The organism is Paenibacillus sp. H1-7 (genome assembly GCF_022354825.1).
Classification (GTDB): Bacteria; Bacillota; Bacilli; order Paenibacillales; family NBRC-103111; genus Paenibacillus_S.
On sequence record NZ_CP031168.1, the window covers coordinates 6,339,680 to 6,455,022 of the forward strand.

Consider the following 115,343-nt stretch of genomic DNA (forward strand, 5'->3'; position numbering starts at 1 on the left):
GCTGTCAGGTGTGAAGTGCTAGTCGTTTTAGATGTGAGGAAGCTGTTTGCCGAAACTATTCCGGTGGGACATCCCCTCCAGCCGCTGTTGAAACCCGTAAATTTTTTATTAAAATTAGAGGTATATTCACGGATTTCAAAGGCGGACGTAAACTCTTCCAGGGGACACCCCACCTGCATAGCTGGCAAATGGAAAGTATGCAAATAACTAAAAGACCAGGCACTTCACAAATTCAAGCAAAGCTCGATTTTGTTTTATAAAACGCAGGTTCAAAAAGTTGGGGTTTCAGCATCGAGTAGTACAAGTTTTCGTAGAAAACTCGCTTCGGAAACACCTGAAAAAGGAGGAGCGGAGTGTAGGAGGAACCTACATGAGCACCTGAGAGCTTTCCGGAGGAAAGCTTGCTTCGGAAGCATTACTTCTTCGAAGGTGAACGCAAGATTCGATGTCGATTGAGCCTCCTGACCTGCTTCGTGAACAAAAGACGACTTTTTGAACATCCTTTATCTAATTACTTTTTGCTTGCTTTGAAATCTTTGGCGTACTTATCCGCCCACTCCTTCTGAACACGCTCGCCGATCTTCTGAATCGCCTGGTCGACCGACTGGCTGCCGGACAAGGCCAGCTCGCCTTCCTGCAAATAAATGTTGCCGACCACGATGTTTTTCACGCCGGGAAGCAGCGGGTATTCAGGGTATTCTTTTTGCTCCACGAAGTAATGAATGTTCTTCGGCTTCTGCGTTCCGTCCCCGACATATGCTTTGCGGATTTCATCGTTCGTATAGCCTGTCAGGAAGCCTTTGGATGCGAACAGCTTGGCGCCTTTGGCTCCGGTAATGTACTGCAGCAGCTTGAATGCCGCTTCCTTGTTTTTCGAATCCTTGTTGATCATGATCGAAACCGGTGTAGCCAAGCTCGTATTCGCCGCTACGCCCTCAGGATGAGGAATCGGCACAACATCCCAATCGAAGCTGATCTTTTTGTCCGCTTCCGCCTGCCGCAGCTGGGCCACATGCCAGTCCCCGATCAAGTTCATCGCTACATTGCCCTTCTGGAATGCCGAGTTATAGTGCGCCGATGTCGTGACCTGCTCGGACCAAGGCATGATGGAGCCGTCCTTCTCCAAATCTTTGCGGAACTGCAGCGCTTTTTTGAACGGCGTCAAATCTTTATCGATAATCGAAGCCCCGGTCTGGGCCGCCTGCACGTACCATGTTTGAGCCCACTGCTGCAAGTACGCGCCGTACACTTTGCCCGCGCCTTCGCCTTTGGTCATCTTTTTCGCCAATTCCCTGAACTCGTCCCAAGTCATATCGGCCTTCGGATACGGAACGTTCATTTGATCGAACAGCGTCTTGTTGTAATACAGCATATAGTTGGATTTGCGGTACGGCAGGCCGTACATTTTATCATTGACCTTCAAACCGTCATACAGCGGACCGAAGCCGGAGACGTCCACATTGTTTTTCTTGATATAGTCGTCCAAAGGCTCAAGAATGCCCGTATCCAAAAAGACGTCCATGTTGCCGCCGAACAAATCGATCTTCTCTCCCCCGGACAATTGCAGGCGGAGCTTCTCATAATATTGCTGCTGAGGGATCGTTTCGAATTGCACGTTGATGTTAGGATTGTCCTTCTTGAACTCCTCGTAAGCCAGCTTGGTCGTTTCCAAATCGTCGGGAAGAACGGTCATTCTCAAATTGATTTGCTGCGAATCCGACCCCGCTGCGCTTTTGCCCGCTTGATCGTCCGTTTTGGCGCCGCAGCCCGCTGCAAGCCCTGCCAAAAGTGTGCTAGCCAGCACTATTGCGATCTTTTTTTGCATTTTACATCCACCCTTTGTTTTGATATCATATTGAAATCGTTATGAATACGCTTTACTGCCTTTTATTATAGGGAAGCAATACCGGTCACAGAAGGTGAAAGTTTTATACCCCCCTGTCGCAGCACGGCCGTATACTGGAATCCGGAGTCGTTCATCATGATCTATTTCACGCTTCTTTTTATTGTTTGCACGATTCTTATCACATACCGGAAACGAAACAGCTTGTCCACCCGCTTTATGTTCGGCATGATTGTCGGATGGGTCATTTCGTTCGTTGCTTATACGCTGTATTTGAGCAAATTTAACTACTATTACAATATCATTCACACGGTGTTCAATTTCAGTCCTGGGACATGGAATTATCTCGTGCTGACCAAATTCAACGCCAATATGCTGATCCGTATGTTAAACGGCGGCATTCTTTTATTTACAGGGTCTCTGCTATGCTTTGCCGTATCGTTTACGCGCACCTCCAAGAGGCAGGCCAACGCCAAAATATACGCGGTGATCGCCCTGTTATTGCTCATTCAATACGCCTTCTTCGATCCCGGCCTGCAAATTGCGCTTCAAGGTATGGCCGAGCGTCTGGGTGAGCCTTGGGGAGAACGATTAACCCTGGCAATCCATGTTCTCGAAAGAAGCTTTCGATATGCAGGGTACGGCATGATTGCGGCGGCCTTCGGCATGCTGTTGAATTACTATATCAATTATCCGAAAATCCGTTTTCTTAAAAATTATGCCCTATATCATATCCTGAGCCTGATTCCGGTTGTTCTTATCCACTTTTTGCTGTTTTCCTGGGCTCCCAAAAATTTGGTCATCGCAACTTATCTCGAAGGGTATTACAACTATCAGCAGCCGCCTATCGGGTCGTATCCGTTGACGCTGTACGTATTTCCTTATGTAGTGTTTGCCGCGCTGACCTTTCTTGTGTACATTACATTCAAATACAATTCGATTGAGGTGTATCACAAGAATCAGGATGTCCAGATTAATAAAAGCATCGATACCGCATCGCTTGGAGCCAGGGCGTTCACCCATGCCGTAAAAAATCATCTGCTCGCCGTTCGATCGGAAGCCGAATATTTGCGGGAAAAGCACGCGGACGACAGCGACACGGCTTACAGTCTCGACCTGATGCTGAAATCGTGCTCAGCCGCGATGGAAAGCATCAACGACGCTGTTCATAAACTGAAATCGATCGAGCTGAATCTGCAGCCGAGTCCGCTGGATGTGCCGGTCCGGCAGGCATTGACCCGCTTCAAGCAAGGAGATCCGCGCATCCAGGTTACGGTGCATGCCGATGCGGTAATCCCTTCGGCTTATATGGATACCCAGCATATGACGGAGGCAGTGTACAATATCATGGAAAATGCGGCGGAATCGCTTGCCGGGAAGCCGGATGGAAGCGTCTCGATTCACTTGGGGCTGCAGGACAGCTGGGGGATGATAGCCATCACGGATAACGGTCCGGGCATGCCGGAGGAGCATCTCGACATGATCTTCTCTCCGTTCTTCTCAACGAAGCCGTCGATTAACAATTGGGGCATCGGCTTGTCCTACTGCCACAAGATTGTGACCGGACATGACGGCAAAATCAGCGTGGAAAGCAAGGTCGGCCAAGGCACAACCTTTCGCATATATCTTCCCGCGGTTTAACTAAAGCTTATGGGAAATACAGGGGGGAATAAAATATACCCCCTGTAGAATCCCGTTCAGTCAGACGTAATGAAAAGGGAGGGGTCGCCCATGAATACAAATACAGATACAGATACAAGCATAAGGGTGCTGATTGTAGACGATATGGAGGCGCACCGCCGAAGGCTGGAGCGAATCATTGCCGGCTGCGGGGATATGGAGAGCGTCGCTTCCGCCAATTCCGGCTACGAGGCTGTGCTTTACGCCGCTTTGCATCAACCGGATATTGTGCTCATGGACATCGAGATGGAGGACCCGCTTGCAGGCATTCACGCCGCCAAGCAGATCCATGAGAAGCTGCCTCATATTAAAATCATCGTTCTGACCGTCCATAAGGACGACAATATTATTTTTGCTGCTTTTCAAACCGGCATCATGGATTATATTCTCAAAACGGCGGAGAAAGAGGAGATTATCGAAGCCATCCGCTCCGCGTACCATAACCGTTCTCCTATCCGGCCTATGATCGCAGAGAAAATTCGCGAGGAATTCGTGCGGGTGAAAAAAACCGAAGCGAGCCTGCTGTACTTGATCCAGATCATATCGGAGCTGACGCCAAGCGAGCTGCAGGTGCTCAAGCTGCTTTGCGAGAATAAAACTCGCAAGCAAATATCGGAGGAACGATCCGTCGAGTACGAGACGATCAAGAAGCAGGTCGGCAGCATTTTGAAAAAGTTCAAAATGCAAAGCACCGCCGAAGTAGTCGCCTCGGTGAACGAGCTGAAAATATTCGAGGTGCTGAAAAAGCTGTAGCTCAGCGAAAAAAGAACAACCTGGCCGCTAACGAGACCAGGTTGAATTTTTCTACCACAACAGAAATTCCACATTCCGAGGTCATCGGAGGTGAATTTTCTATTTGGCGATAAAAACTATCTTGCTTACGAAGCGGGTTTTGCTAAAGCAAAACTGTAAGGTTGCTCCTCTGTGAAAACACCTCGATAGAGGTTTTTCTCATATGTATCGCTCAAAACGTCAGCTTCACGCTGCGGTCCTCGCCCGCTCCCACCCGCGTCATGTTCATGATTCCCCGCTCCGCATCGACCGTCACGATATCAAAGGCAATGGCCGATGCCGTCTCTTTCTCTCGGGCCGGGGCTTCTTCGAAGTCGCGATGCGTCTGGCAGTTCAAGGTCGAAATCATGGGAATACCTTCCCGGACAAGGACCTGATCGTAATGCACATGGCCGAACAGCGAGGCGAACACCCTGCCCACGCCCTGTTCAGAGAAATCAGCCGCAACGGATTGGGCGAAATCCCCTGTCGTCGGAACAGAGACGAAGCTAGAGCCGTTACGGTAAGCTTGAATAATCCCCCACATCACCTCCGCGTTAACGATCGGATGATCGCTGCCGAACACTCCGTCCTGCAGCAAAGCCACATGGGATAGGAACAGCACGCCCCATTCCCCGCGATCCGCCACGCCGTCCAAATCCAGCGCCGTCCCGGCGACCCAATGAAGCTGCCGTTCGGAGAACGCATATTTCCACTGACCGTTATGCTTCAAGCCGCCCGAATCACTGACCACATACGGGATATCGATGCAGTTGAGCACGATGACTCTCGTTTTTTTATCAGGGATATCATAATAGTAGTACAGTCCGCCGGGGTTATCCGGCTCGAATCGGACGATATCGTTCAGCCGCTCGAGCGCGATGCCGAACGTTTCTTCCGGGAAAATGACGTTCGACGTCCCGGTCGGGTCATGATAGTAATCGTAAATGGAGTTATCGTCATGATTCCCTTTCACCGTAAGCAGCGGACACGACGGCACGGACAGTGCATCTATCATTTCCGATTGCAATTCCATCACGTTCCGCTTCTCGCCATTGACGCTCACATCTCCCCCGAGCGCGATAAAATCAAACGGAATACGGCCGGCCAACCGCTGTATGCATTGCGCCGCCAGCAGCTGATTGCCTCGCTCTGCATGGTGCGTATCGGTTATAAATACAAACTGCAGCGACCCGCTGCTCCGAATCGCTTCGACCTTCGCAATCGCTTCCGCCTCTATTGCTTGCCAAGACATAGGATGGTTCATGCTCACGTCCGCTTCTTCCTCTCTCCTCGTCAGGAACCGAATCCTGCGATCATCATAATTCCTAATGCAACAATCGTCGAAGATATAAGTCTTTTCCTGCCTTGCTTTTCCTTCAGCACCAGCACACCCAAAATCGTGCCGAACACGATCCCGATCTCGCGAATCGGCGATATATGGGAGACCGGGGAAATACCTATGGCAAATAAAAATAACAAATAAGAGCCGGGATTCAGGATCGAACCGATCATGATCCATTTCCAGTTGGAGATGAGCTTGGCCTTGATATCCGGTATGACGAATACCGATTTGGATATTCCAAGGACAAACCCGACATTTGCAATTTCCAATAGCGTCAGCGGCGATAAGTACTGGAGGTTCAGCTTATCCACGAGCACGTAGGATGTAGTACACAGTCCAACGGCAAAAGCCAACAGCAGAGGCTTCAGCTGCGGCGCCGTGCTTGTGCGTCGAAACGTCCAGCCGCTCATCAGAAATATGCCGACAATGATGCAGGCTAGCCCGATCCAGCCCCATAACGATAACGATTCTCCCAGAAACAAGATCCCGATCGCCGGGATCAGCATCGTCGATGTGCCCCTCATGATCGGATATACCTGCGACAGATCGCCATGCTTGTAGGTTTCGGCCAATAGCAAGCCATAGGCGGCCTGCAATCCCAACGACAGCACGATCAGCAAATACGCCGTGGCCGGAAGATCGGTCCTCACGATCTCCATAATGGAGGTAGGGAGCAGCAAAATAACGGTTGGCACAAGAATGGCCCACAAAAACAAACTCTTCTCCTCGCTCTTCTTCGCGAACAAATTCCATACGGCATGGGTCAAACCCGAGCAAAGCACCAGCAGTACAGCAACGACAAACATGCCGTCTCTCCCCTCTATGGTTTTATACACGCATATTAACACACAAACACACATAACTTCAATATACGAGACACATAAACACAAAATTTATTTACAATATATTAAAATTCTATCCGTAGTAATGGATCCTCCGCGCCACATCCCGTCACTCTAAAGGAGAATATAAAAAGGCAGCGGTGGCTTGAACGCATGAAGAAGCTTTCGTTCAAGACCAACACTGCCTAATAGAACGCATGTTTATGGGAGCCGGCCTGTTTCTCAAGGCTCATCCCTTTTTCAAAATACCTAAAAATTGTTCCCACGGCCCGACATCCGTACTGTATCTGCCTGCCATGACCCGGACGATTTGAGCCGTGTGGGTTAAATCATGAACAACCCAAGTGGAGAGCAATTCTCTTACCTTTACTGCGCCAAACTGCGGGTGGGTTCCCGTCCGTTCGAAATGCTCTTCAGGCTGAATTAGTTCCCTAAGCTTGGTTATGTTCTTTGCTCTAATTGCTTTAAAATCTTGCAGCTTTTGCTCGATCGATGCTTCCGCCCGGTTCTCTAAATGGGAATAACGATCGAACGGGGGAAACGGCTTGCTTTCACCTTCATCAAGAATAAATTGCAGCCTCGGTATCCAATTATGCTTCTCCCCCTCAATGAGGTGCTCTATCACTTCCGTAACATTCCAGGTTCCTTCGCCTTCATTGCATTGCAGCCAGCTATCGGACAGACCGGCCAGAAACAGCTCCAGCGCTTTGGGCGTTCGCTCCAGAACTTCAATCGCTTCTTCCATATTCATATTCAAACTCATAAGATGGCTCCTTTCTGTAATCGACGGGTAACATCCCCTACTTATGAGGGATATACGAATAGCATAGCTCCCTAATGCGGGATCCGTCTTTTATTAATTTTGAGGCATTTTCAATGCACAGGATTAACCGTTCATGCACCCTTTCTAACGACCCAACTCCAGCAAAATACCGGCCGAGATGGTGAATGAAAGAAACCATACACCGCAATCGGATAAGCTCGGGAATCATTTCGATTTCAGCACGGCTGAGTGAAGCATGCTTGCTGTAACCGGTCAGAAATGGCTTCGCGTAGGGCCATCTCTCTTCGGATTCGACATATCGCATTAAGCATATCGCGAGCTCCATCGCTCTCAGATCAGGAGAGCATATTTCAAAATCCAGAATTCTAACGTTCATCCGGGAGAAGTTCGCAGCACTATACCTCTATTCTAAAATGGGTCCGACCAAACCGCAACAAGGCCGCCGATTGCCGGCAGCCCCATTCCAGTTGACGATATGTTGTACATCCTACCAGTATCCGATATTTTTCAAAGCACCATCGCCCAAGCGATCCTTCAGCTGCTGGATGTACAAGCTTCGCGGGGCAACATGTTTTCCTATCGAATCCCAGAAGCCGTCGGGACCGCGATTGCCCCCGCTGTCTTTTTTGCCGACATGGCCGATAGCCCAGTTTTGAGCCGTGGGGGGCTGATGCGTCACCAGCTTGCCTTCCGTATTCCAAGCGACGTAATTGGCACCCGCCCACCCATGGCCGGAGCCCATATTCAACCGGTTCATCAGGTTGATATCGTCATGGACATTGTCGAACAGCCCGCCGACAGACCAGCGATGATGCGGCTCGCTCTGTGCGACGCTTTTTTCCGCAATGCAATCGACGAACACATTAGGGCCGGTAACTCGGGAGCCGAGCGTGAACGAGTGGCGGTTGTTCAACGAGAAGCTTCTCATCACAAGAGCGTTCTGCCCGTTCAGCAGGAAGCCGTAGCGGCCCACATAAATGTTCGTTTCGGCGAACGTTCTTCCGGTCGAATCATAGCCTTTGCCGCTATAAAACTTTTTATCGGCGCTCAACACGGAGGAATCCTGAATGGTGACCCATTTGGAGCCTTTACCGGTGCGGATCGCCCCATTGATACTCGTAAAATGCTCAGTCGTGACGTTGCGCACCCATGCATTTTTTACATTGTCTATATCGAGGAATTCATCCGAATGGCGGGTGTCGTCGACCCCGTCCTTGTTCGGCTGCCAATAAGCGATCGCTCTTATATTTTCGAGCCCTACTTGACTAATGCGCTGCGTGTCATTCACTTTCAGCAGCTTCCCGCCGCCCCATTGGGTTTCAATCGCATTGACCAAGGTGGAATCGATGGTGATTTGATTCCCCTCGATTTTCGTTACGAAATGCTCGAAATCGAGGTTGAACGGCGTCCATTGCGTAATTTTGGCTCCGTCCGAGCGAGGAGGAATTTTATCCATCTTGAGCTCGCTGATCCATGCTGCATTGCCTGCTCTCTGGACGACGACAGGGTCTCCCACCTTGAACAGCTCTGGCTTCTCCACGTGGAACGAATGGGTGCCTACCGGCACATAGGAATCGGTGATGGTGCTGCCGCTCGCGGTAACAGCCAGATCCCCGGCCCCGTGGATCTTGAGTATTCTTCTTCTTTCTTTGCCTGTTGCAATTATAGTCGTAGCGTTCTTCTGCTTCAGCGACTCGCTTAATTGCTCCAGGCTCATAGGCTTATCAGGATCGAGCCACAGGCTTTTCGTGTCGCCCTGCCCTTCCCCGCGAAGCACGACTCCGCTAGCTTTGATTTCAAGCGAGGCAGCAATTTCGTAGACGCCCTTCTTCAACAGCACGGCTCCCCGGAATCCGTTGCCATCCAATGGCAGCTTGGACACTTCATTGATCGCATCCTGAATTTTCTTCGTCGCATCTCCCGCAGAAGGCTCCACCGCAGCCTTGACAGGCACGTCCGGCAGCGCTACCCCGCCGCCCATATACCCTACGCCGGAAAAGTCGGGAATCCGGTTGCCCTTATAGTCGGGAACGTACACCATGCGGCCGTCATCGCCCAGAAAAGCTGCCCTGCTGCTGTTCTCCTGCAGCTTATTCGTCACGGTAAAATATACCTGTTCGGTTTGCTTTGATTTATCGTCCCATGCAAGCTCAACCTCGATTGTATAAGTCCCCGCAGCCTCGGCTTTACCGGGAACGGCGATGATGCTTTCTTTGTTTTGCCCTACTTTTTGCCCGGCCGACTTATACAGCTCTTTTCCGCCTTTCTCTTCAAGAAGACGGAGCACGGCGACACCGTTCTTCACCGGTTGAATCTTCACGCCGGGATGAGAATCCCCGATGGACAGCAGCGACGGCTGACCGATCTTCGCCTGGATCTTGTCATGCTGGATCGTAACGGCTTCTTTGGACGGCGTTGCAGCCGGTTTGGAAGGAGCAGGCGTTGTCTGTGCTTTCGCATCGGGCGCAGGCTCCTCCTTCTTAGCTTGCACTGCCGATTCCTTGCCGTTCTCACAGCCCGTCAGCAAGATCATCAGAATCATTAATGAAGCGGAAATGCCTTTCGACCACGGTTTTTTTGTCATTGCGTTCCCCCAATACGTATCTCCTCTGTATGTTATCTATTTATCATAAATAGAAGCGCTATCCATGTATATGTCGTATCCTCACATCTATATAGACAAAACTATCGATTTACCGGTAATACTTATGCAAAAAAGGCCAACCCGCCGTGAATCGGTCGGGTCAGCCTCTTGGGGTGCAGCGCAAAAGTGTTGCTTACTTCATGCAAGCATAGCGCGATGCCGTGCCGCGGCAGCCAGAATGTCCGAAGCCTATGATCCGGTTACTTCCAAAACCGGGCGGAACGAAGCCGTAGCATGCTCCTTCGTTGCATAATCTCCGCCGAGCGACGTATCCAGTCCGACAAGCCGGAAGCTGACGGTACCGTCCGTCTGGCTGTTAACGAACGAAGTGACGTCGAAGCTGATGTACGTTCCTTCCGCCGATGCCTCCGCCGTATCTAGAACCGTTCCCGCCTCGGTCGGCTGGTTGCTGCCGGTGATGGCCGACTCGCTCCACGAATCGTTCGTCAAGCCTCGGGCCTCCACCGTATAGGTCGTCGTATTGCTGTGAAGATTCGTCAAGTACAGCTTGAGTGTAGCCGCAGTCGCACTGCCGCTTAACGTCGACGTATTAAACTTCAAATATCCTTTTCTCTCCAATGATGCATTGGCGTCCAGCTTGACGGTCATCGTATCGAGGCTGCCGAAATTGTTGCCGGCTTCCGTGCCGCCGCGAACGAAGCTGTCAGCCGTTGCTGTCAGCGTAACTGTAGTCGGCGGCGTCTGCCCGCCTCCATACACCGCTCCGCCTTCTCCGCTCCAGGTCATCTCGTTAAAGGAGGAGGGGCTAGTTGAGGTCGCTGTATTGGAGCCGGATGCATGCAATCCGCCTGCAACGCTGGTCATCGTGTAATCCGTGTACAGCTTGTTGGACGAATAGTTCGTATAAATCATGGCGCCTGCCAGATTCGTTGCCGTTACCTTTTTCAGCTCCAGGTTGCTTCCGTAGGAAACTCCGTCCGAAGCCGTCAGCTTGCTCGTACGGAACCCTTGACCGGTGCCTGCGTTATTTTTCACCGTCGTGTTAATGACCTGAACATTGTTGGCGCGCATGAACAGGCCGTTATTGCCGACAGTGGATTCCGGCACCGTGTTCTGGAAGTCAACCGTGCTGCCGATGACCTTGATATGATGCGTTCCTTCCTTAAAGTCGAAGCCGTCGTTTTTCGTCTTGATCGCGCTGCAATTGAGGAACGTAATATAGCCGCTTTGATCCGGATTAGGGGCCGTCGTCCAGTTCTGATCCGCATCTCCTACGTAGAAGCCTTCTCCGAACTTGCCGCTTTTGCCGGCCTCTTGCGCTACGCAATTCTCAAACAGCCAATATTGGCTGTTCTTCCTGATTTTGAACGCTTCGGACAGCGTATTTTTCACGGTCACATTCGTTACATAACCGTGAGACGCTTCGATCAGCAGACCTTTGTTCGATTGCGAATTGGAGTTAATCGTAATGTTTTCCAGCTTGTAATAGCCGTGCTTAATATGGAACGACGCATTGCCTGCGGAGGCGGTGTAGTTGAAAATAGCTCCGCTCCCCGTGCCGCGGATCGTAATGTAGTTGCCTGCGGTTCCGCTTCGGGAGGTGGCAATCGTGCCGTCCGTAACATTATACGTTCCCGATACTTGGATAATATCCCCCGGCTGGGCGTTGGCTAAATAACTGCGCAGCAACGCCACATCTCCGGCCGGAACGGTATACGTAGCGGCAAACGCGGTCGGATTGGCATGAAACAAGGGGATCATGGATAAGAAAAACAGGATTAAAACGCAAATCCTTACTGTTTTTTTCACCTTATCTCCACCCCCCGTTTACTTAGTGATGTTGAACTCCGCGAACTGAATTTTCGCCTCCGGCATACCGGAGTAAATTTTGCGGTAGATGCCCCATTTCGGACGGTTGAAATCGGCGCCGGTTCTCCAGTTGTCCTTGGTCCCGCTGTAGGACATCAATGTCGTACCATCGAGCTTCTTGAGCGACATGGTGAGCTGGCCGTTATCGGTATTTTGGACGGTCACCGTCGCCTCGACCCATTGCCCGTCTACGTTAGAGAAAGCGGTCTGCGCCAATGTCTGAACCTGGCTGGCGTCGGCTCCGATCGGGCTGTGCTTGAACTTCAAGTTGCCGCCGTCTACGGAGAAGGTAAGAACCGGATATCCGTCGTCGCCGCCGGAAGCTTTCAGCTGGAATATATGATGGAAATTGCCGGATGGGGAAACCGGATATGGGGACATCGGACGGAACTTCCAGTTATAAGTCACCGTATCGCCCTGGAACGCCTTCACATTGCTTTGCGAGCTGTTGTATGCTTTGATTTCAAGCCGCTGTCTGTCGGTATTCGAGCCGTCCAGAGCAGCGGTATCGGTCGAATCACCCACCTTAAACATGAACACGTTGCCTACATGGGTGGAAGTGGACTCATACAAGTGGCCGGTATCGTCGGGACCGTCCACCGGATCGGTTCCCAAGTACTGCTTGAAAATGGCAAGCGCGGATTGACCGGTATTCGGACCGTCCGATGTGAATGATACAGTGCCTGCAAAAGCGGTAAGGCTTCCAAGAACTAGCGACGACAATAAGGACAATCCGACTGCGGCTTTACGGGACTTCTTCAACATGACATCATCCTCCTAAATAGTTTTAGCGTGTCAAAACGGGCATTTCCGACTGACCATGCTGAAAGTAAGAATCCGTCACCTCCCTATCGGATAAGATTTCGGAAGACAAGTTAAAGCGCTTCCATAAATATTGTAAAACAATTCCATACATTCCAACATGCCGGAAACTCATCAGTTTTTGATGGAAAATAATCAGTTTTGGAAGTATGTCTAAACAATGCGTCAACTTAAAAATAACCTCCCGTTAAGCGGGAGGTCTTAGGCGTATTTTATTCATATACAACTTCAATTCCATGCTCTCTATACTTTGCGGCAATGTCCCTATCCGCCAGCGCATCGGTAACAATCCGCTCGACCTGCTCGATAGGACATACTTTGAGCAAGGACACGACGTCGAGCTTGCTGCTGTCGGCCAGCACGATCGTTCTTCTTGCATTCTTGTGCATCAGCTTCTTGATCTGCAGCTCCCCGATCCCGAAGTCGGTGATACCCTCTTCGAGCGAAACGCCGGATGCGCTCATGAAGAACAGATCTGCATGGAACTGCGATACGAACGCCTCCGCCCATTCTCCTACGGTCCCCCGCTCCTCGTTGCGAACGACTCCTCCGGTAAGGATGATCGTATAGTGCGGCATCTCGACCAATTCGTTGGCGATAGGGAGCGAATTCGTAATGATCGTCAGCTTCTCGAATTTGCGCTTCAAGGCTCTTGCGAATTCGGTATTGGTCGTGCTGACATCGAGCGCGATCGATTGGCCTTCCGACACATACCGTGTCGCCAGCTCGACAAGCTGCCTTTTCTCTTCCATGAATTTCGTTTCGCGGATCGTCAGCGGCTGCTCCTTCTTATAGTCGATATCCGCCGGAATAGCTCCGCCATGCACTCGCTTCAGGAAGCCCTCTTTCTCCAGAAATTCCAAATCCCGCCGAACCGTCTCGAACGATACGCCGAACATATCGATCAGGTCGGAGACAACGACCGATTTTTCTTTATGAAGCTTTTGAATAATGGCTTGATGCCTTTGCTGCACGAACACGTCCGTTACCGCCCTTTCCTAATCCAAGACCTATCTTGTGTGCTACTGCCATTGTAGCATAGCAGCCTTCATTTGCAAAATCATATGCACGAAAACACAATAATTCACACAATCATTCCTTGGCATTGTTTCCCGTGACCTGGTCCTGCTGCCCTTGAGTCAGAAGCGGGAGGAGAACGCTTGCCGTCACCAGCGTGAATACGATGACCCCTGCTGCAAGAAACAGCAGCAGCGAGCGCCCGGGAAACTCGCTTCCATCCTGCAAAGTGTAAGGGATCGAGAACGCCCCCGCCAACGTGACCGCACCGCGAACGCCGGAAATCGCCGTCATAAGAGAGGTCCGGAAGCCGGTTTCTTTCACGAACCAGTATACCCACAGGAAACGAATAGCTATCAACGCCAGCGATATGGCGATAATGTAGCCGATAACCAGCCCGTTATCAAACGATGCATCGGAAAATATTGCTGTGCTGACTTCATGAATATGCAGCCCCAGCAGCAGAAAGACGAGTCCGTTTAAGATGAACATGATGACCGACCAGGTGCTCGACGATACATTCTGCATGGCCGGCGTCGCATAGGTCGTATGGTCCCGTTCGATTGCGTACACGATGCCGGCTGCTACAACCGCCAATATGCCGGACACGTGAAGCTCTTCGGCCAAATAATAAATAAGGAACGGAGCCAGGATTTGGAGCAGCATATGTGCGGTGGCATCCTCCATCCCGTACTTACTGAGAAACCTCTGCAGCCGGGTGATCAGATAGGCGCTGACCGCGCCGCACAGCAACCCGCCTATGGATATGAGCCCGAAGCTGATCGCAGCCTCGCCCCATGAAAACACTCCCGTCACCATCGCTGCTACTGCGAATTTAAAAGCAACCAAGCCGGATGCATCGTTCATTAATGCCTCGCCCTGCAGCAGCCTCAATATATGACGGGGCAGCCGGATCCGTTTGGCTGAAGCGCCGACGGCTACCGCATCGGTAGGCGACAAAATAGCGGCAAGCGCAAACGCCGCAGGAAGCGGAATCGCCGGGATCATCCAATGAATGAACCATCCAAGAACGATGACGGTAATGAAGACTAGACCTAGAGCAAGCAGCAATATCGACGCTTTGAGCTGCCATAGCTCGTCTCTTGGCGTCAGCTTTCCGTCGTTAAACAGCAGCGGAGCAATAAAAACGATAAAAAACAGCTCCGGCTCCAAAGGGATGCGGATTCCGAACGGAAGCAGCGCTGCGGCAATCCCTAAGCCGACTTGAATTATTGGGGCGGGGAACCAGGGTACCCATCCATTGACAATATGTGCGATAACGACCATAACCAGCAGTACGATGACATTCATAAAAAGCTCCATACATGCGTCCCCACTTCGTTCCTTTACTCCGTACGTATTCCTTGTTTAACCGTCTGACTCGGATCAGAAACCGCCGCCGAGCACTCAACCGGCAATTCCCAATCTCACGGTTCGTTTTGTCGTTTTGCTTGTTCCGCATGTATAATAAAAAGGTAAGAATCAAATCCATAGCTTGATCCAGAGGGGGCTTATGTATCGGATGGACACTAACGCAAGCGTCTATGAGCAGCAAACAGCCAAAGCTCTCAAACAATGGGAGCTTGAGCTATTGAAGCCGCCCTGCTTATTGGAAAAAACATCGAAAGCCGTATCGACACGCATCAACCAGGTTATCCCCGAGAAAGTGCATCAAACAATCACCGCTGCGGTAAAAGGAATCGTGCAGACAGCGTTGTTCAGCGCGGAATATACGCCCAAGCAGCCTCCCCTGTCCGGCTCGATGCTGGCGCTCAGAGATCATAAGGCGGAGGAGCTCATCGGCTTCTATAAAAAGCTGGCTGCGGCTGAAGGGGCCGGCACCGGAGCCGGAGGCATCTTGCTCGGACTCGCGGATTTCCCCATACTCATCGGGATCAAAATGAAGTTTTTGTTCGAGCTCGCTCATGTATACGGGCATTCGACGAACGATTACCGGGAGCGGCTGTTCATTCTGCAAGTGTTTCAGCTTGCCTACTCCAGCCAAAACAAGAAAGCCGCCCTATACCGGACGATATTGCGCTGGCCCGAAACGGCCCGACGGCTTCCACCCTCCGAGTCGTACGCGCAGCATATCGATTGGAAGCAGCTGCAGCAGGAATACCGGGATACGATAGATTTCCGCAAAATGCTTCAACTCGTCCCGGGCATTGGCGCTGTCGTGGGAGCTTGGGCGAACTATGGGCTGCTCGATGAGCTCGGCCGTGTCGGGATGAACTGCTACCGGCTCCGCTGGCTGGAGGAAGAGAAGCGCAAGGCATTGGAAGCGCCGGACCCCTACCATCCTTAATAACAGAATCGAATGCACTATTAACATATAAAGGAAAGGCGATCCGGATGAAAATAAGCAAGCAAAATGCGCAGCATTATATTTGGGGAGACCAATGCGACGGCTGGCACTTGGTCCAGAATAAGGAGTTAAGCGTAATTCATGAGAGGATGCCTCCGGACACATCCGAAGTCCGTCATTATCACGTGCATTCGCAGCAGTTTTTCTTCGTCTTAAGCGGAGAAGCGGAGCTCGAGGTGAACGGGGAAACGGCGCGCCTGCATGCACACGAAGGGGTCGAGGTTCCGCCAGGAATCCCGCATCAAATGAAAAACACATCCGACGCGGACGTGGAATTTCTTGTCATTTCCCATCCGCAGACGCGCGGAGACCGGATAGCTGCAGACTGACCAGGCAGACTACTGAGTCGTGAATGCAGTCTAATGCGTAATTACGACGCAAGCCGAGGGTTGTCCGGCTGCCGCACAGCATCGAAACGTGCGCCTGGTGCTCCGGCAAGATTAACGGAGCCGTTCGAGCTCCATCGTCAACCGTCTCTTCGTTTGCTCCAAACGCTTGTCTGCCAAGCCGCTGTTTACAGGCTCCTGCCATGCGAAGCCGTCCCCTTCATACCGGGGAAATATATGCATATGGTAATGATTGAGGTCGTTGAATAGTCCGCCATTTTGCATGATTGAGATGCCGTCCGGCTTGTAGGCGGCTTTGAGGGCTCGGGACAGGAGCATAGAGGCTTTCATGACGGAAGCGGCCGTCTCCGCATCCAGTTCATCGACATCTACAGCATGGTGTTTCGGCAAAATGAGCGTATGGCCTTCGGACAGCGGATCGATGTCCAACAGGCAGGTCACCCGTTCATCCTCCCATACGATATGGGTCTGCTGCAGCCCCAGTGCCAGTCTGCATCCTAAGCAATGAATCGGAGTATGCACGGTAAGCCCTCCTTTGGTTATGACGGAATTGTATCTATCATACCATAGCTGGGTACTGTTGGTTTTAGAATCTCCGCTGTTCCTATTTAGCTTACAATTATCTAAAATACAGGGGGCTGGACCGGCATGCGTATACGCAATAAAAGCAGCAGCTGAGTTTAACTCGAATGGTGCCGTTCACAGGCACGCGGTCCCCCTATTCGGTTCGCATCTGACGATGTGTGTTAACAACCGAATGGAGGGAAAGCATGAAGCATGAGGACGCAGCCCGATTTAAGGGCAACATTGGCAAGCTATATGCAATTACGTTTTGCAACGGCTGGATTTTCGCTTATGTCATAGAACGGATATTCGCCGTAGAACGCGGTTTATCGATTATTGAGATGCAGTGGATCTTTATTATTTTCTCCGTTACGAGCGTGCTGCTGGAGATTCCTTGCGGATTATTGGCCGATAAATGGAAGAAAAAGTATGTTTTATCCCTTGGGCTTGCGATTTGTACTTTGGAGTTTGCAATGTCTTTGATGGCCTACAGCTTTCCCGTATTCGCACTGACCTATGTCGTGACGGCCGTCGGCTGCTCGCTCAAGTCCGGCACGATGGAATCGATATGGTACGAGACGTTGCAGGGTATGGGCAGATCCGACAAGTACGAAGCTTATTTGGGGCGCTGGAAGCTGCTCAAGTTCGCCTTATCGGGCGCTGCCGGAGTGCTCGGAGGCTATATGGCGGACCGGTACGGATTGGCATTCAATTATTGGATGTCCATGTTCGGGCTGCCTGCGGCAGCGATCATCGCGCTTACGCTATATGAGCCTGAGCGCTCCATTCAGGATGGCGGCAAGATAACGTCCGGAGCGGAATGCAGCAGCAGACAGAATGTGCAGCAGCTATGGAAGCAATGCCGTTATGTCCTTGCAGGGCCGCTGCGACCGCTGCTGCCGGTGATGCTGTTCGGCGGTATCATCGGGGCCGTATTGTACGGACAGCTGCATGAAATCAGCTCCTTGTCTTTTCCGCAGCTGGGCTTCCAGGTAAGTCAGTTCGGTTACATCAGCCTGGCCACGATGATTGTTTGCGCGCTATCCGGATTAGCCGCCGCCAAGCTGAAGGAGCGCTATTCTTATCCGGCTATCTTCGTCGGCTTGATGGCAAGCTCGATCGCTCTGCTGTTCTTGTACAGCGGCGCAGCCCATAAGTGGCAGATTGCCTATTTGATTGTATGCATCTTCCTCATGGAGACGGTCTCGCCTCTGACGACGGGCTACATCCAACGCCGCGCGGATGACCGGTACCGGGTCACCATCAGCTCGATAGATTCGGTGGTGACCCATGCGCTCACGGCGGCGACAGGGCTGCTGTTCGGCTGGAGCGCCGACCGGTTCGGTCTGTTCGCCGGCTTCGGCTCCATGGCTTGGCTCCTGCTCGCCAGCGGCTTCGTGCTTGCGCTGCATTATCTGGTTCAAGCCATGCGCGAGGCTTCGAGCCGATAGAGTAAAGTAGAAAAGCTCCCCGTCGAGGGAGCTTTTTCCTTGTTACAGTTCAAATGACATTAAATCTCTCGCCATCGTGATCTTGCCGCCGTAAATCTCTTGCATCCCTTCCGTATACTCCGCTTCCGCCTTGTCGGTTGCGGCAGGAGCAGGAATATGGTGAGTGAGCACAAGGTGCTTGACGCCCGCTTCTCTCGCGATTTCGGCAACCTCCAGCGTTGTCGAATGGTATTTTGCCGGATTGGACAACCCTTCCGTTTGCTCGGGGAACTTCTCAATCAGCGCATCGAGCCACGCTTTGTTGTACGATTCATGCACAAGCAGGTCAATGCCTTTGCTGTATTCGACCATGCTGGCGACGGGGATCGTATCTCCCGAAATGACCAGCGATTTGCCGTTGTATTCGAACTTGTAGGCAATGGCCGGATATACGGGCCGGTGATCGACCTCGAATGCGGTTACTTTGATTCCGTCCCGCTCATATACAACGCCTTCGTTGCACTCATGATATGCAATATCCGCCCCGTCCCCGGATGACTTGTTGTAATTGACCCGCAGCTTCGCGTCGAAATCGAAGGACTCCCTCATCTTGCCGATGATCTCCTTCGTTGTCGTCGGACCGTATACATTCATCGGCCCTTTCCTGCCTTCAAATACCTGATCCGCCGTAACATGGGTGCGCCAGCTCGTGATGAATACATCGAAAAAGCCCGAGTTATGATCGCTGTGATGATGGGTAAACATAACGTCCGAAATACGCTGCGGCATGATTCCGGATTTGATCAGCTGATCTACCGTTGCCCCGCCGCAGTCGACCAAAAACGTCTTGTCCCGCACGAGGACGGCGACGCCCGCCTTGGCCCGGCCATAAAATGCCCGAGGCGTTCCCGTTCCGAGAATGACGGCCTTGATCCCCTCAATAAATTCAGGCTGAAGATGCAGCTGCGGTTGAATTTGCATTCGAATAACCTCCCTATATATTTTAGATTGTGGAGAAAAAATGCTCCGGCTGTACAATAACGATACTCTTCTTCGTATATTCGATAAGACCTTGCTCTCGCCATTTGTTCAATATTTCGGTTACGGTCTGCCTGCTGCATCCGATCACATAAGAAATCTCCTCATGGCTTAACGGTATTGGCGCTTCGATCGTTCTTCCCGTCGGCTTGCCGAGCTTCATGATAAACCACGCCAGCCTCCAGGCAGCGGGTCTGCTGATCAGGGCTTCCACTGTTTGCTGCGTCTGAAGAAGCCTGCGAGCTCCTAACACCGCTACGGAATATGCAAATTCGGGATTCTCTTTTGCAAGCTCCGTATACTTCACTCCATCCAATACAAGGAGCTGGCAGTCGCTCAGAGCCCGCGCATATCTTCTGCGCTTCACGCCAGCCAACAGCTCCGCATTGCCGAACACTTCTCCCTCATAACGGAGAAATAAAGTAATCCCTTGGCCTTCTTCCGACGATTGAGATATTTTGATCAATCCCGATTGGACATAGTAAGCACCGTCCGGCGGATCATTTTCTTGAAAAACATACTCGTTCTTCCTGCAGCTTCTCCGGACTCCGTATTTGCGGAACGCATCCAGGATCGCTTCTTTGGTAGGATCCTCGTTCTTAAGCTCCTTTAGCTCCGTAAGATCGTTATACAGGTCCATCCCGTCAACCGCCTTCCAAATAACTAGTATTCCGATGTAATATATCGATTTTAACATAAATCCACAGAAATTAATGTCGGGTATCCGACAAAATCGATAACCTGGGATTATACGGACAAGACAGCACCGCCTAAATCGAAACGATAGCAAAAAAAGACTTCCGCCACGAAAGCGGAAGCCTTTGAGTAAAATGATTTCAACTTCTAATTCTTATCTTGTATTAACAATTAATTGATAAAGCTCGCCTTTTGCAGCAATCGCTTGATCATGACGGAAGCTTCGGCACGGGTCGCTTGCGACGTACCTTCGTAGTAGCCTTCCGATTTGCCGTTAGTGATACCGGCTTGCACGATGGATGCTACCGCTTCTTTAGCCCATCCGGCGATTGCGCCTTTGTCTTTGAATTGATTCAGCGCCTGGTCGGCTGTCTGCTCTCCTGCTTTCACATTAGCGTAACGCAGGGCGCTGCTCATCAACACAGCGAGCTCTTCGCGTGTGATCGGTTGATTCGGGCGGAACGTGCCGTCCTCGTACCCGGAAATCAGCTTGGCTTCATAAGCCGCGCCTACAACGCCGTTGAACCAGTCGCTAGCGGCAACGTCTTTAAACTGGCCGGCTTGCTTGTCATCCAATCCAAGCGATCTAACGATGATTGCAGTGAATTGCGCTCTCGTAATGCTGCCGTCCGGTTGGAACGCGGTGTCCGTTGTACCTTGGACGATCAGCTTGGACGCAAGCAGCTCAATATCGGATTTGGCCCAGTGGGAAGCTGTATCCCCAAAGCTTTGCTGATGTCCGATTACGGTGTACAAACTGTTGCCGTTACGCTTCAGCTGTGCGGTCCATTTACCGTCAGTCTGGCTGAACAAGGAAGGTACGAATCTCAATTCGCCCGATGAAGTCAGCATTACGCCGGTAGCTTGGTTAGGCTTCACATCGGCACCTTCAACAGGAATGGAACGGGTGACATACGTATTCCCGAAGGAAGAGATCACTTCTTGCTGTCCGTTCACCGTCACATCAACGGAGAAGTCGATGACTGGAGCGAGCGAATTCGCTTTGATTGCGGCTACTTTTCCAGCCACTTCCGCTTTTTGCTTATCGTCGGCTTTTGTAATATGAATGCGGATATCGAGCTTATCGCTTGTCGTATTCAGCTTGCCGGACAGTGCTTCGAGGTCAAGCGCGCTGACCGGAAGCTCATAAGAGCCGATCGGGCTTTCCACCACCAACACAGCGTTACCGTTCGCTGAAGCCATAGCCAGCAGCGCCGCGCTGGATACCTGAACCGTCACCATATCTGCATCGCCGGAGTCCACCTTAATGATGACTTTCTCCTCGCTTTGCTCCAACGCCTTTTGGATGTCCGCCACAGCCAATGTTACGGATGCTTGGGTACGTCCGTCCTCGGTTTTGCTGATTTCAGGCCTAACTGTAATGCCTTTGTCCGATACTTCAGCAGGAGCGGCAGCGGCAGGAGCGGAAGAACCTCCGCGGCCGCCACGGCCTTGATTGTCAACCGGCGGCTGCTCTGTCTTAACCGCTTTCTCAATCCGGCCTTCGACTACAGGCTCAATCGTGCCTCCGAGCGAGTCCATGTAGTTAATGAAGTTTTCATAATCGGCATAACCAAGATCTTCATGGTAGGCACCGTTAGCTATTGCCCTTGCGAAGGAAGCATAGCCGTCGCCGCCTGTAGCCATAAAGCTGTTCGTAGCGATGCGGTAGGTTGCCGTCAAGTTCAACGGCTCGAAAGCTGTATCTTTCTTAATTTGAACGTCATAAACACGGCTTCCTGCAGGCTGGTTCGGATCCCACTTAAACTTCAAGCCGGCTACTTGCGGGAACTTGCCCGGAAGATCCGCCAGCGTTGCTCCGCTGACGCCATTCTCGAGACCTTCAAGAAGCTCTTGGCCGGTAACGTCAAGAATGTACAGTGTGTTGCCGAACGGCATAACCGTTCTTACTTCGCCCATCGTGATGTCTCCCGCATCAATGGAGGTACGGATACCACCGCCGTTTTGAATGGCGATTTGGGCGTTTTTCAATTCTTTCCCTTTCGCAAGCATTGCGTCTGCAATGAAGTTACCCAGGTTCGTTTCCTTGGAGCGGACATTGGCCCGTTCACCGTCAAGAACGACCTTCGTATTGCCTACAACTTCGTTCTTCAGCTCTTCCAGCTCGGTGTTATAAGGAGCCAGCATGGCCTTGGCAGCGCCATTCTCCACAACGGCGGCGGTTATCGGCTCCAGCTTGCCGTTCGTAAAATCAGGCAATGCGATGACATTTCCGTGGCTGTCGAATGTAACATTCACACGGCCGAGATATTTGCCCCATTCGTTAGCCTGAACGATGACGGTCGGTGTGCTGTGTACGCTATCTGTAACAAACTCAGGTGCGTCGAGCTTCGTATGCGTATGGCCGCCTACGATCAGATCGATTCCTTCTACTGCTTCAGCAAGTGCTTTATCTCGCGCATAGCCCAAGTGAGACAGAGCGATGATTTTATCGATGCCTTCCTGCTGCAGCTTGTCTACGGTTGCTTGTGCAGAAGTTTCCGCTTTATTGAACGTAACATCCTTGCCTGGGCTGGACGTTTCTTTCGTGTCCTCGGTTGTTAATCCGAAAACGCCGACCTTTTGTCCGCTTCCCGCATCCAAAATGACATAAGGATAAATGCCTGCCGCCTGACTAGTCCGCATGCCGCCGGCAAGGTAAGTGCTGAGAGTTACCGAGGATTTCACGAGCGGGCCGCCGTTCGCGTCATTCGTAAAATCGATGTTCGAGCTGACTAGCGGGAAGTTCGCTTTTTTAATAAACTCCGCAAGCGCGCCCGTTCCTTTATCAAACTCGTGGTTGCCGAAGGTCATGCCATCGTAGCCCATGCCGTTCATGAAATTGAGGTCGGCCAGACCTTGCCACTTCGTGAAATACAGATCGCCGGAGAATACGTCCCCTGCATCCACCAAAATGCTGTCCTTCGCTTCCGAACGGACTTGTCCCACCATTGTAGCTCGACGTGCTACATCAGCCAGATGGGCGTGTGTATCGTTAGTGTGCATAACGGTTAATGTCCAAGCTTCCCCGCTGCCCTTCGGCAGCACTTGTACGCTTGCTTCCGCCACGCCGTAGCCGTCAGCGCTAATTGCTGTAATCACCGCGGTTCCTGCAGCAACAGGGTTAACCTTGCCGTTGGCGTCAACTGAAGCTACGGCCGGATTGGAGGACGACCAGGTAGCGGATGCCGCGCCGCCGCCTACAGGCGATACCGTTGCGTTCAGCTGAGCTGCCGCTGCACCTGCTTCAAGCGACAGCGATGTTTTGTCAAGGGTAACCTTCGTCACGTTAAGCTGAAGAACGGTTACTTCTCCCCCGACTTCATTGGCGACAAGCAGCAATGGAAGACCGGTAGGGCTCTGTGGAGCCGGAATGAATTCCAAGCCTTCCGGTGCGGAATTCGGCAGCACATTGACGAAATCGCGTGTATTAATATAGTTGGCGAACACCGGGCGCTCAGGATCCGTTATATCATAAGTCATGATACCGCCAACGCGCTCCAGACCGACAAATGCGAATTGCTTCGTACCGACCTTGCCGACTTTAATATCTTCCGGCTCCGGTCCTTTTTTGGTGCTGCGGCTGTCTTTGGTTGCATTGCTGTTGCTTGCATTGAAATAGTTCGGCAAACGCTGGGAAGTGATAGTCTCAAAATCGCTTCCGCTGTCATAAACCAGCTGCATTGTATCAGCATCCCAAACGGAGAACGAACGGCCGCCGTACAAATAGATGCTATCATTGCCCATGTCGCTGGCAACTTCCACTTTATCGTAAGTAGTGGAGCTGCCGATAAATTGAGCTGCCGCCGATGCTGGGTCCAGCAATGCCTTCATGTCCTTAATGGTTGAGCCGTTCTCGCGGCCCGGCCATTCCGTGACATCCCCTTCGTTAGCGGTAAGCAGATACGTTTTCCCGTTAACCGTATACGCGGTGATACCATCCGGCATATACATGCCGTAGAACGGTACGTTTTGCAGCTTGACGGAGCTATCGCTCACCAGATCAAGCGCATTGTTCGGATCGTTTAAATCTTTGAGACCCAGTCCTTTAACGGCTGTAACCTTTTTCGAAGCGATGTCGACAACTGCAATCGAATTCGCTTCCTGCAAAGAAACATAAGCCTTCGTGCTGTCTGCGGAAAGCGTAATGAATTCCGGCTCCAGATCCTTAATGGCGTCGGCTTTCGTCCCGCTGCCGCGAATGATTCCTTCGGAATCGGAAGCGCCACGAATATGAACATTATCAGCGATGACGGATGGATCGTTGAATTTGACATGAGTAACCGTATCGGTCGTCGTATCTACGATCGTAATGCCGCCTTCCGGATCTTTGTCCAAATCGCGAGGCTCGCCCTCATTGGCGGTAAGCACGTAATGTCCGTCCGGAGTCGATTTAATCATATCCGGCTGTACTCCGGCTTCGTAGGTCTTGAGCAATTCTCCGTCATAGTTGAGCATGAGAATTTTACCGTTTTTCATGGAGTCCTTTTCCTGTACAGACACGAACACGCGCTTGGTCGCCGTGTTGACATCCACGCTCGTTAAATCTCCATATACAAAACCGGCGGTTTCAGAGAGCTCCTTGACGTGTACGGTTTTATCCTTCGTCATCGTTCCTGCGGCCAGCTTGACGATATCCAGGCTCGGCGGATTGCTGGAGCCGTTAACGACATAAAATTTGCCGTTATCCTTGTTATACTTGACGATTTCAGCGACACCGCCGTCAGGGTTCGTTTGACCGACAGCATATTCGCCGATTTTCGTAACATTCAGCTTATCCTGAATAGCACCACTGCGGACATTGAGCGAGAACGTTTTGCTCGTCCATGACAACGGGCTCGACGGACCGTATACGGCATCGTAAACGGATACCGTTACCGACGACGTTCCGCCGGTTAATGGAGTTCCTGCGATACCTCCATTATTTTTGTTGATTGTAAGGCCGTCAGGCAAACCGACCGCATTAAACGTATAAGGAGCTTGTCCACCGGATACGGACACGGAAGCGCTGTATGGTAATCCGGCATAAGCTTCCATCAAGGAAGAAGTAGTAACGGTAACCTTCGAATCCCACTGCCCGTCAGCCCCTGCGCGGGGTTTGTTGATACTGATTTCCGTCGCGTTGGCCGCACTGTAATCGACCTGTTGAAAATCCGCCTTGTTGTTGTCGGTGTCCGATAGCGCCTTACGGCGAAGGGACTTCTTCTTGGAAACGCCATAGCCTTTACCTGGATATTCCGTCTCGTATCCGTTCACGGCCGTATCCCCGTCATTGCTGTCGGTTCCGAGCATATCGACGTATCCGTCCGGCTTCGGTTCGGCGAACGGATTGACCACAGTCAATGCAGTCTGATTGCTCATAAGAGCAACCTTGAAGCCTTTGTTGCTAATAAAACGGTCAATCTGCTTGTCGAATTTAGTGGAAATATCCACCTTTTGATTTTCATTAGAGGCACCGGTAGCACGTCCAACGATTAAGTAGGAGGAATGTGCTTTGATGGTCCCGCTCAAGTCAAACTTATCCCATACGCTCAAATCGCCGTCGGAATAATGAAGCGACCATTGGCTCAGGTCAACATCCTTGTCCGTCGGGTTGTACAGCTCAATAAAACCGTTGGAAATGTAAGTGCCGGTATCGGTCTTTAGTCCGCCGCCATAAACCTGGTTAATGAATACGTGCGGCACCGTCACATCATATTTCCAGTTCACGGCATAAGGCGTTCCGGCCAGCGGTGCCGGAGCTGCCATTACAGGAACGGCTGCGCCCAACGAACCCGCCAGCATTTCCGTTGCAAGCAGCAACGAGACGATGCGTCTGTTTCTCTTCTTCAAAGATGATCACTCCCCCATGAAATGTCCTTACTCAATTTACCAGAGAAGTGTCAATTTTAATGGTATATCATGTTAATCTTTTGTAAATCCGAGTATTTTCTGCATAAAAGTCGGTAATTCGGCATAGCCAAACTACCGTTGTTGTAGCTGCCGCCGCCGCAAACTAAAAAGAGCCCGCCAGCATGGCGAAGCTCACATTCCCTTATAAACATAATGCTGCAGCGTGACCTCGCGCGATAACCCGAGCGATTCGGCCAATTGAATCGAAGCGGCATTATCGTTAACCACCTGGTATCTTGGGACTGACTGCTCGTTCAGCAGCCTATTGACTGCGGCCGAGACCACTTTCTTGGCATATCCCTTGCCCCGGTATGACTCCTTAGTAAAGACGGCACCGATTTCCCACACCTTGCCGTAAATACAACACGTCAAGCAGGTGCTTACAGGCTCCCCGAGCTCATAGATGCTGTATGACCTTGCGCCGGCGTCAAACATCCGCTGCAGCTCTCCCGCTTCATAGCCGTTTCGAATCCACAGCTCCGCCAGCTTATCCTGATAGCGGTCCTCCTCCGCTACTTCTTCCAGCTGCATGTGACGGGTCGGCTCCGTGCATGAATACGTATGAAATGCTCTTTTCAGCTCCAGTGAAAATTTCGTTGCGATGACCTGCTTATAGGCATCATTCTGAACTTTGAAAATGATCGGCCTGTCTTGAGGCAATGCTTCGACTAACGGGGCAATGGAGTTCGGATCCGAACCGCTTACCAAAATAATCGCTTCACACTCAGGGTAGGTCTTGCGGTCGTACAACGAGAGTTGGATCGGGAGGCTCAGCAGCAGCCCCCAATCCCTCTCCCGCTCCATTAATTTGCATTCCATCTTATCTCCATAGGTCTCCAGCATTTTCAGCAGCGTTATATTCTCCAACATGTTAACGCTCAGGAGCTGTTTGGCTCTATGTATCATTATGACGACCTCCCGCATCGACATATGAATGAAGGTGAACCGGCCTTGTCAAAAAGAACAGACTGCCTGGAAAGAATTCCACGGCAGTCTGCCGGTTATTGCAGCTGGTAGCATTTTTTATCGATGACCGCTTTGATGTCTTTGACCATTTGAACGGATGCTTCGATCTCGACCTTTCTCGAGGAGACGCTTTCGATGCTGCAGCCGATCGGAATTCCTTTTTCCAGGCCGAAATCCAGCAGCTCCTCGAATATTTTTTGCGACAAACGGACGGATTTATCCAGAATGTCCTGCGAGAACAGCAGCTCGTTCTCCAGCCACTTCGGAATGCTGATGCCCAGCCATTTCATAAATTCCAGCGTTTTTGCCGAACCGCACGGGGCCAAATTAAATAGAATAGGGACCATTTCTATCTCATTCTCGCGGCAGTAATAATAGTAATCCGATAAAAAGTTTTTCGAGGCCTCCACGTTATAAGTCGCCTGCGATACGAAGAAGGAGCAGCCGTTGCGGGTCTTCTCCGCCACCCTAACATGCTCGTCGTTCTTCTTGATATGTCTCTCCGGGATGACGACGCCTCCGAGCAGCATGTTGCCGTTCCGCTGTTTGCTTATTTGAATGGCCTCGGCCAAATCCAGCTTCACCTCCTGCTTGCTGGAGGATGCGCCCACGAACACGGAGAACCGGTCTTGCTCCGAGTCTGCGCTCACCCAATCTTCAAGCTCCGCCTTTGTATACTTTCCGACGCACCGGTATACAATCTTAGGGACCTCCAATTGCGACAAATATTGCTTGCTATAATCGGCAGGCTCCATTGTCGGCAAATACGGGAACGGCCGGTCCTGTTCCATACGGCTCGCTTCCTCCTGAACGTCGTATAGAATCAAACCGTCGATTTCGAGATGTCTCAATCTCTCAAATTGCTTTTGCGAGATTTCGAGATTTTTTTCCGGCGCATTCGCCAGCTTGGGCGGTGTCATACCATATGTGATAATGCCTGACTGTTTATTCAATATTTTATCTTTCAATGTCATATTCAGCAGCCTCCTCTTGCATACGGAATCTTTCCATTTATCGCGACAATAGATTCATATGTAACTATTTCGATACGATCCAAAGAATCTCCTCTCCCAGAACCGATTAGAACCATATGGAAACTTGTGTATTGAATATTTATACAACATGATAAATAATAATGCAACAGTGAAATAAAAAAGGAGCCGTTGTCTAACGGTCTCCCCTCATCCCTCAATTCGTATGCTAACCTAACAGCGCGCATTACATCTATGCCAACAAGTCTGTCGTGAGCTTCCAGCCGTTGCTGTGAAGGATGAGCCGGCGAGTGACCCGATTGTACGGCCACACCTCACTTGTTCTCCGCGGCAAAATAACGGTTCCCATCGATGTCGCTGAAATAGAGCCACCAACCGCAGGAGCCGCCATCCTCCAGCTCGGCTTTGCATCCGCGCCGGATCATCTGACTGAATCAAATGCACCGCCGCTCCCCAGTACATGAACATACTATGACACCGCATTTTCCACGTTGGATACAGGAACCTGGTGGTGGATCAGACCTTTAGATCCTATTTCATCTCCCTCCTCCCCTTATTTCGTACAAACAAACAACCCGGAGTCTTTGCTAATACGCACATAACCTTCCGCCGTTTTCTTGCTTTCCAGAAACTCGATAAATGAATTTAAGGCTTCTTTTTGCAGCAATGTTTCCTTAAGATTGCTGTTGATAGTGAACATATAATCAGCCAAATGATGGACATCCGTAATATGCAAATCGCTTTCAAAGCGGAGCAGCTCGACTTGCCCGAAATAGGTCTGCAGCTTCTCCATCCCGTTCTCCAGACCGAAGTGCTTCGAATTCAACGGTTTGGTAAACGATAAGGATGAATCGAACTCGGCAGCGAATTCATAAATCTCGTTCATATGCTTCAAACCGATAGTGGAAGCATACAACGTCCCTCCGGGCTTGACGATCCGGCTCAGCTCGGATAAGGCCTGATCCAGGTTCGGGACATGATACAGCATATGGTTGGCAATCGCAGCATCGAATGTATTGTCCTCATATTCCACAGCTTGAATATCCATCAGCTTGTAGGTGAACTGCGGATGATTACCTATCGTCTGCTCCGCTTTAGCCAGCATTCCCGCAGAATTATCGGTTAACGTAACGTTCCATTTCGGCATCCGCTTTGCCGCATTTTTGATCCACAAATCTCCGGAACCGCACCCGAATTCGATCATGCGGCTATCTGGGGCGAAGTCCATCTGTTCAAATACCCACTCATGCCAATCCTTGTCCGTGGTACTATACATCTCGTGGATGCGAATCCGGATATCCAGATTGGATGAATTGCCGTATTGCTGCCGAACGAATTGCTCTGAATTTGTATTCATATTATAAAAGTCCCCTTCTTGTTAATCAGCTTCTATCCGAGCTGCTCGATTTCAACTCTAACTATCGTTCTCCATGTCTCGGGCGGATGGCACTGCATAGGAGGAGTAAGATAGATTTCCGTCCGGTTCCCCTTCACCCGATATCCTTGCTCTTCGACAAAAGCTGTAATTTCTTGAACGGTAGTCTGTGTATCGCGGTAATGCCCCACATGAAGCTTTTGCGCGCATAAGGCAGAACCGGCCCCGATGAACCTCGTCTCGGGATTAGGCCGGCCTCTCAGCTGCTTGCTTACATGAGCTTTGGCGACATCAAACATTTCCTGGGTAATACAATCGGGAACCTGCATCAAATGAGTGACAGAGGAGCGTTTATTTGCGTCCGTATGACGCCAGATCAGTTCGGGCGGCATGAGCTTGAACTTATAGTTCAGCGACTTGGAAATTCGCTTGAGCTGATTGACCACTTTCCAGACGATGTACGGCTCGTCCAACGGTTCCGGCCTTCCCGCCCAGTTCATGTGGAAGGAAGTACTCATTTCCTGCGCAACATATTGCAAAGCAGGAAGCTGTAGTATTTGTGCGGGACCTGGCTTTAGCTCATAAACTTGAGGAAATACTTTTCGGTTATCGTTTGTTTTCATCTTTACAGATGCAATAGCCACGCGAGAGCCTCCTCAGCAATGGAATTAATATCCATTTCCATTATAATGCAGCGAAACTGGATTTGTAAGCATTCCCCACATCCGTTTTCCTTATATTCCCTCAAAAAAGTACTCGATTTGACCAATAACGGTACATGCCTCTGGCTTGAATCGCGGGAATATATAAGTCGCATACATTGCTTCGATTCGCGACTCTGCCGTACCACTGATGCTCATCCTCCCATTCATCGTTGTGTTCGAATTGAGGGAATATATAACCACCGACCTTGTCGGTCATCATAATCACTGCTAGAGATTGAGGAAGGTTGAAAAAGAGTAGAATCGAATCGGCCCTTCTTGCATAGAAATTAGTAAGGACATGCTCTTACTATCAATGCAGCTGGCTGAAATAATTGCGCGGTATTTGTAAATACAGAGGGAATAAAAGAGGTCCTTCGCTTAGTGGCTTCCATTGGAGTGAGTAACTTTGGTCGGTGTCCTCACATCTCGATAAAATCAAATGAGGAGATTGCTAAACAATGCTAATTGATACGATTTGGTGGAATGCGTTAGGCACAATACTCTTTTTTACTGTCATACTTACTGTTGCATATTGCTTATGGGATGCTCAACGAGAAGACCAATATACATAAATTGATAGGGACCGCAGCGAGATATTTTAATTTCTTGAAAATGTTAGCAAAAAGGAGAACAGCACTAGAGGCTGTTCTCCTTTCGTTCAATTAAAACACTTTTGCTTTACCACGTCACGATCCCTTTCGAGCCTACGCCCGGATTGTTGAGCAGCTCCATAACCGGAACGGAGTAGGCAACGAGAATAAGTACAACCAGAACCCCGACCCATACTCCCCAACGCTCGAAAATGGCCGGTGTATGCTCCGCCGTATCACGAACTTCGGCAATTGGATATTCCGTGTAGCCTTTCGGAGCGCGGAGCAGCATAATCACGTTCATAATGATCATCAGCACGCCAATGAACAATATCGTTCCGCCGATTGCCATCACGACATGATACGGCATCCACAAAATGGCGTCCGGGTGATCCTGATACGTCGTATATGCGGTACGCCGCGGAGAACCGAACAAGCCTACGGTGTGCATCGCTCCGGACATGAAGAACATGCCGACCAGCCACACAATCGTTTGGGCGATACCTAGCTTATGCATTAGCGGAGTCAGCACACGGCCTGTAAGCGCCGGGATCAGCCAGTACGTGATGCCGAAGAATGTCAGCGCAACGCTTGTCGCTACGGTCAAATGAAAGTGCCCCGTCACCCACAGCGTATTGTGAACGACCATATTCATTTGGTGACTCGCGTTGATCAGCCCGCCGGCGCCGGCAGGGATGAAGATGAGCATACCCATGAACGGTGCGAAGAAGCGCACGTCGGACCATGGAAGCTTTTTCAGCCAGCCGAACAGCCCCTTGGCTCCAACCGAGCGTCCATGCAGCTCAAAGGTAGCGAACAGCGAGAATGCCGTCATTAACGACGGGATAACAACCATGAACGTCAACACAACTTGAACGTATTTCCAAACCGAGGAAATGCCCGGCTCCATCAGCTGATGGTGGAAGCCGACCGGAATCGAGAACAGCAGCAGCATGACAAAGGCCAAGCGTGCCATGGCGTCGCTGAACATTTTGCCGCCGATAATTTTCGGAATGATCACATACCAGCAAATATAAGCAGGCAGCAGCCAGAAATAAACGAGCGGATGACCGAAATACCAGAACAGCGTACGGCTTAACGTTACGTTGACCGTTTCCACCCAGCCGAACGACCATGGAATCAGCATGAACAGCACTTCGATGGCAACGCCAAGCGTCGCGATCAGCCACATCAGCATCGTGACGACGGACATAAAGGCGAACAAGGGAGACAGCTTGCCGTTGTGCGTTTTTTTCCAGTACCGGTACTGGGTAAAAATACCGAAGCCGCTCATCCAGCTTCCGACGACAACGAGCACAAGCGCGACATAAAACCACGGCGATGCTTTCATCGGAGCGTAGAACGTGTACAGGACGGTCGCTTTGTTAAGCAAAATGAGGATCGTGGCGATGATCGTCCCCGTCGTCATCAAGCCGTAACCGAGCCACCCGAGCTTGCGTGAGATCGGCAGCAGATGGCCTCCCATCGTTTTGGCAACGCCGGAATATAGAAACCCGATGATGAAATACGTTGTAAAAATAAGCGCCATCAGCACGCCGTGCGCCGTCAGCAGCTGATAGTACCCGATCTCGTAAGGCAGCGTAATCGCACCGCCGCGAACGAGCCCCTGCAGGACTCCGGCAACCCCTCCCAGCAGCAGAGCGAAGAATGCGAATAAAATATGGGCAAGCACCAGCGACGAATCGCCGCGTTGAAACGTTTGCGCTTCCTGGTTCATCATGACAGCACTCCTTTTGCGCGAAACTTCCGCGTCTTCATGTGACTTTTTTCACAATATAATTGAGTTGTAGCCTTGAAATTTGTAATCAGCCCTGTTTAGCTGACAATAATCCTTGTCTGCATCACTTCGTGTGCCGTACCGCAATATTCGTTGCACAGCACCAAATATTCTCCCGCCTTCGTGAACTTGTATGTCAAGTGGTTCACTTCACCGGGTACAACCATCATGTTCACGTTCGTTCCCGGAATTTGAAACCCATGGACGACATCTTTGCTTGTAATGTGAAAATGTACCGTAGCTCCCGTTGGAATCTCCATCTTCTCTGGACCGTATCCGAAAGCAAAAGCAAGCATGTACGCGTCGTACTCATTCTCCCCGATTTTCTTCAAGCCCAGCTCATTAAACGGCGCGGTCTGCTCCACTGTCTCCGGATCGACTACTTGACGATGCTGGCCGTGGGCATGATCCCCCGGTGTTTGGGCTCCAAGCGCGAAAGCGCCGACTCCAAGAACGATCAAAAATACGATTAGCATGGATACCCCGAAGGTCATCCAGATTTTTTCCAGCTTGTGCATATGCATTGACTTCATCCCCTTCAATCGATAAGTATTAGGTGTTAGCCGCGAGCCACGAACAACCATAAAACGCCGACCCATGTTACGATCAGAAACGCCGCAAGCAGCATAACCGATGCGAATGTGCCCTTCAAAGACGGCTCCGTGCTCTTCGAATCCCTTTGTTCCATCGTGCTTCCTCCCCCTTCGGGCGTTGAATTCTATGAGTTCATTGTAGGTTGACGGCCCGTTGTCAACTATGACCAAAGTCACAACGATTATTAATGAATCGTGAACGTTTTATGGACGTGTGGTACAAAAAAACAAGCCCCCGCACAGTAGATACCGTTCTACCGTGCAAGAGCCTGCTGTATGGAAGTTATCTGTGTTACTCCCCGGACGCTTTCGCTGTCTGGGTTTGTAGTGCTGCCAGCCGTTTAATATCTTTGAAGCCGACGAATTGCTTGCTCTGCTCGTTCCAAATCCGGAACTGCAGCGATTTTAAGCTCGTCAGCAGTGTTATGGTCTTGACATCTCTCAAAAAGGAATTCGAGTTATGAACGGTTTCCAAATAATAATTAGGTACCCTGGGACTCAAATGATGAATATGATGAAAGCCAATATTACCTGTAATCCAGTGAAGTACCCTCGGCAGCTTGTAAAACGAGCTTCCCTGCAAAGCCGCCTTGACGTAGTCCCACTCCTCTTCTTGCTCATAGTACGTATCCTCAAATTGGTGCTGGACGTAGAACAGCCAAATGCCGGCTATCCCCGAAATGAAGAAGATTGGCCCCTGTACCAGAAGAAACGCTTGCCAGCCAATGATCCAACAGAGCAGAGCAATGATTCCAGCGATACCGAGATTAGTAATATAGGTGTTCATCCGTTCCTTGAACCCGGCGTTCTTGCGGTTGAACCGATAGTCGATCAAAAAAATATAAATTGGTCCCAGTCCGAACATAAAAATCGGATTGCGGTACAGCCTGTATATGAGCCGTTTCAGCCAGGAAGCCGACACGTATTCATCGACCGTAAGCGTCCAAATATCTCCTGTTCCCCGCTTGTCCAAGTTGCCGCTTGTCGCATGGTGCACCGAATGGCTGTGACGCCATTGATTGTACGGGCAGCAGGTCATAATGCCGGTTAACGTCCCGACGATTTCATTTGCGGTTTTATTTCTAAAGAACGATTTGTGGCAGCAATCATGAAAAATAATAAAAATGCGAACCAGAAACCCTCCCGCCGGAATGGCTAATGCCAGGGTCAGCCAATACGATACTGATAAACTCATATAGGCGAAATACCAAAGCAGGAAAAACGGCCCAACCGTGTTAATAATTTGCCAAACGCTGTGCTTGATGTCAGGTCTCTCATAAGGAGCGATGTCCTTACGCCAGCCGTCTTGTTCCCGATGATGCATTTTTATAAATCTTCCTCTCCATGGTTGCATGTAATAGTTTCGTGCCAACCATGATAATACGCATAAATCGACAAAAGGTTTCACTTGCAAACAAAAATATTTCGTATTGCGAAATATTTAGTCAGTTCGCGGTCCGATTTCGCCATACAGCCCACGCACTGAAGCCGTAAACCGCTGCGCTAGCGTAAAATAACGCGTTGATCGTAAGCCAATCAATCAAGTAGCCTCCGAGCAGAACAGCAAAGCCCGAGGCGATGGAAGTCCAAAAATGATAAGAGCCTATCGTATGCCCTCTGGCTCCTCTTTCGGTGGTGTCGGCAAGCAGCAATCTCTCGCTTGTTTTTTGCATCGCATTGAAGGCTCCCATCGCCAGCTGAACGATAAGCACCTGTGTATAAGACGATATCCATGGGAATAGCAGCATGGCGAGCATCATTCCTATAGAGCTGCTGAACAGGATGAGATGCGCCTGCTTGTCGAGCCGCCCTGCTAACCACTGAGAGGCTGCAGCCGAGCTGATCGTAAATATGGCAAAAGCCAGACCGTATTTCGAATAGCTGTTGCCGAGATTTTTCAAAAAAAGCAAATAATAAGGATAAATCATGCCCGCAGCTAACGTGACCAGACTTTGCGAACGGATAAGCCAGCGGCTGTCCCCCATCGTACGGATTCCCCCCTGTAAAGCTGTTCCCGGCGAACCTGCCGGGCCTCAGCCAGCTCAATGATATTGCTCGTAAAAATAGTTCATGAACAGCCCGTTCGGATCGTACTCCAACTTCTTGGCCCAAAACTCCTTGTGTCGCGGATACGACGCGTGAAACTGCTCCATGCTCGGATATGACGCATAAGGTAAATAATACGTCCCTCCATGCTTCAGAACTTGATCCAAAATGGCCTGAACGCCCTGCTTCGCCTTCTGCTGGCCCTGAGCTGACAGTGGCGTCTGAAACAGGCAAACGAGCGCAAACATATCTTCCTTGGCGTAAGACAATACCGCTTCCTGATCTCGATTGACGTATCGGACCGTGATATTAAGAAGATTCATGTCCTCCTTGCGGAGCACGGTCTTCATGCTCTCGACAAACCCGGCAAACCGGTCGACCGGAATAAAATATTCCTGCAAAAGATCGTTGTACCCCGCCTCGCGGTATTCCATAAAAGCAGATTCGGAGCGCATCGCATTATTGCGGCTGATGAGCTTTTGCTGCTGCCCGGAAAAATAATAGCGCTGCAGCTCCCAGAACACGTTTTTTCCCCAATCGGACGAGCGGTTCAAGTGAAACATGAGCTTCGTTGGAATGACCCACGGCTCGCGTGTAACCAGCTTGCTGTACCGGGACAGCTCGGCTTCCTTGTCAACGGTATAATTGATCGCGTACATTTCGTCTAGAAAATGATCCGGTGCAATCGAGATACGGGCAATGTGCATATGGACGTCCGGATTCGCTTTGACGCTGCTTGCAAAATAACGGCTGTATTCGTCCACCCTCACCGCGTCGGTCGTCACCTTGTAGACTTCATCCTCCGTCAGCGTTAAGGTCACGTCCAAAATCAGCCCGAACAGCCCGTAGCCTCCGAGCGCAAGCAGGAATAGATCCGCATTCTCCGTACGGCTCACCTGAATGACCTGCCCATCGGCCTTCAACAGCCGAAACGACTCCACGCTCTTGATCAAGGAGCCATTGCGGATGTCTCTGCCGTGCGCGTTAATGCTGATGGAGCCGCCGACGGTAAAAATATTTTGCGATTGCATCGTCTTGACCGCGAGCCCGTACGGATTGACCGCATCCTGCACGTCCTCCCATGTAGCGCCTGCCTGGACGCGAATTTTCCTGGCTTGCGTGTCGACGGACAGCACCTTGTTGTAATGCGTCATATCCACTACGATGCCATCCTTATAGTATGTATGGCCGCCCTGGCTGTGGCGCTGACCGGCTATGGAGATAGAGTGGCCCGATGCTGCCGCCTCGCGGACGATCCGGATCAGCTGCTCCTCCTCCCGGCCTTCGATGATCCGTTCTACTTTGACCGGATGCAGGCGGCTGTAGTCGGTGATCATATAAGGGTCCTGATCGGGCATATCATTGCGTATGTAATTGAATAAGCAAAGCGCCGCCAGCAGGCTTAGCGCTATCCCGCGTTTTATCCGCACCTCCGGCTTTCACCTCTCCGATCTTTTTTCCGTTTTCTTACATATAGAAGTTCCACTTTACCATACCATAACCCCTGTTATTCGTCACTCATAGCGGGTGCGGCGCAGGTGCGGTGCGGCATGGTGAACGAGTGCGAGACACAGTGACGTGCAGGCGAGCGAGGACGGCGCGGTGACGTGAGCGACGGTGGGCAAGGGGAGGGCAGGTGCGGTGCGACACGGTGAGCCGGGCGCAGGCAGAGCGGTCCGGGGCGGGACGGCATGGTGACCGAGGGCAAGGCTACGTGGATGCGGGGGCACATTGAGCTGAGGCGGGCGCGGGTACGGCGACACTTGCGGCGTGCTGGCGCGATACGGTGTGCGGATACAGACGCAGCGCTACCACGCACGGGAGGTGGCCACGGCGGTATCCAGCTATGCTAGGCCGGCCCTATATCATCTGCTATAATAAGAAACATACTTTTGCGAATCAGGGAGATTAATTGTATGGCTAACCGCAAGCTCATTACGGAGCAGGATTTCCAAGAAGCGATGGACCGGCAGGTCCACGTACGCGTGTTTCAAGACGACCAGATAGTTGATTCTGGCGTTGTTATTATCCGATTTACGGATACATTCATCGTAACCCAATCTGGAGTCAGCGATGTGACCTACCATGACAGAAAAGGCTGCGAGTTTTTTGAAATGAGAAAAAGATGATTGCGGCACGGTCAAAAAGTAGTAGTGAGTAACATGCGTTGAGTATCATGGGTTAGTAACTAGCAATACGGCTAGCAGAGTTAGAATGGTAGTGAACAACAATTGATGTGTTGAAGGCACATGTAGTTGGTAATGAGCAACAATCGGCATATAGTAGCAAAGGTAACTGTTAATGAGAACAATCGGGTGTTCCAGACAAAGTAACTGGTAATGATCAATAGTTCACGTTAGCAGGTAAGGTGAGCGATTATAGTAACAGCTTGCAAGCAACAACCATCAAGCCCCGGCTGTTCGCAACAGGATATCGGACACTGGTTCCGCTATTTGGCAAAATTCACCCCACAAATGAGGGTGATCGGACTGAGAAGCCCTTATTTGCTCCAAAATGACCCATTTTCGCACGATTCTAGCCGAATAACGGAACCTATGTCCGCAACCCTCCCGTTTTCCCCGGTTTCGAGAGAAATAACGGATCTACGGTCCGATCGCTTGCGCCAACAATCATAAAACCCATAAGTTACTCCATCGCCCGCCTCAAACCACCGGATCTCCGCTCCTACGCGCAAAATGGAATACAGATCGCTAGCACGCGCTCACACTGCCAACAAATCGCCTCTTCCCAGCCCAACTCTCGTAGCTTTTCCGATACCGCCCCACCCCTAACATAAAACAACCTCCAATCCGCTTGAGTCAAGCGGAATTGGAGGTTGTTCATTACAAATGACCGGTACGCCCGCCATCAGGCGCAGCAGCATAGCTTTACCTTCCTAAGGGTCACACCTTCAGCCCCACACGAAGCCATCAATTACAGCTTGATGCCCGTATTCGCCTTCACCAATATTTCCTCGTACTTCGCCGCATCGGAAGGCCGCGATAACCAGCAGCCGACCATAGCACCTATGAACCCGAGAGGGATCGAGACGATACCTGGATTCGCATACGGGAACCAGGCCTGCCCTACGAGAATCGCCTTGCCGGCTTCCGGGCTCCATACACTGGGACTTAACGCAACCAGAATGAGCGCGCTCAGAAGACCGGTGAGCATTCCTGTGACGGCGCCGGCCGTGTTGAATCGCTTCCAGAATATCGTGAACAAAATAACCGGCAAATTGGCGCTTGCCGCTATCGCGAACGCCACGGACACGAGGAACGCCACGTTCAGCTTTTGCGCGAACAAGGACAGCACGATCGACACGATTGCAACCCCTACCGAAGCCCAGCGCGCGACGCTCATTTGTTCCTTTTCCGAGGCGCTGCCTTTGCGCAGAATATGGGTGTAGAAGTCGTGCGCGAACGCCGACGCGGCGGATAGCACGAGCCCTGTCACTACAGCAAGGATGGTGGCGAAGGCAACCGCCGAAATGAAGGCGAAGAAGAAATCGCCGCCGAGCGCCTTGGCCAGCAGAGGAGCCGCCATATTGCCCCCTTTATCAGCAGCCACAATGTTGTCATACCCGACGAATGCCGCCGCGCCGAAGCCGAGGAAGATCGTCATAATATAGAAGATCCCGATCAGCCAAGTCGCATGAACAACGGAGCTTCTGGCGGTCGGAGCGTCTTTTACGGTGAAAAACCGGATCAAAATATGCGGCAGTCCCGCCGTGCCCAGCACCAGAGCCAGATTCAACGACAGCGTATCCAGCGGAACCTTGTATTTATTGCCCGGGTTGAGGAAGCTCTCCTTGAGCGGCGTGGCCGCCTTCATCTGCTCGAACATATCGGTAATGCTGAAATTAAACTTGGCGAAGACGATGATCGAAACAATGAATGTTCCCGCCATTAAAAGCATCGCCTTAATAATTTGCACCCAGGACGTCGCCCGCATCCCGCCGAACACTACGTAGACGGTCATCAAGGCACCTACAAGAAGCACGGAGGTCGTATAATCCAGCCCAAGCAGCAGCTTGATCAACGATCCTGCCCCCACCAGCTGCGCTATCATATAAAAGATGGAGATCGTGATCGTGTTCAGCGCCGCGACACCGCGCACTTTTTTATCGTCGAAACGGGCTGCGATCATATCGGCCATTGTATATTTGCCCAAGTTGCGAAGCGGCTCCGCCACAAGATACAGGACGACCAAATAAGCGACCAGAAAGCCGATGCTGTAAAAAAATCCGTCGAAGCCCGACAGCGCAATCGTCCCGGCAATCCCCAAAAATGACGCTGCCGACATATAGTCGCCTGCAATAGCGAGCCCGTTCTGCCATCCTGTCAGCCCGCCGCCCGCCGTATAAAACTCGCTTGTCGAGTTCGTTTTTTTCGCTGCAAAATACGTAATGATCAAGGTGAGCGCCACGATGCCAAGGAACAAAATGAATGCGGTCGTATTCATCTTAGAATCCACCTCCAAATGTGAGCAAGCAAGTTAGGGAGCGAAGTCAAAATAAATGGTATTTAATTACATTCCATTCTCTCGGATCGACTCGATCATTTTGTCATATTGGGCTGATTTTCTCGAATACACAATGCACAGCACCCAGGTCATAATGAACTGCGAAAAAGCGAAGATCCATGCCCAGGATACGGGACCGAAGGCCGGACGGTTCAAAACCGTCGAATAGGAGGTCAAAAGCGGCAGCGTGAAGTAATACGCGAAAAAGAATAGCGATACCGGCAGCAAAAATCGCTTTTTTCGGCTCATCAGAGCCTTGAATTTAGGGGAATTCGCAATTTCATGGTAGCTCTTCGCTTTGGCTTTCATAAGCTCTCCCTCCGCTTATCGTTAAGATGTTTAGCCTGACTGCTTCAATTGGTAAAATATACAACAGTCAAATGATAGCGTTTACATTTTACAATTGTATTATAACCAACGTTCAATTATTACGCTACATTTTTTTCTGCAGCAAAAAAACGCCGGGCACTACCGCAGCACCCGACGCCAACATCTCTATGCTATTTATACGTTGGCCATGTTTCCTGAGTATAGGCCATTTCCCAGAACATATATTCATAATGGCTGCTGATAATAAAATGCTGCTTCATCCGCTGACGGTCCGCCTCCGTCACTTTCTCCGCAATAGCGTCCAGACGGTCGATCTGCTCCTGCACGAGGTCTCGGAACCATTCTCCCCCGTAGGCTTTAATCCACTCTTGATAAATGGGCTCGTCCGGCGCGGAGCCTTGCAGCTTTTCGCCGATCTCGAAGTACAGCCAATAGCACGGTAAAATCGCTGCGATAATATCGCCAAGATGCCCGTTATATGCAGCGCGGTGCATATGCGATGTATAAGCATAGGCGGTAGGAGCCGGCTGGAACGCGGCGCGCTCCTCAGCTGTAATGCCCATTTGCTTGGCGAACGTTTCATGCAGCGACAGCTCCGCATTATAGGTGCCTTGCGCATGGACCGTCATCCGGTTGGAGACGTACAGGTCATCCGCTTTGGCGGCGCCAATCGACTGGACACGGGCAAATTGGGACAAGTAATACGCATCATTCAGGACGTAATACCTGAAGCACGCCAGCGGCAGTGTGCCGTCCGCGATTCCTTGCACGAACGGGTGCTGGAAGCTCGCACTCCAGCTGTCTTCTACGGCAAGCCGCAGCTCTTCGGAAAATTTCATGTTATGATCCTCCCACTCCAATGTTTTTGGTTGTTACATAACTTTATATCTTACATCGCCTATAGAAACATAAGGAAAATGCAGGCCTATGTACACCGCAGCGCTAAGAGAAGCAGCGACGTACAGCAGTAAGTACGCATCGAGCATCGAGAAGCCGATGCGGTAATAATACGTCCGCTCGCGCGCCGCCGAGAAGCGCTTCGCTTCCATAGCGACGGCAATCCGCTGCGCCCGCCGGATGCTCTGCGCAAGCAGCGGGATCGCATACAGCCGCAGCGTCTCGTAAACACCGCCGAGTCCGACCCGGCGTTTGACGCCGCGCACCTTCAAAGCCATGCCGAGCGTCTGGAACTCGCCGACCATGATCGGGATCAGCCGCAGCGCCGCCATGAAGCTGTAAGCGAATTTGGGCGGCAGCTTGCATTGCTGCATCAGCGAGTAAAACAAGGCGACAGGCCGTGTCGTCAACGCAAAGGTCAGGCCGGTCAACGCCATGTTGACAGTCTTAAACCCGATATGCAAGCCGCGGTAGAAGCTTTCCTCCGTTACGTGCACAAGCCCCCACTTGAGCCAAGTCGTATCCCCCTTACCGAACATCATCATCGACATGGATGAGGAAACGAACAGCAGCACAAACGGCAGCATGAGCAATAGAAGCCGGCGCAGCGGATGCCCGGAGAAGCACAGCAGCAGCAGCAGCTGCGCCAACGTTACATTGATCATGACGTTAATATTGTCCGTGAACAGCACGACAAAGAACAACGCCAGCGACAGCAGCAGCTTGAAGCTAGGGTTTACCCGGTGAAGCCAGGTTTCGTCATATGTCATCAGGTTGTCCACAGCTCTCACTTCCCTTTCTTACCAATCCTTTGCCATCGTTCATTTCATCATTTCGATTCTATCTACCGTTCGAGCTTCGCCCGAGTCCAATGCCGTCTTGGTCTCTAAATTCGTGCCCAAGGCTTGCAAATAATCGGCCGGCAGCAGGTCCTGCACAAGCTCTCCCCGCTCCACCACCCACACCCGGGTAGCGAAGCTGTCCACGATATGCAGATCATGCGTGACCATCACAATCGTCGTCCCTTTCTGCCGCCATGCTTCCAGCTTCTCCAGGATGGCGAACGTGTTCGCCGCATCCTGCCCGAACGTAGGCTCGTCGAGCAGCACGAGCCGCTGCTCCTTCGCCATCGCCGTCGCCACGCTGAGACGGCGCTTCTGCCCCAGCGACAGCTGATACGGATGCTGCGCTTGCTGTGCCTGCAGGCCGAACTCGGCCAGCAGCTCAAGCGCAAGCCGCTCCGCATCAGCGGCGCGGTCTCGCCGGAATCCGAAGGCAGCCTCGTCAAGAACCGAGTTCGTGACGAATTGCATCTCCGGATTCTGGAACACATAGGCGGCCGCGTCTGCGACGTCCTTGAAGCCTTTGACGCTCCGCCCGGCGAGCTCGTAGCTCCCGCCGCCGGTCGCGATCAGCTGCATCATCGCCTGCAGCAGCGTGCTTTTGCCGGCCCCGTTTTCGCCGACAACGGCGATCCACTCGCCCGCTCCAGCCTGCGCTTCGGTAACATGCAGCTTCGCTTCCCGACCTCGGTAGGCGGACCAATCGCGGATCGCAAGCAGCCCTTTTCCAGGCGAGGCTGGCGCCTCAGGCGTTTCCGCTGCAAGCGGCGTACGCGGCGTACGTCTGCCTCGACTGCTCAAGGCTTTATAAGTTGCGCTTTCCTTGTAATCGTCCCATACGCCGGGATACCAAATCCCGTATTCCTGCAGCTTGGCTTCGTTTTGCACGAACACCTGCTGCGGCGGTCCGTCAGCTATGATAGCCCCGTCGGCGGAGAACAGCACGACTCGATCCACGAAATCGACGATCTCATCGATCTTATGCTCCACGATGAGCACCGTCTTCTGATCTGCTACCGCCTTGATCGTGTCCCATACTTGCTTCGTCCCTTCCGGGTCGAGCAGCGCCGTCGGCTCGTCGAAGAACAGCACATCCGGCTCCAGCGCCAGTACGGACGCGATGGCGAGCCGCTGCTTCATCCCTTGCGACATCGATTGGATCGGCATGTGCAGATCGGGCAAATGCAGGCCGACCCGCCTCAGCCCATCCTCGATCATAGCCTTCATCCGCTCGCGGGGTACCCCGAGATTTTCCAGCACGAAGGCAATCTCTTCATCGACGAACGGCATGCAAAACTGCGTTTCCGGATCTTGAAATACATAGCCCCAGGAAGAGGGAATCGTAATTTCGTCGAATTTCACGGGAACTTCGATCACATTCGGAATCAATCCGGTCAGCACCTGCAGCAAAGTCGATTTGCCGCAGCCGCTCGGACCGAGCAGCAGCACCTTTTGCCCGGCCGTCACCGAAAAGGATATATCATTGAACAGCAGCGACGGACTTCCGGCAAACTTCAGACGCAAGCCGTCGACAGAGGTGCAGACGGCACTCATTGCTTACGCTCCAGTGCCTGATAATCCGCCGAGCTGGCCGGTCTGACGAGCGAGGTTACGCCGGTAACCTCCAACGCTTTGACAAGCCAGTACGCGCACAAGCCGGTGAAGAAGATGCCGCTGATAATCCGGAAAATAAGATACAAGGTCAAATTCCATGTTTGCAAATCGATCAAGTAGCCTTTGAATGCATCAAAGACAAGGGAAGCCACGGCCGCTCCGATCCCCGCCAGGCAAGCGACAGCTGCCGAAAAGCTGCGGTAGCGGAATAGAGCGAAGGCAAGCTCTGCCAGCAGTCCTTGCGCAATCCCGTAAGTCAGCGCCTCAACGCCGTACTGCGAGCCCGCTATCAGCTCGCCGGATGCTGCGGCTATTTCCGCCAATAAAGCTACACCCGGCTTACGAATTATAAGAGCCGCAACGGTTGCAGCCATAAACCACACTCCGTACATCAGCTGCTCCAGCTGAAAGCCTGCCAGCTTCACTACATTGGACACATCTCCCCACAGACGATAAATGATCGCGAATACGATGGCGATGACAATGGTAACCAAAATATCGGTCAGCTTTAATCCTTTGGACATGTTCAACCACTCCTTCAATTATAGATTGCTATGTTCGGGGTCATTACTCCGACCGACTGATCCGCCAATTAAGCGAAGCGTAACAGAGCAGCTGTATTCCCGTTCCTGCCGGGGGCCCACCGGCGGGTTCAAAGAAATGGGTTGCGCATCGTTGCCTATACAACAAAAAAACCACTTCCATAACTGGAAGTGGTTGCATGTACAGTCTTAACACACGCTAGAAACGCTCTCCACTTCCCTACGCTGGTACGATCCAGATCAGGTTCAGAGGGTCTAGGATCTATCGATCCAGTCTCAGCCTTGCGGCTCCCCTAGTGACAATAATCATATTAACATGATTGAAACAAATGTCAACGGTTCATTCAAATATATTTCTGGACGAACCGCATCATTTCTTCTTCGTGAAACGGCAGCCCCTCATGGCCGTAATCGTGGTACAGCTTCAATTCTTTTTCGCAGGACAAATGATTGTAGGCGGCAAAGCAAGTTGACGGAGGACAGATCGTATCCTGCAGTGTAATGGCCATCAAAGTACGAGCCCGAACGCGCGATGCCATATTCATCCCGTCAAAGTAGCTGAGCGTCCGGTACACCTGCTCCTCGCGCGAGTGATCCGGATCGAACCGGCGGAACCAGTTTTTGATCTCCACATAAGGTCCACCGTTATGCATTTCCACCGAACGGCGAAAATGGCACAAGTACGGATAATACGGCATGGCCAGCTTAGGCCTGGAATCCAATCCCGCTGCGGCCAGCGCAAGTCCTCCGCCTTGACTTCCGCCGTATACGGCAATGCGGCTCGTATCGACTTCTTCCCGAGAACATACGAAGTCCAACGCCCGGAGGCAATCGATATAGACGTTGCGGTAATAGTATATATTCGGATCGAGAATGCCGAGCGTCATCCAACCGCTAACGCTTCCTTGAGGGTAGGCAGCCAAGTCCGGCGTTAAGCCTCCCTGGCCTCTCGCGTCGATGGCGAAAGCCGCCATCCCCATCGCGGCCCACTGGAGCAATTCATGCGGCTTTCCGCGATTTCCGTTATATCCGTGATATTTGACGATGACAGGCAATGTGCCTTTCGCCGCCTCAGCAGCGGGCACAACATACCATCCATGTACCGGCGTTCCATCTGTTCCTTCATATACTACATCGTAGACTCGGACGCTTTTGACCGGATAATCCTCTACCCAAGTAAGCTTGGCGTTCAAAGGAACCGACTGGGAATGCGCTTTCATCCGCTCCCAAAATGCGTCAAAATCAGCTTCAGCCGTCAATTCAGGTTGATAGGCTTGCAGCTGTGATAAGGGCCAATCGACATTAGGCATAACCTGTTCTCCTCTTTTCGTTAGGCAATATTGGATGATGTTCGCAGTTTCACCTTCTTTTTCATTGTAGCAAGGATAAGCATGTACGCAATCGTTTTTTTGCCGCTGCAGCTGGTAGCATGTGCCTGCTTTTTTTCTTGCGTTAAAACAGGTTATATGTCAAGATAATCGGTATACCCAGACTATTGAAGAAACAGGTGAATGTGAAGTCATGATGAAACCCTTTTTCCGCTTGCTGACGGAGCTTTCGTCCCGCAAGTCGATTTCCCGCTTGACCGGAGCTTTTGCAAAATCACGAGCAAGCCGCGGCTTCATCCCGCGTTTTGCCAAACTATATGGCATTCCCGTCGAAGACGCCGAGAAGCAGCTTAGCGAATACGCGTCTTTGAACGATTTTTTCACGAGACGGTTAAAAAGCGGCCTGCGCCCCATCGATCAGGCGGAGCAAACTGTGGTCAGCCCCGTCGATGCCGCGATTACAGGCATTGGCCCGATCAGCGAAGGACTGATCGTTAATGTCAAGGGACAAGATTATACGGTCGAAGAGCTGCTGAACTTCTCTCCGCGCACCGTCAATTACAAGAACGGGTTCTATATGGTTCTTTACTTGAGCCCGACGGACTACCATCGCATTCACACCCCAATCGACGGAACGATTATCGAGAAAGAGCATGTTCCGGGCAAGGTGTATCCCGTCAATGAGTTTGGGCTTCGCCAAATGCGCCGGGTGCTGAGCCGTAATGAGCGGTTGATCACCTATATGCAGCATGAGGGAGGAGAAGTAGCCGTCGTCAAGGTCGGCGCGATGAACGTCAGCAGCATTCAATACGTATCCCCGCTTCCGGATCGCGTGAAGCGAGGAGATGAGCTAGCGTACTTTGAGTTCGGATCGACAGTCGTCCTGCTTATGGAGAGCGATACATTCGACGTCCGGAGCGACTTGAAGGTCGGCAGCAAAGTGAAAATGGGAGAGGCTCTAGGACGAATTCATCCGTCCTAAAGCTTTGATTCCGGCCATGCAGCGTAAAAGCTGCGTGGCTTTTCCGTGTGTTTACAACAATTACAACAACGTAGCAGCAGAGGAGAACTTAACGTCATGCAAGCAGCACAGACCGGCACCGCGGCAGCGCAGCCAAGAATGCAGCAAGCGCCGCAGCCCGATACGAAACCAACCGTTTTGCGCATTTTGTTAGCTATCAGTATCGTTCATTTGTTTAACGATTCCATTCAATCCATTATTCCTGCCATTTTACCGATTTTGAAAGATACGATGAACCTGAACTATATGCAAGCAGGCATTATCGTATTTGCCCTCAACATGACTGCATCCATCATGCAGCCCGTAGTCGGTCTCTATTCGGACCGCAAGCCTTCCCCCTACATGCTCCCGCTCGGTATGGGTATGACTTGTTTAGGGGTATTCGGTCTGGCCTTTTCGCCTAGCTATTGGCTCATTTTGCTCTCGGTTATGCTGGTCGGACTCGGTTCCGCCGTCTTTCATCCGGAAGGCTCCCGCGTCGCCTATATGGCAGGCGGCTCACGCCGGGGGCTGGCCCAGTCGATCTTCCAGGTCGGCGGCAACGCCGGACAATCGCTTGCTTCCATCATGACAGCACTCATCTTCGTGCCGCTCGGCCAGCGCGGAGCGATCTGGTTTACGCTGGTAGCCGGACTGGCCATTGTCGTGCAAATGTACATTGCCAAATGGTACGGCGGCTACCTGGCTGCGCACCCGCGCCCGGCCAAATCGTCGGCGGTACGCAAGGTCAGTCCCGCCCGGAAGAAGCAGATCACCTTCGCGGTGGTACTGCTTGTGTTCCTGGTCTTCGCAAGATCGTGGTACCATTCGGGCGTATCCATCTATTACCCGTTCTACTTGATGGACAAGTTCCATGTTTCGCTGGAGCATGCGCAAATTTACATTTTCCTGTTCGCCGCTGCCGGAGCGTTAGGAACGTTCATCGGAGGACCGCTGGCCGACCGGTTCGGCCGGCGCAACATGATTTTCTTTTCCATGCTGGGCTCGGCTCCGCTCGCCATCGTCTTGCCTTACGCCAACGAGCTCTGGGCCTATGTCATCCTGCTTATTAACGGCTTCATCATTTTGTCGAGCTTCTCCGTGACGGTTGTGTATGCACAGGAGCTCATTCCCGGCAAAGTAGGTACCGTGTCCGGACTCATCACCGGCATGGCTTTCGGTCTCGGTGCGCTGGGAGCCGTCGCCCTGGGCAGCCTGATCGACAAGTTCCATTTGCCTGTCGTCATGCAAATGGTCAGCTTTCTGCCTTTGCTCGGCCTGCTGACGTTCTTCCTACCGTCGGACCGCAAGCTGAAGGAATGGGCGCAGGACGCCGACGCATCATAATCTTCGTTGAACGGCTTGAATGCATTTTAGCCCGCTTCGGAGCACGTACGTTATCCGTCAGTAAAAAAGCCCTTGAACCGCCTACGGTCCACAAACCGTGCGGTACAAGGGCTTTTTGTTTTTAGGCTTTGCCTGTTATGACCTTCCAGGCGAATTTCGGCAGCACGAGCTGTCTGCGCCATCTCGAAGGATTCGACAGCAGCCGGTACAGCCATTCCACATGCAGCTTCTGCCACACCACAGGAGCTCGCTTCACTTTCCCTGCGATCACATCGAGGCTGCCTCCGACACCGAAGGTTATCTTCGCATTCAGTACCGTCCGGTACTTATTAATCCATTTCTCCGAGTAAGGGGCCCCCATCGCCACGATCAGAAAATCCGGCTTCGCCGAGCCGATCTCGCGTACGATCCGGTCCTCGTCTTTTTTATCGAAAAAGCCGTTCTGCCTCCCTGCAATACGCACGCCCGGATAGCGGGCCATTATCGTTTCCACCGATTTGCGGCTCGTCTCTTCGTCCGCTCCAAGGAAATAGAACGAATATCCTTTGCGGCTGCCGATCTCGAGCATGCCCGTCAAAATATCAAACCCCGTCACGCGTTCACGCAGCGGCGTGCCTTTCCATTTGGCAGCCATGACAATGCCGATTCCGTCAGGCGTAACGAGCCCTGCGGCATCCATAATCTGCTTGAGCTGAGCATCTTGTCTGGAGGTCATGACGATCTCCGGGTTCGCCGTAATTAGATGAAACAGCTCGCCCTCGCCTTCCTTGCGGTCCGCCTGCGCGGTGAGATGCTCCAATGTTTCGGTTAAGTTCAGTGTGGAAAAAGAGACTCCCATCACATCGATCGATTGCTGCATTGCTTCCCCTTCCTTTGCCGGGCCTGCGGTTTCCTTGCCTTTGCCGCACTAGGCCAAGCCCTTGTTCTTTCCCCTATTGTACCTTCAATTGCCTGCCTGTTGCAAAAAAAATTGTCTGATGCCGCCGCATCATTCGATTGTCAGCGCCGCTTCCTTCATCCTCGCAATCCCGTACGCCATATCGGGCTCCGATAAATGCGGAAAATGAAATATGACCCCGTATCGCCGCCTGCCGCCAGCATCATCGACTTCCGTATCGGACCATCGAATGCCGGCGGCAAGGCACCGCTCGCGGTAACGAACGTATTGCTCCTCTGTGCCCTTCCACCATCCGAAAAGATGAAGCCCCGCATCGCTCTCCACCCAATCGAACAGCCCGGATAGCGATTCTCCAAGGAGCTGCTGCAGACATTCGAACTTGCGGCCGTACACCCGTTTCATACGCCGCAAATGCTTCTCATACTGCCCGCTGGCCATAAATGCAGCCAATGTACGCTGCTCCAGCAGACCGGTAGGGAGCAGCTCGTACAATGCCTTGGCTTTGACGAACGCGCTTGTCAAAGCTTGCGGAACCACTGCGTAGCCGATTCTTACGCTGGGAAGCAGTGTCTTGCTGAAAGAGCCGATGTGGATCACTCTTTCATGGCGGTCCAATACCTTCAGCGGCTCCAACGGCTTGCCGCGATGGCGGAATTCACTGTCGTAATCGTCCTCTACGATGATGGCTCCCTTCTCATAGGCCCAGCCGAGCAGCTGCTGTCTTCGTTCCATGCTCAGCACGGAGCCTGTAGGAAACTGTCTGCCGGGGGTGACGAAGAGCAGCCGTGCGTCCCAAACGTCCGGTACCATGCCATACTCGTCCACATCGGCGAGGATGCACGTTCCTCCGACGGATTGCACCGCCCGCTGAATACCAAGAAAGCCCGGATTCTCAACAATCACATGCTCCCCTTTGTTAACGAGCAGCTGCACCGCGAAAGCGATAGCCTGCATGGAGCCGCTGACCACGATGATTTGACCGGCATCGACCGCTATCCCTCTTGCTCTGCGCAAATATTGCGCTATGCCCTCGCGAAGCGCTTCGTCGCCTTGGGCTTGAACCAAGCTGCCGTATGCGCGGCCTTCCGACATGCTGAGCTTTCTCGCTTGTGCATACAGACACCGGTTCCACTCCTCCTGCGGAAACCATGCCAAATCCGGCGCGAACATATGGAAATCGATACGCCGCATACCCTCATCCGAATGTGCAGGTATGCCCGCCGCACGAGGATAAGAATGGCTTTCCACCCGCTGTCCCCATTCCGAGAGTGTATAGGCCGCCTCAAGCGGGTCCTCCCGCTTCATCTCCTTCGTCCTGTACGAAATGAAGGTTCCGCGTCCGATCTCGCTTACGACGTAGCCTTCGGCGGCCAGCATTTCGTATACCTGATTGACCGTGCCTCTCGATACCCCATACAATCCGGCCAGCTCCCGGCTGGAAGGCAGCTTGGTCCGGTAAGGCAGCACGGCGTCTACAATCGAATCGCGGATGGAATGGTACAAGGAGAGCAGCTTGGTCGGGTATTTGTCCCGGTAGCCTTCATAAGGAATGTGAAAATGCATCGAATCGCCTCCGTCTACATCAATGGTCCATTAAAAATAATGTAAATTGGAGCTTTTCGCTTGTCAATGTTTGCGGTACTTTAGTTTGCATAATTGGTGATTTAGAAGGGAGACAACCGATGAGAAGAAATGAATTTGAAGGGATGGATAGCGAAGAAACAGCACAATTTTTGCATGAGATGAGCTATGGGTTTCTAGGGACGGTCGGAGAAGGCGGCTGGCCGGAGATCACACCTCTTAACTTCGTGTACACCGGGGGAAGCCTTTATTTTCACGGCAGCAAAGTCGGACAAAAAATGACCAACCTGAAATCCGATACGAGAGTCACGTTTGCCGTAGCCAAGGAATATGCGATTATTCCTTCTTATTTTCTCGATCCGAAGCTGGCTTGTCCGGCAACGGCCTACTTCAAGTCGGTCATGATCAAGGGCCGGGCAGAAATCGTAACCGAGCCCGGGGAAAAGGCGACGGCGCTTGCCGCATTTATGAAGAAGCTGCAGCCTGAAGGCGGCTACGAGCCGATAGATGCTGAAGACAAGGATTACGCTGCGCAGCTGAAAGCAACCTCTGTCGTGCGGATCCGGATCGAAGAGATGACAGCGAAGTACAAGTTCGGACAAAACTTGAAGGAACCGAAGTTTACCCGAATCACCGAAGGGCTTCAACATAGGGGAGCCGAGCTGGATGAAGAGACGATTGCGCTGATGAAAGCCTATTGTCCGCATCACCGCGGGCAGGAGAACAGTTAGCCGACGGAACGACGGACAGCAGGCATGCCGGCATAACGCCGGCCTCTGCTTCGCTGTACTAGGAATCCAGCGCTTCCTTCCAATGCTCCTTGCAAAAGGCTTCCACGACGGCCACCTCGTCGTCTTCCATGTCAAACTCCAGGTATTGCTCTGTACCCCGCTCGTGAATCTCGTATTTCACAATGCGTTCGTCCTCATCCTGCACACCGTAAATGACGCGGACATACAGTCCATTCTCCGAATAAAGCTCGTCGTCCTCCGGAACCTCGATATCGAGCACGAATTCAACCCGCTTGCCGGGAATAATGCCGAACGGATCTTTAATTAATTCTACACTGTAGTCGGTAATCGTTATCACGTTTATTCATACATCCTTTCCAACTGCCTGACTAGAACCTATTATACATGGATTTTCAGAAAATCAATAACTAGCCTCATAAAGTGATATAATATAAAAAAACCTGCTCATCGCTGAACAGGTTCATTGATATCATATTTTGGAGAAGGGATTTGGAGTCAAAACGTTATTCGGCAGGCTCTGAACTTTCCTCTGATTCGGACGATGCGTCGGCTTCTTCATCCTCACCGTCATCCTCCGCTACTTCCTCATCTTCATCGGCATCCTCTGCATCTTCAGCATCGCCGGCTTCTTCACCGGCATCATCATCAGCTTCTTCTTCCACTTCTTCATCATCCACTTCATCGACAGCAGCTTCGGATTCTTCTGAAGCGCTTACAATTACTTCTTCAACCTCGGCCTCAACCAACACTTCATCCTTTTGAAATTCTTCTCCCATAGCAATCCCTCCAATTTGCACTTAGTTTCCCTAAGTGTGATACATGTATATGATACGGGAGAATGTTTTAGTATTCGAACTGCTCTTCTTCCACAATATTTTGCAAATCATTCGCCGTAATGCTTAAGATGCGGTAATCGTGCTGCTTCGCCAGGTGCAGCGCCTGTTCCTTGATGAATTTCGGCGAGCCTTCCTTTTCTTCATCGTACAAAACGATGATTCCGTCGGAATTGCGGAGCAAAAATTTATTTTTCTCCTTAAACTGCCACGGTCCGTCGTATTTGGTTTTGGTTACGCTGTTCACGTAATTCGCGCGCTGCAATATGCTGCTGTACACGCTTCGCTTCTCTTCGCTCCAGTTCTCATCCTGCTCCAGGAACGGCGTAATGACAGCCAGCTGAACCGTATCGTACTCTTCCTGCAGCTCCAGCACGGCTTCGGCCGCCCACAGCTCCACTCCCCATTGGCCGCTGACGATAACCCACTCCAGCCCCTCGTCCAGTAAAGCCACGATTTGTTTCTTAATCGCCTTCTTAATAATCGGGATGCCCGGATGCTTGAGAGAATAAATCCCCAGCTCCGCGGCTTTGTATCCCGTCACTACAACCCGTTTCACCCGTTGTACACTCCCTTATCCGCGGTCTGAACCGATGCGGCTTTCTTTTCCTTCAGTATGAGCCAGACGATACCTGCCGTACAAATGACTGCAATCCATGCGTTGTAAAAAAAGACGTTCCTCATTCCGAAGGCTTCGCTCGCAAACCCGCCGAAAAAGCTGCCGATAATCCGCGCAACCCCTAAACTTAGCAGTCCGTTGAGCGTCTGGCCGCTCGCCTTAAGCTCTTTGGGAACCTCGCGGTTAATATACATGGCCATCGTTACTGTAAGCACAATAAAAATTAGGCCGTGAAGCAATTGCGCCGGCAGCACCCAATACGGATTCTCCGTGAACGAAAAGGCAAACCAGCGGAGCGCCGTAGCTACGCCGGAGACCAGCAAAATATGCGTCAAGCGGACCCGCTTCATAATCCGGTCGGCGAAGAGCAGGAAAGGAATCTCACTCAGCGAGGAAATGACCATGGACCAGCCGATCAATACGTTGTCCGCCCCGAGCTCGCGGAAATAGATCGGAAAGAACGAGTAATAGTAGCCTAACGTAATTTGCAGCACCAGATTGATGCCCATATAGATCATCAGCTTGCGGTTTTTGAACAAGACCCACACTTGCATTTTTTTGCCGGCCGACTGATACCCGGAAACCTTCGGAAACCTCGTCAACAACAACAGTGAGATCAGCATGACCGCGGCATAAACGGGAAATAGTGTACCGATATCATACTTGGCCAAATAACCGAAGCTGATCGACATGATCGCGAATCCGATCGTCCCTCCAAGCCGGATCGACCCGAACGACCAGCTCTTCTGCTTGTCGAGCTCCTCCAGCGTAATTGCGTCACTGATTGCGAAGGTTGATGTCTGGAAAAAGGTGAACAGACACACCATGACGAGCAAATAATAAAATGCGTCGGACAACGGAAACAACATGACCATGAGTCCGCTTCCCGCAAGCAGCACGGCAAGGACGGAGTTTTTCGTCTTGGCACGGTCCCCTATGGCTCCCCATAACGGCTGTGCCAAAACGGCGACAAGCGGTCCCAGGCTGAGCAGCGTCCCGATTTGTGCCGGCGTCGCCCCCACGGATTGAAAGTATACCGGTATGTAAGTCCCGTATACCGCATTTCCCATATACACAATCATATAGAACAGCAGAAAATAGATCATTGCGGCTTCCGCTCTTTTCTTCGTAGAGTAGAGTTGAATAAGTACGACCTTCATTATCTCACCGCCCACATGGTATGACAATAGGAAAGGAACTGCAGAATTCGGCCTCCTTCCCTCCTTGGCAGCATATTGGCTTAGACTTCTCATGCACTTGCTCGAAAGAATTGAGTCTAGCACAGGGTTGTCCTGTGCGATCTATCTGGTACAATAGGGATGATAGCCTGCGGCGACAGCAGTCGGCGGCGGATGAATAAGGAAGCGGGAGATAACCCCTATGGAATTCAGACTGGATCGAATCGAGAACAAAATTGAATTTTTTGAAGCCTATGATCTGAAGACGCTGGAAAGAAACATAGAGGCGCAAATCGATAACAACAAGGCGCTGCTCCTCGATGTGTACCAAATTGACCACAACGTTGTATTTGACCCTAACAGAGGCAAAATGCTGTACAGCGCCGTCGTGCATTTCAAAGCCAAGTAAGCCTATCGGCCGGCCAAGTTATATGGCTTGCCTGCTTGCAATTACTAACTTAGAGGAGACTGGATCGAGCATGAACAATAAAGCGGAACGACTGAAGCAAATGGCGCCGCCCGCGCCGCAGAACGGACAAGAGTATGGCGACCGGCTGCCCCCCGGCCAAGTGCTGACGGAAAGGTTTCCGATCCTTCACGAAGGCGAAGTGCCGGAGTACGATTTGTCCGTCTGGGACTTCAAGCTGTTTGGAGAGGTGGAACAAGCAAGGAGCTTCAACTTCGACGAATTCATGAAGCTGCCCCGAACCAAAGTCGTGTGCGACATCCACTGCGTAACCCGCTGGAGCAAGTTTGATACCGAGTGGGAAGGCGTCCTGTTCAAAGATTTGCTCAAGCTGCTGGATGTAAAGCCAACGGCTAACTATGTCATGGTCCACGCGGACAACGATTACGAGACGAATGTTCCGCTTGAAGACCTGATGCGGGATGATGTGCTGCTCGCCACTCATTACAACGGTGAGCCACTGACTAAGAAGCATGGGTTCCCAATGCGTTTGATCGTACCGCATTTGTATTTTTGGAAAAGCGCCAAATGGATTCGCGGCTTCGAGTTTATGAAGGAGGACCGTCCGGGCTTCTGGGAGCAAAACGGCTTCCACTTGTACGGTGACGCTCACAAAGAGCAACGGTTTTCCGGCGAGCCCTTGGACATTCCGGAAGACGAATGGGTACATAAAGATTTCGATTAACCGATGAATGGAAAAGCCTCCAGGATCGTTTGAATTTCGCTCTCATTTGCGGACTATGTCCAGGGTAGGAGGAGCAGCCCATTCGGATCTGTGGAGGCTTTTGACGTTTATCCTATCGTTTTCTCAAAATGATATTCCATCTCGCCGGCCATTGCCGCCGGAGTGTCCCCGGTCAGGTGGAAATTGTGCGAATGAATAAGCTCAAATGGCCCGAAATCGGTTTGCTTATAAAATTCGTAGCACGGAAAGCCGTCGTGAGAGCCTTTGGCATGAATCTTCCCGTCCGCCTGCACCTTCACATGCAGTATATAATCCGGAGCCGGCGCATCCCTTCTCATCGGGTTGCTCACGCTGGATTTCATTGTGAAGAATACCGCATCCTCGCTCCATTGTTCATTATTCACAATGATTCCTTCCGTTGATGCCCTTTCTTGACGATAGCTCACAGTCCCGTCCGATCCGGTTATTTTCAGAATCGTCTCTCCCGTACAAGCAAACGGAACGAGTCTTCTTTTGACAAAATCGATCGTCACCTCCTGCTCTACGCGAGAACGACCCGTATTGACGGCATGTGGCGTAAATCCTCGAATATCTCCTGCAAATTCCAGACAATTACCGTTCGTCGGGTCGTAGATGGGCTGCAGCCAGTGCAGCTCGCCGATAAACACACATGCCCTCAATTTTACAATAGTCACCATTACCTTAACCTCCCAGATTTACAAATAGTTTCAATACGAGACTATCTTATCATGGAAAAATAAGGTTTGGCCGTTTCTACCTTACTTTGATAGAGAAGCAGCGACGGTGCAAAAACAGCAAAGAGGCTGATTTGCCTGCATTGTGCAGATAAATCAGCCTCACTCTTTTATTGCTAATCCATGATAACGATATCGCGATTAGCGAAGATCTTTAGGATCTACTTTGTCCATATCGTGGAACACTTGGTTCTCACCGGCCATAGCCCAGATGAACGTGTAGTTGTTCGTACCTACGCCGGAATGAATCGACCAGCTTGGGGAAATAACCGCTTGCTCGTTGCGAACGACAAGGTGACGAGTTTCGCTAGGCTCACCCATGAAGTGGAACACCAGACCATCTTCCGGCATATCAAAGTAGAAGTACACTTCGGAACGACGGTTGTGCGTATGGCAAGGCATTGTGTTCCACATGTTGCCCGGCTTCAACAAAGTCATACCCATAACCAGCTGACAGCTTTGTACGCCGTTCAAGTGGATGTATCTGTGAATCACGCGCTCGTTGGAGGAATTGATCGAGCCCAGGTGCTCGGTTTCCGCATCTTCCAGACCTACTTTTACAGTAGGATATTGCTTGTGAGCCGGAGTGGAATTGAAGTAGAAGCGAGCCGGATTGGATGCGTCGGCGCTTTTGAAAGTAACGTCTTTATTGCCAAGCCCGATATACAGGCAGTCTCTTGTGTTCAGTTCATACTCAGTGCCGTCAACGGTTACGGAACCTTTCGGTCCAACGTTGATGATCCCGATCTCACGGCGCTCCAGGAAGAAGTCTGCGCCCATCTCATGCTTGTCCGCTTCGAGTTTAACCGGCTCGGAAGTTGGAATAACGCCGCCAGTAATAAAACGGTCAACGTGGCTGTATACCATGGTCAATTTGCCAGGGACAAACAGGCCTTCGATCAAGTACTCGTTTCTCAGTCTGTCCGTATCATAAGATTTCGTTTCAGTAGGATTTGTCGCGTAGCGAATTTCCACAATAATTGCCTCCTCAAAAATAATTAGCTCTGTACGGTAGGAATTCCGTCATAAAACGTTTCAATTCGCCAAAAAAGCGAATGGCGTTCTTCCCGCACCCCTATATATGGTAACATAAATTGCTTTGCATCGCTACCGCTATAAAGGATCTTCAAACTTTGTCAACATTTGGACCGGAAGCGCACTGTCCGGCTTGTAGTCTGAAAAGACGAATTACTTGGTTTCTTTCGACAAGAATAGTTCGGGTTTTATCCAGAAAGAGACCGTGACTCCCTCGGTCTTAAATGGTATAATATAGCCTAATGTTACGCAATTATCTATGTGAAGTTAGATAAATGGAAGGATGGAGCGAGATGAACCCTCTTGCACAACAGCTCAACGACACGATAGCCAAAGAAAACCCGCATGTTTATGACATGCTTTCCGGCCTCGGGAAGCAAATTTATTTCCCTAAAGTAGGCATTTTGAGCCAATCGGCCGAAGCCAAGCAAAAAGCGAAGAAATTTAACGCCACCATCGGTACCGCATTGGAAAAAGGAAAGCCTATGCATCTGAAGGTGATTCAAGATACATTGTCCGCATATGATCCGAAAGACATTTACGAATACGCTCCGCCTGCAGGCAAGCCAGAGCTCCGGACGGCATGGCGCGCCAAAATGATCGAGGAGAACCCGTCGCTGCAAGGCAAAAGCTTGGGTAATCCGATCGCCACGAACGCATTGACTCACGGTTTGAGCATCGTAGCCGACTTGTATGCCGATGCCGGAGACGCCGTTATCATTCCCGACAAGAACTGGGAAAACTATGAGCTGACCTTCGGCATTCGCCGCGGCGCCGAGCTTGTCTACTACCCGCTGTACAACAGCGAACGCAAATTCAACTCCGAAGGACTGCGCGACGCCCTGCTGGCTCAAAAGAGCAAAGGGAAAGCAATCGTCGTCTTAAACTTCCCGAACAACCCTACCGGCTATACACCCGGTATTGAGGAAGGCAAGCAAATCGTAGCCGCTATCAAAGACGCTGCAGAAGCCGGAATCAATGTCGTGGCCGTTACCGATGATGCTTACTTCGGTCTGTTCTTCGAGGACTCGATGATGGAATCGCTGGCTGGACAGCTGAGCGAGCTTCATCCGCGCATTTTGTCCGTCAAAATTGACGGAGCGACCAAGGAAGAATATGTATGGGGCTTCCGCGTAGGCTTCATTACGTACTCCGGTCAAAGCGAAGCAATGCTCGCTGCCTTGGAGCAAAAAACGATGGGTATCATCCGTGCGACCATCTCCAGCGGTCCGCATCCATCGCAAACATTCGTATTGAAGGCTCTGAACTCTCCGGATTTCAAAGCGCAGAAGCAGGAGAAATCCGAAATTATGAAAGGCCGCGCCAACAAAGTAAAAAGCATTCTCGATTCCGGCAAATACGATGCGGCATGGGAATATTATCCTTTCAACTCCGGCTACTTCATGTGTCTGAAGCTGAAAACCGTCGATGCGGAAACACTGCGCGTACATCTGCTCGACCAATACGGCATCGGTACGATCGCTCTGGGCGAAACCGACCTGCGCGTAGCCTTCTCCTGCATCGAAGAAGAGAACCTTGAAGAGCTGTTCGAGACAGTTTTCCAAGGCGTGCAAGACCTGCTAAACGTGCCTGCGAAATAATTGTCGGCCGCATAATAACTATTTCTAACCGTGTGCCTGTCATGGATGGGTACACGGTTTTTTCTATGGATTACTTGGATTTGATCGGAGCGTATATATCAAACTCGAAATGATCGATGACGTCGGCCGGAATATGGAACGGGTTCACCGGTTTCAGCCTGTTGGCCTCAAATCCATACGAACCTTCGCTGCAATCTCTCTCCACCCCTTCGTTCTTAAACCAATCCCATAGATACCGATAGGCAGCATCCATATGTCCCCGATCTCCGCATACCGTCAGCTTGGCATAGGTTCGGGCAGGAAGCGTGAGCTCCTCCATATCGCTGGTCAGCTCGGGAAAATCATTCACCTGCAAGCCGACCCATAATTGTTTAACCCCGTCAGCCCATTGCCATTCCGGAATAAAGACAAGTCCATAATCTTCATTGGCTCTTCCGGCGTGTCCATCCATAAACGCTTCGACCCGTTTCCAAGCCTCACGGACTATGGTCCCGTTACGCTCCACTTTGTTAACTACCGCCTTAAGCTGAGGGAGTTCAATAATCGATACTTCCATACATCCGCACCTTCCTACCAATTGGATAATAAACCCATTATACCGAACGTATGTTCCTTTGTAAAGCAAAAACAAAACAACACGACCTGTGCCGCAAGGGCACCAAGCCGTGTTGTCTCCAAATTAATATCAAATCAGCAAGTTAAACAAATGCGGATTTTTGTTGATCTCTACATATTTGATCCCTTTATTGCCCATACGTTCGATCAATGGACCGTAATCCTCTTTGTTCTTCAGCTCGATGCCGACAAGAGCCGGACCGTTTTCCTTGCTCGTTTTCTTCGTATACTCGAACCGTGTAATATCGTCGTTCGGACCCAGCACCTCGTCGAGGAATTCCCGAAGAGCCCCTGCCCGCTGCGGAAATTCCACAGTAAAGTAATGCTTCAGCCCTTCGTAAATGAGCGAACGCTCCTTGATTTCCTGCATCCGGTCGATGTCGTTGTTGCCGCCGCTTATGATGCAGACGACATTTTTCCCTGCGATCTGCTCCCGGCAAAAGTCCAGCGCCGCAATCGTCAAAGCGCCCGCTGGCTCGGCTACGATCGCATTTTCGTTATAGAGCTCCAAAATCGTCGTACATACCTTGCCTTCCGGCACGACCACAATGTCGTCAACCACCTTCCGGCAAATGTCGTACGTCAGCTCGCCTACCCTGCGCACCGCGGTACCGTCGACGAATTTATCGATCTCGTTCAGCGTAACGATCTCGCCCAGCTCCATCGCCTGCTTCATGGAAGGCGCACCGGTGGCTTCTACTCCGATTACCTTGGTAGAAGGGCTGATGCTCTTGATATACGTTCCTACGCCGGCTGCCAGTCCGCCTCCGCCGATTCCGGTAAGAACAAAGTCGACCGACTCCCTCATATCGTTCATCAGCTCTAAGCCTACCGTTCCTTGGCCCGCAATAATCATTTGATGATCGAACGGGTGAATGAACTGCATGTCCTCCCGTTCACTATACCGCAATGCTTCGTTCAGCGAGTCGTCGAACGTGTCTCCGATGAGAATCACTTCCACAAAAGGTCCGCCGAACAGCTTGACCTGCGATATTTTTTGCCGCGGGGTTGTCGTAGGCATGAAGATTTTGCCTGTCACCTGAAGCGCCTTGCACGAATAGGCAAGCCCCTGCGCATGATTGCCCGCGCTTGCGCATACGACGCCCTTTTGCAGCTTGTCCGCCGGCAAACTGCGCATCAGGTTGTACGCCCCGCGAATTTTGAACGAACGGACTACCTGCAGGTCCTCTCGCTTCAGATAGACGTTGCAGTTATATTTCTCCGACAAAATAAAGTTTTTTTGCAGCGGGGTATGATGAACGACATCTTTCAATACGTGGCTTGCTACTATGATATCTTCCAGCTTGACCGATTGATTCTCCTGATTCTCCATAAGCTCCTCCGGTGTGTAAAAGTCCTGCTTTCATAAGGGAACGGATCATGCGCCGTTGTAACTAATTCTATCTATTATACACCTCTGGATGCGGCTGTCCATATCTTTTACGAAGAAATCACATTGAGCCTTCTGAACGCAAAAAAAAAAGAAACAGTCTTCCCGCCAAGCATGCAGCTTGAGCCGGGGAGACTGTTCTTTCGCAGCTTCTAACCTTTTTCTACTATCGCTTCTTATTTAATAACGATCGTATGAACGACATTGTCATTGCCTCTCAATTCGACCGAGCGGTTATCCGTAAGCTGGGAACGGTCGCCTTGAATGGTCGTTCCGTTCGAAATGGTGTACAAGAACGTTACGTTGCTGGTTGTGTTGTAGTACACGTTATCTTGAACGGTACCATCGCTCAAAATTTTGTCAATCGAGATTTGAGTCACTTGATCGTTGGAGTTCGTAGTCAAGGAATTGTACCTTCCGTTTACGACGAAGTTCCCGTTTTGATCTCCTGCAAGCTTTGTTACCGCTACGAATACCACTTTGCCGCCGGATGTGCGTACAAGCACTTCATCGCCGGATTTCAGCTCGGAAGCCGATACCGTACGCCCGTCACGAACGATCGTAACATCGGAAGCAAGCTCGATGCTGTAAGAAGCATTATCTTTGTTCAGGTAGAGCTTGTTGTTGCTTACCGTTGCGTTCAAAGTACCTGTGAAATTGGAGTTGCTTGGCAGATCGCTGCCGCTTGCCACTTTGGTCACTTCTACGAAGATCGCTTTGCCGCCGAAGGTGCGTACCAGCACTTCGTCTCCCGATCTAAGCTCGGATGCAGAGACTTTGCTGCCATTGCGGAAGATGTAAGCGTTCGAGTCAAGCTCTATATTGTAGGACTGGCCATTCTGGGTAAAAGTCAATGTATTATTGCTCACGGCCGAGCTCAATGTGCCCTTAACCGAAGTGTTGTCAGGAAGCTGATTGCCTGTACGATCCAGCAAAGCTGCCAGCTCGGCGCGAGTTACCGGACGAGTCGGACGGAACGTGTTGTCCTCGTAGCCGTCGATCAGGTTTTTCTCTATGGCAACTGCTACATAGCCTACAGAGCCTGCCGGAATTTTATCGGCGTCCTTGAAGTTCAATTTCGTGGTCATTTTCGCTTTAGCTTCATCCTGCAGCTTCAACGCTTTAACAAGCAGCGTCGTAGCCCAGAGGCGATCCGCTTCCTTCGTCGGCTGAACCATATCGTCGGATTCCTCGAACAGGTCGTTTTGCAGCGCAACGGCTACATAGCCTTTTGCCCAATCCTGAATTTTGTTCGCGTCCTTGAAGTTCAGGTTCGTATTTTTCGCATCCGTGGATTCCGCTTGCTCACGCAATCCCATCAGGCGGACAGCGGCTGTAATCGCTTCAATACGAGTGATTGTTTTGCGAGGCTGGAACGTTCCGTCCTCATAGCCTTCGAATACGCCTTTGGAAGCCAAGCTCGCGATGTAACGGGCAGCCCACTCTACGTCGCCGCCTTTAACATCGTCAAAGCTGATTTTGATGTTGAGATTTTTTACGTTCAAATTGTTTATGTATAGGTCTTTGCCGTTGTTGTTGTTATTGTTGTTTTTGTTATCGTTTTTATTATTAATATAGCCGTTATATCTGATTTCATTGTCGCGGTCCTTGTCGTTGCCTTTTCCTTTGCCGTTGCCGTTGTCAGCAAATGCAGCCGTGGAGCCCCCTACCATCATAGCTACTGTCAAGCCTGTTACCATAACCTTCTTAAATGTTTTATTCATAATCCAATCTCCCTTTTCTAATTGGTAGAATATTTGTTTGATGTTGTTGCCGACAACTGCTGCAGGCAGCTTTCGACATGTAAGATTTGAATGAATCAAGAACCTTCGCGAAGGGTTGCTGGATTTAATACATTGTTTCGCCAGCACGAAAATGTTTGAGGGGGTCTTTTGAACAAGCTCGATAAAAATGGTAGACTATTTTTGTATTGCTTGATTTTAGCAATATCCAAGCAGCTTCACAGCTTTGGGCAAGTAACGGGGGAGGAGCATCAGATAATGAAATGGAACGGGAAAAACATATCGATCGGCATAGTGGTTTTGGCACTGATCGCTGTAGCGTCTGTATTGTTCGTCAATGCAGGTCGAAATCAGGAGAAGCCATTGTCCTCGTCGACACCGGAAGCGCCATCAGGTACGCAATCCGCGAAGCCGATACCGACGCCGACACCAACGCCAATTCCATCGGAAAAGGTGGATGTTGCCGTCATCGGAAGCGAGCTGGAAGGTCTGTATCTGGCACGGGCTGCTGCTGACGAAGGGTTGAAGGTGAAGGTCATCGACCCTCGCGAGGCGTTCGGGGGGCAAGTGCTGCAGGGAGAAATGCTGTTTCTGGACGAAACGAGAGACGAGCAGCACCGGCTGTTGGTCCAGGGCCGTGCCAAGGAGCTGTTTGACGGCTTTCGCAACGGCAAAATCCGCAAGCTGCCGGAATTCGTGCAATATTTTGACAAGCTGAAGAAGGATATTCCTGTCGAGTCCGGGATCAAGCTCGAGGAAGTAAAGCAAATTCCCGGTAAATTCGGGCCTCATGCGATAGAATCTGTCACCTATTCGGGCAAGGACGGCGTCAAGAAAAACTTGCAAGCCGATTACTGGGTCGATAACACGGATTTCGCCGCGCTGATCAGTAAGCTTGATGCGACACGGATGCCTGGACTGGAGAAGTTTTACGGGCAGAACAACATTGAGTATATGAGCTCCGGCATGATGATGAAATTCAAAAATGTGGATTGGGCCAAGTTCAAGACCCATTTCAACAGCCTGAGCCCGGAAGAGCGCAGAGCCAAATACGGCGGCGGTTCGGTCGACGACAGCTTTGCGATCGGCCTGAGCGGCATGACAAGCGCCTATAAGCCGACCAACGACAGAGTGTTTCTTCGCGGGTTGAATGCGGTCAGCCAGCGGGACGGCGAGGTCATCATCAACGCATTCCTCGTATATACCGTAGATCCTTCAGACGACAAATCGGTAGCCGAGGCCATGGAGCTAGGGAAGAAGGAAATCCCGCTGATCCTGAACCATTTCCGCAAAAACATAGTCGGTTGGGAAAAAGCGGAGCTGAACGGCTTCCCGAACTACTTGTACATACGTGAGTACAACCATTACGAAACCGATTATGTGCTGAAGCCCTCGGATATGCTCGGCGCCAAAATGTTCTGGGACAATGTGAGCATCGGCGGTTATCCGCTTGATCTGCAGGGCACCAGCGCGAACAAGTGGGGCATCGAGATGGGACGTCCGGACAAGTACGGCATGCCGCTGCGGAGCTTCCTGCTGAAAAACTACGACAACGTCATTATGGCGGGCAAAAATGTCGGCTCTTCCGCTATCGCTTACGGAAGCGCACGAATTCAGCCGAATACGAGCTTGGCTGCCGAAACGATCGGCATTCTCATCGGGCAGCTGCGCGGCGAGAAGAAGCTGAGAGAATTGAAGGAAGCCGATATGCCGGCGTTGTACAGCTATTTGGAATCGAAGTACAAAATCAAGCTGACCGGCGTTACCGGCAACAATAAGCTGGCAGGCTGGACACAAGATGAGCTTGCTAAGCTGGATACGGGAGAAATCATTTACCCGTCGTATGTGAACAAGCGTAAAAAGTAATCCGCAAAAATAAACCGTTCCTTCGACTGCAAGGGCTGCGATAGCCACTGCGCCTAAGGAACGGTTTTTTATTGTACTGCATAACGGCAACACAGACAGGGAATTGCTTTTAAGCTTCACTTCGAATCGGTTCCGGCAGCTCTTCGGCTTGAATCGGCTCTCTTATTCTCAGCTGCTGCGTTGCAAATTCACGGTACAGCGCATGCGACTGGAACAGCTCCTCATGCTTCCCTCTCCCCGTAATGGTTCCTTTCTCAATAAACAAGATCTGATCCGCATCGACGACAGTAGAGAGCCTGTGGGCAATGACGAGAGTCGTACGGCCTCTCATCAAATTTTTCAAAGCCTCCTGCACGACGATTTCCGATTTGCTGTCCAGACTGGAGGTTGCCTCATCGAGCATTAGTATTTCCGGATCTCTAAGCAGAGCCCGTGCAATCGCAATTCTTTGGCGCTGTCCGCCCGACAGCTTCACTCCGCGCTCCCCTACTTCCGTCTCGAAACCATCCGGGAAGTCTTGGATGAAATGATCCGCATACGCCATCTCGGCAGCCCGCTGCAGCTCTTCGGCGCTTACCTCGCGATCCATGCCGTACGTAATATTATCCTTGATCGTTCCGGCAATGAGAGGGCTATCCTGCGATACATAGCCGATCTTGCTGCGCCATGACTGCAGCGAATAATCGTCGATCGGCGTCTCCCCGATGCGGATCGTTCCGCTTTGCGGTGTGTAAAAGCGCTCCAGCAGCGAGAACATCGTCGTCTTGCCGCCTCCGCTCGGACCTACAATCGCTGTCACTTTCCCCGGATCCAAGGTGAATCCGATATCCTTCAGCACGGCTTCTCCGTTGTTATATCCGAAGGTAACATGGTCGACGGTAATCGGCTGATGAGCGTTCTCCAGCGTTTGGCCGCGGACGGTATCCTCCTCGTCGGCATCAAGCGTCGCGATAATCCGTTCGGTCGCCCCTACCGCTTTTTGAAGCTGAGTGAAAAAGGTCGTGATTTGATTCATCGGCATAATGATCTGGATCAAATACAGAATAAACGCCACCAGCTCCCCGGCCGTCAGAGCGCCGGAAGATACTCTCATGCCGCCGTAGCCAATAATGACAACAAGCAGCGCCATAATAACGAAGGAAATGAGCGGAGCGATCATCGCCTGCATCTTCCCTTCTCTTACTCCGAATTGAAACAGCTTCCGGATTCTGTCTCTCCCCGCTTCATATTCCAGCGGCTCCGCATTAGACGATTTCACAAGACGAATTTCCGACAACACCTGCGTCAAGATTCCCGTGAACCGGGCCGTTTCATCCTGCAAGCCTTTGGAAATGAAATACATTTGCCTTCCGACCGGGATCAGCACGGCAAGCGATAGCGGCACGGCAAGCAGCATAATCAACGTCATCTTCCAATCAAGTACGAGCAGGATCGTTACGGAGCCGATGATGGCAATGATTCCGTTAAAAAAGCTCGTAACATTTTCCGAGATCAATCCTTTGACGACTCCCGTATCATTGGTCATCCGGCTTATCGTTTCCCCTGTCCGGTTGCTGTCATAATAAGGAACGGTTAGCGCCAGCAGCTTTCTCCACAATCGGTCGCGCAGGTTAGCCACCACACCTTGGCCGACTCGATTTAACATGTAAATCGACAACCCTCCGGCTACCGCCTGGGCCGTAAAGGTTAACACAAGGGCAACGATGTGGATCGGCTCGATGGCCGACAGCGAAAAGCTGTCGACCATATTTTTCGTAAACAAAGGAACTATCAGCCCGACAACCGTCGAGATGACACTTAAGCCTATCGCGGTACCGAGCATCCATTTGGATGGCTTCGTCTGCCAAATCAGCTTCAGAAACGAACGCCAGTTGGTCTTTTTCTGTGTCATAGCTTCTGCCGGGCTTTCTATAGGTCTTTCGATAGATCTTTCCATATAACTTTTCCATCTCCTATCCGGTCATTTAAAGCACCAGTGATCTTTTTCTCATCGAAAGCATACGACAGTATTTTAAACGGAATATAAACTCCGCGGTTTCACAATATCCGAGACAGTCTGCCGTGACACGAAAAACTAATTATACGGATTTTCTCCCTGTTGGTGCATCGTCCGATTGCCTATACTGTTGCTATACTGATAAACGGAGTGAACAATTATTACGACACTTGAACAATACGGCTACCAGCCGTTTTTTGCCGAGCAGCATAAAGAACAATACGATGTCGGACGCATTGCGCTGGAGCATACGCACTTGTATCGGATATATTCCGAAGACGGTGAATGGCTGGGAGAGCTTTCGGGCAAATACAGGTATGAAGCGGTAACCCGGGAGGATTATCCCGCGGTAGGCGACTGGGTATGGATGACGAAGCTTCCCGGCGAGCGCAAAGCGATCATTCATGGCGTCTATTCGCGAAAAAGCAAGTTTTCGAGGAAAGTCGCGGGCCAGACAACGGAGGAGCAAATCGTAGCAGCCAATATCGACCGGGTCTTTCTTGTTATGGCTTTAAACCGGGATTTTAATGTGCGGCGGCTGGAGCGCTATCTATTAACCGCTTATGACAGCGGCGCCATGCCGGAAATCGTCTTGACCAAAAAAGATTTGTGCGATGACCCCGACGCCCTGCTTCGGGAAGTTGAAGCGATTGCGTTCGGCATTCCCATCTACACGGTGAACAGCCTGGAAGAGAACGGGACCGCTGCTATCGCGGACACCCTCAGCCCGGGTGAAACCATTGCTTTGATGGGCTCCTCCGGCGCGGGAAAATCGACGCTGTTGAACAGTCTCTACGGGGAGCAGCGGCAAAAGACGGGAGGCGTGCGCGAAGGCGACGACCGCGGAAAGCATACGACGACGCACCGCGAGCTCGTGGTGCTGCCAAGCGGTGCCATTATCATCGACACGCCGGGCATGCGCGAGCTGCAGCTATGGGAAGGAAGCGGCGCCATCGACGTCGCTTTTCAGGATATCGATACGCTGGCCGCAAGCTGCCGCTTCAGCAACTGCGGACATCGCAAGGAGCCCGGCTGTGCGATTCAGGCCGCTTTGGCGGACGGCTCACTGGATCGCGGACGGTTCTCCAGCTACCTGAAGCTGCAAAAGGAGCTGGCTTATATGGAACGCAAAGCCGACGCAGCCGCTGCCCGTGTGGAGAAGGACCGGTGGAAAAAAATTCACAAGGACATGAAGGCGCGGGGCAACCGCTAATCGGACTGTTGACCGGTGACAGGTGTTTCCAGCCCGTGCCAACATGCAAAAACCCAGGTACCGATTGACTATCGGACCTGGGTTTTATTCGTGCACTTGTAGCTTTATCTGAGCTTTAATCCCACTCTTACTCCATGCTCCTCGAACGCTACTCCCCGCACCCCTGCCGGTTTGGGAACATAGTCGTTGAGCTCGATTTGAAGCGGCTCCAGCTGAAACCATGAGGACGGAACCGTTATTTGCTTGATCTGTGTCGCTGTGTGCTCCGCCGTCATATAAGGCTCCCGCCACGACATGGCAAAATACATTCTTGCTCCGAACGTCCACTGGTGCTTATACAGAACATTGACATCTGCAATCCACTGATTTCCCTCAAGAGAGAACTGGGCACCGGTGATCTGCAGATCCGGATTGATCTGCGACCGGGCGGCCAGCGACTTCTTCAGCAGGCTGTTCACTTCGGCTTCCGTCAGCTGCACTTCCAGCTTGCGGCTTGTCAGCATGTCGGCCAGCTTACTGCGAATTTGCAGCTCGGAGTAAGCCAAATCCAGCGGCCGTTCCGGCTGAGCATACCAGTATCCCAAAGCCAGCAGCAGCGCACAGCATACACATAGCGTTACGATTCCGCGAAACAGCTTTCCCATTTCCCCTCATTCGGCTCCTCTCCGGATCCTCTTCCCAAGCAGGCTATTGCGGCTTCGGCTTATTCTGCTTTTCCTTGAGCCAGCGCGGGGCCCCTTTGTTTTTGCGGTCCCGCTCGCGCTCTGGCTTGCGCTTATCGGAAATCGGCGACGATTTCGCAGCCGGCTGAACCTTCGCGGATATCCGCGCCTTCGGCTCGCCCGTTCTGGCTCCGCCACTCCGTCCGCCTTCGGCGGCAGCTTCGCGCTGACTTGCAGCGGTGCTGCGCAAGCCCGCCGCAGGCTCGACCCGGACCCGGTTCGCCGAGGATCTAGGGCCGCCTCTTTGCTGTCCGGCATCGATGACTTTCCCCTGGTACATGTCCTTCTCATCTATCGGAACTCCAAGAGCCTTGGAGAACTTGGCAATGATAAACCGCTCTTTATGGGTAATGATCGAGATCGCGGTCCCCTTCTTACCCATACGCCCCGTACGGCCGACACGATGAACGTAATGATCGGCGTCGATCGGTGGGTCCAGGTTAATAACATGAGTAACATGAGGAATATCCAGCCCCCGGGCCGCAATATCCGTTGCCAGCAGCAGCTGGAATTTGCCGTTGCGGAACGACTGCATCACCTTGGCCCGCTCCTGCTTCCCGGCCTCCCCATACAGCGCTTCGATCGATAATCCGACATAGCGGAGCTTCTCGACGACCTCGGCCACGTCCTCGGTTTCGTTAATGAACACGATAGCCGCAGGAGGGTTGTACAATCGGACGATACGGCGAAGCGTATCGATTTTGTCCCGCTCCTCGCATACGAAATACATGTGCTCCAATGTTTGCGAGGTTCGCTGCTCCGGATTCACCTGCACATAGGCAGGCTCGTTCATCCACCGGTCGATGACATCCCGGACCGGCTCTGGCATCGTAGCGGAGAAAAACAGCACCTGGCGGTCGCGAAGCATCCCTTTGAATATGGCCTCGACTTCGTTCATCGATCCGAGGTCGAATACTTGATCGACTTCGTCTACGACGGCGCACTTCACATAATGCATGCTCAGCTTACGCAGCTTGAGCAGCTCCATCACACGCCCCGGCGTGCCGACAACGACCTGCGGCCGCAGCTTCAACCGGTCGATCTGCCTGCTGATGGCAGCTCCGCCGATCAACGATTGAACCCGGATTCCGCTGCCCTCCGTCAGCTGCTCCAGCGTTTGCAGAATTTGTATGCCAAGCTCGCGGGTAGGAACAAGCACAATCGCTTGAACCTCCTTCGAGGACTTGTCTATTTTATGTAGTAACGGCAGCGTATAAGCCAACGTTTTGCCTGATCCGGTCTGCGACTGAGCGACGACGTCCCTGCCCTCCATAATGACCGGAATCGCTTCCGCCTGAATCGGCGAAGGCGTCACAATGTCCAGCTCCTGCAACCGGCGCACGTAAAAATCTTCAATAGGTAACGAAGCAAAACCGCTATTCATAGAACTCCCCCTTCATAAAAGCATCATACCAATGGATAACCGGAACATCAAGCCTTCTCCAGCCTTTCCAGCTTGCGGGCAATCCAGGCAAACACCGCATCGAGTGCTTGTTCATCCGCTTCCCGCGGAAACCGGTGCTCCAATCCTTCATACAGCTCCATCGCATATTCCTTGCCTGCCCTCTCGAGCCCCTCGGCAAGCTTGCGGGCTTGCGCTACTCCCACTTGCTGATCGGCCGTTCCATGAACGATCATGATCGGCACCTGCAGCCGGTCGAGCCAGTATACGGGGGACCGGTCCTCATACGCCTCGCTCTGCTTGCGGGGGTGGCCTACGACCCGCTTCAGCATGCGGCGCAAATCGACGCGCTCCTCATACGTATCGAACAAATCGCTGACCCCGCCCCAGACGACGACCGGCCCGGCCAGCGGACACTGCCTGGCCGCAAGCATCGCCATCAATGCGCCGCGGGAAAAACCGATCAGCGGAATCCGTCCGGGCGTCACCTCCGGCAGCGATTGCATGAGCGTAATCGCATGAAATACGTCGTACCGGTCCTCACCTCCGAAATCCTCTCTTCCTTCGCCTCCTTCGTTACCGCGGTAAAACGGAGCAAACACGGCATAGCCCCGCTTGGCCATCGACATGATGCGCCGTTTGCGAACCATTCCGACTTTGCGAATGCCTCCGCGGCAATAAATAAGCCCCGGACATGGCTCGGCCGAGGCATGCTCCGGTACGGCGAGGTAGCCCTTTACCTTCAAGCCCTCGCTAGCGTAGGTAAGAACATAAAGCTGAACGCCTTTGATCAAGCTGCGCAGCTGCTCTCTTGCCAGCAGCTTGCCGTTCTGCGATTCCAGCAGCGTGCCCTGCTGTTCGCTCATTGAAGCATGCGAGCCTTGAATCGCCGCATCTCCAAATCCTGATTCATCTTCAGCGTCCTTAGTCCATCCTATGCTGGAAGAAGCAGGTAAAGAAGCATCGTATGCTAACGTTTGATTCGGGTTTTCCAATGACGTATCATAGTTCATTGATTGAGTCCTCCCCTGCCCGGCCATCTCAACGAATTGCCGTCCCTTATTTTGACAGACGCATCATCGTGCGCTAGACTTACAATCATTACAATAAAATATTTCTTTATTATGTTCTGAAAGGTGGAGCTTCTATGAATCCCCAGGTTCAAAGCGAATTCGAAGCGCTGGTCGAAAAATTCACCGAGCTTCTGACAGGCCATTCCTCGCCAGAAATGGTGGAAAAAATAAAAATGTGGTCCGTCTACAGCCATATTCACCGATCGATGCCGGCATTGACCAGCCATTGGAACCAGGCTCATCCGGAAGGCAAGGCGGCGATTCGCGAATTGTTCGAAGAGGTTCGCTCGCTCAATCTCGAGCTGAAGGAACGCAACAAAAGCACGGAGCAGGAATAATCACCCTACATAGTTGAAGAGGTACCTGCACGAAACCGTCCCGCGGAAAGAGGAGGAGCCTTGGACTTAGGATGTCGAAGGCTCCTTCTTGGTTTCACCGCCAATTCCTAGCTTGCGAGCTCATCCCCTCTATTTCAGGATGACACAATATCACTTCTTGTTCAGCACCTTGTAAGCCACCTTATCGAAGGCACGGGGAAACAGCTGGAACAGCTTCACGCCCACTCCCGCCATAAGAGGCATATCGATCTCGGGGATGCGCCGTTCGATGGCGTGCAGCACCCGGTCAGCCACCTTATCCGGCTTCAGCATAAACCACCGGACGTTGTTTACATAGTTGCCCGTAGGATCAGCTTTGTCGAAGAAGGGTGTATCGATCGGCCCAGGATTGATGGCGGACAAATAAACGCCGGTACCCACCAGCTCCTGACGCAAGCAGTTCGTAAAGCCGAGCACCGCATGCTTGGTTGCGGAATAGCCTGACGATTTGGCGGAACCGATCTTGCCGGCCATGGACGCAATATTGACAATATGCCCGCCGCCTGCTTTCAGCATATGGGGCAGTACCGCTTTCGTACAGCGAACCGTCCCCATGTAATTGACATTCATCATATCTTCAAACTGCTCCAAAGGCGCGTCGACAAACCGCTCGAATATGCCGTACCCCGCATTGTTGATGAGCATGTCGATCCGTCCGTACTGCTCGATGACTTGTTCCATCGTCTGCATCACCTGCCCCGTCGAAGTCACATCGATCCGGTACACTCCGCACGGGCCTTGCAAAGAGGCGGCAACGGCTTCGAGCTTATCGGTCGATCGCGCCATAAGCACCGGGACCGCTCCACGCTGAGACAGCTTTTGTGCCATTATTGCGCCGATCCCGCTGGAAGCTCCGGTAATAACGGCAACCTTGCCAGTAAACATCGTTCATTCCCCCGTGAACTAGAGTAATCATACCTTTCGCATTATCTGATTGCGGTCATCCGCTAATTAGCAAAAAAAGCGGATCGCTGTTCCTTGTCCGGAAAGCTCCCCGCTTACTATTGTAATCTATTTGATTTAGACGATCAAAACCTGAATGTCCAGCTCCCCGATTCCCTCCATAATAAGTGGGATCGTCAATGCTTTCTTAGGCAAAAATCCTGCGGAGTTCGCGGAATGAAGCAGCTTCGGCGGTGTTATATCCACCTTAACGCCCTGATTGTACAGCATCGTGCTTGCATTGCCGCTGATCATATTGCCGAGCTCCGAGATTGCGCTCTTGCTCATTTCATCCATCTCGGTAATCGTAAAGCCCCCCATCATGGCGGAGACCATCTTCAAAGCCACATCTTCATGCAGACCGAACACGATATCGCCTTGCATTTGGCCTGTCATTCCGATTTGAATCCATATGTATTTCTCGACGAACTTAACATCCTTTATCCCTAGCTGCCCCGTTGAAGGCCGGATACTGGCGACCTGCTCGATAACGATCCTTGCCGATTCCAAAAAAGGATTAATATATTCTGCCTTCATAAGGTGAACGTTCTCCTTTGCGATAATCTCGCACAACATTCATAGGTCCTAAATCTCCTTCATTATACCTAAAATTCGACAATAAGTATACATTTTTTGCTTGTGAAGCCGTAAAATAGGACCTTCATCCCATCTTTCGATCCCTTGTTTGAAACCACCGGATGCAGACCCTTCCTTCTTATAGAATAAATATGCAAAAGTTAGGAAAACTACCCTTATTACAGGCAATTCCCCCATATATCCACATTTGCATCCAGAAGGAGGAGCTTTCTTTGCCGGACCATAATACCAATGAACCGCAAAGCAATTCCAGGCGTAAATTTCTGAAGTATTCCGGGGTGGCCCTCGGCGGCGTCGTCGTCGGCGGTGTTGTAGGAACTGCCATCACCAAAGGCTTTAATAGAACCGTAGAGCCTTCCAAGCAGCCGGAAACAACCCCTATCCAGCCTGCCGCGGACTATAATCAGGCGCTGATGTTTTTCAACCAGGAGCAGTTCCGTTTGACGGAAGCGATAACCGAGCGTATTTTCCCCAAAGACGAGCTGGGACCAGGCGCGAAGGAGCTGGGAGTCGCTTATTTCATCGACCATCAGCTGGGCGGACAATGGGGCATCAATGCTAGAGATTACATGATGGGACCTTTTCAGGCAGGCGAGGTGACACAGGGGAATTTCCCGAATGTAAGACGTCATGAGCTGTTTACGATGGGACTGCAAGGGATCCAAAATTTAAGCCAGAGCAAATACAAGAAATCGTTCCTCGATCTGGGAGAAGCCGAGCAGGACGAGGTGCTGAAGGCGATGGAGGCCGGCAACGATATTAAGCTGTACGGGTCGACGGGACCTGTCTTTTTCAAAATGCTTCAGAACTTCACCATGGAAGGCGTCTACTCCGATCCGTTGTATGGCGGCAACAAAAATATGATGGGATGGAAAATGAAAAACTACCCCGGTAACCAAATGAGCTATCTTGATGTCATCGACAAAAAAGAATTCGTGAAGATGGAACCGCAAAGCCTGCGCGACCATCTGAGCCACTAGCAAGGAGGAACGATTATGGCTACCAAATTACCTCAAGTACAAGCCGTTGTCGTCGGATTGGGCTGGACCGGCGGCGTCATCGCAGCCGAATTGACGAAAGCCGGCATCAAGGTTGTAGCCTTGGAACGGGGCAAAGGCAGAAAAACCGAGGACTATTACATGGTCCACGACGAGCTTCGCTATGCGCGCCAATACGGCCTCATGCAAGACCTGTCCAAAGAAACGGTCACCTTCCGCAATACGGAAAAAGGAACGGCACTTCCGATGCGTTCCTACGGCTCCTTCCTTCTAGGCGAAGGCTTGGGCGGCGCAGGCGTCCATTGGAACGGTCAATATTTCCGCTTCCTGCCGTACGATTTTGAAATTTATACGAAGACGGTAGAACGCTATGGCGCGAAAAAAATACCCGAAGGAATGACGATCCAAGACTGGGGCATTACTTACGACCAGCTGGAGCCTTATTTCGATAAGTTTGAAAAAACGGCCGGAATCTCCGGTGAAGCCGAGCAAAATCCGATGGTCGGCAAACGTTCCAATCCGTTTCCGACGCCGCCGATGAAAAAAACACCAAGCATCCTCATGTTCGAGGAAGCAAGCAAAAAGCTCGGCTACCATCCGTACATGTATCCTTCAGGCAACCTGTCGACGCAATATACGAACCCTGACGGGATTACCCGTGCAGCCTGTCAATACTGCGCCTTTTGCGAACGGTTCGGCTGCGAATACGGCGCGAAGGCAGATCCGGTCGTTACCGTCATCCCGGTAGCTCAAGCAACCGGCAATTTGGAAATTCGAACCGAATCGAATGTGACCAAAATTTTGCACGACGGAAAAAAAGCAACAGGCGTCGTGTATGTGAATACCATCACAGGCGAAGAGTTCGAACAGCCTGCCGATATCGTCATCCTGACCAGCTACGTGTTCAACAATGTACGGCTGCTGCTCACATCGAAGCTGGGCAAGCCTTACGATCCGAAAACCGGCACCGGCGTCGTCGGAAGAAACTATGCGTACCAGGTGAACGGCGCTACCTCGGTCGGCTTTTATGACGATCAGGAGTTCAATCTGTATGCCGGCGCAGGCGCTCTTGGCAGCGAAATCGATGATTTCAACGGCGACAACTTCGATCACAGCAGTCTGAATTTCATCCATGGCGCAGGGATTCGCATATCCCAAACCGGGCTTCGTCCGATTGACAATAACTCGACGCCCAAAGGGACTCCGGGTTGGGGCAAGGAATTTAAGCAGGCCTCGATCAAATATGCCAACCGCGTCTTATCGGTAAGCGGTCAAGGCTCCAACATGCCGTGGAGACACCACTATCTGGATCTCGACCCTACATACAAGGATGCTTATGGTCTTCCGCTTATACGGATTACGTATGACTTCGAAGACCAGGACCGGGAGCTCGTGAAATTCATAGCCGAGAAAGCGGACGGCATCATGAAGGAAATGAAGCCAACCAAGCAGCAGACGAACGCCGAACTGAAAAACTACAACATCGTGCCGTACCAATCGACTCATAATACGGGCGGTACGGTGATGGGCGCCGATCCGAACACTTCTGTCGTGAACAACTTCCTGCAAATGTGGGATGCGGAAAATGTGTTTATTATCGGGGCGTCGAATTTTGCCCATAACAGCGGATATAACCCGACGGCCGTGGTAGGAGCGTTATCTTACCGTGCGTCGGAGGGGATTTTGAAATATATCCAGCAGGGCGGCGGATCTTTAGTATAGCGGGGTGAACCGTTCGTGGAAGCCAATGAAGATCTGGTAGAGCACCTGACCGAAGTAAGAAAACGGCTCATCATCGTGGTCGTCTGGTTCGTCCTGGCATTGTGCACCGGACTGTACGTCTCCCCGGCCATATTGGAGTATATCCGCTCCAGACCTGCCGCAATGGACGTGCAGTGGAACGTATTTTCGTTCACCGACGGCCTGTTCATCTACATGAAATGCGCGTTCGTATTCGCGGTGTTCGTGACGCTGCCTATCCTGCTCTATCACGTATGGGCGTTCGTTCGACCCGGCTTGACCGATTCGGAGGCTAAGGAAACTTTCGCCTACATACCGGCTTCGTTCTTCCTTTTCTTGTCAGGAATTGCGTTTAGCTATTATGTGGTGTTTCCGATGATGGTCCAATTCATGAAAAAGATGAATCAAACGATCGGTGCTGTGGAAACATACGGGATAGACAAATATTTTTCTTTCATGTTCAATGTGATCTTCCCTCTCGCCATCGCGTTCGAGATGCCTGTCGTCGTGCTGTTTCTGACACGAATCGGCGTGCTCACGCCGGAGAGGCTGAAGAAAACGAGAAAATACGCATACCTGGGACTAGCGATCACCGGCTCGTGCATTTCGCCTCCGGATTTCGTATCTCATCTGTCCGTCACAATTCCGCTGCTGATTTTATTCGAGCTTAGCGTGATCGTGTCCGGCCAATATTACCGCAAGCTGTCGGCGATGCCAAACCCGTAGCGCTTCAAGTGGCCTCGACTGGTTTGGATTACTTCCGGGCTAGGGTAATAGGATGTACAAGCCCAACTCAGCAGCGCTTTCGAAGTAAGTTTTCTTACGAAAACTCAAGTACCGCTTTCGATGCCAGTTTTATTACGAAAACTCAAGTAATGCTTTCGATGCCAGTTTTGCCTACGGCAAAACTCTTAGGAGGAAAAAACATGTTCAACAACATCGGGGTTTCAGGGCTGATCATCATCTTGATCATTGCGCTGATCGTATTCGGTCCGGCCAAGCTTCCGCAGCTCGGAAGAGCGTTCGGCGATACGCTTCGCGAATTCCGCAATTCGACAAGAGGCATGGTCGATGACGGAGACGATAAAAGAGATGAACCCATCAAGCACGCACTGGAGGAATTGAAATGAAAAAATGGCACCTGCTGTTACTAACGATCCTGTTCGTCTTAAGCATGACGGCCTGTGGAGGCGGCAAAACAGCGACGCCTACCCCTTCGCCATCTCCATCCCCTGCAGCCGGAGGCACAACCGGCGGTACGGCTGGAGGCGGTACGGTTAATGCCGAAGCGATTTACAAGCAAAGCTGTATGGCTTGCCACGGCGGCAACCTGGAAGGGAAAACAGGCCCGAGCCTAGCTGCTGTCGGCGGCAAATTAAACAAAGATCAAATCGCCACCAAAATCTCCAATGGCGGGGGCGGTATGCCAGCCTTCAAAAATCAGCTGAAGGATACCGAGGTTCAAGGGCTTGCCGACTGGCTGGCGGCCAAAAAATAGCATTAAAAAGAGAAGGCCCCCAAGCCTTCTCTTTCTTTTTTACAAGCCTTAGATGACGACGCCGCAATGAGCGCAAAACTTGGCATCCATTTCGTTGTAATTTTTGCAGGAACGGCACATGACCTGAACTGCCTCGTCCGACTCCTCCGTACGCTGGAAATCTTGAAACTGGAACCCGCACACCGGACAAAATTTTACGTCGCTCGCAACGACTTTCCCGCACCGGCATTCTTTTTCATTTTTGGCCAGCTTGATTTTGACTTCCAACGCCTGAATGCCCTGCTTCAGCAGAGCAATATGGTCGCAGTATGCTGCTACGTCCCGCTCGGAGCTCTTCCAGTTGCCGGCTGTATGCGATTGATATATCGATTCTCCGATCAATGTGAACGCCTTCTCGATTTCTTTCTCTTTCGAAGCGATTTGCGTTCTAAGCTTCGTCATTTCTACGGTTTGCTGCGCTTTTTTGGCGGCCTCGGACGCTCCTTGCTTCATTTTGTCGAAAAATGACATCGGACAAGCCTCCCTTGGATCTTCTGATTTCTTATCATTATCCATATGACGGAACCTACCCTCCGCATGCCATTTTCAACCAGAGATCATTGTGATAAAAAAGCCCCACCCCGGCTATATCAGCAGGAATGGAGCTTAGCAGCAATACTTATGGATAATTAGTTCGCAGCTTCTTGACTTTGCAGCTTGCGAAATTTGGCATACATAGCGAGCCGCCACGGAAGAAGCATACCGAAAGCAAGCAGGAAAAAGATCGCGCCGGTCTGCGGCAATGACACATACTGCTCAATAACCTGCCGCAGCAGCACACGGATAAGCAGCAAGCCGATAAGAATGAACGCAAATACTTTCGACTTTTTCATATAAACGTGTCCTTCACGCTGCTCTAACTGCGAATACCGTATTAACGGATACGAGAACAAAAGGGCGCCGATCAGCAGTGCGGCGATGCCCCAAGTAAAGGGAATGCGGGTGAAGGGAACCGCGAACATAAGAAAGCCCGTACTCATAGCCAGCGGCGGAATAAGCAGCTTTCTCGGATTAACCGGCTTATTGGTCGAACGCATACGGACAAGCATTGCCATCGTTGCCGTCATCGCAGCGCCTATCGTCACGGTCGTTTGCAAATTTACGATATGCATGTCGCTCACCGTCCTGTATTTTAAGAAATCGATCATCACTCGATCCGATAGCTCATTCATCTATTCTTATAGTATAACGAATACGATTGCGTAAAGTAAGTATGTTACTGCTGGAACTTTTGGTCGCGAATGAAGCGGATTCTCGTCTGGATATGGTCGCGGCTCGTAAAATGCCCGTTGAACGGAAACACGCATAAATGCTTGTCTGCCGTTATCCGGTTGTACACCGCAAAGATCGTTTCGGGCATGCAGACAGTGTCTTTCAGCCCTACGGACATCAGCACCGGCTTGTTCAGCTTGTGGACGAGGTTCAGCATGTCGAAATAGCTCAACGTGTACAGCACCTGCTCCAATGACTCCGGATGGCTTGACACGAAGTCCGCCGCTTCCTTCAGCGATCCCGTCGAATGGAAGATGCCGAAATCCATATGGCACATGTTAGGGATGTCCGCAATCACTTTGCACGGAATGTCGCTTAACGCACCGGTTATTAGCGCAAGTCCGCCTCCCTGACTCTCCCCGGAGACGATAATGGAGCCTGGATCGATCTCCGGCTGCTGCGCAGCCCATTGCACGGCTTTGATCGCATCGACCGTAATAGCGCGGTAGTAGCTTTGGTAAGGATCCAAAATCCCTTGAGTGATCCAGCCTTTTCTCATCCCGTAATGCAGGGGCAGAAGATTGCCGGTCTCACCGCCTTGTCCCCTTACATCGACCGCAAAGACAGCGAAGCTCGCCAAAAGCCAGGCTGCATGATGCTCGGGAATCCCCTTGCTTCCGGTATACCCATGGAAGGAAACGATGCAAGGCAGCGCTTCGCCCGATTGCATAGAGAACCGCGGCAGCAGATACCATCCTTTAATAGGCGTAGCGTCAAACCCGTTATAAGTCACACGGTACGCGTCGATATAGGCCGAGCTCGTTGAAGTAAGCTCCCTTCGGTCATGGAACGGAGCCTTCGCGCTCTCCTGCAATGTCGCTGTCCAAAACACATCAAGATCGGCCGGAGGTGTCGGCTCAGGATGATAGGCGTAAAGCTCCGCTTGTTTTTTATCCAAGTAATGAATAACCATCACGTCCTTGTTTTATTATTAACTATATAGGATAAGGTCCGGATAAGGCAATGCTTTCCATTCGAAGAATCGTCCTGCACTCGGAACCAAACGGTGTATTTACAATTTACGGGTTAGGTGCTAATGTGGTTATTAAACATATATATATAAAATGTTTTAAAATATGCGACACTTGTTCGTACCTTGCACTTGGCAAGACAACAAACTACAGGAGGCTACCGTTATGAAAGAACGACCGGCGGATTCGACACCATCATCCATCCAGCCTTCGGCTAAAGAGCCGTTGTGGACCAGCCGTTTTATTATGCTGTCCGTTGCCAATCTCTTTTTGTTTTTTGGCTTTCAAATGCTGCTGCCAACCATCCCGGCCTATGTAACTCAATTGGGAGGCGATAATTCCGCCATCGGCATGGTTATTTTCATTCTTACGTTGTCCGCGCTGATCGTCCGGCCTTTTTCCGGCGCGGCACTCGATATGTTCTCAGGCAGACTAATTCTTGTAGTCGGCTCGATCATTACTTTGATAGCTATCGGAAGCTATATTATCGCCGCCAGCGTAGGGATCATCTATTTGCTCCGCGTCGTTCACGGCATCGGCTGGGGCATTTCGACGACGACGTACGGGACGATGGCTTCCGACATCATCCCCGCTTCCCGGCGAGGTGAAGGCATGGGGTATTTCGGTCTAGCTTCTACGCTGGCCATGGCATTGGGCCCTATGAGCGGTATCGCTATTATGAAAACCTATGATTACTCCGTCTTGTTTATCGTCTCGTTCTCGTTGACCTTCTGCTCGCTGCTGGTTTCCTTGCTGCTTCGAGGAAGCGGCAAACCGTCGAAGGAGGCTACTGCGAATAAGACGGCGCCTGCAATTCCCGCGGCCAACAGCAGTCTGCTGTCCCGACTTGTCGACAAGCAAGCATTGTTCCCGTCGCTTCTGGTGCTGCTCATCGCCGTTACATACGGAGGGATCGTGAGCTTCATAACCTTATTCGGCAATGAGCAAAATATCGCTAATGTCGGCTGGTTTTTCTCGGTTAATGCACTGATGCTGTTTCTGGTGAGACCGGTATCCGGCAAAATATTCGATACCAAAGGTCATGTATGGGTTCTCCTCCCGGGAGCCGTGTTCAGCCTCGCCGGGCTGCTTCTTCTGTCCTACACGTCGGGGACTCCGATGCTGATGCTGGCCGCCGCCTGCTACGGCATCGGATTCGGCGCGATCCAGCCTTCGCTTCAGGCATGGACCGTGCAGAGGGCCGCTCCCGACCGGCGCGGCGCGGCTAACGCGACCTTTTTCTCGGCGTTCGATCTCGGGATCGGCCTCGGCGCTTTAATTCTCGGCCCCATCGCTGCAGCGACCAACTATGCGGTGATGTACCGGCTGTCAGGCATCATGTTCGTAATCTACCTGGTCGTCTACGTTGTCTACATCGGGCGGGAGCGGAAGACTGCACTCCTCGGCAGCACTTCGAGTAGCTAAGGAGTGCTGCTGGAAGGGTTAAGGGCTGTAAGACGGAAATTCCGCCTTACTAGGCCCTGCGGCGCTGGCGACCGCTTCTGTAAGACGGAAAAAGCGGCTTACAGCGCCGGAGAGGCCGCGCGGCGGCGGCTTTCTCCCGCTGTAACGCGGAAATTCCGCCTTACAAGGCCTTGCGGCGCTGACGGACGCTTCTGTAAGACGGAAAAAGCGGCTTACAGCGCCGGGGAGGCCGCGCGGGGGCGGCTTTCTCCCGCTGTAACACGGAAATTCCGCCTTACAAGGCCCTACGGCGCTGACGGATGCTTCTGTAAGACGGAAATTCCGGCTTACAAATGAGCTGCCGCAAAGCGCGGCGTAGCCCGCTCGTAAGATCCTGCAATCAGACGCCCGTGCCCTCTGATCAGAACAAAAGAAAAGTCGTAGTTATGCTGCCCAAGGGCAATATAACTACGACTTTTTTCAATTTACAGCTTCATCATTGGATCACTCGTATGGTCTCGCTGCCGGAAAAGCTTTTTCCGCCCGTCATGCTGCCTACAATCGTTACTTTCGTGCTGCCGCTCGCACTGCCGAGCGCATCAAGCACTTGCTTCCGGTCGAAACGGACCATCACGATTTTGAACCGGTCTTTGCCTTGGACCCGGTCCCCGAATTCCCACGGACTTAATTGTGCCTGCACCGAAGCTCCGTTAACTTGCAGCTTTACCGAGGATTTATCGATGGTGGATACATCGTAACCTGCAGGGAGCTGAATGAACGCCAGGAAATGAGGCACTCCCACCGGATTTTTGGCCATAATGACGTTAGGAACTATCTCCACCTTGGCCTCCACCGCCACCTGGAAGGCAACGGACTGCGTGATGCTGTTGCCTGCTTTATCCCGAGCCGTAACCGTCAGCGTATTGCTGCCCGCTAACTGGGCTAGGCTGACGGTTTGCCCGTCCACAACCGGCTTGCCGTTCAATGCAGCGGACACGGTATCGACACCCGATAAGCTGTCGTACACGGCATAAGATACCGTCATCGACTGGGAAGTCGTATACGAGGATGCGGTATTTATAACAACGGCAGGCTTTGTTTTATCTAGATGGATGCCATACACGGCAGCTGTCGCCGTGTTCCCGCCCCTGTCCATCGCCGTTCCCGTAACAGTCTGATTCGCACCTTCGGATGAGATGATTTTCACCGAATCGACGGACGCTATTCCCGATCCGCTGTCAACAGCCGTAAACCGCACCGTCACATCCGAATTGTACCATCCGTTAGCGTTAGGCCGGGTCACAGCTTCTCCCGTGATTACGGGAGGCTTCGTATCGACTACGGTAACCGTCTGCTTGGACGTAATCGTGTCACCCTGCGCATCCGTCGCAGTCCAAGTCACCGTCGTCGTACCGAGCCGAAAATCCTGCGGCGCGTCGTTAGTGACTACGGCGCCTTCTGATGCGACAGCGGTGCCGATCTCAACCGGCGTTCGTTCGCCCGTCGCTTCTGCAGTTACATTGGCCGGAGCCGTCAGCTGCAGGTTGGAAACATAGTACACACTGATTTCGTTGATCGTCGGCTCTTTGCTCACACCCGACTCTTTCTTCGTCGAGAACATCCACAGGCGCAAATACTGCGCAGTGACCGGAGCGAAGCTGATCGTCTTGTTCGCGCCTATCGACGTCCCTTCGGTACCGGGAATATCGACATAGTTAATGCCGTCATCCGAAGCCTGCAGCACGTAAGAATCGACGCGCGGATACGAGCTTTCATTAATGACCGCTTGGTTGAACCGGACTTCATTCCCGAAATCGACAAGCAGATATTGATCCGTCACGCTGCCTTTGGCTGCAGACCAGCGGGTTGAAGTATTGCCGTCGAACGCTTTGCCAGCAGTGTAGGTGTCGCTCCATTGTGACGAAGCGGCGTAGGTTTTGTTCAACGTAAAGCTGTCTTGAACAACCTGAATCGTCAGCACGGCGCTGCTGCCCGAACTGAAAGTAAACGTGACAGGGTATTGCCCAATAGCTAACTTGCTCAAGTAGGCGCTTTTAAAAGTAACCGAGGTCCCGGTAGCGGTATAATCGGTTCCTTCCTTAAGAACGCCGGCGGCGTCACGGATGGACACCAGCGTGTTGCCGTTCAGATTCAACGCAATCGAGCTGTCTCCCGAGCCCAGCGCATACTTCAAGGTCGACGAACCAAGCTCTGCGCTGGCAGGCGGTTGAACGTACACGGTGAGCAGCGACTCATTCCCTGCGCTGAAAGCAAACGTAAGCGTATGCGGTCCAATCGGCAGCTTGGACAGGTATTGTTTGTTCAACAGGACGGATGTCCCCTGATTCACGAAATCGACGCCTTCGATAAGCCGGCTGGACGCATCGGATACGGAAGCCAGCGTATTGCCGTTCAGATGAACGCCGACCGCGACATCCCCGCCATTTTGCATGAACTGAATGGACGGAACGGTCAGAGCGGAATGAGCCTGCGGCAAGCCGGCCGCTTGAATGCCGATTTCGCCGAACGGAATAGGCAGGAATTCCGGTATTTGGGTGTAAATGACCGAATCGTTCCGCAGCTGAAAGTTGCCGTTCGCCGGATCCACGAACCCGAGAGCATTTTTATCGGCATAGGTCAGGTTGTTGGCAAACGTGCCGAGCTGCATGTTGCGGTTCACGTCTCCCGAAATGGCCCCGCTGCTCACAATTGCATTGTTGCGGACGACATTCCGTTTCGGCAGCAACGGCTCGTCGTTTAAAATATCGGGCAGCGTAGGATAACGCTCTCTCCAGAGATCGCTTTGATAAGGAACCTGATTGAATTTGCTCATCAGTGAATTATAGTTCGTCTCACCCGGCTTATAATCACGGGTCATGAAGGCGATGGACGTTCCCGAGTCGATGACGATATTGTTCTCGACAATATTTTCCCGTCCGTTGGCCAGCTTGAACGCCTGCTTGCCGATCTTGGAAAAGACGTTACCCCGCATCTCCACGCCGCTCATGTAATCGTCCAAATAAATAGCAGCGGTAGAAACGCGCAGATCGCTGGCGATAATATCATGGAAATAATTATAGCGAATGGCATTGCCGCGCCATACGAAGCTTCTACCCGAGTAAATGGCCGACGCGTCCGCCGTTTCTTTGACCACGTCATAAATTTCGTTATACTCCATCACATGGTCGTTCCCTCGGAACTGGATCGCGAGGTGGGGCGCATCATGCATTTTGTTATGCGTCGCCCGGTTGCCGACTCCGTTCAGCTCCACCGCAGAAGTATAGGTTAGTTTGATTCTGGCGTAGTCGTAAATATCGTTATTGTCGGCATAGTTCCCCGCCGGAGTCAGAGTCGTGAAGTCCCCTCCATTTAATGAGACGCCACCATTGCCCATGCTGTAAATCCGGGAGCCGTAGACGCCGTTGTTGCGTCCGCCGTTAATTTTGACCGCGTAGCCGCCCATCTTGCTGATTTCGCTGTAACGGATCTGGTTGTTCTCGCCGCCGGTTATATCGATGGCATTACCGCGATGAACCTCCATCGACAAACCGCTGAAAATAATATTCGATGCATTGTTCATCGTTATCATGTTTTTGTTGAATAGAGACAGCTGAATCTTTTTGCCTTGTACGGGGGCAGGAGGATAAAAATAAAGCTTTCCTGCATTGCGGTCCAAATACCATTCACCCGGAGCATCGAGCTCTTCCAAAATATTGTAGAAGTAAAACCGCTGTCCGGCTTTCATCGCATAGCTCGTTCCCTTGTATGTCTCGATCGTTTTCCGGTCCCAGTCGATCGATTTGATCTCCAGATCGTTCGTAGCCCAGTCGTTACCCCAATACCCGAGCATCCACGTATAGTCGCTGCTGGACCATTTGCGCAGCCCGTCATCCTTATAACTAAACGTATAGCCCGTTCCCGCTGTGCTATTCGGGGTGTACACGACCTGGTTGACCGTCGTAAAACCGCTGTTCGGCCATCTGGCCAAGGTCATGACATTGCCGTTAAAAAACAGCTCCGGAGCCACCGCTGTATTGCTTCCTAGAAGCCCGTAATCGGTAATGCCAAGTGCATTCAAATCGACCTGAACCACTTTACCTGCGACTTCCTGCGGAATGCGTGCCAGCACGGCAGCATCCGTAACCGGCTGAAACAACGATGTATCCAGCGTATCGCCGCCGAGGAAGGATACTTTTTCTCCGCCATAGGCTTGGTACACAACAGGAGCGCCCTCCGCCCCGGAATCCCGTTCATCCAGCTGAAACGTATCCGTGAATCGGTATTCGCCGCCCCGGATGTTCACCGTAACACCGGATGCAGGCAGTCCGCCGGCGCCCTTTCTTTCGCGAATCGTATCCCTCGCTTTTTCCATCGTAGCAAATGGGCTGTTCAATGAACCGTCATTCGTATCGCTGCCGTTAGTGGCTACGTACAGCTGCATGGGTCCTTCCTGTGCTTGCACCCTATGTCCTCCCTCCCCCCATGGCAAGCTGCCGAAAATCAGCGCACTTGCAACAAGCAGCGCCTTCCATCGCCTCGTTGGTCTCATCATTTCCCGCCTCTCCTATGTAAAGTGCCGTGAGCACGTATCGAGCCCACCACACCATAATACAGCGCTTACATAGTAAGAAGAAGTTGTCTGCCTAACCTTTATTGTTGTAAAACTAACCTGCCGAATGGAGCCGCATTATCGGTTCGTCCTGGCGCTTGCTGCAGGTATATTCCTGTAATCCGAAGGAGTCGCGCCGGTATGCTTCTTAAAAGCCGCCGAGAAATACGACACGTCGTTAAAGCCTGTCCTGCCGGCTACTTCGCCTACAGTCAGTTCGGTCGAAGCCAGCAGCTGCTGCGCCTTTTCGAGCCTGCGCTCATGGATATATTTCATCGGCGGCGTGCCCATATGTTTTTTGAACATGCGAATGAAGTAATTGGGGTGGAAATGGGCATGGAGGGACAGCTGCTCGATAGTAAGCTCCTCGGCCAAATGGGCGTCGATATAATGCAAGGAATCAATCAGTTTGCGTTCGATTGCGGAGCCCATGTGATGATGCTGGTTGGCCAATGCCTGTTCGAGAAACAGACTGATGACGGAGAACAGAGCGGCCTGAATCCGGATCGATGCCGTCGGGCCGCGTGTGGAATAATGATGTATCATCTCTTCAAAGTGCCGCTGCATGGTGCCGGCATCCTCCACCTGAACGAGGCAGGGAAGATTCAAACGGTTCAACAATCTGCCGAAATTGATGTTAGATTTGAAATGGCACCAATATTTCGTATAGGGCGTGCCACCAGTGGTGGAGCACGAATGCTTCACTCCGCCTGGTATCAGCATCAGCTCCCCGGGCCGGGGATAAAAAAGCTCGTTGCCGATCTGCACCCACCCTTCTCCGTCGCGTATGTAATACAGTTTGTTGTAGGTAGGGGAAATATGCAGCATTCTCCAATCCTGCGTACATCTCGACAGCTTGGCATTCAGTAGCTGCACCTGCAAATACGACAGCTGGCGGTTTAACAATTGCGCTGCGACTTTATCCAACTCCATCCCCCCATTTTATCCGCTGTTATGCTTAGCTCCCTTTACTTTCTATTTCCGGACTTCGTTCCCCTTCTTGTTTCGTATAGTAGATTTGCAGCGGACGCGTATTCTTCTCCTGTACCTAAAAAAATGCGCCACGGACGCAAGCAAGCTCCAGGTCCGGGCGCACAAACCGGCTAAATGACGTAATCCAACACCTGCTCGTAAGTGGCATAGATTTTCGTATCCTTCATGACAGGCGTGTAGGCATGCAATGAAACGACCCTTTCTTTACCTTCATTGCACATCTGATGAATTTGACCGGTTGGAGCATACATGAACTGGTTCGCCTTCACGATGCTTGCTCCGCTCTCATAAGCGTACCCTCCCGTCCCCAGCCGGTAGTGACGGTTCGTCAACTGGCCCTCGAGCACCAAAGCACATCCTTCCGATGCCCCGTGATCGTGGATGTAAGTCTCCCTTCCTGCCGGCAGATGGATCAGGATGACCTCCACTTCGTCCGACCGGAACAGGACGGTTCTTCCATAGGGCAAACACGACGGCTCTTCGACATACGAGGATACCTCTTCCGGATTCATATCCAGCTGCTGCATCAACGCTCTCAATTCATGGGGAGACGGACTTTTGACATGCTGAAACGCTTGCCCGATGGCTTCAAGTAGTTTCATGGTGGTTAACCTCCATTAATAACTTTTTCTGCAGATACGCATAAGAAAATCTTATAATGTATGGTTTATTCCGCTAATGCCCTGCAGGTGCCTGTATCGCGCACAAAATCGCCTGAAAAAAACGCATAAACAACAAAAAAACACCGGGCTGTTCGCGCCCAGTGTCTTCTTTTCGCCTGAATCGGTATCGCCAGAATAGGTATCGCCTCAACCGTTGCTGTATTATGCTTAAGCGTTCTGCAGATGCTTTAAACCTTCCCGCCTGCTCAAAGGCTTCAATTCATGACTGTCGATAAACTGCTGAACCGAGCCCGGATTTGTTTTGGCATATTCCCGCAGCGCCCAGCCGATCGCTTTTTGAATAAAAAACTCGTTCGAATCCGCCTTGCGGACAATGTAGTCATAGAGCAGCTTCTCATCCGTATGCTGTTTATATTTCAACTGAAACAAAATCGCAGACCGGTTCAGCCACATATTATCCGATTCAATCCAAGGCTCCGCATACATCGCAATCAGCTCCGGATACTGTCTGAGCAGATGCCCCGCCATATTCGGCGCGATGCCGTCGACCGTATCCCACCATGACTTATTGACAATAAGCCGCTCCAACAGGCTCATATGGTTCGGATTCAGCCTTTTGACCGATTTGGCCAATATATCGAGCGCCGTGTACTGATACTCCCGCTCCGGCAAATTCCACAGCTCCGTTATGATATCGGGGAGCAGCTCGATCGACGGCACTCCCTGCTCCTGGATGAATTGCTTGAACAGCGATTCACGCTGAGGTTTCCTTATTCCCAGAAATTCAAACTGGTTCCGCATGTATTGCTTCATCGCTACGGCATCCTCAGCGTTGTGGTGCTGTGCGAACATTCGAACGATTTGCTCCGTGTATGCGTTCATCGGGCCCCTCCGAATCCAATGTAAAGGAACCACATCGTTCCCTTTATCCTTCCATTATACCATTGTGTGGCGTAGCCCGTCCTCTTTTGCTACACTGAAACTTATTACTATCAACAAGGGGGACATTGAAAAGTGCCTGGATTTTTACTCGATTTGGACGGAACTTTATATCATGGAGATTCGCCGATTGCCGGAGCGGCATCGTTCATACAATGGTTGAAGGAACAGGGCTATCCGTACTTGTACGTGACCAACAATTCCTCTCGTACGCCGGAGCAGGTAGTGGAGCATTTCGCCAAGGTAGGCATTGAGGCAAGTCCGGAAGAAGTGCTGACCTCCTCCCAGGCGGCTGCCTTATACATGCAGGAACGGAAGAAAGGAAACCGCGCTTATATCATCGGTGAAAATGGTCTGCAGCAAGCGATGCGCGACGCAGGCTTCGAATCGGTGACGGAAGGGCCGGCCGACTTCGTCGTGCAAGGGATCGACCGCAGCTTCAATTACGAGTTGCTGGCGGAAGCCGTCAGCCGCATTCGCGCAGGAGCGGAATTCGTGCTGACCAATCCCGATCACTTGCTCCCGTGGAACAACGAGCTGCGTCCCGGCGCCGGATCGATCGGCGCATCGATCGAGCGGGCCAGCCAAACCGAGCCCGTAGTCATCGGCAAGCCGTCGCCGATTATTATGAATTACGCCATCCGCAAGCTCGGATTGCCGGCGGAGCAGATTTGGGTTGTCGGGGACAACCTGCTGACGGACATCCGCGGCGGTATCGCAGCGCAATGCCGCACCGCGCTCGTGCTTACCGGGCTCATCAGCCGGGACACGCTGCAGGAGCAGCTGCAGCGGACCGGGGTCGAGCCCGACTTGGTTTGCGACAGCTTGACGGATCTGGCCGTCAAGCTGTCGGAGGAGGCCTAACCGCCGCCTCGTGCCGGCGGACGGCCAGCTCTTAGCGAGACGCGGCTTCTTGCGGAAGAAGCCGCGTCTCGCTTGCGGGATCATCGCGGCGATACCGTCTATCGCCGCCGGCAAAACAAAAAGAAGCCGCACGCGCACCCTCCGGTGCTCGCTGCGGCTTCTTGCTATTGCTCCTCGAGCGGAATTCCACGCTCCGCCATCCGTCCGTCCTTCGCGTCCTTGACCATCCGCTCCAGACAGCGAAGCTGGGTTAGGCCGTGCTCGTAAGCATTCATCATCATGTGCAGCACGCCGCGGGAGACGATGGGGATGTGCTCCTCGTACAGCTCTCGCATTTGGCGCACCCGCTTTTTCTGCTCCTCCAGCCTGCTACTCAGGATACGGTGAATTTCCTCCTGATCCCCGTCCTTGGCAAACATCAGTGCCGTCCCCATAGGATCGTACAGCTCCTTCTGCTCCTCGAACTGCTGTAGAAGGAGCTCTTGAAAAAGCTCCTTCCCCTGATCGGTAATCCGGTAAATCGTCTTATCCGGACGGTTGCTGTCTCTTACGACTTCCACGGTCTCTATCAAGCCCTCTTTACGCAGCTGATCGATAGCGTAATAGAGGGATCCGTCCCGCATTTTAATATAATGATGCATTTCGCGTTCTTTCATCGTTGCGCGTATTTCATAGGGATGCGCATTGTTCTCCATAAGCAGCCCCAAAATGACGAGCTTCATCGACATCGGCTTTTCCTCACCCTCCCGGCAAACTCGGCACTGTACATGTTACCGTACGCTGCCGCGGGAGATCAAGCTTTAACTTGCTCGGCATGCATAGCCTTTTGCTGCGATGCGGCAATTTCCATTTTTGCTTTTCCCATCAACAGCACGAACACGAGTCCGACAGCCGCCATAAACACCGTGCAGGCGAATACAAAGGCAATCGAATCGGCCAAAGCGATGATCATCTTTTGCAGCTCCGGTCCCGGTATGGATGCTCTAACTTGAGGCTGCAGCAGCACCTGCGCATCGACAGGCTTTCCGGCTAGCTCGGAGCCGGGGAGCGATTCCGCCAAATTCGCTTTCAGAGCTGCGGCTTGAACCGCCCCGAACACGGTAACGCCAATGGCCGAGCCGATCGACCGGAAAAAGCTGACCAGCGAAGTCACAATCCCGCGCTGCTGCGGACCGATTTGGTGCAGCGCCGACATCGATGTAACCGGGAACGAGACCCCAACGCCGAGACCCATCACAACCATATACAACGTAACGACCCAGCGCGGCGTAGTCACCGAAACCATGCTGAGAAGCAAGGTCGCGATAAGAAGCAAAGTGACCGATACGAGCATAATATTCCGGTAGCTCGTTCTGCCGATAAACCTTCCGCCCAAGGTAGAGCTCGCTACTACTCCGAGCATCATCGGCGTTAATACTTGCCCGGCGCTAGTTGCCGAGCCCTCGAATACTCCCTGGATAAACAGGGGAATATAGGAGGCAGCGGCCATCATAATCGCGCCATACACCAGGCTTGCGCCCATGCTGGAGCTGAACAGCCGGTTGCGGAACAGCTGCAGCGGCACGACCGGAGCGGGAACCTTCGTCTCCACCCACAAGAACAAGACGAACAGGAGCACGAAGCCGCCGAACAACCCGTAGCTTGGCAGCGAATTCCATGCAAACTCCTTGCCTCCGAGCTCCAAGGCGAACATCAGGCACAAGATGGCGCCGGCGAACGTAACCGTTCCGAGCCAGTCGATCTTCTGATTGCGGTTCGTAGGCAGTGCAGGATGATAGAACAAGGCGATAAGAGCAAAGGAGATAACGCCTAACGGCAGGTTAATGTAGAAAATCCAGGTCCAATCCACATTATCCGTAAAATAAGCTCCTGCCAGCGGTCCCAGCACACTGGATATGCCGAAGACGGCGCCGAACAGCCCTTGCATTTTCCCCCGCTTCTCCGGAGGGAACAAGTCGAAAATAATCGTGAACGTAATAGGCATCAGCGCGCCTCCGCCGATCCCCTGAATCGCCCGGTAAATGATCAGCTCGAGCATGGACGACGACATGCCGCACAGCGCGGAGCCGATCATGAATACGCCGAGACCAAGCAGGAAAAACAGCTTTCTCCCGTACATATCGGACAATTTGCCGAAGATAGGCATCGATACGACGTTGGCGATCAAGTAGGCGGAGAACACCCATACGAATTTGTCCAAGCCGCCAAGCGTTCCGACGATGGTAGGCATCGCAGTCGATACGATGGTCTGATCGAGCGAGGCGAGCAGCAGTCCGAGCATCAAGCCCGCAATCGTCCAACGGACATTTGATTTTTTTGGTGGCATTAAGTCTTCCCTCATTTCCATGGTTTTGCTACACTAGATATTATATTCAAATTTGAATAGTATTCAAGTGATTTAACTATTTATTAATAAAACTATTTTGGCACTAAAGTAGTTTTTGTTTGCTCCCTCCCTTCAAGTATCATATAATGGTACTATATTGAGAAAAGGTTTTTATATTTTTTGTAAAGTTGATAAATATAATCTATTTTATCGCGCTGTAAACCGTATGTATGAAACATATAACCCCTTTGGGAGAGGAGGGTCCGGTATTGAATTTAAACCAATTGGAGACACTGCTTACCATTTCCAAAACCATGAGCTTTCGCAAAGCGGGAGAGGTTCTGAACCTTACGCAGCCCGCCGTATCGGCCCAGATCAAAAGCCTGGAGGACGAGTTCAAGACGGTGCTGGTCGACCGCAACCAGCCTGTGACACTGACCGATAGCGGAAGGGTATTCCTTGAGCATGCGGAGCTTATCCTGCAGACTGTTGAGGATTTGAAGCAGCGTCTCGCCGATTTGAACAGTACGCCGCAAGGGCATATCCACCTCGGAACGACAACTTCGATCGCCATTCAAATATTGCCGCGGGTACTATCGTATTTCCAAGATCAATTCCCGCTGATCAAAACGACCATCCATTCCATGACATCGTCGCAAATCATGCAAAACGTCGAGAACGGTAACATTGACATCGGCATTACGTACCTGTTCGAAAAGCACCCTGCACTGGAATGCTCCGTGCTGTATTACGATACCTTCGAGCTCGTCGTTTCTCCGCAGCACCCGCTTAGCCGGTTTCAGCATGTGCCTATCGAGAAGCTTCAGGACATTCCCCTGATCATGCTATCTCCCGAGACCGCAGGACGGCGATTCGTCGATCAAATATTCAAACAGCGGTTCCTTACGCCGCAAATTGTCATGGAGCTGTCCAGCAGTGAGGAAGTGAAGCGGATGGTCGAGCTGAATCTGGGCGCCGCGATCATCTCCAAGATGTCCATTGCTACTGAGCTAAGACTCGGTACCTTAAAGATGATTAAAGTAAACGAGCTGGAGAGCAGCCATCCCGTCGGCGTCGTGTACAAGTCGGGACGCTACTTGAGCTCCGCTTTGCATCAGTTTTTGCAGGATTTGAAAGGCATGCAGGAAACTCAATTTATCGGATCGGAGTGATTATGTTGAAATTCGATTTGCATACCCACCACGAGCGTTGCGGCCATGCATTGGGGACGATTCGCGACTATATTGAAGCCGGCATCCGCCATGGTCTGTCGGTGATCGGGATTTCCGATCACTCTCCTTATTTTGCAAGCGACGTTGACCGGGAGCAGCCGGGTATTGCCATGGCCAAGAGCGAATTCAGCCGTTATGTGGAGGAAGTGCTTAAGCTGAAACAGGAGTACAGCGGCAAAATCGATGTGCTGCTTGGCTGCGAGTCGGACTATTTTCCAGAGCATGCGGAAGTGTACCGCAAAATTTACGAGCAGTATCCCTTCGATTATTTGATCGGTTCGGTCCATTTGTCCGGAGGCGTCAGCATTTTTAACAAAAAGCGCTGGAACGGCCTGACTGACGAGCAGAAGATCGAGCAAAAAGAGATGTATTACGATTTGATTGCCCAATCCGCCCGCAGCGGCATGTTCCAAATTCTCGGCCACATTGATGCGATGCGCGGCTTCTACCCCGCCTTCTCCGATATTCCGACGGATGCCGTCGACAAGACGCTGAAGGTGATCGCCGAGCAGGATGTCGCAATCGAGATCAATACATCAGGCAAGACGAAAGACTGCGGCGGATGGTATCCGATCGACGCCGTTCTCGAACGAGCCAACCATTTCGGCGTCAAGGTGACCTTCGGCTCCGATGCCCACAAGCCTGAGCGCGTCGGTGACGACTGGGATTTGGTCAGCAAGCGGCTCAAAGAGATCGGCTTCAAAGAATGGGTTTATTTTAAGCAAAAAGAACGTCAAATCGTTCCGCTATAAACGATGAGTACGACGGCCTTTCCTTGGTTGGGAAGGTCGTTTTATTTTACGCAAAAAAAGCCCGAACCCTTCTACAGATTAGATGTAGAGAGAATCGGACTTGGTTATGAGTAGTATGATGACTATATGCCGTTTCTTTTACTTGACGACCTCTTGCTGCGGCCGATTATGATTGAACCTGATAGGCAACGGCCCGCTTCCACCCGGCCATTTTCCGCTCACGCTCATCATCGTCCCCGTGAGGGGTGAACGTGCTTCCATGCCCCTTCAGCTGCTCGATCTCGGACGTGTCCTTCCAGAAGCCAACAGCCAGACCGGCCAGCAGCGCTGCGCCCAACGCCGTTGTTTCAATGACCTGAGGACGGACGACAGGAACTCCCAGCAGATCGGCCTGAAACTGCATCAGGAAATTGTTCTTCACCGCGCCGCCGTCTACGCGCAGCTCACGCAGGTGAATGCCCGACTCCTCCTCCATCACATTCAGCACTTCCGCGCTCTGATAGGCGATCGATTCCAACGCCGCACGAACCAGATGCGCTTTGGACGAAGCTCTTGTCAGACCCGTGATCATACCGCGAGCATCAGGCTCCCAATAAGGGGTGCCCAGCCCGGTGAACGCCGGCACGAAATAGACGCCTTCGGTATGCTCGACCGAGGATGCCAGAGCATCGGTTTCCGCTGCATCCCGAATGAGCCCCATGCCGTCGCGCAGCCATTGCACGACCGTTCCCGCATTGAAGACGCTGCCTTCCAGCGCATAGTACACTTTATCGTTAAGCTTCCATGCGATCGTCGTAATTAATCCTTTTTGCGATAGAACCGGCTTTTCTCCGGTTTGCTTCAGGACGAAGCACCCGGTTCCGTACGTATTTTTCGCCGTTCCTGCGGCAAAGCAGCCTTGACCGAACAGCGCCGCCTGCTGATCTCCGGCAGCACCCGCGATGGGAATAGCCGCCGTTCCGTCACCGAGCAGGGTCGTATGTCCGTACACTTCACTGGACGAACGCACCTCCGGCAGCATCGCCTCCGGAACTTGGAACTCCTGCAAAATGTCCTGGTCCCATTGCACCGTATGAATATTGAGCAGCATCGTGCGGGAAGCGTTCGATACGTCCGTGACATGACTTCGCCCCTCGGTCAGCTTCCAGATCAGCCAGCTGTCGATCGTGCCGAACAGCGCATCTCCCCGAGCCGCTTTCTCCCGGATCTCCGGATGGGCATCCAGTATCCATTTGAGCTTGGTTCCCGAAAAATAAGCGTCGACCACAAGCCCTGTCTTGCTTCGGATCTTGTCCTCCCAGCCCCGCTGCTTCAGATCGTCGCATATTGCGCTTGTTCTGCGGCATTGCCATACGATAGCCGGATGCAGCGGCTTGCCGGTTTGCTTGTCCCATACGACCGTCGTTTCCCGCTGGTTCGTAATGCCGATTGCGGCAATATCGGACAGTGAAACCGATTGCACCGCTTGCCGCAATACGTCAAGCTGCGTTTGCCATATTTCCTCCGCGTCATGCTCCACCCAGCCGGATTGTGGAAAAAACTGGGTAAATTCCTTTTGCGCCGTATGGACTATCGTCCCCTGCTTATCGAACACGATAGCTCGGCAGCTGGTTGTTCCTTGATCTATAGCAACGACATAACGGGGTTCATTGTTCATGTATTTCTCCTCCTCGCCGCTTCCGGAAACTCCGTAACAGTATAAACCGTTTTCAAGTTGAAATCTAACACAGGAACATTTTCTCTGTCAACTATATTGATTCTCAAGCTGTCTCATGATATGATACGGTTAATTAACAAGTTAATAATTTGGTCAGAGATTAAGAGTAGACCGTAACATACTTTGCAGAAGGCTGGAATCAGCTTCTTCTATGCAAAGGCATGTTAGCGGTCTTTTTTGTTGCTTTGAACCTTTGAACCAATCAACTAACCAAAAGGATGGATATCACATGACGACGAATTTTTCCGGAACGAACCGTTCGGAGCATAAACAAAGATTGTCTGCGCAGACGCTCGATCTGCTTGTCATTGGCGGAGGGATCACCGGGGCCGGGATAGCCCTCGACGCGAGGACGCGCGGTATGGATACAGGTCTCATCGAGATGCAGGATTTTGGCGCAGGAACATCGAGCCGTTCCACCAAGCTGATCCACGGCGGGCTGCGTTACCTGAAGCAGCTGGAATTCAAGCTGGTCGCCGAGGTCGGCAAGGAAAGAGCGATCGTCTACGAGAATGCTCCGCATGTGACGACGCCGGAATGGATGCTGCTCCCGATCATCGAGGGCGGCACGTACGGCAAGCTTGCCACTTCCGTCGGCTTGCTCGTATATGATTATTTGGCTGGAGTCCGCAGGCAGGAGCGCCGGATCATGCTGAATAAGGACAAAACGCTCACCATGGAGCCGCTGCTTCGCAAAGACAAGCTGAAAGGCGGCGGATATTACGTCGAATACCGCACGGATGATGCGCGCTTGACGATTGAAACGATGAAAGAAGCGGTGCGCCGCGGTGTGAAGGCTATCAATTACGCCAAAGCGGAGGAGCTGCTGTACGAGGAAGGAAAGCTGGTGGGAGTGCGTGCGGTGGATCAGCTGAGCGGGGAGAGCTTCGAGATTCGCGCGAAAAAAATCGTCAACGCCGCCGGCCCATGGGTCGATACGATCCGGGAGATCGACGGCTCCAAGCAGGGCAAACGGCTTCATTTGACCAAAGGCGTCCATCTTGTGATCGACGGCCAACGGTTCCCGCTGAAGCAGGCGATCTACTTCGATACGCCGGACGGACGGATGGTGTTTGCGATTCCTCGCGACGGCAAAACCTATATCGGAACTACCGATACGAACTATAACGGAGATATTGCTCATCCGCGGATGACGCTGGAGGACCGTGACTATATTTTGCGCGCGGCGAACTTTATGTTCCCAACCCTTCAGTTAGGCCCTAAGGATGTCGAGTCCAGCTGGTCGGGTCTGCGTCCGCTAATTCACGAAGACGGCAAATCGCCGTCCGAGCTCTCGCGGAAGGATGAAATTTTTATCGCGCCATCGGGTCTCATTACCATCGCCGGCGGCAAATTGACCGGTTACCGGAAAATGGCCGAGCGTATCGTCAACCTCGTCGCAAACCAGCTGGAGCAGCAGGGACATGCCGCCTACCCGGGATGCACGACAGATCAAATTAAGCTCTCCGGTGGCGATGTCGGCGGTTCGAGAGGGTTCAAGGAGTTCACCAAGCAAATGGTGCAGCAGGGAATGCGCTGCGGTTTGAAGGAAGCCGAAGCCGCCGTTCTCGTTCAGCGTTACGGCTCCAATGCGGGGCGTGTATTCGAGCTGTATCAGGCTCATCAAGAAGAAGCCAAGCAATACGGGATACCCGGAACATGGTTTGCGTCGCTGCTGTACGGCATCGAGGCCGAGATGGTATCGACCCCGCTGGACTTTTTCATCCGCCGGACGGGCGCCCTGTACTTCGATATCGCTTCCGTTCAGAAGTGGAAGCAGCCCGTCATTGCCTATATGTCCCAGCTGTACGGCTGGACGGACGAAGAGATCCTGCGTCAAGCCCGCTTGCTGGAAATGCACATTCATGATGCGGTTCAGCCGCTGGAAGCTTAATTGGCTGTCATCCCATCCTGTTTAATAATGGCTCCATATATCCCGGCGGGAGGTCGTTACGGCGACCGCCCCCGCTTGGAGAGCCTGCTCCACCTCATCCACCGTACGAATCAATCCGCCGGCCAAGATCGGTATGCCCAGCTGCTCCTTCATCTCCGCGATAATGTGAGGCATAACCCCCGGCAATACCTCGATAAAATCCGGCTTGACCTTCTCCGTCAGTTTATATGTCGTTTCCAATGCCGTCGTATCCAGCAGAAAATGGCGCTGTATCGCCAATACGTTATTTTTCTTGGCCGTGGCGATAGCGGCGCTTTTCGTTGAAATCACGCCGGCCGGCTTGATCGTCTGGCATAGAAACTCAATCGCGTATTCGTCATTTTTCAAGCCGTGGATTAAATCCGCATGGATCAGCATCTTCTTCTGGCTGCTTCTTGCCAGCTGAACGATATTCATCAATTGCGAAATATGGATATCCAGCAGCACCAAATATTGAAACTGGCTCTTCAGCAGCAGCTCCAAATCGCGCATTTTGCGGACTGCGGGAAGAACCCTCTGACCGTAAAAGCTCATTACACCTTCCCCCTTCTTGTCTATGACATTCACATTCGCTCATCCGAGCTGCTGCTCCAACGACTTGTACACGTTCGGGATCGTCACCTTGAACACCGAGCCGCTGCCCAGCTTGCTGGATACTTCAATCTTCCCTTCATGCGCTTCCACGAGCGCTTTGACAATGCTTAACCCCAAACCGACGCCTCCGCTGAAGCGCGAGCGCGATTTGTCTACTCGGTACAGCCGGTTGAACACGTACGGCAGGTCCGCAGCACCGATGCCTATTCCTGTATCCTCACAATAGATAATAGTGGAATCTATCGTCCAGTCGACGCCGATGGTCACTTTGCCGCCTTCATTCGTATATTTAATCGCGTTCGATACGATGTTGGAAATAACCTGAATCATTTTATCCCTGTCTACCTCAGCATAGCACGGAGCATTCGTGGGCATGAATTGCAGCTTGACTCCTTTGCTTTTGGCCATCTGCTGAAAATTGCGGAATACGTTCTGCGCGAGCTGAACCATGTTGACACGCCGGATATGAATTGTAAATCGGGCCGCTTCGGCTTCCGACAGCTTTTCCATATCGTTCATCAACCGGGTCAGGCGGATCAGCTCATCATAAATTTGCTGCAGCCATTCCATATCGACTTCGTAAATGCCGTCAATCATCGCCTCCAGCTGGGATAGCATGGATGTAAGCGGCGTACGCAGCTCATGAGTCAAGTCCTCCATCAGATGATGGCGCCAATCCTCCTGCTTTTTCAGCTCTCTGGACAGCTCATTCAGCGTGAGAGCGAGCCCTCTCACTTCTTCCGGCCCTTTGACTGCAGCTTGTACTTCCCAGTTGCCTAGACGGATTTTATTGGCTGTTTCCTGCAGCCTGTGCAGGTGAGTTGACAAGAGACGCGCCACGAAGAAGCTGACGATGATGGAAATCAGAATGAGAATTCCGTAAAGATACGCGGAGCGCTTATGCATCATTTCCTGGTAAGCTATTACGTTCGGATCGTTCTGATTGACCGTTTTCAAATAGCCGACTCTTAACGTGCCCCGCATTTCCCCTTTGGCCACAACGGGATATTCTTGAATAATGAGGTCCTTTTCATTTTGCACGCGGCTGAACATATCGAACCATACATTAAACCGGTCTTCCTGGTAACGGACGAGGATGCCGTATAGCGTCGCTCTTCGGGTCAACCACGATTTTTGGTCCGTATTGTAAGGTCCAACAGACAAATCTTCGTTTCGCATATCGTCGATCAGCTTGTAAGCGGTTACCTTCAACTGATCCTGCTGATACCGGTCGAATACATTTTGCCAATTGAAATTGTATCCGTACGCTATAACGGAAATAATAAGCAGGAAGCAGCTTTGAAGCGTAATAAATAAAATGACATTCATTTTGCGGAATACTCGGATCATATCATGTAGCTTCCTTCACATCAGGTTCTGCCGCAAATTTGTAGCCTGTCCCAACCAAGGTCAATATATATTTAGGATCCTTAGAATCTTCCTCGATTTTTTTGCGCAAATTTTTGACATGGGTATCGATGGACCGGCTGTCTCCTTGAAACCTGTAGCCCAGCACATGATAAGATAAATCGCTCCGCGACCAAGTCTTGCCCGGTTTGCCTGCGAATACCGTCAGCAGCTTGAATTCGGTGGTCGTCAGGTTCGCATGGACCCCTCTAACGAGCAGCGTGTTCGCTTCCAGGTCGATAACCAGCTGCCCTCTGTCGAACGTCAGAACCGTTTCCTTGGCCTTATCCGGCTTGTAGGCATGAATACGTCTGGTTAATGCATGAATGCGGGCAATGACTTCCTTTACACGAAACGGCTTGGCTATATAATCATCCGCACCCAGGTTGAGCCCTGCTATCGTATCGCTCTCACGGGATTTGGAGGTAAGCATAATGATAGGCACGACCGATTTCTCGCGAATTCGTTTGCATACCTCTTCACCTGGCAAGCCCTCCAGCATCAAATCCAGGATAACCAGATCGTAGGAGTTATTGTCAAAAAGCTGCACGGCCTCCAGGCCGTTTGCCGTACAATCGACTTCCCAACCTTCATTTTTTAAATAAGCGGTTACTACTTCGCGGATTTTTGGCTCATCTTCCACAAGTAATATTTGCATTGATAACTCCCCCCATCTCTTCATATTACTTGTCCAACCGTTATTACACAAGAAAAAAGCCTGATTTTTTCAGGCTTTTTTCAAGGATATCGGGAAGAGAAAAAAGCCTGATCGAGTCAGGCTTCCTTCCTACTCTACCAAACCGGTACGCTCCACGCCTTCGACGAACCAGCGCTGCGTAAAGGTGTACACGATCAAGACCGGCATAATGATCAGGAACGATGCCGCCATTTTGATCGGCTCTGCAAAAATGCTCGGTCCCGTTTGCTCCGCTTCAGCCGTCAAGGACGCTGCCAGACGAGACAAACTGATGGACAACGGAACTTCCTTAGCTCCGAACATATACATCGTCGGGAAGTAGAAATCGTTCCAGTTCCAAACGAAGGAGAACAAGAATACGACGATAATCGCCGAGGAGGAAATCGGAAGCATAACCCGGAAAAACACCCGGTATACACTGGCGCCGTCAATTTTAGCCGCTTCCTCCAGTTCCTTAGGCAATGTACTGAAAAACTGGCGATAAATGATGACGAACAAAGCGCCTTTCAAACCATGGCCGAAGACCGCCGGTACGATCAGCGGCAGGTACGTATTGATCCAGCCGAAATCCTTAAACAGCAGGATGGAAGGAAGAATCGTAACCTGCGGCGGCATAACGAACGTAAAGATCAAGCATACGAACCAGAACTTTTTCAGCGGGAAGTCAAGCCGCGCAAACGCATAGCCGGCGATGGCGCAGGAAATGACTTGCAGTACCGCTACGCTCAGAGCCACTGTCGCACTGATGAAAAAAGCATTCGAATATTTCAATAAGCGGAAAGCTTCCTCCAAATGGCCCATAAAGAATGAGCGCGGTACCCAGATAACCGCCGGATCCAGCAAGTTCGCCGAATCCTTGATCATCGTCGTTACCATGTAGATAATGGGCTTGATATAAATAAACGCAACGTCGATCAGAATCAAGTACATGAACAAGCGGAAGATTAAGCCTTTGTCGGCTTCCTTACCGATGAGCACTCTCTTGGTTGCCCCAAGCCATCGCATGATGGAATGGGTATCCAGTCGCACGTTTTTAATATCTCTGACTATTTTCTGCATTCCGTTACGCCTCCTTTCTATTTGGCTCCGCTTGCGGATTTGGTTACCCGGGAGAAAATGTACAATACAAGCCCCAGGAAGATCAGTACGATAGCAAAGTAAATCCAGGCAAGGGCGCTAGATAATCCGTAGTTGGTCGTGTTGACTTTAGCAATGATCGGATTCGACGGAAACGTAAACAGGTCTACTACAGTGTAAATCAGGTTCAGCAAAATAAACGGAGTCAAACCAGGCAAAGTGATTTTCCAGAACGTCTCCCATGGATCGGCGCCATCAATCCTCGCCGCTTCATAAACCGAGGTGGAAATCGTTTGCCGTCCGGCAAGGAAGATCAAGATCTGCACACCCGAGTTCCATAGAATCAACACGAACGAGTTGATAATGGAGTTAAGCGGTGCCGCCCAAGTCTTAGGCAAGTAAGTATTAATGTATCCGCCGATTTCAAACTCTTGTACGAAAGCCAGCGTTCCTTCGCCCTGGGTTATAAATTCCTGAATGATTTGACCGGTAGAGAAGATAACCGGCAGGAAGAAGATAACCCGGAAAAACGAACGGCCAATAAACTTCTGATTGAGCAAAATCGCGATTAACAAGGAAAATACAACGATAACCGGAATCATAATTAAAGCCTGGCGCAAGAACGGAAGCAAATCGTTATACAGCAAGCCGCCATCGGCGAACAGGATCTCGCGGTAATATTGCAGTCCGACCGGCGTATATTCTACGCCGCCGGCTGTAATTTTGACCCGGTTGAAGCTCATGTAAAACGAGTACACCAGAGGAAAAGCGATAAATGCCAGAAATCCGATAACCCAAGGGGTTATAAACAGTGATCCTTCCACTTTGCGGAGAGCGGTGGAGCTCAATTTTAATTTACGCATTATTGGCTTCCCCCTCCTGCCACAACGGCAATGTCTTGCGCCGGAACGCTGATTTTACCGTCGCTGTAAGCCGTAGTGTTGTAGTTAATAATGACTTTCTTGCCGCCTTCATAAGTAACTTCCTTGACATTCGGAGCGATGGTACGGTGTCCGGTAATAAACTTGTTCTGTACGTCTCCTAATGCCTTGTTGTAACGCTGGTACTCCTCTACTGCTGTCGATTCCCAGTCATGCACGTTCATGCTGTAATAGTAGACGGAGTAAGCTCCTTTCATTTCCTCCGAAGGCGCGTTAGTGAAAATGAATGAAGGGCTTGCACCATATTCTATACTGCGAAGCATTTCCGTCTTATACTGATTGCGCAAATTCGCCCAGTTGGAGGAATAAGTGACCAATCCGTGAATGGCGATCTGATAGAACGGAATCGCTTCGTCAATGAACAAATCGTAAGAGAAATCGTCGTTGAAGCGGTGAATATGAGATATATTCTTCAATGTATACGCGTTTGCTCTTTCAACGCTGACATTTCCTAGCGTTTCTTTAGCTTCCTTCAGCATGTCCTGCTGAGTGCGCATCGTCTCCGTTCTAGTGGATGGATAACGAGTGTTGAAATCGCTGTTCAAGAAACGGCCGATCCCGTCCTCGAAGTGAACGCCGTCCGCACCGAGCTCTTTGAACTCCTTTAAATCCTTAGATAACGATTGGGCCGAGAACTCGGGGCTCATTAACGTTATTTTTTCCAGGTTGGAAAATTGCTCGAATTCCTGAAGTCTTCCCGCCAAGTTGCGCATACCGTCGTATCTAGGATTAAAGCCGTCGCGCTCATTGTTATTGTAAGTATAGTTGCCTCCAAGAAAGACAGGAACGTTCAACGTGTGAGCATACTGGATGAATTGCTTCATCCCCTCGTTGCCGCCGAGTCTTTTGTCTACAGGGAACAAGCCGCCGAACGAGCTGTAACCGCCCTTCTGCCATCCCAGATAGTTAACGGACATGTTCTCGATGCCAAGACCGTACAGTCTCTTCACCATTTCCATCGCTTCGGACGTCGTGGTTCCCGTCAAATATTTATCCCACAGCATGCCCTTCTTAATATCGGCACCGACAATATCGAGGAACATCGGAATTTTGTTCGATGTCACTTTCAGCTGCTGCAGCCCTTGGTCCTTCATTAAGTATTCGCGGTATTTGGACGCCATTCCGACATAGTCGGCTTTATCTTTTTCCAGCAAATAATATCGGGTGGAGCGTGCTTCCGAAGTGAACCGTTCTTTACTGTACGTGAAGAAGCCCGCATTTCCTTTCCGGCTCGTATTCTGGAAAAACTTGATCCGGTACTGCCACTCCGACGTCATCCAGTTGGAGATACCGAATGCCCCGGACGGGGAACCGAATACTTTGGAGTATTCTTCTCCGCCTGTCAGCACGGCGACGAATGCTTTATCGCCGGATTTCATTCCGTATACAGGGAAGGTGGCGTTGAGGCGCGCCGTTCTTTCCGCGTAGAACGAAATGTCGCTGCCATACATGTTCTCGCGATAAATCGACTTGTCGTTGATTGATTTTTGCTTGAAGCGAATCAATGCGCCGGAGCCGTCCGGTACGACCATATAGCCGTCCTGGCCGATAGAAGGCTCCGCTCCGAACATCGGATACAGCTTCAGGTTCAGCAAGCTCAGCTTGCCTTCCGTAATGCCGCTGTCGATGATTTTCGTTTCAATGTAATCATCCTTCACGTTCACTTCCACCGGGATTTTGAAGCCGGAGGTTTTGAAGTTAAACGTCAGCTTAAATCCGGTTGCTGTCGTTTGCAATCCCTCCACTGCGCCCTTGTCCTCGAGCAAGCTGGTCATTTTCGGCTGCGACTTGAAGTTAGCCGCATCGATATACTCCAGCATGATCGGAGAACGCAAGTTGTTGCGCCAAGTACCGGTAATCGTTTCTTGAGGCCATTGATCCGGATTCGGATATGAGCGCCAAATTTCGCCGTTCCGTTTATCTTCTACTTGAAAATGTCCCGTAGTGCTGTCCACAAGAAGCTTCAGCTTATCGCTTTGCGCAGCCAGCTTGAAGTTCGCATCGCTCGGGAGCTCAGCCTTCACCTTGTTAATATCCACAGGCTGAGCGGCCTGCTGGGCCGGAGCTTGAGCAGGTGCCTGTGCAGGTGCTTGCGTGTTGGCAGCCGGCTGAGCTGCGTTATCCGTCTTCGCCGATCCGGCAGCCGGTGGATCCGCCGCATTAATCGTTTGTACGGTTTGCGTAGCGATAAGCGATATGCTTAACGCCGCAGCCAATGTTGCAGAGAGGACTATTTTGTGCCGCTTACGTCTCATCGGATCGTCACCTCCTGATAGATCGAGAAGAAGAAGTCTTTCAGCTCACTGCTTAAGCCGAAGGTTATGAACACCAGAACGCCCAGCAGGGTCATCGTAACCAGTGACAGGAAAATGTTCATTGCCGTTTCCCCGACGCTGTAGTTCTGCATCGCTTGAACTTTCCAGAACATGAGCAGTCCGATCCAGACAACCATCGCTACCTGCAAGAAAGAGAAGATCGAATCTTCACTCAAGGTCATGATGTTGGAAATGAGCGTCAGAGGAAGACCTACAAGCGCCAGCGGGAACAGTGCGTAGGTGCTGCCGTAGGCAACATCCCGGAAACGTCCTTCACCGCGATAAATGGTACTGATCAAGTAGTTGGAAATGATCCATGCGAACCATAGAATCATAAATTGGAAAAATAAAGTGACCAGGTTCACATCCAATACGATGGTCGGGTTAAACGTAAAGCTCGTAAAGCCTTTATAGATACAGAACGAAATCAGAGCCAAAATCAGCATGATGAAGCTGCTTGCGAAGCTTCCTTTTCCTTCATAGCGAATAGCGCTAAATCCGTCGATCGGATGCTTCAATATATAGAACGCATGCTTCAGTTGAATAACCAGAGGAATTTGCGATCTGCGGCGGTTGCGCCATTTTTGACGGAACGCACTCTTCTTGGTTAACTTATTCAGCACCAGATAGCCGATAACTACAACCAAAAAGATATTCATCAGCATACCGAAGTTCTTCTGGAACCAGTTCAAGCGGATTTGCCAGAACGCATCGGAGTAACCTTGCGTTTGTCCGGCATCATAGAACAGCTTTTGTGCCGTTTCATAATCGCCTTTTTTGTATGCCGCTTTGGCAAGGCCGAGCATAGCCGGAGTATAATAAGCATTCAGGCGCAGCACTTCCTGCCATGGCTTTTCGCTCTCTTCGTAGCGACCTTCCTGAGTCAGCTGGTTCGCCTTGTGCACCAGCTCTCCGAACTCGGACAAACGGAACACTTGCACTACGTTGTTTTCCTCGTCAAGAATGAACAGGTTGTTCTTCGAGTTGGATGCGATGGCCGAAGGCGTCTTTACTACACCCAGCTTCGAGGCCGAAGCGCTCGTATCACCGGACCAGAAGAACAACAGGTTACCGTTCGCATCGTATTGGTTTACATACTTCAAGGTCGAGTCGATTGCGGTAATGTTCCCGTTGCGGTCTACCGTCAAGTCGTTAAGCTTCGGTGTCAGCTTATCTCTGCTCGGAAAGCGGACTTCCCCGAACGTCTTGATCTCCTCGCCTGTTGCAGAGGAATCATTGACCGTAGCCAATAAGTCTTTACCTGCGATATTAAGCTTCTTGATTTGCCCTTTGGTTACTTCTTTCGTTACTGTGTAAATAAAGCCGTTCTGGTCGATCGTTACGCTGCTGACCGAACCTGGCAGCTTACTGATCTCCCGCAAATACATTTCACGGGTATACAGCATCCGTTTCAAAGCGTCCATAACGGAAAATTCCGTTTTGTTGGCTCCGAAGAAGCTTTGGAAATTGCCTTCGGGATCCAGCTGCAGCAAGCCTTGGTAACCGCCTAGTGTAGCGATGTACAAGAAGCCCCGTTTGTCTACAGCAACCTTGATCGGATCGTATTTGAACGATTCAGGCAAAAACTTGGAATCCGGACGTTTAAACTCACGGATCAGCTTGCCGCTGTTGTCGAGCCGAATGACGCGCTTATTACCGGTGTCCGCAATGTAGATATCACCGTTTTTGTTGATAAATACGCCTTCCGGCTTCTTCATCGGGCTTTCCTTCACATCGATAATCCGTTTGAAATTACCTTTTTCATCGAGGTGAACGATCCGGTTGTTGCCGGAATCGGCAATATAGATATTATCTTTATCGTCAATGAAAATCCCTTTCGGCTGAACCAGCGGAGAATGCACCATTTTGCTCGGATCTTTCGGATCAGGAATGTAAATCTCGCGTCCCATAACTTCTACCGGAGTGTACGCGGACTGCGTCCAGACAAGCTGATCAAAGCCGTCCTTATAGTTCGTATCATACGGCACATAAGCCAGAGCCGTTATCGGCATCATCACGGATACAAGTATGGCCAGCAGTAAAAGGATAACCATCGGCCGGCGCCCTCTTGTTTTGACAATCATGGTTCTTCCTCCTTTCTCTATTATTTGATCCCGGAATGGGCCATCGTCTCTATGACTTTACCTTGGAATATAAGGAAAATGATCAGGTTCGGAACGAACATAACCATCGCAGCTGCTGCTGCGGCGCCTTGTCTCGCAACGTTGTTCGCCAAGTTGTTGGTCAGAGTGGACAGGAAGAACGGGAAGTTCTTCATCTCGTCGTCCTGCATGAACAACGTGGATGTTTCGACGTTGCCCCAGGAGCTCTGAAACGTCAGGATGGCAACCGTTGCAATTGCCGGCATAACAATAGGGATAACGATACGCAAGAACGTGTGTATTTCCGTCGCTCCATCCATCCTTGCGGCCTCCAGCAGCTCGTTAGGCAATTGATCCATAAACTGCTTAAGCAGAAACACCCCGACGGGCATTGCCAGAAGCGGCAAAAGATGGCCTAAATACGTGTTCATGATGCCCAGGTTGCTCGCTACAAGGTACCGTGGAATTTGTACGGCCTCTGGCGCAAACATGAGCGTCAATATTATAGTTGAGAACACAATTTTATGACCCGGAAACTTATGCTTCGATATCGGATACGCGCACAGCGCACTAACAATCGTTACGAGAACAACCGAACCTCCCGATATAACCAAGCTATTGAACAAATAGCGAGTAACAGGTACCGTCGAGCTGGAAGCTACCAGGAACAGCTCGACGAAGTTTTGGAACGAAGGCTCCCTAACAAAGATGTTAGGAGGATAAATAAAGAGCTCCTGATACGGCTTCAGCGCATGGTTAAATATAAAGATGAGCGGAAGCAGCATGAAGATGGAGAATAGGACAAGTAAAAATACGAGTACTTTTTGAAATGTGTCCATCGACTTTAATTTGGACTTTTTTCTCCAAGGATTGATATTTTTTAACCAGACCGCTGCGTTTTGCATTATTCATCCTCCTTGGAGCCGAACAATCCCCAGCAAAATTTATTCGACAAGTACATCAGGATAAGCAGGAATACGGAAATTGCCGCTGCATAACCCATCTCGAACCGGATAAATCCATAGTCGTCAATATGGTTAATGATGAGATGTCCCGAATACTGCGGAGTCGGCGTTTGTCCCGACAGCTCCACACCGATGGAACCCGCCTTAAAGGTCGAAACGATAGCCATAACAGCGCCAAATAGCATCTGCGGCTTCATCGAAGGAATCGTAATATACCAGATTTCCTGTAAACGGCTCTTCATGCCGTCAATGCGTCCTGCTTCATACAGCTCCGGATTGACGTTCAGAATACCGGCCATCATGGCAAGGAAGCCGACACCCATACTCGACCATAGCGTAACTACGATCATGGAATTCATCAAATATTTTTTGTCTGTAACCCACAGCAATGGCTCATCGAGAAAACCAATCTGCAGGAGTACGCTGTTCAAATAACCTAGACGGTCACCGGAAAGCAAAGGCAGCCATACGATCGACATCGCGATACCCATCGTAAGCGAAGGAGTATACATCGCCAGCGCAAACCATTTGCGTAATCTTGCCGGTAACTGGGTAATTAACCATGCAAGGAGAAAGGCCAGGACATAACCGCCCGGTCCGACGATAATCGCGAACTTGAACGTATTCGGCAATGCATATTTCAAAAAGGTCAAATCCTGTGAAATCAGGTTCTGAAAGTTCGTCCACCCAATAAACCGGGGCGGCTCGATGGCGTTAAAGTAGGTGAAGCTTAAGCCGATCGCCGCAACCACCGGTATTACGATAAAGGCAATGAAGCAAAACATGAACGGAGCAATAAACAAATACGATAAACGGTAAGACCAAATCTCTGACATGAGACTTCTCATTTTATCCGTCCATGTCAGTTTGACCGGAGAGCCCGTTTTCGTCGAAAGGCTTGCTTGGTTACTTAACATACGGATTCACCCCATCCCACGGCTTATCGACAACCGGCAGCTGCATGGTTTCAATCACGTTGCCATTCGCATCGATAAATCCGAATTCTTGCTGCTTACGCCTTAACTCCCTGTTAATATCCAATACGGTCATTTCCAGCGAGCTTCGGTAATTCATGCCGTCAACAACGGCCCGGTTCCAGGCATTATTGATTTCCCGACCTACGAAGTAACCGCCCGGCAGGTTCGGCATATCCTTGTACCATCTCCACTGCGACAAAATGACGTTAGCGTCATCTCGTTTCCAAGGAAGCTTGGAGAACGCTTCGACGTTAGCGGTATTCCAACGGAAGGCGATACCGTTAAACGCTTCAAGATCCGACCCGTAACGCTCTTGAGTATCGGCGGATGTCCACCATTTCATGAATTCCCATGCCTGGTCTTTCTTCTTGGAGGAGTTGAAAATAACTCCCGACGTCTGTCCGCCGCCGGACCAGCGAGCGATCGATCCGTCCGGTTGAACCGTGCCCGGAATTTGCGCGATGCCCCAGGAGCCGTTCAGCTCTGGCGCTGCCGCAGACAGCTGAATGTACATATTGTAGTCGGCAAAACCGATCGGCATCGTTCCCTTGCGGAAGTGCTGGTAGAAGCTGGATACGGAACGGTCCATAGCGTAGATGTTGAACAAATCCGTCCATTGCTTGAACGCCTTGAAGCCTTCCGGCTTATCGAGCGCCGTTTTCACGCCGTCCTTATCGAAGAACTCGGCTTTGTTCTGATAAATGAATGTCATGAACTCCGTAGGAGGCATGTAGAAGTTCATATAGTTTTGCTGCAGTGTAGGCAGCATATCGTAAACTTCATCCCAAGTGTTTGGAATCGCAAGTCCGAGACGGCTCAAAATATCTTTACGATAGTACAGCACGTGGAACGATTGCGTTTCCGGAAGCGCGTAGTACCCTTTGTTGTAATAGAACGGAAGCCAGGAGCCCGGGCTGTAACGATTGTACACTTCTTTGAAGTCAGGGAATTTCGAAAGATCGTAAACGCTGTTACGTATTGCATAGTCAACCGGCAAGTCTTGGGTTAACCCCAATGCGATGTCAGGCTGCAATCCGGCAGCGTTCGACAAAACAAGCAGCTGAGCATTTGGAAGCAGGTTTACTTTTACTTGTATACCGGTTTCCGGAGTAAACATTTCATCCGAAAGCTCCTGCAGCTGCGTTACATAGTCACGACCGCGTTGAACCCATACGTTCAGCACTTTGTCGTCCATGTCGCTCAAACGGTTTTTCGATTGGAACGAATAGAAGAAGTTAACGACCATTCCTTTCATCTTGGAAATGAAGGAGGCTTCCATATTCGTAATATCCTTCTCTGCCGGAGCGATATAAATTTCGTCCAGCTGAAGCGGCTGCTGAACCAATGTTTCAATGAATTTGCTGACCTTCTCGTTCATGGAAGTAATCGTATCCATGTGATAAGGAATGTCGTCTACTTTCGACAAGAGCTCTTCGATATCCCGGATCGACGTATTGATGCTTTCGCTTACGTTATCTTTACGTCCGTTCACCTGCAGCACTTGCTCGGACAGCTTTTGCATCTTTTCCGATACGGTAGCTAGCCGCTTCGGCAGATCCGGCATATCCTGAGCGATCTTCCAGGTACGGTTTTTGTCGTCTTGTCCGCCTGTGAGTGACTTCAAGTCCTGATCGATTCCCATGAGAATATCGGTAATTTCCTCAATTCCCAGAATCACCGGCTTAAACGGCGAATGGGTGACGGACATCGTCAGCGTATGTTGTCCCTTTTCCAGGTAAAACTCGTAAGGTTTGCCCTGATCGTCCGACAATACAACGCCTTCCCAGCCTGTAGAATAAGGGAATCGGTATTGCAGCATTTCCTGGAACGGCACTTTTCCGTCAATCGCAATACGGCGGAACGATGCTTTTTGCGAAATCGTATTTTGCAGCGCCCGCATTCCGAATTTGTACTTGCCTGATTCAGGAACGTCGATGGTCCAGGTCACTTCCTGGTTTTGATCGTACCACTTTTTACCGCCGATGCTGTTAAACGTAATTCTGCCCTTCGCTAATGGCACCGATCTTTGATCCGTATCGGAAACCATCTGAATCGCGGAGTCGCTCTTCGATTTCACATCCTCGGCTTGCAGCGTGGCAACCTCAGCTGTAACCGGCTTCGATTGCGGATAAGCGGCCGCAACGTCCTTGTACGGCTTAAGCTTCGTTTGCGGTACCAGCTTGATGGATTCCAGAGCTACCGGCTCGAAGCCTTGGAGACGCAGCGTGTGCGATCCTTTGCTGAAGTACCATTGAAGCGGCTCGGAGTAAGCTCCCGCGGAGTCAATCAGCGGCTTGACCGACCATCCCGAAATGTCTTCGGATTTCGGACGGATGTCGTTGCCGTCGATATCCTTCTTAATCGGACGGGCATCCTTCCACTCACGGTACAGCGTAATGGAGGAAGCTTCGCGGAACGGGTGCGCTCCGTCCAGCTTCACAGCCCAGTTAATCGGACGGCGAAGTCCTTGGCCGGTAAACGGACGGTAAGAGACGTGAATTTCGTACAATCCGTCTGCAGGCACGTCGATCTGGTATTCAACCCAGCTCTCACGCGGGCTGTTCCAGATCAGAACGTTGTTCTTGCCTTCGTAATTGCCTACTTTCGCCACGGACTCATCGGATTTTTGCGATGTCTTCGCTGCGCTGATTTCGATCGGAGCGGCTCCATCCTTAATCCCTTTATCCTTCCAGCCTTTCAACACGTTGGCATAGTACGGCTCGAATTCCGCCGCCTTAACCACCTGACGCTGATTCGTCTGACCGGACGCGGGTGCTGCGGCATTGGTTTGAGGCGCAGCCGGCTTGGACGTATCGGCCGCGCTGGCCGATTGCTGCGGAAGCGTCGGAAAGCCGGTGCTGGTCAAACCTAGCGCTCCGATAAGAAGCACTGCAAGAAAGCGGTTTCGTATGCGTTTCCATTTGACAGCTTGCAAATTGTTCACTCCTTTCCCATATGACATTGTTAATCCATGATTCGTTCGCCGGTTTCATTATAGAAGAACAGGGCTTTCGACATATCGACGGCCACCTGAACTTTATCTTCCTCATCATAGTGGTAACGCGGATTGACACGGACAACCAGCATCCGATCCTGTCCAATATCCAGGTGCAGGTACCGGTCGGCTCCCATCAGCTCGCTCAGCTTGTGTGTTCCCGGGATAATCGCGTTCGGGAACGCTTGGAATACCATTTCCTCCAGGCTGATGTTCTCCGGTCTGATGCCCAGCGTAACCACCTTATTAACTTGCTTGTTCTTGATCAAAGCATGCGCCCGGCCTTCCGGAATCGCAAGGGCAAACCGCTGCGTATGGAATTCAAGCTTCCCGGTGGCGTTCTCGGTGATGCGCCCTTCGATAAAGTTCATCGGAGGAGAACCGATAAAGCTCGCAACGAAGGTGTTCGCCGGATTCGTGTAGATCGTTTCTGGAGTGTCCACCTGCTGGATGATACCGTCTTTCATAACAACGATTCTGTCGCCCATCGTCATTGCTTCGATCTGGTCATGCGTAACGTAAATCATCGTAACGCCCAAGGTCTTGTGAAGCTTAATAATTTCCGTTCTCATCTGCACGCGCAGCTTCGCGTCCAAGTTGGAGAGCGGCTCATCCATCAAGAATACTTGCGGATTACGCACGATCGCGCGTCCCAAGGCAACACGCTGGCGCTGACCGCCGGACAGCTGCTTCGGCTTGCGGCTCAAATACTGCTCGATTTCCAATACTCTTGCCGCCCTCTTTACAGCCAAATCGATTTCGTGCTTAGGCAGCTTGCGCAAACGAAGTCCAAACGCGATATTTTCGTAAACGCTCATGTTAGGGTAAAGAGCATAGTTCTGGAACACCATCGCGATGTCCCGGTCTTTCGGAGGCAAATCGTTCACCAGCGTATCGCCGATGTAGATCTCTCCTTCGGAGATGTCCTCCAGGCCGGCTATCATCCTTAGTGTCGTCGACTTCCCACAGCCGGACGGTCCGACAAAGACCAAAAACTCCTTATCTTTGATTTCCAAATGGAAATCCTTCACGACCGGATGCTTATCTTTCCCATATCGCTTATAGAGATGATTGATAAGAATTCTCGCCATATTCCCGCCTCCACGCGCAAATTTACTTAATCTTAGAAATCATTGTAATGAATTCCGTGTGAAGATAGTGTGAATAATTGTGTGAAGAGCTGCCATTACGGCATGCTTTTCCATATTCCGACAATGTTTTACTATTGAAAATGGAAAGAAGTTCAGCGATTCCAAAGTAAAATAGTCCATGAATCTTAAGGCAATTCTTCATTTTTATTTGAGAACGACTGTGCTATTGTCTAATCTGTTGGAAATTTACGACAACTGCAGGGAGGGATTGCATGGATGCGTCCGCTCAAAATCCGGCCGAGCCGGCCGAGAAGAAAAAGCTGGTCCAACGGTACTTAACGTTTTTGAAGCCTTACCGCTTTACGCTTTTGCTCATTCTTTCGCTCGGCATACTGCAATTTGCCGTGCCGATGATCGGGCCCTGGATGACGAAAATTTTGATCGACGAAGTGCTCCCTCAGAAGGAAAGCTTCTGGACGCTTGGAAAAGCGGTCACCTTTCTCGGCGCCGTGTATGCTTTCGGCATCTGGATCAACTTCTTGCGAAATACCATCACGTTCCGCCTAGGCAACCGGATGGTATACGATATTCGCCATCAGCTGTACCAGCATATGCAGAAGCTGTCGCAGCGCTTTTACGACAACCGGCAGGTGGGAAGCATCGTAACGAGGATTATGAACGATGTGAACGGCGCCCAGAACCTGGTCAACGGCGGCATCATCAATCTCATCATCGATCTGTTTCTCGTCTTTTTCGCCGGCTTCATGCTGTTCAAGCTGAACTGGCAGCTGGCGCTGCTCTCTTTGTGGCTCCTGCCTTTGTATTATTTAACTTTTACGAACATGAATGTGCGCATACGGCTGTCCTGGCGGTCCGTCCACCGTCAGATGGAGCGAATTCACGGCGTGCTGGTCGAGAAAATATCGGGGATGAAGGTCGTTCAATCGTTCAATCAGGAAAAAACAGAGATGGAACGCTTTGAAAAGCAGGCCAAAAATCATATTTCCCACGCCAACAAAGCGCAGCTCCTGGCCAACTCCTTGGGGCGCATCAGCCAAACGTTCACACAGACGGGCGGCTTGATCATATGGTTCACCGGAGGCTTGCTTGTACTCAAGGGAGAGCTGACCATCGGGTCTCTCGTCGCCTTTCAGGCTTATCTCGGACAGCTGTACGGACCGATTCAGCGGTTTGCCGAAGCCAACGTGACGATTCAGAACTCCATGAGCAACATCGAGAGGATCTTTGAAGTGTTCGACATCGAGCCCGAGATTACGGTCAAGGAAAATCCGGTGCCGCTCAAGCATTGCAAGGGGAGCGTCGTTTTCGACAACGTCTCCTTCACTTATGTGTCCGAACGCCCGGAAGAGATGAAAACGCCCGGCAAAAAATACGATCCGGATTTGGTCGATATGGCCGAGCCCGCCAAAAAGTTTTACATCATTCCGCCCAAAACGAAGATGGATCCTCCGCCGATGATCAAGGAAACGCGGGTGGCGCTAAGCGACATCAGCTTCACCGTCCGCCCAGGCGACGTCGTTGCTCTTGTAGGTCCGAGCGGCGCCGGCAAATCGACGCTCATCAACCTGATCCCACGGTTTTACGACCCGAATCAAGGGGATGTGTACCTCGACGGAATCAATCTTAAGGATTACGATCTGTTCGATGTGCGCATGCAAATAGCTCTTGTCCTTCAAGACAATATGCTGTTCTCGGGAACGATCTACGAGAACATCGCCTACGGAAATCCGGCCGCAGACATGAAGCTTGTGGAGCAAGCCGCCAAAGCCGCGAATGCGCACGGGTTTATTTCCGAAATGGAGCTGGGATACGATACGGTCGTCGGCGAACGGGGCGTCAGGCTGTCCGGAGGCCAGAAGCAGCGGATCGCCATCGCAAGGGCGCTGCTCAAAAATCCGCGCATCCTCATCCTGGACGAAGCGACATCCGCGCTGGATGCGGAATCCGAGGCGCTGGTCACCGAAGCGCTGGAGCATTTGATGAAGGACCGCACGACCTTCATTATCGCCCACAGGCTGGCTACCGTTGTCCGGGCGAACCAGATCCTTGTTTTCGATCAAGGCCGAATCGTCGAGAGAGGCACGCATCAAGAGCTGCTTCAGCAAGGCGGCCTATACCGCGAATTATATGAGAAGCAGCTGAAGGCCATGCGTCCCGACGAACTAAAAAGCCTCAGCTTCGGGACTTAATAGTTCAATCCATATCGAAACGTAATTACAGAGGAGAGAAGCACCTATACAGGTACTTCTCTCTTTTTTTTTCGTTGTGCCGCAACTCATGAGTAATGGATAAAAAGTTCTGAACTTTAGCCATCGTTGAACTTCCGGCAAATCGTTTACAATACTTTGAAAGCGTTCTTATTTTTGTAGCTCAGACTCGTGAAACGCTAAAATCATTTAAAGGGGCGAACGTCATTGAAAACAAACCGTTTCAAAAAGACATCTATCGTTCTAACATGTGCAGCGATCATGCTTTCTGGTTGTAACGCCGGTGGTTCAGGTACCTCGGGAACTGGCAGCGCTAAAGACAACAAGACTGAACAGGCCGATATTCCGAAAGCGCTTACAGGACCAGTTACCGTCAAGTTTGCAACAAGTCAGGGAATTTTCAGCGACACGGAATTTAAAAAGTACATCGCCGAGCCTGTCGCCAAGAAATATCCCAATATTTCCGTCGAATATATCAACACGTCGGAGAAGGGCTTCAGTCTGAACGAGCTGATCGCGGCCGGGACCATTCCCGACATTGTCGTTGGCTACGGGTCGACGCTCAAGCAGCTGATCGACCTGAAATTGCTATATAACATGGATCCGATTATCAAACAGAACAAATTCGATACGAACCGGGTCATTCCGGAAATGCTGGAATATATCAAAGTCAACGGCAGCTCCGACTATTTGGGAGCTCTTCCTGTGTATAACAATGCTTTCGGGCTGTTTTACAATAAAGCGCTGTTCGATAAATTCGCGGTGCCTTATCCGAAGGACGGTATGACCTGGGAAGAGGTCGGCGATCTCGGCAAAAAAATTACTAGGAATTACGACGGCATCCAGTACCGCGGATTTTTCCCCGACGGGGTCAACCGGATGATCAACCAAATCACCTTGTATCAGCTGGATAAAGACAACAAGGCTATCATCACAACCGATCCCTGGAAAAAAGCGTTCGAGCTGTGGGACAGCATCTACAACTACCCGGGCAACTCCGATGCTCCGTATAACACGATCAACTTCGGCAATAACCAGGCCGCCTTTATCAAGGGCGAGCTGGGTATGATCACCGGCTACAGCAGCACCTTGAACGCTCTTCGCCAAGCGCCGGACATGAACTGGGACGTCGTAACCTATCCTCAGCACCGCGATAAAATGGGCTACAGCACGAATGTCGACACTCCGAACTTGTCCATAACCGAGCAAAGCCCGAATAAGCAGGCGGCCTTCCTCGTTATCGAAACCGCCCTGTCGGATGAAGTGCAGCTGGATTTGGCACGTAACGGTAAAATGTCCGTTCTGAAGAACGACAAGGTAGTGCAGGAATACGGGCGAGGGATTCCCGAATTCGCCAACAAAACATTGAACTTAAGCAGCATCGTTAAGCTGAAGCCGTCCGTCCCCCGCACGTCTAAGTATCAGGGCAGCGACACGAACAAAGCGATCATCGATGCCTATGAAGCAGTACTCAAGAAAGAGAAAGACATCAACTCCGCCCTGCGCGATGCGAATGAAGAAATCAACAAGATCGTCGAAGCGAAAATCAAAGCGCAATGATGTCTCCCCTGCTCCAAGCAGCAAAAGCAGCCGCACAGGCTGCTTTTGTTCTTGCATTTTATTGCTCCAGAAGCTGGCCGAGCGGCTTGAAAATCGCATGGACCAGCTGCGTTGGCCCGGGCATTTCCGGAAACAGGAGAAGTAGAATCGACAGGATCCAACCCAAGGCAGTGATTGCAATAAAAGCCCCCTTCTCCTTGCCGGAATATCGCTTCAGCTTCGGCCATTCATACCAAAAGAGGAGAATCACCGCAACGGTAATCGTAATCATGGAGCCCAGACTCACTTCTTCACCTCTCCTTCCTTCCGGGTAGCCCCGACGGTAGCCATACCGGTACGCAATATTTTGGCTGTCGCTTCCGTTCTTACCTCGACGGTCGGGAACAGCTCGTTCCACCGTTCTTTGGCTTCCTTCCACTCCTGCGGATATTTGCGGTGAAACGCCTCTGCAAAGTTGAAAATATCGGCGTTAAGCTGCTTTTGCGGACGGACGAGCGCAGCTTTGATCCGATTTTCAATCGCTTCCGCCAATTGGCGCTCCAGACTGCGAGAGATATCGGGCTTGTTCAGATCCATCCCCGTCGTATTTTGAATCACATCGTCTTCCGTATCGATCTTGACGGTCACACTCCACTTATCCCCCTCAATCTTAGGGATCAACTGGGTTTTGCTGCGCAGCAGCTTACTCGATATGTATCCGGTGGATTCCTTCGGAGTGAATGTAACGGTGGACGTCGCCACTTCG

The 115,343-nt window shown here is 51.4% G+C and carries 96 protein-coding genes, 1 pseudogene and 1 riboswitch (1 of these 98 cut by a window edge); of the genes and pseudogenes, 27 read left to right on the forward strand and 70 right to left on the reverse strand.

The window, feature by feature from the left end; translation table 11 throughout:
• Nucleotides 1-511: 511 nt before the first annotated feature.
• Nucleotides 512-1,825 (reverse strand): ABC transporter substrate-binding protein, encoded by a 1,314-nt coding sequence (locus DVH26_RS28025; RefSeq protein WP_239627896.1) that lies wholly within the window; start codon nucleotides 1,823-1,825, stop codon nucleotides 512-514.
• 156 nt (nucleotides 1,826-1,981) lie between these two features.
• Between DVH26_RS28025 and DVH26_RS28030 the strand changes: the two genes are divergently transcribed.
• The gene (locus DVH26_RS28030) at nucleotides 1,982-3,484 is read left to right on the forward strand and encodes a sensor histidine kinase (protein WP_239627898.1); all 1,503 of its coding nucleotides are present in this window, start codon (nucleotides 1,982-1,984) and stop codon (nucleotides 3,482-3,484) included.
• Between the two features lie 90 nt (nucleotides 3,485-3,574).
• On the forward strand, nucleotides 3,575-4,276 hold the full coding sequence (locus DVH26_RS28035) for a response regulator transcription factor (protein ID WP_239627900.1): 702 nt from the start codon (nucleotides 3,575-3,577) through the stop codon (nucleotides 4,274-4,276).
• A 211-nt stretch (nucleotides 4,277-4,487) separates the two neighbouring features.
• Here DVH26_RS28035 and DVH26_RS28040 read toward each other — a convergent pair whose 3' ends face one another.
• From DVH26_RS28040 to DVH26_RS28075, 8 genes and pseudogenes are all read right to left on the reverse strand, one after another.
• Complete coding sequence (locus DVH26_RS28040; protein ID WP_239635508.1) at nucleotides 4,488-5,561, reverse strand: metallophosphoesterase family protein; 1,074 nt, start codon at nucleotides 5,559-5,561, stop codon at nucleotides 4,488-4,490.
• A 29-nt stretch (nucleotides 5,562-5,590) separates the two neighbouring features.
• Complete coding sequence (locus tag DVH26_RS28045; RefSeq protein ID WP_239627902.1) at nucleotides 5,591-6,445, reverse strand: SMR family transporter; 855 nt, start codon at nucleotides 6,443-6,445, stop codon at nucleotides 5,591-5,593.
• A 265-nt stretch (nucleotides 6,446-6,710) separates the two neighbouring features.
• The gene (locus DVH26_RS28050; protein ID WP_239635509.1) at nucleotides 6,711-7,238 is read right to left on the reverse strand and encodes a DinB family protein; all 528 of its coding nucleotides are present in this window, start codon (nucleotides 7,236-7,238) and stop codon (nucleotides 6,711-6,713) included.
• A gap of 514 nt (nucleotides 7,239-7,752) precedes the next feature.
• Nucleotides 7,753-9,849: a hypothetical protein gene (locus DVH26_RS28055; protein WP_239627904.1), complete on the reverse strand. Its 2,097-nt coding sequence runs from the start codon at nucleotides 9,847-9,849 to the stop codon at nucleotides 7,753-7,755.
• 249 nt (nucleotides 9,850-10,098) lie between these two features.
• Nucleotides 10,099-11,679 (reverse strand): CBM96 family carbohydrate-binding protein, encoded by a 1,581-nt coding sequence (locus DVH26_RS28060; protein ID WP_239627906.1) that lies wholly within the window; start codon nucleotides 11,677-11,679, stop codon nucleotides 10,099-10,101.
• An 18-nt stretch (nucleotides 11,680-11,697) separates the two neighbouring features.
• Nucleotides 11,698-12,504, reverse strand: coding sequence for a heparin lyase I family protein (locus tag DVH26_RS28065; protein WP_239627908.1), 807 nt, complete (start codon nucleotides 12,502-12,504; stop codon nucleotides 11,698-11,700).
• A 269-nt stretch (nucleotides 12,505-12,773) separates the two neighbouring features.
• Entirely contained in the window at nucleotides 12,774-13,541 is a 768-nt protein-coding gene (locus DVH26_RS28070) for a DeoR/GlpR family DNA-binding transcription regulator (RefSeq protein ID WP_239627910.1), read from the reverse strand.
• A gap of 127 nt (nucleotides 13,542-13,668) precedes the next feature.
• Nucleotides 13,669-14,901: pseudogene (locus DVH26_RS28075) on the reverse strand (Na+/H+ antiporter); the annotation flags it as partial.
• A 199-nt stretch (nucleotides 14,902-15,100) separates the two neighbouring features.
• Here DVH26_RS28075 and DVH26_RS28080 point away from each other — a divergent pair.
• Both DVH26_RS28080 and DVH26_RS28085 read left to right on the forward strand, forming a co-directional pair.
• Nucleotides 15,101-15,886 carry an EcsC family protein gene (locus DVH26_RS28080; protein ID WP_239627913.1) on the forward strand — a complete coding sequence of 262 codons (786 nt, stop codon included), beginning with the start codon at nucleotides 15,101-15,103 and terminating at the stop codon, nucleotides 15,884-15,886.
• Between the two features lie 47 nt (nucleotides 15,887-15,933).
• Nucleotides 15,934-16,275 (forward strand): cupin domain-containing protein, encoded by a 342-nt coding sequence (locus DVH26_RS28085; protein ID WP_239627915.1) that lies wholly within the window; start codon nucleotides 15,934-15,936, stop codon nucleotides 16,273-16,275.
• Nucleotides 16,276-16,386: 111 nt separating this feature from the next.
• On the opposite strand, the gene DVH26_RS28090 is transcribed toward DVH26_RS28085, so the two are convergent.
• On the reverse strand, nucleotides 16,387-16,815 hold the full coding sequence (locus tag DVH26_RS28090; protein ID WP_239627917.1) for an HIT family protein: 429 nt from the start codon (nucleotides 16,813-16,815) through the stop codon (nucleotides 16,387-16,389).
• Between the two features lie 248 nt (nucleotides 16,816-17,063).
• On the opposite strand from DVH26_RS28090, the gene DVH26_RS28095 reads away from it, so the two are divergent.
• Nucleotides 17,064-18,308 (forward strand): MFS transporter, encoded by a 1,245-nt coding sequence (locus DVH26_RS28095; protein ID WP_239627920.1) that lies wholly within the window; start codon nucleotides 17,064-17,066, stop codon nucleotides 18,306-18,308.
• A gap of 42 nt (nucleotides 18,309-18,350) precedes the next feature.
• On the opposite strand, the gene DVH26_RS28100 is transcribed toward DVH26_RS28095, so the two are convergent.
• The 13 genes from DVH26_RS28100 to DVH26_RS28160 all read right to left on the reverse strand — a co-directional run bounded on the left by DVH26_RS28100 (nucleotide 18,351) and on the right by DVH26_RS28160 (nucleotide 36,401).
• Nucleotides 18,351-19,268: an MBL fold metallo-hydrolase gene (locus tag DVH26_RS28100; protein WP_239627923.1), complete on the reverse strand. Its 918-nt coding sequence runs from the start codon at nucleotides 19,266-19,268 to the stop codon at nucleotides 18,351-18,353.
• A 22-nt stretch (nucleotides 19,269-19,290) separates the two neighbouring features.
• Nucleotides 19,291-19,965 carry a Crp/Fnr family transcriptional regulator gene (locus tag DVH26_RS28105; RefSeq protein WP_239627925.1) on the reverse strand — a complete coding sequence of 225 codons (675 nt, stop codon included), beginning with the start codon at nucleotides 19,963-19,965 and terminating at the stop codon, nucleotides 19,291-19,293.
• 227 nt (nucleotides 19,966-20,192) lie between these two features.
• Nucleotides 20,193-25,853, reverse strand: a complete 5,661-nt coding sequence (locus DVH26_RS28110) for a choice-of-anchor I family protein (RefSeq protein WP_239627927.1) — start codon at nucleotides 25,851-25,853, stop codon at nucleotides 20,193-20,195.
• Between the two features lie 192 nt (nucleotides 25,854-26,045).
• Complete coding sequence (locus DVH26_RS28115; protein ID WP_239627929.1) at nucleotides 26,046-26,819, reverse strand: GNAT family N-acetyltransferase; 774 nt, start codon at nucleotides 26,817-26,819, stop codon at nucleotides 26,046-26,048.
• Nucleotides 26,820-26,914: 95 nt separating this feature from the next.
• A complete protein-coding gene (locus DVH26_RS28120; RefSeq protein ID WP_239627931.1) occupies nucleotides 26,915-27,853 on the reverse strand; it encodes a methylenetetrahydrofolate reductase in 939 nt (312 codons plus the stop codon).
• Nucleotides 27,854-28,424: 571 nt separating this feature from the next.
• Nucleotides 28,425-29,228, reverse strand: a complete 804-nt coding sequence (locus DVH26_RS28125; RefSeq protein ID WP_239627934.1) for a class I SAM-dependent methyltransferase — start codon at nucleotides 29,226-29,228, stop codon at nucleotides 28,425-28,427.
• 32 nt (nucleotides 29,229-29,260) lie between these two features.
• On the reverse strand, nucleotides 29,261-29,890 hold the full coding sequence (locus DVH26_RS28130) for a GyrI-like domain-containing protein (RefSeq protein ID WP_239627936.1): 630 nt from the start codon (nucleotides 29,888-29,890) through the stop codon (nucleotides 29,261-29,263).
• Nucleotides 29,891-30,628: 738 nt separating this feature from the next.
• A complete protein-coding gene (locus DVH26_RS28135) occupies nucleotides 30,629-32,278 on the reverse strand; it encodes a b(o/a)3-type cytochrome-c oxidase subunit 1 (protein ID WP_239635510.1) in 1,650 nt (549 codons plus the stop codon).
• A 98-nt stretch (nucleotides 32,279-32,376) separates the two neighbouring features.
• Entirely contained in the window at nucleotides 32,377-32,862 is a 486-nt protein-coding gene (locus DVH26_RS28140) for a cytochrome c oxidase subunit II (protein ID WP_239627938.1), read from the reverse strand.
• A 35-nt stretch (nucleotides 32,863-32,897) separates the two neighbouring features.
• Nucleotides 32,898-33,026 carry a cytochrome c oxidase subunit 2A gene (locus DVH26_RS28145; protein WP_239627940.1) on the reverse strand — a complete coding sequence of 43 codons (129 nt, stop codon included), beginning with the start codon at nucleotides 33,024-33,026 and terminating at the stop codon, nucleotides 32,898-32,900.
• A 197-nt stretch (nucleotides 33,027-33,223) separates the two neighbouring features.
• Nucleotides 33,224-34,255 (reverse strand): Delta(5) desaturase DesA, encoded by a 1,032-nt coding sequence (gene desA / locus DVH26_RS28150; protein WP_239627943.1) that lies wholly within the window; start codon nucleotides 34,253-34,255, stop codon nucleotides 33,224-33,226.
• Nucleotides 34,256-34,376: 121 nt separating this feature from the next.
• Nucleotides 34,377-34,916, reverse strand: a complete 540-nt coding sequence (locus tag DVH26_RS28155; protein WP_239627945.1) for an MFS transporter — start codon at nucleotides 34,914-34,916, stop codon at nucleotides 34,377-34,379.
• Between the two features lie 57 nt (nucleotides 34,917-34,973).
• Complete coding sequence (locus DVH26_RS28160; RefSeq protein WP_481857623.1) at nucleotides 34,974-36,401, reverse strand: FAD-binding oxidoreductase; 1,428 nt, start codon at nucleotides 36,399-36,401, stop codon at nucleotides 34,974-34,976.
• A gap of 492 nt (nucleotides 36,402-36,893) precedes the next feature.
• On the opposite strand from DVH26_RS28160, the gene DVH26_RS28165 reads away from it, so the two are divergent.
• A complete protein-coding gene (locus tag DVH26_RS28165; RefSeq protein ID WP_239627950.1) occupies nucleotides 36,894-37,106 on the forward strand; it encodes a hypothetical protein in 213 nt (70 codons plus the stop codon).
• Between the two features lie 805 nt (nucleotides 37,107-37,911).
• Here DVH26_RS28165 and DVH26_RS28170 read toward each other — a convergent pair.
• The 7 genes from DVH26_RS28170 to DVH26_RS28200 all read right to left on the reverse strand — a co-directional run bounded on the left by DVH26_RS28170 (nucleotide 37,912) and on the right by DVH26_RS28200 (nucleotide 45,036).
• Nucleotides 37,912-39,441 carry a solute symporter family protein gene (locus DVH26_RS28170; protein ID WP_239627953.1) on the reverse strand — a complete coding sequence of 510 codons (1,530 nt, stop codon included), beginning with the start codon at nucleotides 39,439-39,441 and terminating at the stop codon, nucleotides 37,912-37,914.
• A gap of 66 nt (nucleotides 39,442-39,507) precedes the next feature.
• The gene (locus DVH26_RS28175; RefSeq protein ID WP_239627955.1) at nucleotides 39,508-39,810 is read right to left on the reverse strand and encodes a DUF485 domain-containing protein; all 303 of its coding nucleotides are present in this window, start codon (nucleotides 39,808-39,810) and stop codon (nucleotides 39,508-39,510) included.
• 191 nt (nucleotides 39,811-40,001) lie between these two features.
• A complete protein-coding gene (tenA, locus tag DVH26_RS28180; RefSeq protein ID WP_239627958.1) occupies nucleotides 40,002-40,670 on the reverse strand; it encodes a thiaminase II in 669 nt (222 codons plus the stop codon).
• A 33-nt stretch (nucleotides 40,671-40,703) separates the two neighbouring features.
• Nucleotides 40,704-41,498: an energy-coupling factor transporter transmembrane component T family protein gene (locus DVH26_RS28185; RefSeq protein WP_239635511.1), complete on the reverse strand. Its 795-nt coding sequence runs from the start codon at nucleotides 41,496-41,498 to the stop codon at nucleotides 40,704-40,706.
• A 51-nt stretch (nucleotides 41,499-41,549) separates the two neighbouring features.
• Nucleotides 41,550-43,124: an ABC transporter ATP-binding protein gene (locus tag DVH26_RS28190; RefSeq protein ID WP_239627960.1), complete on the reverse strand. Its 1,575-nt coding sequence runs from the start codon at nucleotides 43,122-43,124 to the stop codon at nucleotides 41,550-41,552.
• Complete coding sequence (locus DVH26_RS28195) at nucleotides 43,121-43,708, reverse strand: ECF transporter S component (RefSeq protein ID WP_239627963.1); 588 nt, start codon at nucleotides 43,706-43,708, stop codon at nucleotides 43,121-43,123. The genes DVH26_RS28190 and DVH26_RS28195 overlap by 4 nt, the downstream gene beginning before the upstream one ends.
• Nucleotides 43,709-43,926: 218 nt before the next feature.
• Nucleotides 43,927-44,031: riboswitch (TPP riboswitch) on the reverse strand.
• Nucleotides 44,032-44,070: 39 nt separating this feature from the next.
• Entirely contained in the window at nucleotides 44,071-45,036 is a 966-nt protein-coding gene (locus tag DVH26_RS28200; protein WP_239627966.1) for an acetylxylan esterase, read from the reverse strand.
• Nucleotides 45,037-45,247: 211 nt separating this feature from the next.
• On the opposite strand from DVH26_RS28200, the gene asd reads away from it, so the two are divergent.
• On the forward strand, nucleotides 45,248-46,036 hold the full coding sequence (gene asd, locus DVH26_RS28205; protein ID WP_239627968.1) for an archaetidylserine decarboxylase: 789 nt from the start codon (nucleotides 45,248-45,250) through the stop codon (nucleotides 46,034-46,036).
• Between the two features lie 96 nt (nucleotides 46,037-46,132).
• Entirely contained in the window at nucleotides 46,133-47,401 is a 1,269-nt protein-coding gene (locus DVH26_RS28210) for an MFS transporter (RefSeq protein ID WP_481857550.1), read from the forward strand.
• Between the two features lie 121 nt (nucleotides 47,402-47,522).
• Here DVH26_RS28210 and DVH26_RS28215 read toward each other — a convergent pair whose 3' ends face one another.
• A complete protein-coding gene (locus tag DVH26_RS28215) occupies nucleotides 47,523-48,260 on the reverse strand; it encodes a WecB/TagA/CpsF family glycosyltransferase (protein WP_239627970.1) in 738 nt (245 codons plus the stop codon).
• A gap of 129 nt (nucleotides 48,261-48,389) precedes the next feature.
• A complete protein-coding gene (gene pdxR, locus DVH26_RS28220) occupies nucleotides 48,390-49,862 on the reverse strand; it encodes a MocR-like pyridoxine biosynthesis transcription factor PdxR (RefSeq protein WP_239627972.1) in 1,473 nt (490 codons plus the stop codon).
• 119 nt (nucleotides 49,863-49,981) lie between these two features.
• Here pdxR and DVH26_RS28225 point away from each other — a divergent pair, with 119 nt between their 5' ends.
• Entirely contained in the window at nucleotides 49,982-50,611 is a 630-nt protein-coding gene (locus DVH26_RS28225; RefSeq protein WP_239627982.1) for a pyridoxamine 5'-phosphate oxidase family protein, read from the forward strand.
• A 58-nt stretch (nucleotides 50,612-50,669) separates the two neighbouring features.
• On the opposite strand, the gene DVH26_RS28230 is transcribed toward DVH26_RS28225, so the two are convergent.
• The 4 genes from DVH26_RS28230 to DVH26_RS28245 all read right to left on the reverse strand — a co-directional run bounded on the left by DVH26_RS28230 (nucleotide 50,670) and on the right by DVH26_RS28245 (nucleotide 53,244).
• Nucleotides 50,670-50,969: a DUF6509 family protein gene (locus DVH26_RS28230; RefSeq protein WP_239627984.1), complete on the reverse strand. Its 300-nt coding sequence runs from the start codon at nucleotides 50,967-50,969 to the stop codon at nucleotides 50,670-50,672.
• Between the two features lie 166 nt (nucleotides 50,970-51,135).
• Complete coding sequence (locus DVH26_RS28235) at nucleotides 51,136-51,408, reverse strand: hypothetical protein (protein ID WP_239627986.1); 273 nt, start codon at nucleotides 51,406-51,408, stop codon at nucleotides 51,136-51,138.
• 67 nt (nucleotides 51,409-51,475) lie between these two features.
• Nucleotides 51,476-52,024 carry an SLOG family protein gene (locus tag DVH26_RS28240; RefSeq protein ID WP_239627989.1) on the reverse strand — a complete coding sequence of 183 codons (549 nt, stop codon included), beginning with the start codon at nucleotides 52,022-52,024 and terminating at the stop codon, nucleotides 51,476-51,478.
• Complete coding sequence (locus DVH26_RS28245; RefSeq protein WP_239627991.1) at nucleotides 52,021-53,244, reverse strand: MFS transporter; 1,224 nt, start codon at nucleotides 53,242-53,244, stop codon at nucleotides 52,021-52,023. Before DVH26_RS28245 ends, DVH26_RS28240 begins: the two co-directional genes overlap by 4 nt.
• 220 nt (nucleotides 53,245-53,464) lie before the next feature.
• Here DVH26_RS28245 and DVH26_RS28250 point away from each other — a divergent pair, with 220 nt between their 5' ends.
• Both DVH26_RS28250 and DVH26_RS28255 read left to right on the forward strand, forming a co-directional pair.
• The gene (locus DVH26_RS28250) at nucleotides 53,465-53,671 is read left to right on the forward strand and encodes a YrzA family protein (RefSeq protein ID WP_239627993.1); all 207 of its coding nucleotides are present in this window, start codon (nucleotides 53,465-53,467) and stop codon (nucleotides 53,669-53,671) included.
• A gap of 70 nt (nucleotides 53,672-53,741) precedes the next feature.
• Nucleotides 53,742-54,413, forward strand: coding sequence for a sulfite oxidase-like oxidoreductase (locus DVH26_RS28255; protein ID WP_239627996.1), 672 nt, complete (start codon nucleotides 53,742-53,744; stop codon nucleotides 54,411-54,413).
• 107 nt (nucleotides 54,414-54,520) lie between these two features.
• Here DVH26_RS28255 and DVH26_RS28260 read toward each other — a convergent pair whose 3' ends face one another.
• Together DVH26_RS28260 and kduI are read right to left on the reverse strand one after the other, a co-directional pair.
• Nucleotides 54,521-55,111 (reverse strand): DUF3238 domain-containing protein, encoded by a 591-nt coding sequence (locus tag DVH26_RS28260; RefSeq protein ID WP_239627998.1) that lies wholly within the window; start codon nucleotides 55,109-55,111, stop codon nucleotides 54,521-54,523.
• 198 nt (nucleotides 55,112-55,309) lie between these two features.
• The gene (gene kduI, locus DVH26_RS28265) at nucleotides 55,310-56,143 is read right to left on the reverse strand and encodes a 5-dehydro-4-deoxy-D-glucuronate isomerase (protein ID WP_239628001.1); all 834 of its coding nucleotides are present in this window, start codon (nucleotides 56,141-56,143) and stop codon (nucleotides 55,310-55,312) included.
• A gap of 353 nt (nucleotides 56,144-56,496) precedes the next feature.
• Here kduI and DVH26_RS28270 point away from each other — a divergent pair, with 353 nt between their 5' ends.
• The gene (locus DVH26_RS28270) at nucleotides 56,497-57,804 is read left to right on the forward strand and encodes an aminotransferase class I/II-fold pyridoxal phosphate-dependent enzyme (protein ID WP_239628003.1); all 1,308 of its coding nucleotides are present in this window, start codon (nucleotides 56,497-56,499) and stop codon (nucleotides 57,802-57,804) included.
• A 70-nt stretch (nucleotides 57,805-57,874) separates the two neighbouring features.
• On the opposite strand, the gene DVH26_RS28275 is transcribed toward DVH26_RS28270, so the two are convergent.
• The 3 genes from DVH26_RS28275 to DVH26_RS28285 form a co-directional block, all read right to left on the reverse strand.
• Nucleotides 57,875-58,360 (reverse strand): GyrI-like domain-containing protein, encoded by a 486-nt coding sequence (locus DVH26_RS28275; RefSeq protein WP_239628004.1) that lies wholly within the window; start codon nucleotides 58,358-58,360, stop codon nucleotides 57,875-57,877.
• A gap of 129 nt (nucleotides 58,361-58,489) precedes the next feature.
• Nucleotides 58,490-59,752, reverse strand: a complete 1,263-nt coding sequence (gene ilvA / locus DVH26_RS28280; RefSeq protein ID WP_239628005.1) for a threonine ammonia-lyase IlvA — start codon at nucleotides 59,750-59,752, stop codon at nucleotides 58,490-58,492.
• 233 nt (nucleotides 59,753-59,985) lie between these two features.
• Entirely contained in the window at nucleotides 59,986-61,533 is a 1,548-nt protein-coding gene (locus DVH26_RS28285) for an S-layer homology domain-containing protein (RefSeq protein ID WP_239628006.1), read from the reverse strand.
• Nucleotides 61,534-61,809: 276 nt separating this feature from the next.
• Between DVH26_RS28285 and DVH26_RS28290 the strand changes: the two genes are divergently transcribed.
• Nucleotides 61,810-63,417, forward strand: a complete 1,608-nt coding sequence (locus tag DVH26_RS28290) for an FAD-dependent oxidoreductase (RefSeq protein WP_239628007.1) — start codon at nucleotides 61,810-61,812, stop codon at nucleotides 63,415-63,417.
• 109 nt (nucleotides 63,418-63,526) lie between these two features.
• Here DVH26_RS28290 and DVH26_RS28295 read toward each other — a convergent pair whose 3' ends face one another.
• Nucleotides 63,527-65,308, reverse strand: a complete 1,782-nt coding sequence (locus DVH26_RS28295) for an ABC transporter ATP-binding protein (RefSeq protein ID WP_239635513.1) — start codon at nucleotides 65,306-65,308, stop codon at nucleotides 63,527-63,529.
• A gap of 262 nt (nucleotides 65,309-65,570) precedes the next feature.
• Between DVH26_RS28295 and rsgA the strand changes: the two genes are divergently transcribed.
• Nucleotides 65,571-66,626, forward strand: a complete 1,056-nt coding sequence (gene rsgA / locus DVH26_RS28300; protein WP_239635514.1) for a ribosome small subunit-dependent GTPase A — start codon at nucleotides 65,571-65,573, stop codon at nucleotides 66,624-66,626.
• Between the two features lie 104 nt (nucleotides 66,627-66,730).
• Here the strand turns inward: rsgA and DVH26_RS28305 are convergent, their stop codons facing one another.
• From DVH26_RS28305 to DVH26_RS28315, 3 genes are read right to left on the reverse strand one after another with little or no spacing between them, the layout of a single operon-like run.
• A complete protein-coding gene (locus DVH26_RS28305) occupies nucleotides 66,731-67,270 on the reverse strand; it encodes a hypothetical protein (protein WP_239628008.1) in 540 nt (179 codons plus the stop codon).
• A 43-nt stretch (nucleotides 67,271-67,313) separates the two neighbouring features.
• A complete protein-coding gene (locus tag DVH26_RS28310; RefSeq protein ID WP_239628010.1) occupies nucleotides 67,314-68,732 on the reverse strand; it encodes a DEAD/DEAH box helicase in 1,419 nt (472 codons plus the stop codon).
• A gap of 47 nt (nucleotides 68,733-68,779) precedes the next feature.
• A complete protein-coding gene (locus tag DVH26_RS28315; protein WP_481857624.1) occupies nucleotides 68,780-69,616 on the reverse strand; it encodes an alpha/beta hydrolase family protein in 837 nt (278 codons plus the stop codon).
• A 281-nt stretch (nucleotides 69,617-69,897) separates the two neighbouring features.
• Between DVH26_RS28315 and DVH26_RS28320 the strand changes: the two genes are divergently transcribed.
• Nucleotides 69,898-70,161 (forward strand): DUF2573 family protein, encoded by a 264-nt coding sequence (locus DVH26_RS28320; RefSeq protein ID WP_239628015.1) that lies wholly within the window; start codon nucleotides 69,898-69,900, stop codon nucleotides 70,159-70,161.
• 150 nt (nucleotides 70,162-70,311) lie between these two features.
• Here DVH26_RS28320 and DVH26_RS28325 read toward each other — a convergent pair whose 3' ends face one another.
• Both DVH26_RS28325 and DVH26_RS28330 read right to left on the reverse strand, forming a co-directional pair.
• On the reverse strand, nucleotides 70,312-71,085 hold the full coding sequence (locus tag DVH26_RS28325) for an SDR family NAD(P)-dependent oxidoreductase (RefSeq protein ID WP_239628017.1): 774 nt from the start codon (nucleotides 71,083-71,085) through the stop codon (nucleotides 70,312-70,314).
• Nucleotides 71,086-71,220: 135 nt separating this feature from the next.
• Complete coding sequence (locus DVH26_RS28330) at nucleotides 71,221-71,679, reverse strand: chemotaxis protein CheX (protein WP_239628019.1); 459 nt, start codon at nucleotides 71,677-71,679, stop codon at nucleotides 71,221-71,223.
• A gap of 272 nt (nucleotides 71,680-71,951) precedes the next feature.
• Between DVH26_RS28330 and DVH26_RS28335 the strand changes: the two genes are divergently transcribed.
• From DVH26_RS28335 to DVH26_RS28355, 5 genes are all read left to right on the forward strand, one after another.
• Nucleotides 71,952-72,719, forward strand: coding sequence for a gluconate 2-dehydrogenase subunit 3 family protein (locus tag DVH26_RS28335; RefSeq protein WP_239628020.1), 768 nt, complete (start codon nucleotides 71,952-71,954; stop codon nucleotides 72,717-72,719).
• Between the two features lie 15 nt (nucleotides 72,720-72,734).
• Nucleotides 72,735-74,459 (forward strand): GMC family oxidoreductase, encoded by a 1,725-nt coding sequence (locus tag DVH26_RS28340; protein WP_239628021.1) that lies wholly within the window; start codon nucleotides 72,735-72,737, stop codon nucleotides 74,457-74,459.
• A 15-nt stretch (nucleotides 74,460-74,474) separates the two neighbouring features.
• The gene (gene tatC, locus DVH26_RS28345; protein WP_239628022.1) at nucleotides 74,475-75,203 is read left to right on the forward strand and encodes a twin-arginine translocase subunit TatC; all 729 of its coding nucleotides are present in this window, start codon (nucleotides 74,475-74,477) and stop codon (nucleotides 75,201-75,203) included.
• Nucleotides 75,204-75,403: 200 nt separating this feature from the next.
• Nucleotides 75,404-75,607, forward strand: a complete 204-nt coding sequence (locus DVH26_RS28350; RefSeq protein WP_239628023.1) for a twin-arginine translocase TatA/TatE family subunit — start codon at nucleotides 75,404-75,406, stop codon at nucleotides 75,605-75,607.
• Nucleotides 75,604-75,975 carry a c-type cytochrome gene (locus DVH26_RS28355; RefSeq protein WP_239628024.1) on the forward strand — a complete coding sequence of 124 codons (372 nt, stop codon included), beginning with the start codon at nucleotides 75,604-75,606 and terminating at the stop codon, nucleotides 75,973-75,975. Before DVH26_RS28350 ends, DVH26_RS28355 begins: the two co-directional genes overlap by 4 nt.
• A gap of 48 nt (nucleotides 75,976-76,023) precedes the next feature.
• On the opposite strand, the gene DVH26_RS28360 is transcribed toward DVH26_RS28355, so the two are convergent.
• The 3 genes from DVH26_RS28360 to DVH26_RS28370 all read right to left on the reverse strand — a co-directional run bounded on the left by DVH26_RS28360 (nucleotide 76,024) and on the right by DVH26_RS28370 (nucleotide 78,193).
• Entirely contained in the window at nucleotides 76,024-76,485 is a 462-nt protein-coding gene (locus tag DVH26_RS28360; protein ID WP_239628026.1) for a zinc ribbon domain-containing protein, read from the reverse strand.
• A gap of 158 nt (nucleotides 76,486-76,643) precedes the next feature.
• Entirely contained in the window at nucleotides 76,644-77,126 is a 483-nt protein-coding gene (locus DVH26_RS28365) for a CcdC family protein (protein ID WP_239628028.1), read from the reverse strand.
• A gap of 104 nt (nucleotides 77,127-77,230) precedes the next feature.
• Nucleotides 77,231-78,193, reverse strand: a complete 963-nt coding sequence (locus DVH26_RS28370; RefSeq protein WP_239635515.1) for an acetylxylan esterase — start codon at nucleotides 78,191-78,193, stop codon at nucleotides 77,231-77,233.
• 229 nt (nucleotides 78,194-78,422) lie between these two features.
• Here DVH26_RS28370 and DVH26_RS28375 point away from each other — a divergent pair, with 229 nt between their 5' ends.
• Nucleotides 78,423-79,682, forward strand: coding sequence for an MFS transporter (locus DVH26_RS28375; RefSeq protein ID WP_239628030.1), 1,260 nt, complete (start codon nucleotides 78,423-78,425; stop codon nucleotides 79,680-79,682).
• Between the two features lie 475 nt (nucleotides 79,683-80,157).
• Here the strand turns inward: DVH26_RS28375 and DVH26_RS28380 are convergent, their stop codons facing one another.
• The 4 genes from DVH26_RS28380 to DVH26_RS28395 all read right to left on the reverse strand — a co-directional run bounded on the left by DVH26_RS28380 (nucleotide 80,158) and on the right by DVH26_RS28395 (nucleotide 86,768).
• Nucleotides 80,158-84,213: a X2-like carbohydrate binding domain-containing protein gene (locus tag DVH26_RS28380; protein ID WP_239628032.1), complete on the reverse strand. Its 4,056-nt coding sequence runs from the start codon at nucleotides 84,211-84,213 to the stop codon at nucleotides 80,158-80,160.
• 135 nt (nucleotides 84,214-84,348) lie between these two features.
• Complete coding sequence (locus DVH26_RS28385) at nucleotides 84,349-85,197, reverse strand: AraC family transcriptional regulator (RefSeq protein WP_239628034.1); 849 nt, start codon at nucleotides 85,195-85,197, stop codon at nucleotides 84,349-84,351.
• Between the two features lie 176 nt (nucleotides 85,198-85,373).
• Nucleotides 85,374-85,865, reverse strand: a complete 492-nt coding sequence (locus tag DVH26_RS28390) for a cysteine dioxygenase (RefSeq protein ID WP_239628036.1) — start codon at nucleotides 85,863-85,865, stop codon at nucleotides 85,374-85,376.
• Nucleotides 85,866-86,093: 228 nt separating this feature from the next.
• The gene (locus tag DVH26_RS28395) at nucleotides 86,094-86,768 is read right to left on the reverse strand and encodes a DNA alkylation repair protein (RefSeq protein ID WP_239628039.1); all 675 of its coding nucleotides are present in this window, start codon (nucleotides 86,766-86,768) and stop codon (nucleotides 86,094-86,096) included.
• A 132-nt stretch (nucleotides 86,769-86,900) separates the two neighbouring features.
• Here DVH26_RS28395 and DVH26_RS28400 point away from each other — a divergent pair, with 132 nt between their 5' ends.
• Nucleotides 86,901-87,689: a TIGR01457 family HAD-type hydrolase gene (locus tag DVH26_RS28400; RefSeq protein WP_239628041.1), complete on the forward strand. Its 789-nt coding sequence runs from the start codon at nucleotides 86,901-86,903 to the stop codon at nucleotides 87,687-87,689.
• A gap of 164 nt (nucleotides 87,690-87,853) precedes the next feature.
• Here the strand turns inward: DVH26_RS28400 and DVH26_RS28405 are convergent, their stop codons facing one another.
• Nucleotides 87,854-88,417 (reverse strand): PadR family transcriptional regulator, encoded by a 564-nt coding sequence (locus DVH26_RS28405; RefSeq protein WP_239628044.1) that lies wholly within the window; start codon nucleotides 88,415-88,417, stop codon nucleotides 87,854-87,856.
• A 65-nt stretch (nucleotides 88,418-88,482) separates the two neighbouring features.
• Nucleotides 88,483-90,015, reverse strand: coding sequence for an MDR family MFS transporter (locus DVH26_RS28410; RefSeq protein WP_239628046.1), 1,533 nt, complete (start codon nucleotides 90,013-90,015; stop codon nucleotides 88,483-88,485).
• A 269-nt stretch (nucleotides 90,016-90,284) separates the two neighbouring features.
• Here DVH26_RS28410 and DVH26_RS28415 point away from each other — a divergent pair, with 269 nt between their 5' ends.
• Nucleotides 90,285-91,187, forward strand: coding sequence for a LysR family transcriptional regulator (locus tag DVH26_RS28415; RefSeq protein WP_239628049.1), 903 nt, complete (start codon nucleotides 90,285-90,287; stop codon nucleotides 91,185-91,187).
• A 5-nt stretch (nucleotides 91,188-91,192) separates the two neighbouring features.
• The gene (locus DVH26_RS28420) at nucleotides 91,193-91,999 is read left to right on the forward strand and encodes a histidinol-phosphatase (protein WP_239635516.1); all 807 of its coding nucleotides are present in this window, start codon (nucleotides 91,193-91,195) and stop codon (nucleotides 91,997-91,999) included.
• 166 nt (nucleotides 92,000-92,165) lie between these two features.
• Here the strand turns inward: DVH26_RS28420 and glpK are convergent, their stop codons facing one another.
• Nucleotides 92,166-93,656, reverse strand: coding sequence for a glycerol kinase GlpK (gene glpK, locus DVH26_RS28425; RefSeq protein ID WP_239628052.1), 1,491 nt, complete (start codon nucleotides 93,654-93,656; stop codon nucleotides 92,166-92,168).
• Between the two features lie 289 nt (nucleotides 93,657-93,945).
• Between glpK and DVH26_RS28430 the strand changes: the two genes are divergently transcribed.
• On the forward strand, nucleotides 93,946-95,610 hold the full coding sequence (locus tag DVH26_RS28430; protein ID WP_239628055.1) for a glycerol-3-phosphate dehydrogenase/oxidase: 1,665 nt from the start codon (nucleotides 93,946-93,948) through the stop codon (nucleotides 95,608-95,610).
• 21 nt (nucleotides 95,611-95,631) lie between these two features.
• Here DVH26_RS28430 and DVH26_RS28435 read toward each other — a convergent pair whose 3' ends face one another.
• The 11 genes from DVH26_RS28435 to DVH26_RS28485 all read right to left on the reverse strand — a co-directional run bounded on the left by DVH26_RS28435 (nucleotide 95,632) and on the right by DVH26_RS28485 (nucleotide 110,810).
• Nucleotides 95,632-96,183 carry a glycerol-3-phosphate responsive antiterminator gene (locus tag DVH26_RS28435; protein ID WP_239628058.1) on the reverse strand — a complete coding sequence of 184 codons (552 nt, stop codon included), beginning with the start codon at nucleotides 96,181-96,183 and terminating at the stop codon, nucleotides 95,632-95,634.
• A 39-nt stretch (nucleotides 96,184-96,222) separates the two neighbouring features.
• On the reverse strand, nucleotides 96,223-97,593 hold the full coding sequence (locus tag DVH26_RS28440; RefSeq protein ID WP_239628061.1) for a sensor histidine kinase: 1,371 nt from the start codon (nucleotides 97,591-97,593) through the stop codon (nucleotides 96,223-96,225).
• A 1-nt stretch (nucleotide 97,594) separates the two neighbouring features.
• The gene (locus tag DVH26_RS28445; RefSeq protein ID WP_239628062.1) at nucleotides 97,595-98,308 is read right to left on the reverse strand and encodes a response regulator transcription factor; all 714 of its coding nucleotides are present in this window, start codon (nucleotides 98,306-98,308) and stop codon (nucleotides 97,595-97,597) included.
• A gap of 129 nt (nucleotides 98,309-98,437) precedes the next feature.
• Nucleotides 98,438-99,406, reverse strand: coding sequence for a carbohydrate ABC transporter permease (locus DVH26_RS28450; RefSeq protein WP_239628063.1), 969 nt, complete (start codon nucleotides 99,404-99,406; stop codon nucleotides 98,438-98,440).
• Between the two features lie 17 nt (nucleotides 99,407-99,423).
• Nucleotides 99,424-100,290, reverse strand: a complete 867-nt coding sequence (locus DVH26_RS28455) for a carbohydrate ABC transporter permease (RefSeq protein ID WP_239635517.1) — start codon at nucleotides 100,288-100,290, stop codon at nucleotides 99,424-99,426.
• Entirely contained in the window at nucleotides 100,287-102,620 is a 2,334-nt protein-coding gene (locus DVH26_RS28460; RefSeq protein ID WP_239628064.1) for a DUF5696 domain-containing protein, read from the reverse strand. Before DVH26_RS28460 ends, DVH26_RS28455 begins: the two co-directional genes overlap by 4 nt.
• Nucleotides 102,617-104,764, reverse strand: a complete 2,148-nt coding sequence (locus tag DVH26_RS28465; RefSeq protein WP_239628065.1) for an SMP-30/gluconolactonase/LRE family protein — start codon at nucleotides 104,762-104,764, stop codon at nucleotides 102,617-102,619. The genes DVH26_RS28460 and DVH26_RS28465 overlap by 4 nt, the downstream gene beginning before the upstream one ends.
• A 20-nt stretch (nucleotides 104,765-104,784) precedes the next feature.
• The gene (locus tag DVH26_RS28470; protein WP_239628067.1) at nucleotides 104,785-105,687 is read right to left on the reverse strand and encodes a carbohydrate ABC transporter permease; all 903 of its coding nucleotides are present in this window, start codon (nucleotides 105,685-105,687) and stop codon (nucleotides 104,785-104,787) included.
• Nucleotides 105,687-106,595, reverse strand: a complete 909-nt coding sequence (locus DVH26_RS28475; RefSeq protein WP_379454924.1) for a carbohydrate ABC transporter permease — start codon at nucleotides 106,593-106,595, stop codon at nucleotides 105,687-105,689. The genes DVH26_RS28470 and DVH26_RS28475 overlap by 1 nt, the downstream gene beginning before the upstream one ends.
• A gap of 58 nt (nucleotides 106,596-106,653) precedes the next feature.
• Nucleotides 106,654-109,668 (reverse strand): extracellular solute-binding protein, encoded by a 3,015-nt coding sequence (locus DVH26_RS28480; protein ID WP_481857551.1) that lies wholly within the window; start codon nucleotides 109,666-109,668, stop codon nucleotides 106,654-106,656.
• Nucleotides 109,669-109,688: 20 nt separating this feature from the next.
• Nucleotides 109,689-110,810, reverse strand: coding sequence for an ABC transporter ATP-binding protein (locus DVH26_RS28485; protein ID WP_239628074.1), 1,122 nt, complete (start codon nucleotides 110,808-110,810; stop codon nucleotides 109,689-109,691).
• A 272-nt stretch (nucleotides 110,811-111,082) separates the two neighbouring features.
• Between DVH26_RS28485 and DVH26_RS28490 the strand changes: the two genes are divergently transcribed.
• Nucleotides 111,083-113,020 carry an ABC transporter ATP-binding protein gene (locus tag DVH26_RS28490; protein WP_239628076.1) on the forward strand — a complete coding sequence of 646 codons (1,938 nt, stop codon included), beginning with the start codon at nucleotides 111,083-111,085 and terminating at the stop codon, nucleotides 113,018-113,020.
• Nucleotides 113,021-113,245: 225 nt separating this feature from the next.
• Nucleotides 113,246-114,598, forward strand: a complete 1,353-nt coding sequence (locus DVH26_RS28495) for an ABC transporter substrate-binding protein (RefSeq protein WP_239628077.1) — start codon at nucleotides 113,246-113,248, stop codon at nucleotides 114,596-114,598.
• A gap of 58 nt (nucleotides 114,599-114,656) precedes the next feature.
• Here the strand turns inward: DVH26_RS28495 and DVH26_RS28500 are convergent, their stop codons facing one another.
• The gene (locus DVH26_RS28500) at nucleotides 114,657-114,884 is read right to left on the reverse strand and encodes a hypothetical protein (protein WP_239628078.1); all 228 of its coding nucleotides are present in this window, start codon (nucleotides 114,882-114,884) and stop codon (nucleotides 114,657-114,659) included.
• Nucleotides 114,881-115,343: the end of a Ger(x)C family spore germination protein gene (locus DVH26_RS28505; RefSeq protein ID WP_239628079.1), read on the reverse strand. Its footprint extends 776 nt past the window's final position; 463 of the gene's 1,239 nt are visible here — the last part of the coding sequence; the start codon falls outside the window, past its right edge; its stop codon occupies nucleotides 114,881-114,883. Before DVH26_RS28505 ends, DVH26_RS28500 begins: the two co-directional genes overlap by 4 nt.

Excerpts from the sequence above, each read along its gene's own strand:
- DVH26_RS28025 (WP_239627896.1), bottom strand. The coding sequence starts at position 1,825 with ATGCAAAAAAAGATCGCAATAGTGCTGGCTAGCACACTTTTGGCAGGG.
- DVH26_RS28030 (WP_239627898.1), top strand. The coding sequence starts at position 1,982 with ATGATCTATTTCACGCTTCTTTTTATTGTTTGCACGATTCTTATCACA.
- DVH26_RS28035 (WP_239627900.1), top strand. The coding sequence starts at position 3,575 with ATGAATACAAATACAGATACAGATACAAGCATAAGGGTGCTGATTGTA.
- DVH26_RS28040 (WP_239635508.1), bottom strand. The coding sequence starts at position 5,561 with ATGAACCATCCTATGTCTTGGCAAGCAATAGAGGCGGAAGCGATTGCG.
- DVH26_RS28045 (WP_239627902.1), bottom strand. The coding sequence starts at position 6,445 with ATGTTTGTCGTTGCTGTACTGCTGGTGCTTTGCTCGGGTTTGACCCAT.
- DVH26_RS28055 (WP_239627904.1), bottom strand. The coding sequence starts at position 9,849 with ATGACAAAAAAACCGTGGTCGAAAGGCATTTCCGCTTCATTAATGATT.
- DVH26_RS28065 (WP_239627908.1), bottom strand. The coding sequence starts at position 12,504 with ATGTTGAAGAAGTCCCGTAAAGCCGCAGTCGGATTGTCCTTATTGTCG.
- DVH26_RS28080 (WP_239627913.1), top strand. The coding sequence starts at position 15,101 with ATGGACACTAACGCAAGCGTCTATGAGCAGCAAACAGCCAAAGCTCTC.
- DVH26_RS28085 (WP_239627915.1), top strand. The coding sequence starts at position 15,934 with ATGAAAATAAGCAAGCAAAATGCGCAGCATTATATTTGGGGAGACCAA.
- DVH26_RS28095 (WP_239627920.1), top strand. The coding sequence starts at position 17,064 with ATGAAGCATGAGGACGCAGCCCGATTTAAGGGCAACATTGGCAAGCTA.
- DVH26_RS28100 (WP_239627923.1), bottom strand. The coding sequence starts at position 19,268 with ATGCAAATTCAACCGCAGCTGCATCTTCAGCCTGAATTTATTGAGGGG.
- DVH26_RS28105 (WP_239627925.1), bottom strand. The coding sequence starts at position 19,965 with ATGGACCTGTATAACGATCTTACGGAGCTAAAGGAGCTTAAGAACGAG.
- DVH26_RS28115 (WP_239627929.1), bottom strand. The coding sequence starts at position 26,819 with ATGATACATAGAGCCAAACAGCTCCTGAGCGTTAACATGTTGGAGAAT.
- DVH26_RS28120 (WP_239627931.1), bottom strand. The coding sequence starts at position 27,853 with ATGACATTGAAAGATAAAATATTGAATAAACAGTCAGGCATTATCACA.
- DVH26_RS28125 (WP_239627934.1), bottom strand. The coding sequence starts at position 29,228 with ATGAATACAAATTCAGAGCAATTCGTTCGGCAGCAATACGGCAATTCA.
- DVH26_RS28135 (WP_239635510.1), bottom strand. The coding sequence starts at position 32,278 with ATGAACCAGGAAGCGCAAACGTTTCAACGCGGCGATTCGTCGCTGGTG.
- DVH26_RS28140 (WP_239627938.1), bottom strand. The coding sequence starts at position 32,862 with ATGCATATGCACAAGCTGGAAAAAATCTGGATGACCTTCGGGGTATCC.
- DVH26_RS28145 (WP_239627940.1), bottom strand. The coding sequence starts at position 33,026 with ATGGAACAAAGGGATTCGAAGAGCACGGAGCCGTCTTTGAAGGGCACA.
- desA (WP_239627943.1), bottom strand. The coding sequence starts at position 34,255 with ATGCATCATCGGGAACAAGACGGCTGGCGTAAGGACATCGCTCCTTAT.
- DVH26_RS28155 (WP_239627945.1), bottom strand. The coding sequence starts at position 34,916 with ATGGGGGACAGCCGCTGGCTTATCCGTTCGCAAAGTCTGGTCACGTTA.
- DVH26_RS28165 (WP_239627950.1), top strand. The coding sequence starts at position 36,894 with ATGGCTAACCGCAAGCTCATTACGGAGCAGGATTTCCAAGAAGCGATG.
- DVH26_RS28170 (WP_239627953.1), bottom strand. The coding sequence starts at position 39,441 with ATGAATACGACCGCATTCATTTTGTTCCTTGGCATCGTGGCGCTCACC.
- DVH26_RS28175 (WP_239627955.1), bottom strand. The coding sequence starts at position 39,810 with ATGAAAGCCAAAGCGAAGAGCTACCATGAAATTGCGAATTCCCCTAAA.
- tenA (WP_239627958.1), bottom strand. The coding sequence starts at position 40,670 with ATGAAATTTTCCGAAGAGCTGCGGCTTGCCGTAGAAGACAGCTGGAGT.
- DVH26_RS28185 (WP_239635511.1), bottom strand. The coding sequence starts at position 41,498 with ATGACATATGACGAAACCTGGCTTCACCGGGTAAACCCTAGCTTCAAG.
- DVH26_RS28190 (WP_239627960.1), bottom strand. The coding sequence starts at position 43,124 with ATGAGTGCCGTCTGCACCTCTGTCGACGGCTTGCGTCTGAAGTTTGCC.
- DVH26_RS28195 (WP_239627963.1), bottom strand. The coding sequence starts at position 43,708 with ATGTCCAAAGGATTAAAGCTGACCGATATTTTGGTTACCATTGTCATC.
- DVH26_RS28200 (WP_239627966.1), bottom strand. The coding sequence starts at position 45,036 with ATGCCTAATGTCGATTGGCCCTTATCACAGCTGCAAGCCTATCAACCT.
- asd (WP_239627968.1), top strand. The coding sequence starts at position 45,248 with ATGATGAAACCCTTTTTCCGCTTGCTGACGGAGCTTTCGTCCCGCAAG.
- DVH26_RS28210 (WP_481857550.1), top strand. The coding sequence starts at position 46,133 with ATGCAAGCAGCACAGACCGGCACCGCGGCAGCGCAGCCAAGAATGCAG.
- DVH26_RS28215 (WP_239627970.1), bottom strand. The coding sequence starts at position 48,260 with ATGCAGCAATCGATCGATGTGATGGGAGTCTCTTTTTCCACACTGAAC.
- pdxR (WP_239627972.1), bottom strand. The coding sequence starts at position 49,862 with ATGCATTTTCACATTCCTTATGAAGGCTACCGGGACAAATACCCGACC.
- DVH26_RS28225 (WP_239627982.1), top strand. The coding sequence starts at position 49,982 with ATGAGAAGAAATGAATTTGAAGGGATGGATAGCGAAGAAACAGCACAA.
- DVH26_RS28235 (WP_239627986.1), bottom strand. The coding sequence starts at position 51,408 with ATGGGAGAAGAATTTCAAAAGGATGAAGTGTTGGTTGAGGCCGAGGTT.
- DVH26_RS28245 (WP_239627991.1), bottom strand. The coding sequence starts at position 53,244 with ATGAAGGTCGTACTTATTCAACTCTACTCTACGAAGAAAAGAGCGGAA.
- DVH26_RS28250 (WP_239627993.1), top strand. The coding sequence starts at position 53,465 with ATGGAATTCAGACTGGATCGAATCGAGAACAAAATTGAATTTTTTGAA.
- DVH26_RS28255 (WP_239627996.1), top strand. The coding sequence starts at position 53,742 with ATGAACAATAAAGCGGAACGACTGAAGCAAATGGCGCCGCCCGCGCCG.
- DVH26_RS28260 (WP_239627998.1), bottom strand. The coding sequence starts at position 55,111 with ATGGTGACTATTGTAAAATTGAGGGCATGTGTGTTTATCGGCGAGCTG.
- DVH26_RS28270 (WP_239628003.1), top strand. The coding sequence starts at position 56,497 with ATGAACCCTCTTGCACAACAGCTCAACGACACGATAGCCAAAGAAAAC.
- DVH26_RS28275 (WP_239628004.1), bottom strand. The coding sequence starts at position 58,360 with ATGGAAGTATCGATTATTGAACTCCCTCAGCTTAAGGCGGTAGTTAAC.
- ilvA (WP_239628005.1), bottom strand. The coding sequence starts at position 59,752 with ATGGAGAATCAGGAGAATCAATCGGTCAAGCTGGAAGATATCATAGTA.
- DVH26_RS28285 (WP_239628006.1), bottom strand. The coding sequence starts at position 61,533 with ATGAATAAAACATTTAAGAAGGTTATGGTAACAGGCTTGACAGTAGCT.
- DVH26_RS28290 (WP_239628007.1), top strand. The coding sequence starts at position 61,810 with ATGAAATGGAACGGGAAAAACATATCGATCGGCATAGTGGTTTTGGCA.
- DVH26_RS28295 (WP_239635513.1), bottom strand. The coding sequence starts at position 65,308 with ATGACACAGAAAAAGACCAACTGGCGTTCGTTTCTGAAGCTGATTTGG.
- DVH26_RS28305 (WP_239628008.1), bottom strand. The coding sequence starts at position 67,270 with ATGGGAAAGCTGTTTCGCGGAATCGTAACGCTATGTGTATGCTGTGCG.
- DVH26_RS28310 (WP_239628010.1), bottom strand. The coding sequence starts at position 68,732 with ATGAATAGCGGTTTTGCTTCGTTACCTATTGAAGATTTTTACGTGCGC.
- DVH26_RS28315 (WP_481857624.1), bottom strand. The coding sequence starts at position 69,616 with ATGAGCGAACAGCAGGGCACGCTGCTGGAATCGCAGAACGGCAAGCTG.
- DVH26_RS28320 (WP_239628015.1), top strand. The coding sequence starts at position 69,898 with ATGAATCCCCAGGTTCAAAGCGAATTCGAAGCGCTGGTCGAAAAATTC.
- DVH26_RS28325 (WP_239628017.1), bottom strand. The coding sequence starts at position 71,085 with ATGTTTACTGGCAAGGTTGCCGTTATTACCGGAGCTTCCAGCGGGATC.
- DVH26_RS28330 (WP_239628019.1), bottom strand. The coding sequence starts at position 71,679 with ATGAAGGCAGAATATATTAATCCTTTTTTGGAATCGGCAAGGATCGTT.
- DVH26_RS28340 (WP_239628021.1), top strand. The coding sequence starts at position 72,735 with ATGGCTACCAAATTACCTCAAGTACAAGCCGTTGTCGTCGGATTGGGC.
- DVH26_RS28350 (WP_239628023.1), top strand. The coding sequence starts at position 75,404 with ATGTTCAACAACATCGGGGTTTCAGGGCTGATCATCATCTTGATCATT.
- DVH26_RS28355 (WP_239628024.1), top strand. The coding sequence starts at position 75,604 with ATGAAAAAATGGCACCTGCTGTTACTAACGATCCTGTTCGTCTTAAGC.
- DVH26_RS28360 (WP_239628026.1), bottom strand. The coding sequence starts at position 76,485 with ATGTCATTTTTCGACAAAATGAAGCAAGGAGCGTCCGAGGCCGCCAAA.
- DVH26_RS28365 (WP_239628028.1), bottom strand. The coding sequence starts at position 77,126 with ATGCATATCGTAAATTTGCAAACGACCGTGACGATAGGCGCTGCGATG.
- DVH26_RS28375 (WP_239628030.1), top strand. The coding sequence starts at position 78,423 with ATGAAAGAACGACCGGCGGATTCGACACCATCATCCATCCAGCCTTCG.
- DVH26_RS28380 (WP_239628032.1), bottom strand. The coding sequence starts at position 84,213 with ATGATGAGACCAACGAGGCGATGGAAGGCGCTGCTTGTTGCAAGTGCG.
- DVH26_RS28390 (WP_239628036.1), bottom strand. The coding sequence starts at position 85,865 with ATGAAACTACTTGAAGCCATCGGGCAAGCGTTTCAGCATGTCAAAAGT.
- DVH26_RS28395 (WP_239628039.1), bottom strand. The coding sequence starts at position 86,768 with ATGAACGCATACACGGAGCAAATCGTTCGAATGTTCGCACAGCACCAC.
- DVH26_RS28405 (WP_239628044.1), bottom strand. The coding sequence starts at position 88,417 with ATGTCGATGAAGCTCGTCATTTTGGGGCTGCTTATGGAGAACAATGCG.
- DVH26_RS28410 (WP_239628046.1), bottom strand. The coding sequence starts at position 90,015 with ATGCCACCAAAAAAATCAAATGTCCGTTGGACGATTGCGGGCTTGATG.
- glpK (WP_239628052.1), bottom strand. The coding sequence starts at position 93,656 with ATGAACAATGAACCCCGTTATGTCGTTGCTATAGATCAAGGAACAACC.
- DVH26_RS28430 (WP_239628055.1), top strand. The coding sequence starts at position 93,946 with ATGACGACGAATTTTTCCGGAACGAACCGTTCGGAGCATAAACAAAGA.
- DVH26_RS28435 (WP_239628058.1), bottom strand. The coding sequence starts at position 96,183 with ATGAGCTTTTACGGTCAGAGGGTTCTTCCCGCAGTCCGCAAAATGCGC.
- DVH26_RS28440 (WP_239628061.1), bottom strand. The coding sequence starts at position 97,593 with ATGATCCGAGTATTCCGCAAAATGAATGTCATTTTATTTATTACGCTT.
- DVH26_RS28445 (WP_239628062.1), bottom strand. The coding sequence starts at position 98,308 with ATGCAAATATTACTTGTGGAAGATGAGCCAAAAATCCGCGAAGTAGTA.
- DVH26_RS28450 (WP_239628063.1), bottom strand. The coding sequence starts at position 99,406 with ATGCAGAAAATAGTCAGAGATATTAAAAACGTGCGACTGGATACCCAT.
- DVH26_RS28460 (WP_239628064.1), bottom strand. The coding sequence starts at position 102,620 with ATGAGACGTAAGCGGCACAAAATAGTCCTCTCTGCAACATTGGCTGCG.
- DVH26_RS28465 (WP_239628065.1), bottom strand. The coding sequence starts at position 104,764 with ATGATTGTCAAAACAAGAGGGCGCCGGCCGATGGTTATCCTTTTACTG.
- DVH26_RS28470 (WP_239628067.1), bottom strand. The coding sequence starts at position 105,687 with ATGCAAAACGCAGCGGTCTGGTTAAAAAATATCAATCCTTGGAGAAAA.
- DVH26_RS28475 (WP_379454924.1), bottom strand. The coding sequence starts at position 106,595 with ATGAGAAGTCTCATGTCAGAGATTTGGTCTTACCGTTTATCGTATTTG.
- DVH26_RS28485 (WP_239628074.1), bottom strand. The coding sequence starts at position 110,810 with ATGGCGAGAATTCTTATCAATCATCTCTATAAGCGATATGGGAAAGAT.
- DVH26_RS28490 (WP_239628076.1), top strand. The coding sequence starts at position 111,083 with ATGGATGCGTCCGCTCAAAATCCGGCCGAGCCGGCCGAGAAGAAAAAG.